Raw genomic sequence first — 112,609 nt, 5'->3', positions numbered from 1 at the left:
GACCGGTCGTACGCGACGGAAAGGGTGCCGGACCGGCACCCTTTCCGTGGCTCCGCGCGGATCTTGACGGGGCGGGTCGCCCGGCGTCGGGGACAATGGACGGCGTGGCGGTCGAGATGAGCCGGGAACGCTTCGAGGAACTGGTCGGGGAAGCCCTCGACGAGGTGCCCGAGGAACTGCTCGGGCTGATGAGCAACGTGGTGATCCTGGTCGAGGACGACCCGCCGCCCGGCGAGGATCTGCTCGGCCTCTACGAGGGGCACGCGCTCACCAGCCGGGGATGGGACTACACCGGCGTGCTGCCGGACCGGATCCTCATCTACCGCCGCCCGATCCTGCGCATCTGCGACAGCGAGGACGACGTGGTCGACGAGGTTGCGGTGACCGTGGTCCACGAGATCGCCCACCACTTCGGCATCGACGACGACCGGTTGCACGCCCTGGGCTGGGGCTGAGGGTCCTGCTCGGCGGCCCCGCTCGGCCGATGCGACCGGTTGCGCTGGTCACCTACCCTCCGGTGAGACACACCCCGAACCAGGAGGAAACCGATGCGCAGCGCGCTGTTCTCCGCGGAGAACCTCGAGAAGGAGTCCGCCCAGCCCGGCATGCGGCTGCAGAACTCCAAGATGCTGAAGATCGAGCTGAACGGCGAGGCCATGGCCCGGGTCGGCTCGATGGTCGCCTACCAGGGGCAGGTGCAGTTCCAGGCGCTCGGCTCCGGTGGCCTCGGCAAGTTCATCAAGCAGCGGCTGACCGGTGAGGGTGTGCCGCTGATGAAGCTCAGCGGCCAGGGCGACGTCTTCCTCGCCGAGCTGGCCAAGGACGTGCACATCATCGACCTGGAGCCGGGCGACGCCCTCTCCATCAACGGCTCCAGCGTGCTGGCCTTCGACTCGACCCTGTCGTACGACATCAAGATGGTCGGCGGCGCCGGCATGGCCTCGTCGTCCGGCCTGTTCAACTGCGTCTTCTCCGGCCACGGCCGGATCGCCATCACCACCAAGGGCACCCCGGTGGTGCTCAACGTCGACGCCCCCACCTACGTCGACCCGCAGGCCGCCGTCTGCTGGTCCGCCAACCTGCAGACCGGCTACCACCGCGCCGAGCAGCTCGGCCTGGGCACGCTGCTCGGCCGCAGCACCGGCGAGGCGTTCACGATGAGCTTCGCCGGTCAGGGCTTCGTGGTGGTGCAGCCCTCCGAGGAGCCGCCGGTCATGGGCAGCGGCACCCAGCAGCAGCAGGGTGGCCTGCTCGGCGGCCTGCTCAGCTGACCGGGTCGGCGGGGTGCCCGGTCCGGGTGCCCCGCCGCTTCAGCTCAGCTCGCCGGACCGCAGCCGGGCCAGCCAGGCCGCCGCGTCGGCGTAGTCGGCGTCGGAGAGCCCGGCGGGCGCCGGGACCGGCCGCTCGGCCCCCCCGTCGACCCAGCGGTGCCGGGGGTACGACCCGAGGAAGCGCACGTCGGCGCAGACCCGGCGCAGCCCCTGCAACGCCTCGCCCATCCGCACGTCGGCCACGTGCCCAGTGCAGTCGAGGAAGAAGACGTACCGGCCCAGTGCCTCACCCGTCGGGCGGGACTCGATCCGGGTCAGGTTGACCCCGCGTACGGCCAGCTCCATCAGCACCGACAGCAGGGCGCCCACCCGGTCGTGGGCGATGTAGATGGCGAGCGAGGTGACGTCGTCCCCGGTGGGAGGCGGCGGCGGGCCGGGGCGGGACACCAGCGCGAAACGGGTCACCGCGTCGGGATGATCGGCGATCTTGTCGGCGAGCACCGCCAGCCGGTGCCGGGTGGCCCCGATCGGGGCGCAGATCGCCGCGTCGTAGTCACCGGCGGCCGCGCCGGCCGCCGCCGCGCCGTTGGAGAGCACGTCGATCACCGTCGCGTCGGGCAGGTGGTCCCGCAGCCAGTTCCGGCACTGGGTGGAGGCCTGCGGATGGGCGGCCACGCTGCGCACCGTGCCGAGCGTGGTGCCGGGGCGGGCGCCGAGCACGAACTCGACCGGCAGGATCACCTCCCGGGTGATCACCACCGGGTCCCCCTCGGCCAGCTCGTCCAGGGTCACCCCGACCGCGCCGCCGATGGAGTTCTCCAGCGGCACCAGGGCCGCGTCGGCGTCCCCCGCCCGTACGCTCTCCAGCGCCTCGCCGACGCTGCGCGCCGGCGTACGGCTGCCGTGCTCGGCGGCGGGCACGGTGCGCAGCGCCTGCTCGGCGAAGGTGCCCTCGGGCCCGAGGTAGACGTAGCGGGTGGGTGGTGTACCGGGCATGTCGCCCAGCCTACGCACCGGGTACCGCCCCCGTGCCGGCGTCGCAGGCCAACGTCCGGATGCCGGGCGGCGCGACGGTCCGCACCTCGATCGAGCAGACGTCGGTCCCGGCGGTGACCAGGCGCAGCGCGGTGGACTCGGTACGGGTGACCACCTGGAGTTCCTCGTGCCCGGTCACGGCCAGCACGGTGTACTGCCAGTCGGCCGCGCAGAGCGGCCCCTGGGTGGCGCGCACCGACACGCCCCGGGGGAGCACCCGGCCGCGCAGCAGCCCCACCACCCGGTCGGCGGAGGGCCGGCCGGCGCAGGCGACGGCGACCAGGCCGGGCGTGGGGCTGGGGGTCGGCGGGAGCGTCGGCGCGATGCCCAGCGGCGGGGTCACCGGCGGGGCGGCGGTCGGCGCCGCGGGGGTGACGAGCGCCGGCCGGGAGCTGATGGCCGGCGCGGGGGCGGGTTCCGGCGGGGTGCCGCAGGCGGCGAGCGGCACGACGGCGAGCAGTGCGCCGGCGACGACCAGCCGGCGGGGTGGGGTGCGGTGCGGTGCGTCAGGCGGCACGGACCGGTCCTCGGGGGGATCGAGCCTCGGGTGGGGCATCGGGTCGTGACGGCCGGGGGTGGCCGAGCCCATCGTAGGAGGATCCGGCGGCGCGGTGAAGGTCAGCGCAGCACCCGGTGCCCGGCCCGTTCCAGCGCGCCGGTCGCCTCGCCGAGGCGTACCGCCGGGACCAGCACGTGGTCGGTGTCGTAGGTGGAGAACGCGACCACGCTGACCCGGGCCTCGGCGAGCGGGTCGACCAGGGCGGCGAGGGTGCCGGTGAGCGCGAGGCCGACCGGCCCGACCACGCGCAGGCACCGCCAGTCGGTCTCCACGTCCGCCTGCGCGGGCGCCCGGCCGGCGGGGCAGATGACCGAGATCCCGTCGGCCGTCCAGCTCACCGTGACCACGTCCGCGACGCCCGGGTCGGCCCACAGGGCGGGGGGCAGGGAGGTGCCGGCGGCCAGCCGGCACACGGCGTACTCCCCCGGGAGCAGGGCGACATCGAGCATGAGGGCACCTTACGGCGTCGGTGCCGGCCCGCCCCAGCATCGCGGCGTGCGGCGCCCGCCACACCTCGGACGCAGGTCAGATCTCGGAGAAGAAGGTGAGTGAGCCGGCGACCGAGCCGTCGGTGAGCACCGGGGTGGAGATGGCGTCGACGGTGGCGTCGGGCACGTCCTCGCCGGCGGGCTGGACCCGGAGCAGGCCCCGGGCCAGCCGGCCGGAGTGCAGGGCGAGCAGCGGCGGGATCTTGTCGGTCTCCTGCTCGGTCAGCTCGCCCCGGGCGGCGGTGAAGTCGAGCAGCCGCAGGCCGCCCTCCAGCAGCGGCAGGCCCACCACGTCCTCCGGCGCGCCCAGGCACAGCAGGTCGCAGCCGGCGGGCGAGATCGCCACGACCCGGGTGTCCGCGTCGATCAGCAGGCAGGGCTCCTCGGCGTGGGAGACCATGGCCGACCACTGCCCGACGTTGTCGCACCCCGGCTCTGTCGGTGTCCGCGACGCCGGCGCGAACACTTCGGAGAGCGAGAGTTCGACGTGGGCCACCGAGCCTCCTATGTACACCGACGGTCTGTCCACGCTAGCCGGTCGCCGCGACGGTCGCTGTACCGCGCTGCTGTCACCGGCCGCCGGTGATGATCGGATGCCCGGAACGACCGGGCGGCCGGCGACGGCGCGGACCTTGGGTGACCTCGGTGAACACCGGGTCGCGTGGCGTCGTCGGTGACGTTACCGGCGGGCGGCCGGCTTGTCAGCGGCCGTTCGGCCCTCGTCGTACCACCGGTAGTCGGCGGCAGGACGGTACGTGCCGTTGAGCCACGTCTGCGGCTGCTGCGCGACCCGGGACAGCTTCTCGGCGGTGGCCGGGCTGATCCGGTTGCCCCCGGCGACGAGGAGCCGGTCCAGCTCCCGGTGGGTCGCCATGAGGCAGTCCTTGGGCAGGCCGTAGACGCTGATGACGCCGGAGCCGACGAAGGTCAGCACCGGCGTCACCGGGATCGGCAGCCCGACCGCGTCGGAGAGGGCCTTGCTCGCCCGCTTGGCGTCGCGCCGGGCCTCGGCCACGTACGGCGGCCGCTTGCCGTTGATCTGGACGACGTCCCCGGCGACCAGCACCCGGGCGCGCCCGTGGTCGGCGATGCTCACCGCGAAGAGCCCGCTCGGGCCGATGGCGAGGAAACCGGCCCGGTCGTCCTGGCCGCGGTCGAGCAGCACGTCGGCGACATCCGTACGTGGCCACTCGATGACGTGCCAGGCCGGCCCCAGGTGGTCGAGCTGACCGAGCGCGCGCGCCCCGGCGGCCTCCAGCCGGCGCGCGCCGCGCTCCGCCCGACGGCGGCGGGCCCACTCCAACGGGGTCGGGCGGGCCGGCTCCAGCGCCGACGGCGCCTCGGCCCGGGGGTGCGGCACCGCCACGGGCGGCAGTGCCCGGGTGGGTACGGCTCGACGAGCGGGAAAGACAGTCATCGCGACCTCCGGCAAAAGGTCCCTCGAAGTTATGTCCTCACTACCCTACGTTGCCATCCCCGGGGTACGGCAAGTTGGAGCGCCGGAATGAGTGCGGATGAATGCCATATTCATCCTCACTTCTCTCCCGAACACCCTTCGCACCTGCCCTACGCTGCGAGGGTGACCCACTACGTGGACAGCGAGGTCGGTCGGCTCGGCACGGTGCTGCTGCACCGCCCCGGACCCGAGCTGGCCCGGCTCACCCCCCGCAACAACGACTCGTTGCTCTTCGACGCTATCCCATGGGTGGGACGGGCGCAGGAGGAGCACGACGCCTTCGCGGCGGCGTTGCGCGGGCGCGGGGTGGAGGTGCTCTACCTTGCCACCCTGCTCGCCGAGACCCTGGCCGTCCCCGACGCGCGCGCCGAGTTGACCGAGGTGGTGCTCCGCTCGCCCCGGCTCGGCGACACGCTGCGCCGCCGCGTCGCCGACTACCTCGCCTACCTCGATCCGGCGGCGCTGGCCGACGTGTTCATCGCCGGGCTCGCCCACGAGGAGGTGCGGATCAGCCCGGAACGCCCCGGCGGGTTGGTGTGGACGTTGATGGACCGGCACGACTTCGTCATCGACCCGCTGCCCAACCTGCTCTTCACCCGCGACTCGTCACTGTGGATCGGTGACCGGGTCGGGGTCACCAGCCTCGCCATGCCGGCCCGCCGGCGGGAGTCCACCCTGACCGACGCGATCTACCGCCACCACCCACGCTTCGTCGGCACCCAGGCCGTCTACCACCCGGAGCTGGAGCACCTGGAGGGCGGTGACGTGCTGCTGCTCGCCCCCGGCGTGCTCGCGGTCGGGGTGGGTGAGCGGACCACCCCGGCCGGCGCGGAGCGGCTGGCCCGGCAGGTCTTCGCCGCCGGGCTGGCGCACACCATCCTGGTGGTGCCGATCGCCCAGGAGCGCGCCACCATGCACCTCGACACGGTCTGCACGATGGTCGACGCCGACGCGGTGCTGATGTACCCGAACATCGCCAGCAGCCTGTCGGCGTACACGGTGATCGCCGGGCCGGACGGCGAGCCGCGGGTGGAGGGCCCCGCGCCGTTCCTGCGCGCCGCCGCCGACGCGATGGACCTCGACCAGCTCCGGGTGATCGACACCGGGCTGGACCCGGTCACCGCCGAACGCGAGCAGTGGGACGACGGCAACAACACCCTCGCCCTGGCACCCCGGCTCTGCGTCGGCTACGAGCGCAACACCGAGACCAACGCCCAGCTCGAACGGGCCGGCATCGAGGTCATCCCGATCGCCGGTTCCGAGCTGGGCTCGGGCCGGGGCGGCCCGCGCTGCATGTCCTGCCCGCTGGTCCGCGAGCCACTACGGCGGCCCTGACCCCGCCTCCGGGCCGATCACGCGGGCCCGGAAGCGGCCGGTCGGGCGTGGGTCAGCGCAGGGTGAGCTGGCGACCGAGCAGCCCCTGGCGGGCCCGCCGCCCGGCGGCGTCCAGCGGCTCCTTCTCCTCCAGCATCTCGGCGTACCGCTCGGCGAAGGCGCTCGCCGGCGCCTCCCAGTCGGCGGCCGGGACGTCCTCCGGCAGGTCCCAGACCGGCACCAGCCGGCCGTGCGCGCGGAACATGCCGGCGAAGCGGGTGCCCTCGCCCAGGGTGAGGGTGCCGGCGGCGGAGAGCCGGGACAACGCGTCCAGCGCGGTGTCCTCGTCCTCCGGCAGCACCCAGCGCACGTGCGCCTTCTCCGGCACCTGGCACCAGTAGGCGGCCCGGCCGGCGGCGAGCCGTACGGTCGGGTAGATCGCGGCGTTCGCCCGCTCCAGCGACGCCTGCACCGACGGGTCGTCGGCCGCGCCCGGGTCCAGCCAGAAGTCGAAGCCGTCGTGCATGGTGATCTCCAGCGGACCGTCCACCAGGACGTCCTGCAGGCGCGGCCCCGGACCCGGCAGCGGCGGCACGGTCACCTGGCCGCCCGGCTCGGTGCGCAGCGCGCAGAGCAGCGCCTCGGCCAGGTCGCGGGAGACGTCGCCGGACTGCTGGTGCCGCTGCAGCCCGATGAAGACCCGCCCGTCCGGCTTGGTCATCGCCGGGGCGGCCATCGGCAGCACGGTGGCGAGCGTGACCGGGCGGTCGCCGTACTCCTCGACCAGCTCCGGGGTGAGCCGCAGCGGCGCGGAGGCGGCCGGCACCAGCTCGCGCAGGGCGATCCACTCCGGCTCGTCCGCCAGCCCCTCGAAGGGACGGGGGGCGAAGATGTCGCGGACCTTCTCCCGGCGGGGGGTCGCTTCGACGGCGCGCTGGTTCTTTCGACGCTTGCTCACGGCGAGACAGCCTAGAGGCCCGGCCGGGACGGTGTGGGGAGGACCCGCCCCCGGGGCCGGCTCAACCGGCGACGACCAGGTCCGGTCGGGCCGAGCCGGTCGGGTCGAACTCGGCCCAGACGCTCTGGCCCAGGCCGTCCCGGTCGACTCCCCAGCGGCTGGCCAGGCCGGCGACGATGTGCAGGCCACGGCCGTCGACGGCGTCCGGGCTGGCCGCCCGCATCCGCGGGCCGGCGGGCGCGCCACCGTCGGTCACCCGGATCGACACGGTCGGGCCGCCCGGCGTGGGCCGCAGCCGCCAGGCCACCCGGACCACCCCGCCGGGCAGCGGGTCGGCGTGCCGGACGGCGTTGCCCACCAGCTCGGCCAGGACCGCCACCAGGTCGGCCAGCAGGACCGGGGGTACGACCTCGGCGAGTTCGTCGGCGAGCCGGTGCCGGGCCAGCCGCGCTCCGGTGGCGTGGTGGGGAACCACCACGCACCACGAACGTTCGACCGCGTGCGTCGACACCCTCGCTCCTTCTCGCCCCGTCCCCCGGTGCCCCGCGCAGGTCATCCCCGGGGCAGCCGCACCTCTGCGACGGTACCGCCACCGTTCCTCGGCCGGAGGGATACCCATCCATTCTGCTGTTCAACGATCCGGCGGACGAGATAGAGGCCGAGCCCGGCGCCGGGATAGCCCCGGCGGTCCCCGGACTCGCCCTGCCAGAACCGGTCGAAGGCGCGCTCCACGTGCTCCGGCCGGATGCCGATGCCCCGGTCGCTGACCCGGAACAGCACGGTCTGCCCGTCGGTGCCGGCGGTGACCTCGATCGGCGACTCCGGCGGCGAGTACTTGGCGGCGTTGGTGCCCAGCTCGGTCAGGACGGTGGCCATGCTGTGCCGGTCGCCGAGCGCCTTGGGCAGGTCGGCCGGCAGGGCGAGGACGAGCCGGTGGCGCAGGTCGGCGGGGAGGTCTGGCACGGTGGCGCGCAACGCCTCGCCGAGGTCGAACGGTACGGCCGGCTCACCGCCGGGCCGGCCGTCGATGGCCGAGGAGAGCAGGCGGTCGATCAGCCGGGCCAGTTCGTTGGCGCGCTGCCCGATGACCCGGGCCGCCTGCCGGCGGTCGGTGTCGGTCAGCGACTCCCAGTGGTCGGTGAGGGTGTCTGCGTACCCCTTGATCACGGTGACCGGGGTGCGCAGCTCGTGGCTGGTCACCGCGACGAAGAGGTCGCGCTCGGAGTCGCGGCGCTGCTGGTCGGTGATGTCGCGGAAGGTGACCACCCGCTGGGTGCCGGGCCCGGCCAGCTCCCCGGAGGTGATCCGCAGCCAGCGTCCGTCCGGCATCTGGTGGTCGAGCACCTGGCCGGACGGGGGGAGCGGAAAGGGCAGCGGCCGGCTCAGCGCCTCGGCGGAGGAGCGGCCGGTCACCTGGGCGGCGGCCGGGTTCCAGAGCCGCACGTGCCCCTCCCGGTCGACCACGGCCAGACCGTCGGCGAGCGCCGCGACCACCGGGCCGTCGCCGTGCACCGGCAGGCCGCTCTGGTCGCCGTACATGTGGGCGATGCAGGCGGCCACGTAGCCCAGCACGGCCTGCCCCTCCGGGTCGGCGGCGTCCTCGCCGTCGGCGTAGAGGGCGTGCAGGCTGCCGACGGTCAGCCCGCCGATCTCGGCGCGGGCCCCGATCATCCGGCGCAGCCCGCGGGCGGCCAGTTCCCCGGCGAGCTGCCCGGGGAGGTGGTCCACCCGGACCTGCCGGACCCGGGGGCCGGCGAGCAGGCAGACGGTCACCGGGTCGGACGCCGGCAGCGGGCGGCCGATCATCCACTTGGCGTTGCCGCTGGCCGCGATGACCCGGCCGCCGGTCGGGGCGAACTCGACGAAGGCCACGCTGGCCGCGCCCACCGCCGAGCGGGCCACCCGGAGCAGCTGGGTGAGGACGGGCAGGCCCGCGTCTCCGGAATTGATCATCTCGATCACCGCGCTGTGGCCGGTGATCAGGGCGGCGAGATCGGTACGCTCCGGCATGTCCCGAGTGTGCCCCCTCGGGCGGAGTTCGGGCAGCCCCGTCCGGTGGGCCTCACCGGCCCAGCCGGGCCAGCGTCCGCGCCGGTCGGTCGGTGATCACCCCGTTCACCCCGGCGGCCAGCACCAGCTCCAGGTCGTCCGGCTCGTTGACGGTCCAGACGTACACCTGGTTGCCGGCGGCCCGCAGGGCGGGCACCAGTTGCGGGCGGGCCCGGACCAGGCCGATGCCGGGCCCGGCGATCCCGGCGCCGAACGGCAGCCGGCCGAGTCGCAGCCAGCGCGGCAGCACCTCCAGCAGCAGCACCGTGGGCAGCGCCGGGGCCAGCTCCCGGACCCGGCGTACGGCCAGCGGGGAGAAGGACATCACGGTGACCCGTACCGGGTCGTCCGGGCGGGGTTCGGCGAGCCCGTACCGGCGCAGCAGCGCGACCAGCCGGCGCTCGACGTCGCCGCCGTAGCGGGACGGGTGCTTCGTCTCCACCAGCAGCCGGACCGGCCGGTCGGCGGCCAGTACGGCCTCCAGCAGCCGTTCCAGCGTGAGCAGCCGGGTGTGCGACTCGTCCAGCACCTCGTCGCCGTCGGCCGGTACGCAGCCCGGATGCCAGGAGCCGAAGTCGAGCAGCTCCAGCTCGGCGAGGGTACGGGCGCTGACCAGCCCGCGTCCGTTGCTGGTCCGGTCCAGCCGGCGGTCGTGCACGCAGACCAGGTGCCCGTCCCGGGTGAGCCGGACGTCGCACTCCAGCCCGTCGGCGCCCTCGTCCAGGGCCCGCAGGTACGCCGCGAGGGTGTGCTCGGGCAGGTCGGCCGACGCGCCGCGGTGCGCGAAGACCAGCGGATCGCCCATGGTGCCGGCTCTCAGATGACCCGGCCGGGCTGCCCGTCCCCGCCGACCACCGGCCGGCCGACGGCCTCCCACTGGCGCATCCCGCCGTCGGCGTTGCGCACCTGCTCCCATCCGTTGTTGAGCAGGTAGCCGACGACCTGGGCGGAGCGCCCGCCGGAGCGGCAGATCACCGCGACGTCCCGGTCGGTGGGCACCTCGGCCAGCCGGGCCGGCAGCTCCATCATCGGCAGGTGGTGGGCGCCGGGGGCGTGGCCCGCCACCCACTCGTCGTCCTCGCGGACGTCCAGCAGGTAGGTCTCGTCGTCGATCTCGGTCACGGGAACGCTGGGTACCTGGGATCCGAACACGGGTAGCAGCCTAGATCCTCACCGGCGGCATCGGCACGGGCCGGGCCGGTTCGCCGGCTCACAACCGGGTGATCCAGCGCGGGTTGGCCGTCGCCCAGCCCGGCACCCGCTCGCCGCGTACGGCGTCGAAGAGGCCGTTGCCGCCGTTGTCGAGCACCACGTAGGAGATCCCGTCGATGGTCTCCGGGTACGACGGCACCTGCACCCCGCTCAGCTGCTCCGCCGGCAGCGACCGGAGGGCCATCAGCAGGTCCTCGACGGGTACGCCGTTGGTGTCCAGGGTCAGCGTGCCGCCGACCGCGCGCAGCACCCGGTCCAGCTTGACCGGGTCGCCGCGCAGGTCCGTCTCGCCGGCCCGCTCCAGCACCGCGCGCAGCATCTGCTGCTGGTGCCGCTGCCGGTCGTAGTCGCCGCCGGGCAGGCCGTAGCGCTGCCGCACGTAGTCCAGCGCCCGGGCGCCGTCCATCTGCTGGCATCCGGCGGCGAACACGGTCCCGGTGTGGATCGACCGGACCTCGGTGTCCACGCACATCCGGATCCCGCCGAGCAGGTTGATGACCTGCTTGAAGCCGGCGAAGTCGACCAGCGCGGCCCCGTCGAAGCGGATCCCGGTGAGCCGGGTCAGGGTGGAGGAGAGCAGTTGGGCCCCGCCCCGGCCGGCCCCGCCGTGCTCGTACGCAGCGTTGATCTTGTCCTGGCCGCCGCGATAGCCGTTGGTGCCGCCGGGGGGAATGGCCACCAGCAGGTCGCGCGGGACGGAGATCAGGTAGCCCTGCCGCATCCCGGGCGGTAGATGCACGATGAGGATGGTGTCCGAGCGCTGGTCGGGCCCGTCGGTGGCGCCCCGCCGGTCGCTGCCGACGAGCAGGTAGTTCAGCCCTTCGGAGAGGTCGGTCCGGGGCTGCCGGGCGTCCTGGGCGAGCAGTTGCTCCCGGGTGATGGTGCGCTCGTACCGCGCGGTGAGTGCCTTGATGCCGACCACGGTGACGACGGCGACCAGCACGAGGGCGAGTCCGACCCGGAGCAGGACCCTCGGCCAGCGGGTGGCCCGGCGGCCGGGTGGTGGTCTGTCCAGCCCTCGGTCGGACCTCGCTGACCTGGCCGTGACGCCCTCCCCGTGGCCGTTACGTGAGACATGCTCACTTCAGGCTACGGGTCGGTCACTGCGCCCGGGGCTGGTTTCGCCGTGGCTGCCGGCCGGTCATCGGGGTCAGCTGCGGGTGGAGAGGACCGCCGGGTTGGCGTACACGAATTCGCCCAGCTTGTCGTTCTTGACCGCCCGGAACATCTCCAGCGTCTGCGGGCTGAGCGCCTCACGGTTGTTGGCGTTGCCGTTGAACTTGCCGCCGTTGGTGCGCAGCATCGTCAACTCGTTGGCGCTGACCCCGCGCAGGGTGTAGATGAAGTTGGCGACCGATGCGCCGCCGACGTCGAGGATGAAGGCCTTGCCCGCCGCCCGGATCAGCTGGTTGACCTTGACCGGGTTGGTCAGCATGCCCTTCTCGGTGGCCTTGCGGGCCATCGCCTTGATGAGCTGCTGCTGGTTCTGCTGCCGGTCGTAGTCGCCGCCGGGCAGGCCGTAGCGCTGCCGGGAGTAGTCCAGCGCCTCGAGGCCGGACATCTCGCGGCAGCCCTTCTTGTAGACCACCGGGGTCATCGGCCGGCCGGTCTTCTTGGCGTCCGCCTTCCACATGTGCTTGCCGTCGACCATCACCGTGTGGATCGACTGCACCTCGTGCTTGACGCAGATCCGGACGCTGCCCAGGGTGTCGATGACGTTCTTGAATCCGCCGAAGTTGATGATCGCGGCGCCGTCGAAGCTGATCCCGGTCATGTTCTTGATGGTCTGGGCCATCAGCTGGGCGCCGCCCTCCCAGCCGCCGCCGTTGCGCGCGCCGGCCTGGAACGCCGCGTTGATCTTGTCGGTGCCACCGGCGTAGCCGCTCTTCTTGAAGGCGGGGATCTGCGCCTCGGTGTCCCGCGGGATCGAGATCATGTACGCCTGGTCGTGGCTGGCCGGGATGTGCAGCACGATGATGCTGTCCGCCCGGACGTCGTCCGCGGCCCAGCGCTCGCGGGCGTCGACGCCCAGCAGGAGCATGTCGATCGGGCCCTCCAGGTCGGCGCCACCCTCGGCGTCGGTCTTGCCCGCCCCGCCCAGCAGGTTCTTCTGGGCGATGCTGCCGGTCGCCTGGCTGATCAGCGCCTTGCTGCCGACGATGGCGATGCCGCTGGTCATCATCAGCACGGCGCCGAAGATCACCGTCAGGCGGGCCCAGAGCGGGTCCTTGCGCTTGGTGCGCTTCCCGGCGCCGCCGGTGCGCCGCCCGCTCCGACCGCCCTGGGACGGGATCTTTGTCGACGCCCGTGCGTGGGGGTCGGAATCCAGCGACGTCGGGCGGGGGCTGGTCTGAACCGGCATGCATGCTCCAGCTCGCGTGGTCGGGGGGCGGGACCACTCTACGTACCGCTTCCCGTCAAGGCGAGATCGTCAGACGCTCAATTCCTGGATATCCCGACACATGCGACGGCAATTCAACCGAACGGATGAGTCAATACGTCTGGTCGGTGGTTGGCGGCCGATGATGGAACCAGACGTGAGCGCACCTCTGATGACGTCCGTCGAAATGTGCCGGCAACACCGGCCGCCGCCACCGGCCCTCGTCGGTCCGCCCGGGACGGCCGGGAGGTCCGGCCGCCCGGGGGGAACCGGGTCACTTGCCCTTGGTGTCCGGGTCCTGGTTGGCCGCCACCCAGGCCGCCATCGTGTCCGCCGACATCGCCTTGTACATCGCCAGCGCCTTCGCCCGGTCGGAGACCACCACCGACTCGCCGTTGATCGTGTCGCTGCCCGTGTTCGGGCTGGTGATGAAGGTCAGGTTCTCGCCGCGCAGGCTGCGGAACTGCACACCCATGTCGACCAGCGAGAAGCCGTTGTCGACGGTCACCGCGTCGGTGACCGACTGGAGGAAGGCGTTCAGCTTCTTCGGATTGGCCAGCGTGCCCGTGCTCGCCGCCTTGTCCATCAGCGCGCGCAGGAACTCCTGCTGGTGGCGCATCCGGGCGAAGTCGCCGTCCGGGAACTGCTTGCGCTGCCGGATCCAGTCCAGTGCCGTGGCGCCGTCCATGTGCATGGTGCCCTTGGTGAACTTCCGGTACGGCTTGTGGATCGAGGTGATGCTCCGCTCCACCTTGAGGTCCACCCCACCGAGCGCGTCGGTGACCTCCTTGAAGCCGCCGAAGTCGATCGCCATCACGTGGTCGATCCGGACGTCGCTGAAGCACTCCACCGTGCGAACCGCCAGCGGGAGGCCGCCGAACGCGAACGCCGCGTTGATCTTCGCGCGCCGCCCGGAGTCGCACTCCGCGCCGGCGCTCTCCGGGATCGGCACGTACAGGTCACGCGGGATGGAGACCAGGTAGGCCGACTTGTGGTCGGCGGGGATGTGCATGACGATGATCGTGTCGGCCCGCCACTGGCTCTGCTTGTCCACCGGCGCGTCCGGGTCGCGCGAGTCCGAGCCCACCAGCAGGATGTTCAGCGCGCCGTTCACCGCCTTGGCCGGCCGCCCGCCGGTGATCTCCGAGAACGGGTCCGTGCGGGCCAGGTCCTTGTCGAGGTTGTCGGTGTAGACCCACGCCCCCAGGCCGCCGAGCAGCGCCAGCACCAGCACCGCCACGCCGGCCACCAGGCCGATCCGTCCCCAGCGCGGGCGGGGGCCACGCCGGCCGGGGCCACCCGGACCGCCCGGCCCCGGCGGCGTGCCGGGTCCGCCCGGGCCGCCGGGCCCGCCGGAGCGGGGGCGCTCATCGTCGTACGACGGGTACCACTGCGTCTCGGACGGCCGGGCGCGCCCGGCGGCCCGGTCGGGACCGGGGACCGCGGCGCGTCCGGCGCTCCGGTGCGTGTACGGGAGCGGGACGCCGGCTGACGATGTGGCGGACATGCGGTTCAGCGTACGTATGCCGGTCGAGCGTTGCCCGAAGGCGAACGCCGCGTCGCGCCCCGCGTGCCGGGCGGAGCGCTACCCTAGCCGCGCCCGGAAGTGGTCGATCGTGCGTCGCAGTCCGTCTTCGGGCGCCACGGTGGGTTCGTATCCCAGCAGCTCCCGGGCGAGGGTGAGATCAGGCCGCCGCATCTCCGGATCGTCCGCACTGCGGGTGATGTACGTCACCTCGGAACTGCTTCCGCACAGTGACACGATCGTCTCGGCGAGTTGCCGCATGCTCATCTCGTGCTCGGTGCCGCAGTTGATCGGCCCGGTCTCGGTCGAGTCGAGCAGCAGCAGGATGCCGCGCACCAGGTCGTCGACGTAGCAGATCGAGCGGGTCTGGTTGCCGGTGCCGTGCACGGTGATCGGCTCGCCGCGCAGCGCCTGGGAGATGAAGGTGGGGATGGCCCGGCCGTCGTCGGGGCGCATCCGCGGGCCGTACGTGTTGAAGATCCGGACGATCGCCGCGTCCAGCCCCTTGCTCCGGTGGTACGCCATGGTGGCCGCCTCGGAGAAGCGCTTCGCCTCGTCGTAGACGGCGCGTACCCCGATCGGGTTGACGTTGCCCCAGTACGTCTCGCGCTGCGGGTGCTCCTTCGGATCACCGTACGCCTCCGAGGTGGAGGCCATCAGGAACCGGGCGCCGTCGGCGAGCGCGCGCTCCAGCAGGTGCAGGGTGCCCGCCGAGCCGACCCGGAGGATCTCCACCGGCAGCTTCTCGAAGTCGGTCGGGCTGGCCGGGGAGGCCATGTGCAGGACGGCGTCGAACCGCTCGGCCAGCGCCGGGTGGGGCGGCAGCCCGTCGGAGATGTCCGCCTCGACCAGGGCGAAGGACGGGTTGTCCAGCAGGTACGCGACGTTGTCCTTCGAACCGGTGACGAAGTTGTCCAGCGCGACGACCTGGCAGCCGCGCCCGACGAGGGCGTCGACCAGGTGGGACGGCACGAAACCGGCGCCGCCGGTGACCAGGACGCGATGACCGCTGCCGAAACGCGGGGCTACCTTCATGCCGGCCAGCCTACTAAGGGTGCCCCCCGGATACGGCGCGGCATGCGGGAAGGGGCCCCGGCGCGGCACGCGCGCCAGGGCCCCTTCCGGTGGTGGACGTCAGTGCGCTCCCGCGCCGGTCAGCGCCCGCACCTCCAGCTCCGCGTACTTCTCCTCGTCGCGCTCCTTCGAGATCACCGTGCCGATCCACCCACACAGGAAGCCGAACGGGATCGAGAGGATGCCCGGGTTGGACAGCGGGAACCACTGCCAGTCCTGGTCCGGGAACATCGAGGTCGGTGCCCCGGAGACCACCGGCGAGAAGAACACCAGGAACACGGCGGCCAGTAGTCCGCCGTAGATGGCCCAGACCGCCCCCGAGGTGTTGAACCGCTTCCAGAAGAGGCTGTAGAGGATTGCCGGCAGGTTGCCCGACGCGGCCACCGCGAAGGCCAGCGCCACCAGGAAGGCCACGTTCAGGCTCTGCGCGAAGATCGAGAGCACGATCGAGACCGCGCCGATGACCAGGGCGGAGACGCGGGCGACGGTTACCTCCTGCCGTTCGGAGGCTTGGCCGTTCTTCAGCACGTTGGCGTAGAAGTCGTGCGCCAGGCTGGAGGAGGAGGCCAGGGTCAGACCGGCGACCACGGCCAGGATGGTGGCGAAGGCGACCGCCGCGATGATCGCCAGCAGAGTGGCCCCGCCGAGATCGCCACCGAGGAAGTCGATGCCGAGCGCCTCGGCGAGCTGTGGCGCCGCCGTGTTGCCCGCCTTGTCCTGGGCGGTGATCGCCTCGCTGCCGACCAGCGCCGCGGCACCGAAGCCGAGCGCCAGGGTGAGCAGGTAGAAGGTGCCGATGATGCCGATCGCCCACAGCACGCTCTTGCGGGCCGCCTTGGCGGTCGGGACGGTGTAGAAGCGGATCAGGATGTGCGGCAGGCCGGCCGTGCCGAGCACCAGCGCGATGCCGAGCGAGAGCAGGTCGATCTTGTTGTAGAACGTCTGGGTCGAATTGCCGGCCACCTCGACGCCGTAGCGCAGCCCGGGTTCGAGGAAGGCGCTGCCCTTGCCGGAGGCGGCGGCGGCGTCGCCGAGCAGCGACGACAGGTTGAACTTGTACTTCGCCAGCACCAGCAACGTCATCACCAGCGCGCCGCCCATCAGCAGGAACGCCTTGACGATCTGCACGTAGGTGGTGCCCTTCATGCCACCTACCGTGACGTAGATGATCATCAGGGCGCCGACCATGATGATGGTGGCGACCTTGGCGGTGTCCGCGTCCATGCCGAGGAAGGTCGTCCCCGGCTTGATGCCGAGCAGCAGCGCGACCAGCGCGCCCGCGCCCACCATCTGGGCCAGCAGGTAGAAGATCGACACCGTGATGGTGGAGACGGCCGCGGCGGTACGCACCGGACGCTGCCGCATCCGGAAGGCCAGCACGTCGGCCATCGTGTACCGGCCGGAGTTGCGCAGCAGTTCGGCCACCAGCAACAGGGCCACCAGCCAGGCGACCAGGAAGCCGATCGAGTAGAGGAAGCCGTCGTAGCCGTAGAGGGCGATGATGCCGGCGATGCCGAGGAACGACGCGGCCGACATGTAGTCGCCGCCGATCGCCATGCCGTTCTGGAAGCCGGAGAAGGACCGGCCGCCGGCGTAGAAGTCGGTGGCCGTCTTGGTCTGCCGGCTGGCCCAGATGGTGATGGCCAGGGTCACCGCCACGAAGACCAGGAAGAGCGTGATGGTGAGGTTGCGGGCGGTGGTGCTGCCCGCCTCAGCCGCGAGGACCGTGTTCATGGTTCACCTCCCCGATCTCGGCGCGGATCCGGTCGGCCACCGGGTCGATCTTCCGGTCGGCGTACCGGGAGTAGAGCCAGGCGATCAGGAAGGTGGAGACGAACTGGAGCAGACCGAAGACGAGGGCGACGTTGACGTTGCTGCCGAAGAGCTTCGTGCCCATGAAGTCCCGCGCGTAGGCGGAAAGGATGACGTAGAGCGCGTACCACAGGAAGAATGCGACGGTCATCGGGAAGACGAAGCCGCGCAACGCGCGACGCAACCCGGCGAACTCGTCCGACCGTTGTACGGCGAGATACCGCTCCGCCGCCGACTCGGCGGGCGCGGACGCGGGTGTGTCCGTGGACATCTGTGGATCACCACCTTCACAGGCCTGGGGAGTTTCGCGCACCGTAGAGAGCGCGTTCCCATCCAGGGAAGGCCGAGATCGGGGCCGGTCGGCGGCTGCGCCGAACGGTCTGCGGGCTGCGCCGAGTGACCCAGGTCACTCCGACGAGCGGTAGGTCGGGCGGGCGCTCGCCGGGCCACCACCAGCTGTCGCCGGGCCACCACGAGCTGTCGCCGGGCCGTCAGGTCAGCTCGTGGTACCGGCCCCGGTAGTGCAGCAGCGGCATGGTCTTCTCGGTCAGGTCGACCGCCTCGATGGTGGCCTCCACCAGCAGGCCCCAGCCGTACTCGCGGGCGGTGTCGAGCCGGCAGCCGGCCCACCCGCCGGCGTCGCTGGGGACCGGGCCGTAGGGGGTGTCGAGCCACGATCCGGTGGCGAAGAGCCCACCCGGGGAGGGGAAGAGCCCGGCGAACCGGTCGGCGAGCTGCCGGTGCGGCGGCCCCAACGGCGTCACCGCGAACCGCCCGGCCTCCTCCACCGCCGCCCACAGGTCCGACTCCGCGTCGATCAGCCCGAGCAGCCGGTCCGGCTCACCCTCGGCGACCAGGGTGGACGAGACGGTCAGCCCCGCCGGTCCGGGCGCCGTCCAGAGGGTCACCGGCGCCGCCAGCCGACCCCGCAACCGGCGTACGGGCGAGCGCTGCCCGGCGGGCACCGCGAACGGATCAGTGTGGTGGATCTCGGCACCCGGCTCATGATTCACGTGAAACATTGTGCCGCCCCGGGCCCGCGCCCAGCCGAGGAAGCGCTCGTGCAGGTCGGTCGGACGGGCCTGCGGGTGGAGTCGGGCGAGCTGATCGGCGGCCTCGGCCATCAGCCCGCCCAGGTACACGAGCAGTGTCGTCCGGTCGTGCCGGTACTCGACCAGCAGGCCGAGTCGGGCCGGCTGACACGGCCAGTGCGCGCCGCAGGCCCGGCACCGCCAGAGCGGTCGCATCGGCAGATGCGGCGCCCGCCTGCTCACCGCCGGTCCCCCACGACGGTCGGCGCGGCGATGGCCGACGCGGTGGCGGTCCGCGCTGTGGCGGTCCGCGCGGTGGCGCTACGCCGCTTGCGTTCCGGCGTGTCGGCGGCCGGAGACGAATGCCGCAACGAGCGATATGACTGAGAGGCATCTTTATGACTCAGAGGCATCACGCTCAGGGTCGTGTCCGCCTTCCCGGCGCGACACGCCCGGGCGGTGGTCACCACCGTCCGCCGTTCGCCCGCCAGTTCTGCGCCGGGGTCAGCCAGCCTGCGCGGCCCGGTCGCGGCAGGGCCACCGTCGGCGCGGTCGCCCACGCCGGCGGCTGGTTCGGCCGGCCCACCGACCCCTGCGGCGCGGTCGCGCCCGGCACGCCGGTCGCCGGTGCCACCTTCTTCCTCCGGTACGGCCACAGCGCGGCGTTCCTGCGGCGGATGAATTCGAACATCGCTGACTTCCTCCCGGTCTCGGGGGTCGCCCCGGTCGGGGGATTGACCGGGGCGACCCGACGCAGGACCGGCCGCCGGGTCGACGCCTCCACCGGCCGGGCCGCGTGTTCTCCACCCTGGACGGCGGGCCGGTCGCAGGGGAGGATGCCAGGGCTTACTACGCAGCGGGGTCACGTACTTACCGGAGAGGTAAGGATGAACGTCGAGATGTGGGTCAGGGCGTTGAAGGCCGCCCGAGCGGGTGCCGAGGTGTCCCAGGAGGGGCTGGCCGCCACGATCAAGTGGAGTCCGTCGACCGTGGCGGCGATCGAGACCGGCCGCCGCCGGCCGACCATGGAGTTCGCCGTCGCCGCCGACCAGGCCCTCGGCACCGGCGGCCTCCTCGCCGAACTACTCAAGGCGGCCGACCAGGAGCGGGGGCCGTCCTGGTTCGCGCCCTGGCGAGGCTACGAACAGCAGGCCACTCGACTGCGTGCTTTCGAAGCCTGCCTGGTGCCCGGCCTGCTCCAAACCGAGAAGTATGCGCACGCGGTCATCTCGGCCGGTGGGCTGCACGCGCCAGCGATGGTGGACGAGTTGGTGGCGGTGCGAATGGAGCGGCAGCAACTGCTGCACCGCGACGAGCCACCGCACTGCGTCTTTTTGCTCGATGAGTCGGCGCTACACCGTCCGGTTGGTGGGCCTGCCGTGCTCGACGAGCAACTCGGTCGACTCCTGGGTGTGGCCGACCTGCCGTTCCTCCGGCTGCACGTTATTCCGCTGAGCGTCGGGGAGCACGTCGGGCTCGGCGGTGGGTTCGTGCTTGCTGAGCTGCCGGACGGCGACAGGGCCCTCTACCTGGAGAATGCCGCTCGGGGACACGTCATGGACGACCCTGAAATGATCGGCTTGATCGATCGCAAGTGGGATAGCCTGCTCGGCGAAGCACTGTCCACAGGCGCCTCGCTGGATCTGATCCGGAAGCTGAAGGTGACGCCATGACGATGATCAAGCCGCACTGGCGCACCTCCAGCCGATCGACGGACTCCGGCGGCAACTGCGTCGAGGTGGCGGACAATCTGCCTGGCGTGGTGCTGGTGAGGGACAGCAAGGACCGCTCCGGCCCGACCCTCACCTTCGCTCCCGGCGCCTGGCGGTCATTCGTCGCGCAGACGCCGTCCGCTCCGCCGACCGACCGAGGTCCGGCCCTGCCCGCATGATCCGCCGGGCCCGACCTCTGCCGGGCCCGACCTCTTCCCGGGCCGGACGAGGCAGGGCGCTCTGCAGGCCCTTTCGAGCTGATGTCGTGAACGAATCAAACCCGTCGGGCCCGGAGCCTGAGTCGTTGACGACATCAGCTCGAAAGGATCCCCGACCACCGTCCGCCGTCGGGCTCGCGAACCGCGCGGCCGACCCGGGACCGGTGATCACCGACACGGTGGCGCGGTCGCGCGGGGCCAGCGGGTCTGGCCGGCGCCGTGGTCGGTGCGTACTCGTTCGCAGGGCCGCGATCTTGTCGGAATCGGGGCCCTCGCCCGGACGTCCTATCGTGCCGGGCATGGCCTTCGTGACGCCGCCGCAGCTCGCACAGTCCCGTTCCGTCGGTGCCGACTCGGTCCTCCGGGGCGAGGTCGACCTCCGCGCCTACCCGTTCCGGCACCTGGCCGTCTCCGCCCGGCCCGGGTTCATGGGCAACAGCGTCACCCAGCTCATGGAGGCCGTCGAGCACCTGTCGAACTACGGCTGGGAGCTGGTCAACGTCGCCTCGGTCACCGGCAGCCACTTCCTCTACGCCTTCATGCGCCGGGTCTGACCCGCGTTCGATCCACGCGGTGTCCGTCAGGTCGGACACCGCGACATGCCGCAACCGGCGGCCCGGCCGAGGCGGGGTGGCTCAGGTCGTACCCCCGTCGGCCGGATCGTCGGCGGCGAGCGAGCGGCGGGCGGCGGCCAGCACCTCCGGGTCCGCGCAGCCGGCGGCGTAGCCGGCGATCCGGCGGCGGATGTCCCGGGTGAGCAGCCAGCCGCCGACGCGGTCGGCGACCGGCCGCAGGAACGCCGGCCGGCAGCGGAAGCTGTACCGCCAGGTGGCGACGGTGTGGCCGGGCTCCGCAGCGGGCGCGAACCGCCAGCCGCCGGCGAACATCTCGAAGAACCACGGACCGCGCACCATCTTCATGCCGACGTTCGTCGGTGGCGCGAACGAGACGTACTCGCTGACCATGACCAGGCCGTGCCGGGAACGGGTGAAGGTCCGCACCCCCTTGCCGGGGCGGGTCGCCCCGTCGGTGAAGTGCTGCTCCCGAACGAACGGGTCCCACCGGTAGCGCACCGGCGCGGTGGTCTGCGACACCGCGAAGGCCAACTCGGGCGGGACCGGGACGGTCGCCACCGCCTCGACGACCGGCATCAGCGGCGCGGGGTGACGGTGGCCAGCAGCTCCGGCATCCGCCGGTCCAGCACGTCCCCGGCCAGGTACGAGCCGAGCAGCGCCGCCCCCAGCCCGTACGCCGCCCCGAGCGGCAGGGCCAGCCAGAGCCAGGCGTCCCCGAGCAGCGCCGCGGCCACCACCATCGGTACCGCGGCGGCCGCCGAGGCGACCATGGACAGCAGGGTGAGGAAACTCTTCGCCACCCCCGCCCCGGTGTTCATCGCGAACGGGTTGCTCGTCTCCGGCAGCGAGTACGCCCCGAGCACCGACACGAACCCGTTGATCGCCAACCCGGCCCCGTACGCGGCGAGCAGCGCCCCGCCGGCCACCCCGATCCAGCCGGGCTCGCCCACCACCAGCGCGATCACCACCGACACCACGCCCAGCATCGGCACCACGTACACCGAGAAGGCCGCCATCCGGGCGCGCAGCTCCAGCCGACCGGGCACCCCGGCCACCACGTTCGCCGCGTACGCGCTGCCGTCGAAGCCGAACTGGTTGGCCAGGGTGACCGAGGCGAGCACCCCGACGAAGAGCATCGACAGGCTGAGCAGGACCGGCGACGAGTTGCCGGCGGTGAGGTCCGGGCCGTCCTCGGCGGCGAACTGCGGACCGCCGAGGTTCACCATCACCGGCACGAAGACCCCGACCACCGCGACGGTGATCAGGTTGGCCCGGCGCCGGGCGTCCCGCCACCAGTAGCGCGCCTCCCGGGCGACCAGCGCGTCGAACCGGTCCCGGCGCGTCCAGGCCAGCGCCCGGGGGAAGAGTTGCGCGACGGCCCCGCCCGCCGGCCCGCGCCGGCCCTTGGCCGGAGCGGCGCTGGCCGCGCCGACCATCGCCGACTCCAGCGACCGCGACCACCACAGCAGCAGCAGGCCGATGGTCACCGCCGTGATCAGCAACTTCACCGGTACGGCCCAGGCCCGCCCCTCGGCCACGTCCACGCCGACCGTCCAGGGCGCGCCGAACGGGGTCCAGCCCACCACCTCGGCCACCCCGGCCAGCCGGTCCCAGTCGGCGTCCTGCACCGCCGCCAGCACCGCGATCTGCAACGGCCCGAGCAGGGCGGCGACCACCGCCAGCAGCACGGCGGCCAGGTCGCGTACCCGGCGGGACCGCAGCATGGTGGCGAACGCGCTGGTCACCGCGCGGCTGGCGGCGACGCAGAGCAGCAGCCCCGCGACCACCCCGACGGCCGCGACCAGCCCGGCCGCCCAGCCGCCCAGCGCGGCGGCGGTGACCACCAGCCCGGAGACGGCGAGCAGCACCGCGAGCACCGGAACGCTGACCAGCGCCGCCGCGAACAGCCCGGCGACCAGGGTGCGGCGGGGCAGCGGCAGCAGCGCGAACCGGGCCGGGTCCAGGGTCTCGTCCACGCCGAAGAAGACCAGTGGCAGCAGCAGCCAGCCGAGCACCAGCAGCCCACCACCGAACGCGGCGGTCATCAGCGCGTACCGCGGCTCGTCGGCGAAGCCCGGCGCGGCCAGCGCCAGGAAACCGCCGGCGGCGAACCAGAGGCCGACCAGGACGCCGATCACGAACATCGCGAGCCGCCAGCCCTGGCCCCGGAAGTTGTTGCCCATCACCCGCAGCTTGAGCCGGACGAAGTGCCGGGCGGAGACCCGCCGGACCGGTTCGGCCGGGACGGTCACCGCGACAGCCACGACAGTTCCTCACCGGTCGCGGTGCGGCCACCGACCACCTCGACGAAGACCTCCTCCAGGGACCGGTCCCCGCGCACCTCGTCCAGGGTGCCGACCCGCTTGATGGTGCCCTCGGCGAGGATCGCCACGTGCGAGCAGAGCCGCTCGACGACCTCCATGACGTGGCTGGAGAAGACCACCGTGCCGCCGCCGGAGACGTACCGCTGCAGGATGTCGCGGATCAGCGCGGCGGAGACCGGGTCGACCGCCTCGAACGGCTCGTCCAGCACCAGGACCCGGGGGCCGTGCAGCAGCGCACAGGCCAGGCCGATCTTCTTCTTCATGCCGGCCGAGTAGTCGACCACCAGGGTCCGGCCGGCGTCGGTCAGCGCCAGCACGTCCAGCAGTTCGGCGGCCCGCTGGTCGACCACCGCCGGGTCCATCCCGCGCAACAGACCGTGGTACGCCAGCAGCTCCGCCCCGGTGAGCCGGTCGAAGAGCCGTACGCCGTCCGGCATCACGCCGAGCAGCCGCTTCGCGCCCACCGGGTCGGCCCACACGTCGTGCCCGAGCACCCAGGCCCGGCCGTGGTCGGGCCGCAGCAGCCCGACCGCCATCGACAGCGTGGTGGTCTTGCCGGCGCCGTTCGGGCCGAGCAGCCCGTAGAAGGAGCCGGCCGGGACGGCCAGGTCGACGCCCGCCACCGCGACCTTGCCGTCGAACTGCTTCGCCAGGCCGCGCAGCGCGAGCGCGGGGTGCCCACCAGTCATGCGTCCGACCGTATCCGGGCCGGACCAGACGAAGCTCCGGCCGCAGGATGATCCCGCGTCCTCCCCGGGACGTACCCGCCCCTAGCCCACACCACCGCCACGGACGGGGTCACAGCCGTAGCGCCTCGGGGGCGTGCAGGCGGAGCATGGTGGCCCCGACGTCGGCCGGGGCCCGCCGGCGGGTCGCCATCGAGACGGCGACCATCACCGTGAAGGCGAGCGGCACCGTCCAGGCGGCCGGCTGCGCGATGAGCGTGGCCGGCCAGCCGGACAGCGGTGGCCCGAGCACGGTGACCAGGACCGCCGCCACGGCCGCCCCGCCGCCGACCAGCACCCCGGCCGCCGCGCCCAGATCGGTCAGCCCACGCCACCAGATGCCGAGCACCAGCAGCGGACAGAAGCTGGAGGCGGCGACCGCGAAGGCCAGCCCGACCACCTGGGAGACGTCCAGCCCGGAGACGTTGAGCGCGAGCACCGCCGGCACCCCGCCGGCGATCACCGTGGCCAGCCGGAAGCCGCGTACCGAGCCGCGCCCGAGCACGTCGGTGGAGATCACCCCGGCGACGCTGGTGAGCAGCCCCGACGAGGTGGAGAGGAAGGCCGCGAACGCGCCCGCCGCGACCAGCGCGGCGAGCAGCCGGCCGGTGGTCCCGTCGCCGAGCGCGGCCCCGGGCAGCAGCACCACCACCGCGTCGGTCTGCCCGGTGACCAGCAGTTGCGGGGTGTAGATCCGGCCGAGCACGCCGTAGATGGTGGGCAGCAGGTAGAAGACGCCGACCAGGGCGAGCACCACCAGCGTGGTGCGCCGGGCGGCCGCGCCGTCGGGGTTGGTGTAGAAGCGGACCAGCACGTGCGGCAACCCCATGGTGCCGAGGAACGTGGCCAGGATCAGCGAGTACGTGGCGAAGAGGCCGCGATCGTCGTCCCCGGCGGTGTCCGGCAGCAGCCAGTCGGCCGCGTCGGTGGCCACTCCGGACACCTCCGGCACCGGGTCGCCGGCGGCGAAGTCGAGGCGGTCGCCGGGGCGTACCTGGAGGATCGTGCCGTCGGCGAAGGTGAGCTCCGCGCGGTGCTCGACCACGACGGTGGTCGCGGTCCGGAACGCCGGCCCGTCGGGCGGGGTCACCGCGGGCCGGGCGTCGGCCTGCCACTGCAACGCCAGGAAGATCGCCGGTACGGCCAGCGCGGTCAGCTTCAACCAGTACTGGAAGGCCTGGACGAAGGTGATCGCCCGCATCCCGCCGAACGCCACGTTCGTGGTCACCACGACGGCGACCAGCAACGCCCCCACCGGGTACGGCGAGCCGGCGACGGTGGCCAGGGTCAGCCCGGCGCCCTGCAACTGCGGCACCAGGTAGAGCCAGCCGATGAAGATCACGAAAGCGGTGGCCAGGGTGCGCAACCGGCGCGAGCCGAGCCGCAGCTCGCAGAAGTCGGGCAGGGTGAACGCGCCGGAGCGGCGCAGCGGGGCGGCAACGAAGAGCAGCAGGGCGAGGTAGCCGGCGGCGAAGCCGACCGGGTACCAGAGCACGTCCACGCCGTACTTGAGGATCAGCCCGGCCACGCCGAGGAAGCTGGCGGCCGACAGGTATTCCCCGCCGATCGCGGCGGCGTTCCAGGTCGGACTCACCGCGCGGGAGGCGACCAGGAAGTCGGAGGTGGTGCGGGCCAGCCGCAGCCCGTAGAAGCCGATGCCGAGGGTGACCAGGGTGACCGCCACGATGGCCGGGACGACGTAGCCGTTGCCCATCTCAGCGCTCCGGCCGCTGGACCAGGTCGGTGAAGTCCTGCTCGTTGCGTTCGGCCAGCCGCACGTACGCCCAGCCCACCACGATCAGGAACGGGAACGAGGCGAGCCCGAGCAGCAGCCAGGGCAGGTTGACGCCGAAGACGGTGACCCGCCCGACGGCCGGCGCGATCGCGAACAGCCAGGGCAGGCCGCCGAGCCCGATCAGCACGACCAGGCTCATCCGCAGCGCGAGCGCCAGCTGCGCCCGGACCAGACCCCGGACCAGCGCCTCGCCGACCCGGGTCTGCTGGGCGAGTTCGACGCGGGTGCGTTCGGCCCGGCTGTCCCGGCGGGACACCTCTGCCAGCACGATGCGCGCCCGCCCGGGTGGCTGTGGCGCCCGGGGGGCCGGTACCGGATCGTGGGCAGCGGTCACCTGGGCAGTCTCGCCTGCTCAGCGCGGATGTCAAGGGTGTCCACCGGGGTTGTGGAAAACCTGTGGAGAACGCTTCACCCCTGTGGACAACTCATGGAGTTGAACATTAATACGGCATTAAGTCCCCGCGCGTTCACCCCTTGTGTTGTGGCGAGGTATGTCCTTGCCGGTATTGACCGCGCCCCCTACGCTGGGGCAGCAATTCCCTGTTTCCTCTTCATCCACGGGGTTTCTATGCGCAAATTCCGCACTCTGCTCGGCGCGACTCTCGCCGGGGCATGTGCACTGGCCGTGGTGCCGGGTACGGCATCCGCGGCTCCCGCCGCCGCGCCTCAGCAGGTGACGGCGGCTCTCGCCGACACCACCGGGGCCTACTACGAGGTCTCCCCGGCCCGTCTGATGGACACCCGCGCGGGCCTCGGAGCGCCGAAGGCGAAGATCGGCCCGCTGGCCAAGGTCGACCTCCAGGTCGCCGGCCGGGGTGGCGTACCGGCCGCCGGCGCCGGCGCCGTCGTGCTCAACGTGACGATCACCGGCCCGACGATGGACAGCTTCGTCACCGCCTACCCGGCGGGCGAGACCCGGCCCGACGCCTCGTCGGTCAACTTCGCCAAGGGCTGGCTGGGCTCCAACAACGTCACGGTGAAGCTCGGTACGGGCGGCAAGGTCTCCGTCTACAACCGCAACGGTTACACCGACGTGGTGGTCGACGTGGTCGGCTACTACGCCAAGGACAACTCGATGACCAACCGCAACGGTGGTCAGTACGAGTGGTACGAGCCCACCCGGCACTTCGACACCCGCACCGAGCCCGAGGGCAAGCCGGCGGCCGGCACCACCCTCGAGTACGCGCTGGACTTCGGGCCGGAGGCCAACCCGCACATGCGGACCCTGGTCACCAACCTCACCGCGGTGGCGCCGGCGAGTGCCGGCTTCCTCACCGCGTGGTCGGGTGCCACCGCCAAGCCGACCGCGTCCACGGTGAACTACGGCGCCGGCCGCAACGTGCCGAACACCGCGTTCATCCAGACCACCCCGTGCACCGGTGCCGAGCCGTTCGCCTGGTGCACCCCGGGCTCGCGGAAGTTCAAGATCTTCACCTCGGCCTCAGCGCACGTCCTGGTCGACGTGGTCGGCGCGGTCGACGACGGCTTCTCGGAGTGGGGCATGCGCTTCGCGCCGAAGAGCCCGACCCGGATCGTGGACACCCGCACCAACCTGGGCATCGTCGGTGCCATCCCCGCCGGGGGGACCCGTCGCGCCGTGGTGCCGGGCTACACCCCGGAGACCGGCGTGGCGGTCATGAACGTGACCGCGGTGAAGCCGACCAACAACACGGTCATCACTGTGTGGCCGGCCGACATCCCGGAGATCCCGAAGCCGGACACCAGCAACCTGAACCCGTACGCCAACCAGGTCGTCTCCAACGCGGTGCTGAGCATCGTCGAGCCGAACGGGGCGTACAAGGTGCACAACCTGAGCGGCAGCACCCACCTGGTGGCCGACATGGTGGGCACGTTCTACTACCCGGCCGCTCCGGCGGCCACGCTCTCCGGTGACGCCGGCAAGAGCCAGCCTCAGATCGTGGGCTCCTCCCACCGCTGAGCACCCGCACCATCGAGGGCGCCCCGGCCATGGCCGGGGCGCCCCTTCGCGTACGGGCGACCGGTCGGCGGTGCAGGGTGACCAGCACGTCCACCGATCGCTCGATGATGGAGGTGATGTGGCGCATCACCTTGCCGCCCCGCAATCGTCGCCCCTACGCTGACCCCGCCTCATTCCCCTCTCTCCCAGGGTGTCTCTTCATGCGCAGAATCCGCCCTCTGCTCGGCGTGATCGTCGCCGCAGCATGTGCGTCGGCGGTGGCACCAGCGGTCGCCCAGGCCGCGCCCACCGCGCCCTACACCGCCCTGGTCGTCCACGGCAGTGACCAGGACAGCTTCCTGGACTTCCACACGGGTGTCTGGGACAGCGGCAACGCCATCGTCACGCCCACCCTCCACTACGGGGACGCCTTCCAGCTCTCCGCCGACCCCACTGCCGAGGAGGGCACCAGCGAAATCAAGGTCTACGTCCAGCCGCCGGCGGGGCAGACCTGGCAGCAGGGGCGGACGTACGCCGCCGCACCGGACTTCTCCGGGGAACAGGCCCGGCTCGACGTGTCGGACCGGGGTGGCAGCTGCCTGGCGGACGGCACCCTGACCGTCCGGGAGGTGGTCCGTGACCCGGCAACCGGGAAGCTGACCACCTTCGCCGCCTCCTTCGACTACACCTGCCGGGGCCGCAGCGGCACCATCGACGGCGAGATCCGGTGGAACTCCAGCGTGGACTACAACGCCGCCGTGGCGAGCGGCCCGCTGGACTTCGGGCAGGTCGAGGTGGCCGGCGACGAGGTCGGCCGGACGGAGACCTTCACCTCGCAGGGGATCCGCCCGGTCACCTTCGGCACCGCGTCGCTCGGCGGGCACGACCCGGCACCGTACCGGATCACCGCCGACACCTGCTCGGGCCGGACCCTGCCGCCGGGCGAGACCTGCACGGTGACGGTGACCGCCGGCAGCACCAGGGTGGGCGGCCAGACCGCGAGCCTGGTCCTGCCGGACGACAGCAGCTTCGGCCGGCGCAGCGTGCGGTTGTACGCCGAGGGCTTCCGGGGCGCGGTCGGCACGTACTACCCGCTGGCCACGCCGCAGCGGCTGATGGACACCCGCACCGGCCTCGGCGGGCGGACCGGCCCGATCGGCCAGGGCGGTACGGTCGACCTCCAGGTCGCCGGCCGGGGCGGCGTCCCGGCCGCCGGCGCGGGCGCGGTGGTGCTGAACGTGACGGTGACCGGCCCGACCGCGAGCAGCTTCCTGACCGTCTACCCGGCCGACGTGAGCCGGCCGAACGCTTCGTCGATCAACTTCCCGGCGGGCTGGCTCGGCTCCAACAACGTCACGGTGAAGGTGGGGGCGAACGGCAACGTCAAGATCTACAACCGTAACGGCTCGACCCACGTGGTCGTCGACGTGGCGGGCTTCTACGCGGGGAGCAACGCCGTCCAGCCGACCCGGGGGATCGGAAGTCAGTACCAGCCGGTGCCCCCGGGACGGCTCTTCGACACCCGCACCGGCGGCGGTCCCATCCCCGCACGCGGGGTCGAGGAGGGCTTCGTCGACTTCGGTGAGGAGCTGAGCTGGCGGGTGCAGGGCCTGGTCCTGAACGTCACCGCGGTGGCGCCCGCGAAGTCCGGTTTCCTGACCGTCTGGTCCGGCGAGGGCAGTGTGCCGACCTCGTCGACGGTCAACTACGGCGCCGGCAAGGTGGTGCCGAACCTGGCCGTGGTCCGGACGAAGTGGTGCACCGACTGCGGGCCGGACTACCCGGTGCCCTCGTTCGCGGTGTTCACCTCGCAGAACGCCAACGTGGTGGTCGACCTGGTCGGTGTGATGGACGACGGCAACGCCCCCGACGGGCTGCGCTTCACTCCGGTGGCGCCGACCCGGATCGTGGACAGCCGTACCGGGCTGGGCACGTCGGGGGCGCTGGGCCCGAAGGTGACGCGTACCGTTACCGTTACCACCCCGCCGGAGCTGGTCGGGGAGGCGACGCGGGCGTTGGCGACCAACGTGACGGCGGTGTCGCCCACCCAACCCACGGTGATCACCGTCTGGCCTGCCGGACAGGCGAAGCCGACCGCCAGCAACCTGAACCCGGCGGCGGGGCAGATCGTCTCCAACGCCGTCTTCACCGGCCTCGACCCGTCCGCCGCGTTCAACGTGCACAACCATGCCGGCAGCACCCACCTGGTCACCGACGTGGTGGGCTCGTTCTGGCTCTACCCGGCCACTGCGAGCGAGCCGACGGGGTCGCTCGCCGCCACCCCGCGATTCGCGATCGCCGGATCGGGCACGCGGTAGCCGACACCGCAGGGCGTCCCGCTGCCGGCACGGGACGCCCTGCGGGTTTCGCGTGCCGGACCCGCCGAACGGCATGGGCCGGTGCGGGGCGACCCGTACCGGCCCGGTCGGTCACCCCAGGCCCACGCGTTCCGGGCGGGCGGTGGCGGAGCCGAGCCAGGTGTGCGGGTTGCCGTACCAGCACCAGCCCAGCTTCGGCGCGCCCTGGCTGATCCAGAGCGCCGGCACCCGCTTGTCCCCGCAGCGCGAACCGACCAGCGAGAAGCACCGGTTGCTGGCCAGCGCGGCGGGGAAGTGGGTGATGAAGGCGATCCCCTCGTCGATGGTGAGCGGCAGCCGGTCCTGGGCGGTCATGCCCTCCATCGCGGCGGCCGGGGCCAGGTTGCGGAACTCCTCGCCGCGGTCGACGTCGAAGAGCAGGTACGCCGGCCCGGCGGGCGCCTCCAGTTCCTTGATCGGGTCGAACCGGGGCAGGTCGTCTTGGGGGAAGTTCCGGTCGAGGAAGCCGGGCTTGCGCTTACCGGCCAGCGTGGTGAGCACCAGCCGGTCGGGCACCGGGACCAGGTCGCGGGTGGTCACCAGCAGGAACGGCACCCGAGCCTCGGTCGGGGCGGGCAGCCCGGCCGCGCCGCTGACCGCGGCGTCCCGCAGCGGGGTGACCAGGTCGCGGAACGCGGTTTCGGTGCGCCCGGCGAGCTCCGGGTAGCCCAGGCGGATCAGCCCGTCGAGCTGGCGGTCGAACTCAATGGCGGGGTCGAACATTGGCACGGTTGGCCTCCCGTTGTCGTAGGGCCTACCGTACAGTGTACGGGCTTCCGGGATTATTCCCGCTCAACGATTCCAGTCCTGCTTGGCCGCCCGCACCAGCTTGTCCTTCAACTCCCGGGTGTGCCGCCGGCTCACCGGCAGTTCCGTCCCGTCGATCACCACCACGTAGCCGGAGTTGACCAGGCGCAGCTCGGCGATCAGCTTCAGCTGCACCAGGTGCGACCGGTGGATCCGGACGAACCCGGCGTCCGCCCAACGCTCGGCGAGCGTCGCCAGCGACACCCGGACCAGGTGCGAGCCGTCGGCGGTGTGCAGCCGGGCGTAGTCGCCCTGCGCCTCCACCCAGCGCACCGCCGACCGGGGCAGCATCCGGGTCGTCCCGGCCAGCTCGATCGGGATGGTCGGGTCCTCCTCGGCCCGGGCCAGGGCCGCCGGGTGCGACGGCACCACCCGGGAGCCGATCACCCGGCGCAGCGACTCGGCCAGCCGGTCGGCGCGTACCGGCTTGCGGACGTAGTCGGTGGCCCCGAGGTCGAAGGCGTCCACCGCGCCGTCGTCGTACGCGGTGACGAAGACGATCGCCGGCGGCCGGGCGAACCGGCGCAGCACCCGGGCCAGCTCCATCCCGTCCAGGCCGGGCATCCGGATGTCCAGGAAGACCACGTCCACGTCGGCGTCGCGGAGCACCCGCAGCGCCTCGGTCGCGTCGCCCGCCGTGTGCAGCCGGGCCACCCGGGGATCGGCCCGCAGGTGGTACGCCAGCTCGTCCAGCGCCGGCGGCTCGTCGTCGACCGCCAGCACCCGCAGGAACCCCGCCGTCGCGTTCACGGTCACGATCCCGCCCGTACGCCGGGATGGAACTTCGGCACCCGCAGGCTCACCTTCGTACCCGAGCCGGGACCGGTCTCGACGACCAGGCCGAACCGGTCCCCGAAGACCGACCGGAGCCGCTCGTCGACGTTGGAGAGGCCGACGTGCTGGCCGGTGTCGTCGGTCGGGTCGCTGCCGGCGCGGGCCAGCTCCGCGATCCCCGCGGTCAGCGTGGCCGGATCCATGCCCACTCCGTCGTCCTCCACCGTGATGTGACACTCGGCGCCCGCGTCCCGGGCCTCGATGCTCACCATGCCGGTGCCGGGCTTGCGGGACAACCCGTGCCGTACGGCGTTCTCCACCAGCGGCTGGAGGCAGAGGAACGGCAGCGTAACCGGCAGCACCTCCGGGGCGATCTGCAACCGCACCTGCAACCGGTCGCCGAACCGGGCCCGCTCGATGGTCAGGTAGCGGTCGATCGAGCGCAGCTCCTCGGCCAGCGTGGTGAACTCGCCGTGCGCCCGGAACGAGTAGCGGGTGAACTCGGCGAACTCCAGGATCAGCTCCCGGGCCCGCTCCGGGTCGGTGCGGACGAACGAGCCGATCGCGGTCAGCGCGTTGTAGATGAAGTGCGGGCTGATCTGGGCGCGCAGCGCCCGGATCTCCGCCCGGGCCAGCCGTTCCCGGGACGAGTCCAGCTCGGCCAGGGCGAGCTGGTTGCCGGCCCAGTGCGCGGTCTCCAGGGTGGCCTGCACCAGCCCGGGCGCGGGTGGGGCGTCGGCGACCGCCACCAGCGCCCCGACCACCCGGCCCTGCACGCTCAGCGGCGCCAGCACCGCCCCGCGTACCGGGCAGTCGACCCGGTCGCAGTGCAACTCCGACTCGCCGAGCACCGTCGACCGGCCCGCCTCCACCGTCCGCCGGGCCGCCGCGAGCAGCTGGTCGCCGTGGTGGCCGCCGCGCCCGTCGAGGGCGAGCAGCGCGTCGGAGTCGGTGAGCGCCAGCCCGACCGCCCCCACCAGGGTCCGCAGGTGACGTACGGCCTTCGCCGCGCCCGCCGGGGTCAGGCCGGTACGCAGCGGTTCGGCGGCCAGGCCGGCAGTGTGCAGCACCTCGTAGGTGGCCCGCTGGGTGGCGGTGGCGATGCCCCGCCGGCCGCGCAGCCGCAGCACCGCCCAGAGCGCGGCGGCCAGGGCCGTGACCAGCGAGACGACGCCGACGACGGCGGAGAGGTTGCCATCCACGCAGCGATCCTTGCCGCTGCCGGCCGCCACGCCAAGCCCCGGCCGGGCATCTCCGGCGGCCGAGCCGCTAGTAGGCGCCCTTGCGGGCCAGCACCACGCCCACCGTCCGCCACAGGATGCTCAGGTCGTACGCCAGCGACCAGTTGTCGACGTAGTAGAGGTCCAGTCGGACCGCCTCGTCCCAGGAGAGGTCGGAGCGGCCGGAGACCTGCCACAGCCCGGTCATGCCCGGCCGGACCAGCAGCCGGCGCCGCACGTCGCCCAGGAAGTCGCCGTCGTCGGCGGGCAGCGGACGCGGCCCGACCAGCGACATCTCCCCCCACAGCACGTTGATCAACTGGGGCAGCTCGTCCAGCGAGGAGGCGCGCAGGAAGCGGCCCACCGCGAAGACCCGGGGGTCCTGCTTCATCTTGAACAGCATGCCGTCGGTCTCGTTCTGGTCGACCAGGCCGGCCAGCCGATCCTCGGCGTCGACGTACATGGTCCGGAACTTCCAGACCCGGAAGGTGCGGCCCTCGTGGCCGACCCGGGGCTGCCGGAAGAAGACCGGCCCGGGGTCGGAGATCCGGATGGCGAGGGCGATGGTCGCGAAGAGCGGAGCGAGCAACAGCAGGCCCAGCCCGGCGGCGACCCGGTCCATCAGGCTCTTCATCAGCAGCGCCGGGCCCGACAGGGTCGGCTCCTCGACGTGCAGCAGCGGCAGGCCCTCGATCGGGCGAATGTGCACCCGGGGGCCGGCGATGTCGGTCAGCTGCGGGGCGACCACCAGGTCGACGCCAGAGCCCTCCAACTGCCAGGCCAGCCGGCGCAGCTCACCCGGCTCGGCGCTGGCCGAGCCGCAGACTGCGATGGTGTCGCCGCCGACCTCGCGGACCAGGGCGAGGACGTCCCGGCCGGCGTACACCGGCACCGGGGTCTCGATGCCCCGGGCGGCGGCGTACCCGTCGGTGATGTGGATGGCGACCGGCACCAGGCCGGCGCCCGGGTTGCGGGTGACCGCCGTGTAGACCTCCAGCGCCTCCGGGAGCGTGCCCACCAGCACCATCCGGTGCCCGGCGTGGCCGGCCCGGCGGCGGACGGCGTGCAACAGGGCGCGGGCCGCCATCCGCTCGACGAGGATCAGGATCAGTGCCCCGAGCAGGGCGAAACCGACCGTCCAGCGGGAAAGCTGCGTCACGGTGGCGAAGGCGATGAAGGAGACCGTCGCGGCGACCGCGACACCGCCCCGGATCACCCGCTTGAACTCGTCCGGGCCCAGACCCAGGTAGCGCCGGTCGTAGGCGCGGTTGCCCCAGAGGATGACCACCCAGCCGAGCGGCAGCAGGCCGAAGGCGACCGTGTAGAACCAGGTCGGGTCCTCTTTCACCCCGTAGAAGCCGGAGGCCGCCTGGTCGAAGATCTGGATGGCGAGGAAGCTCGCCAGCGCCGCGGCCCCGAAGTCGAGCAGGAGCAGGGCGATCGTGTACGGGCGGTGCCAGCGCGACACTCGGCGACGGGCCCTCGCCCACCCCGACCGGGGGACGCCGTTGTGCGACGGCGGTGTCGGCGGCTGGATCTCGAAGCTGTCGACGTGCCGCACGAGTTTGCTCCGGCCTGTGTTGGTTACCGGGCGCTGGAGGCTTGTCGTCACCTCACCCATGTCCTCCCGCATGACACGCGCCGCTCACTCGCGGTGAGGGGCGCAGGTCGCCCACCGTTCCAGTCTCCCACGCTGCCAGTGGGCCGGACGCTGACCCGAAGGACATTGCGCCTGGCGTTGCCAGCAGGGATCCGGCCGGCTCCACGTCAGTTTTCGAAGCCGGGGACCGAGCCACTATACCGATGGATGGCGGCCCCGGTAGAGGCGCGGACGGGCAGCTTCCACGCGCCCGGGACGATTCCTCTCCGTAATCGCCGAGTGTCATTACTCACCGTACGAGCCGGGACAACCGACGGTCAGCGAGGGGCTTTCCGCCGGTCTGACAGGTCGGGCAGTACTGGAGGCTCGAATCGGCGAAGGACACCTCCCGCACCGTGTCGCCACAGACCGGACAGGGCAGGCCGGTCCGGGCGTGCACCTTCAGACCGGAGCGCTTCTCGCCCTTCAGCTCCGCCGCCCGCTGACCCAGCGAGCGGCGGACCGCGTCGCCGAGCACCGCCCGGGTCGCCGCGTGCAGCGCGGCCAGCTGGTCGTCGGTGAGCCGGTCGGTGATCGCGAACGGCGAGAGCTTCGCCGCGTGCAGGATCTCGTCGGAGTATGCGTTGCCGACCCCGGAGAGCACCGCCTGGTCGGTCAGCACCCCCTTGACCTGGCCCCGCCGGCTGCGCAGCCGCTCGGCGAAGGTGGGCAGGTCGGCGCCGAGCGCGTCCGGCCCCAGCTTCGCCACCCCGGGCACCTGCGCCGGATCGGTCACCAGGTACACGGCCAGCTTCTTCTGGGTGCCCGCCTCGGTCAGGTCGAAGCCGGAGCCGTCGTCGAGGCGGACCCGCAGGGCGATCGGGCCCTTGCCGGGGCGCAGCGGGGTGGTGGACGGGAACGCCTCCCGGTAGTGCAGCCAGCCCGCCCGGGCCAGGTGCACCACCAGGTGCAGGCCGCCGTCGACCACCACGTCGAGGAACTTGCCGTGCCGGCGGGCGTCCACCACCGCCCGGCCCGACAGCGCCGAGGGCGCCGGGTCGTACGTCTTCAGGGCGCTGATCGCGGCGACCTCGACCCGGTCGACCCGCCGCCCCACCGCGCGCTCACGCAGGTAACCCGCGAGCGCCTCCACCTCCGGTAGTTCGGGCACGTTCCAACGGTAGCCTTCTTTCCCGTGAGCGCGAGGAACGAGCTTGCGAGTCCCCGCCGCGAGTGCGAGGAGCGAGCGTTGCGAGCCCCGCAGTCGCGAGCAGAGAGCGACACAGTCGCGAACGAAAGGCGAGCTCCGTGAGAATCGTGGTGGCGCACAACCGGTACCGGGAAGCCCAGCCCTCCGGCGAGAACACGATCGTCGACTCGGAGATCGCCCAGCTGACCGACGCCGGTGTCGAGGTGCTGCCGTTCATCCGCAGCTCGGACGAGATCCCGTCGATGTCGAAGGCGGCCAAGGCCCTGCTGCCGATCTCCCCGATCTGGGCCCCGCGCGCCCAGGAGGACCTGTCCCGGCTGCTGACCACGCACCGCCCCGACGTGCTGCACCTGCACAACCCGTACCCGCTGATCTCGCCCTGGGTGGTGCGGACCGCACACCGGCACGGCGTGCCGGTGGTGCAGACGGTGCACAACTACCGGCAGGTCTGCTCCTCCGGCATCTACTTCCGGGACGGCATGATCTGCCAGGACTGCAAGGGCCGGGCGCTCGGCGTGCCGGCTGTCGTGCACCGCTGCTACCGCAACTCCCGGGCGCAGAGCGCCCTGATGGCGACCACCCTGGCCGTGCACCGGGGCACCTGGCGCTCGGTCGACCGGTTCATCGCGCTGACCTCGGCGATCGCCGACCACCTGCGGGACTACGGCATCCCGGACGAGCGAATCGTGGTCAAGCCCAACTCCGTGCCCGACCCGGGCCGGCCCGCCCCGCTCGGCGACGGGTTCCTCTACATGGCGCGGCTCACCCCGGAGAAGGGCCTCGGCCTGCTGCTGGAGGCGTGGCGCCGGCATCCGGTGGGCACGCTGGGCACGCTGCGCGTCGCCGGCGACGGCGAGCTGCGCCCGTTGGTCGAGGCGGCCGCCGCGGAGCGCGCCGACGTGGTCTACCTGGGCCAGCTCGACCGGGCCGGGGTACGCGCCGCGGTCGAGGCGAGCGCGGTGGTGATCGCCGCGTCGATGTGGCACGACGTCCTGCCGACCGTGATCATCGAGGCGCTGGCCAGCGGGCGGCCGGTGCTCGGCACCGCGCTCGGCGGGATCCCGTTCCTGGTCGGGGCGGACGGTCCCCGGGAGCCGGCCGGCACCGGGTCGGCGGAGATCGCCTCCGCGGTCCCCGGCGGGGGCCTCGCGCCGCTGCCCGCCGGCGTGGTGACCGGCACCGCCGGCTGGGTGGTCCCGCCGGAGCCGGCCGCGATGGCCGCCGCCCTCCCGGTCGCCCGGGCCGGTGCCGCCGCGCTGTCCCAGCCGGCCCGGCTCCGCTACGAGCAGACCTTCCATCCCGACGTCGTCACCAAGCGCCTCCTAGACATCTACGCCTCCGTCACCCGCCCCTGACCCCACCCGCCTCTCGCCGGCTTTTCGCGTGCACTTTCGCAGAAAGCGTGGCTATTCCGGCTCGGATAGCCACGCTTTCTCTGAAAGTACGGCCAGGGAAGGCGGCGAGGAGGCGGGGGCGGGGCGTGTGGGGGCGCGAGGGTCAGCGGAGGGAGGCGCGGGCGGAGAAGGTGATGCTGGCCAGGAGGAAGCCGCCGTTGACGATCGTGAAGGCGATGATCACCCAGTAGGTGAGGGCCGGGGCGAGCATCAGGACGAGCGCGGCCACGAAGATCACCGCGCCGTAGTCGCGGACCAGCTTCACCAGGCGTACCGGCAGCGAGGTCGAGGTGACCATGCTGGCGGCGTTCGGGCCGGCCTGCATCACCGAGGTCACCAGGTTGACCATCCAGGTGCCGGCGAAGACCGCGACCAGCCAGGTCGGCGTCTCCGGCCGCTGCGCCACGGCGGTCGCCGCCAGGGCGGCCACCAGCGCGATCTGGGCTGCCACGTCGCAGAGCACGTCCACCCGGGCGCCCGCCGCGCTGCCCTGCCCGGTGACCCGGGCCAGCTGACCGTCGGCGCAGTCCAGCGAGTACGCGACCTGCCAGCCGACCAGCGCGACCAACCCGACCACCCAGGCCGGTACGTCGCCGGCGGCGACCCGGTCGGCGAGCGCCACCACGGCCACCGAGGTGGCCAGCCCGAGCACCAGGTTGGCGATGGTCAACGCCGTCGGGCGCAGCCCGAGGCGCTGGGCGACCAGCGCGAAGACCGCGCCGAGCCACTGGCTGAGCGACTCGCTGAACAGGCCGCCGCCCCGGTTGACCCGGTGGAAGTCGGCAACGGTGGGACGGGGCTCAGCCACAGTGGTCGCGGAATGCACCGGCGTAGTCTGCCAGCCGCTCCCGCGTCTCGGTAGGTGACATCGCCAGGTGTTCGAGGATGGTGTAGCGGTCCGGCCGGGTGGAGGGCGCGAACTGCACCGCCTCGACGAACTGGTCGTCGGTCAACCCGACGTCGGCGGGGAGCCGGGGCAGCTCATGTCGGGCCAGGCAGGCCGACATCTCGGCGAAGCGCCGCCGGTCGCCGCGCAGCCAGGTGCAGAACAGCGCCCCGAGCCCGGCCAGCTCACCGTGCGAGGCGGTGCCGGGGAAGAGCGCGTCGACGGCGTGCATGATCTCGTGGCAGCCACCGCTGGCCGGCCGGCTGGTGCCGCAGACCGCCATCGCCAGGCCGCTGGAGATCAACGCCTCGGCGAGTACGGTGACGAAGGCGTCGTCGGCCATGTCGCCCGGGTGGTTGAGTACCGCCTCGGCGCCCATCCGGGCCAGCGAGGCGGCCAGGCCGTCGACCGGCTCGCCCCGGACCTGCCGGGCCAGCTCCCAGTCGGCCAGCGCGCTGATGTTGCTCACCGCATCGCCGATGCCCGCCCGGTTGTGCCGTTCCGGGCCGCTCTCCACGAAGTCCAGGTCGACGATGACCGCGATCGGGATGTGTACGCCGTAGGAGCCCTTGATCCCCTCGCTGACCAGGCTGGCGACCGGGGAGGCGATCCCGTCGTTGGCCAGGCTGGTGGCCACGGTGACCATGGGAAGTCCGCGCCGGGTGGCGGCGTACTTGGCGACGTCTATCGTCTTGCCGCCACCGATGCCGACCACCGCGTCGTACGAGCGGGCGCGGAGCTTGCTGCCCAGGTCGTCGGCGGAGTCGAGCGTGCCACCGGCGACGGTGAACACGTCGGCCGATCGCAGCGACGGCCGGATCAGCTCGGCGATCTGCTCGCCCTGCCCCGGCCCCACCACCACCGCCACGTCGCCCCCGGCGGAGATCCGCCCGTCGGCGAGGATCGCGGCGAGGTCGGCCACCGCCCCGCGCCGCACGTCGATGTGCAGCGGGGTCAGCACCGTACGAGCTAGTAGCGGCACGCGATCTCCCGCGCCCGGGCCAGGTCGGCGTGGTTGTCGACCTCGACCCAGGAGACGTCCCCGATCGGCGCCGCGCGCACCTCGCCGCCCCGGTCGGCGAACTCCTGGTAGCCGTCCTCGTAGTAGAGGTTGGGGTCACGCCGCCAGGTCGCCTCCAGCGCGTCGGCGAGGGCGTCGGCCACCTGCGGCTCGATCAGCGTCGCGCCGATGTACTCGCCGTACGCCTCGCCCGGGTCCATGATCTTGGTGATCCGGGTGAGCTGGCCGGCGGCGTCGAAGGTGGTCTTCATCTCCTCCTCGGCCAGCGCCTTGATGTTGTCGATCGCCAGCAGGATGCCCGGCCCGCGCTCGGCGAGCAGCGTCTTCTCCACGCTCACCGGGTGCACGGTGTCGCCGTTGACCAGCAGCACGCCCCGGGCGAAGTGCTCCCGCGCCAGCCAGAGCGAGTACGCGTTGTTCCACTCCTCGGCCTTGTCGTTGTGCACGAGGGTGAGCCGGACGCCGTAGCGCTCCTCCAGCGCCGCCTGGCGCTCGACGACCGCGTCGGCGGCGTACCCGACCACGATCACGATCTCGGTGAGCCCGACCTCGGCGAGGTTGCCCAGCGCGATGTCCAGGATGGTGGTCTCACCGTCCACCGGCACCAGCGCCTTGGGCAGGGTGTCGGTGTACGGGCGCAGTCGGCGCCCCGCACCGGCCGCGAGCACCATCCCGATCATGCGGGGTCCTCCCTCGTACGACTCCAGGTCACCGTGGAGGATAGCCCCGCGTGACGGTGGGGCTGCCGCCAACCGGGGCCAGAGAGGTTGTCGGGAACCTCGCCGCGGGGTTCCCGGCACCCTCTCAGCCGGGCAGGGCGGCCAGGTCGGCCAGCACCGCGAGCCGCTCCTCGGCGGTGAGCGCCGCGTACGGGCCAGCCGCGCGGCGGTCGGTCTCCAGCTCGATCGCCCGGCGTTCCGGCCCCTCCGGCAGCTCGCTGATGCTCGACGCGGTGTGCCCGGCGGCGGTCCACGCGGCGGCGTGCGCGTCGGCCCGGCGGTAACGCAGCGTGCCGAGCCGGTTCAGCAGGAGCACCCCGGGCGGCGTGCCGTCCGGCTCGTACGGCGGGGCCATGGTGGCGAACGCGGGCATCGGCTCGGCGTCGGGCTCCCCGGCGAGCAGCAGCCCGTACGCCAGCAGCCGGCCGAACGCCTCGACCAGGCGCAGCACCCGGTCGTCGTGCCCGGCCCACAGCTCCTCGGTGACCTCGCCGTGCACCTGGTAGATCTCGGTGAGGAAGTCGGTGCCCCGCTCGGTGGCGGCGAAGCCGCCGTCGGGCCGGCGGACGATCATCCCGTGCGCCACCTGTTTGTCCAGGGCCCGCTGGCAGGTGGCCGGATCCCGGTAGCGGGTGACGGCGGCGAAGCCCGCCCCGTCGACCGTGCCGCCCGGCGCGGCGAGCCGGGTGCGGAACTCGACCAGGAAGCCGGTGGCGGCCGGACCGCCGTACCGCTGGCTCAGCTCGGCGCCGCCGCCGTCGCGGCCGGCGAGCATGCCGGCGACGAAGGTCCGGTCGATCGCCGGGGCGACCAGCCCGGCGAACCGGTGCGGCGCCAGCTCGACGGCGGAGTTCACCGACCGATCGACCGCGGCGCGGCGAAGGCGGTCTCGCTCAGTTCCAGATAGCCGCCGCCGATGTCCCAGGCATTGGGAAAAAGGCTCCGCTCGGGAGATCGGCGCTGAGTGAAGAGGCGGCCGTCGTCGTCCACGATCAGCGCGCCGGCGCAGCGGAGAGGCTCGGTGGGCACGTGCCGACAGTAGCGAGCGGGCGTCGGTCGCGCCGATGCCCGGTCTTGTCCCGGTCTGCCACCTGGGCCCACCATGTGGGTACCGGGTGCCGCCGTCCCAAAGGGGTGATGCGTGATGCAGGTTCGGGAAGCTATGTCCAACGAGGTGCTCATGGTGGGTCCGGAGCACACGCTCCGGCAGGCCGCCCAGATGATGTCGGCCCGCCGGGTCGGCTCGGCGGTGGTGATCGACCCCGACTCCGAAGGGGTCGGGATCATGACTGAACGGGACGTGCTCAACGCGATCGGGGCCGGGCTGGACTGCGATGTGGAACGCACCAGGGCGCACGTGAGCTGGGACGTCGTCTACGCCGGTCTGGATTGGACGGTGGAGGAGGCGGCCGCGGCGATGGCCCGGGGCGGCTTCCGCCACCTGGTGGTGTTCGACGGCCGGGAGGTGGCCGGGGTGATCTCTGTGCGCGACCTCATGCGGGTCTGGTCGCAGCAGCGGCTCACCGTGGGCTGAGTCCCGGCCGGGGGTCGTCCGCACCTGTCGCGGCGGCCCCTGACCGGCCCGAACTCCCCCGTCGACGAGAGTCCCGCTCACGTCCGTCGGTCGATCATCTGCCCGCATGTTGAACTTGGCGTGTATGCCGGTCGGACCGGCCGGGACAGGCCCTAGGCTCGTGCGCATGACCGCCGAGCAGCTGATCTCGTTCGCCCGTGGAGCTCCCTCGCTGGACATCGTCGATGTCGAGGGTCTCAAGGCAGCCGCCGTCCGTGCCTTCGACGCCGACCCCGCCGGGATCACGGCGTACGGCACCTCCGTCGGGTACCCACCCCTGCGGAAGTGGATCGCCGAGAAGCACGGCGTCGAGGCGGATCAGGTGCTGATCACCAACGGCTCGCTCCAGGCGGACGCGTTCCTCTTCGACCACCTGGTCCGCCGCGGTGACGCGGTGGTGGTGGAGCGTCCCACGTACGACCGGACCCTGCTCAACCTCCAGCGGATGGGCGGCGAGATCCACGGTGTCTCGATCCAGCCGGACGGCCTCGACACCGCCGAGCTGCGCAAGCTGCTGGAGTCCGGGGTGCGGCCCCGGCTGGCGCACGTCATCCCGAACTACCAGAACCCGGCCGGCGTGACGCTCTCCCTGGAGAAGCGCCGCGAGCTGCTCGACCTGGCCGTCGAGTACGAGTTCACGATCTTCGAGGACGACCCGTACGCCGACATCCGGTTCCGGGGCGAGGCGCTGCCGTCGATGCTCTCGCTGGACACCCGCAACGTGGTGGTGCACGCCTCCAGCTTCACCAAGACGGTCTGCCCGGGCGTCCGGGTCGGCTACCTGGTCGGGTCGGCGGACCTGATCGCCGACATCGCCAAGAAGGCGACCAGCCTCTACATCTCGCCCGGCATGGTCTCCGAGGCGATCGTGCACCAGTTCTGCGTCTCCGGCGAGATCGAGCGGTCGATCGAGACCGTGTCGACCGCCCTCGGCGAGCGGGCCCAGGTGCTTGCCGAGTCGCTGCGCCGGCACCTCCCCGAGGCCAGCTTCGTCGAGCCGGACGGCGGCTACTTCCTCTGGGTGGAGTTCCCGGCGGACGTGGACGTGGCCCGGCTCGCCCCGGCCGCCGCCGAGCGGGGCGTCGCCGTGGTCAAGGGCAGCGACTTCATGGTCGACGGCGGGCAGCACGCGCTCCGGCTGGCCTTCTCCGCCGTCACCGCGGACCGGATCGACGAGGGCGTCCGCCGGCTGGCGGAGGCCGTGGCCGCCGTCCGGGGCTGAATAGTCCGGGGCTGAACATCTGTCGGGTTTCCGACAGTCTGGCGATGCCGGCCGGCCCGGGGCACCCTCGGGCCGGCCGGCGGCTCACAATGCTGCGAGCGTCGCTCACCTGCCCACGCGCGGCCGGACCAACCGGTCGCGCCGCTCGTACGCGCGACGCCGCCCAGCATCACCCCCCGCCCCCACCGGCGCCGGGTGGGCCGCGTCGCCCCCTCACCCCCCTGAACGCGGCGCGGCCCACCCGGCGCCACCCCTTCGTGATCTTGCGCCGGTGGCGGCGGATTCCGTCCGGCCGGGCGTATCGGCAGCACACCCGCGTGATCACCGAAGCTGCCGGCCGCCGGCCGCCGGCCGGCGCGGGGCAGCGCGGCCGGCGGGGGCGTAGCCTGCAAGCCGCAGCAGCGTGGGGAGGGGGACGCCATGACGGACCGGGTCCAGCGGGAGCGGTCGACGAACCAGCACACCGGGCGGGTGCTCAGCCCCCGCGCCTGGACGGCGCCGGTCCGGGCGATGTCCCGCATCCTCAACGCCGACGGTTCCCCCCGCATCCCGGCCCCGGCCGGGCCCGGGCGCAGCGGCGTGGTCGACTGCGGCCTCTACGTCGACGGGGAACGCCAGCCCGGCCAGTGGCACTACGCCGACGCGCTGGAGGCGGCCCGCGGGGAGCGCAACGCCTTCGTCTGGCTCGGCCTGCACGAGCCGGAGCTGGCCGAGATGACCGCCATCGCGGAGACGTACGGCCTGCACGAGCTGGCGGTCGAGGACGCGGTCAAGGCCCAGCAGCGCCCCAAGCTGGAGCGCTTCGGCGAGGTCACCTTCCTGGTGCTGCGCACCGCCCGCTACTGCGAGCACGCGGAGCTGACCGAGAACTCCGAGGTGGTCGAGACCGGCCAGGTGATGCTCTTCATCGGGCCGAACTTCCTGATCAGCGTCCGGCACGGCGACGCCTGCCGGCTCGCTCCGGTCCGCGCCGACCTGGAGGCCAAGCGGGACCTGCTGCTGCACGGCCCGTGGGCGGTGGCGTACGCGGTCACCGACCGGGTGGTGGACCTCTACCTGGAGGTGGCCGACCAGCTCGAGGACGACCTGGACGTGTTGGAGGCCGACGTCTTCGACCGGCAGAGCAGCGGCCGGATCCAGCGGATCTACCAGATGAAGCGGGAGCTGGTGGAGTTCAAGCGGGCGGTGATCCCGTTGCAGCGGCCGCTGCTGACCCTCACCGCCCAGGTCAACCGGGAGGTGCCGCAGGAGGTGCGGCGCTACTTCCGGGACGTGCAGGACCACCTCAGCCGCACCGTCGAGCAGGTCAACTCCTACGACGACCTGCTCAACTCCATCCTCCAGGCGCGACTGGCGCAGGTCACCGTCGACCAGAACAACGACATGCGCAAGATCGCCGCCTGGGCCGCCATCGCCGCGGTCTGGACCGCGTTCGCCGGGGTCTACGGGATGAACTTCGAGAACATGCCCGAGCTGAAGTGGACGTACGGCTATCCGGGCGTGCTGGCCCTGATGCTCGCCATCTCGCTGGCGCTGTACCGCTGGTTCCGCCGCAACGGCTGGCTCTGACCCGCACGCCGGCGATCCACGCCGACCGCGGCCGGTCCGGGCCGGCGGGCGCGCGACCGACCCCGGACACGCCGGCGGCGCGGGAGTCGCCTCCCGCGCCGCCGGCGATCCGCCTGGTCAGCGACGGCTGCTGGACTTCGCGCCGTTCTTGCCGAGCGCCTTGCTGAGGTCGTCCGCCGGCCGGCCGGAGACGTCCGTGGCGCCCTCGGCGACCGAGGGAACCTTGTCGTTGGCGTGGATCACCGGCTGGGTGCCGGGGGTGGTGGTCGAGGCGCTGTCGCCACCGGCCACCGCCGAGCTGCCCGCGCCGGTGGGGCCACCGGCCGTGCCGGCGCCGCTGGACATCGTGGACGAATCGGTCACCTTGCCTCCGTTCGCCGACGGGGTCTCGACGACCAGGGTGTCCACCTCGTCGCGGACGGTCTCCACGCCCTGCGTCGGGTCGTACTCCGCCCACTCCTGCTGCTCGCGGCGGCGGCGCATGGCCATCGCGCCGGCCACGCCGGCGACCGCGCCGGCGGCCAGCAGGCCGGTCATCATCGACCCGCTCTTCTTCTGCTTCTTCTTCGCGGCCTTCAGGTTCCTGGCCTTGGCCTTCCTGCTCATCGCCGGCTGCGTGGCGGCGGCCTTCCGGCCGGTGAGGGCCTTGCCCGCCGTCTGCGCCTGGGCGTTGCGGACCGCCAGGGCCAGCGGCGCGAGCGCCGCGACCGTCGACGCGAAACCGCTGGACGCCCGGTCCCGGGCGATGACGGCCCGCGGCCCGACCGTGGCGCCGGCACCCTTCGCCGCGTACGTGGCGGCCTGCCTCAGGTGACCGATGCCCTGGTTGAGCTCAGCCTTGGCGAGCTGCCCCTGGGTCTTGCGCCGCCCGATTCCAAACACGGTCCCACCTCCTGGGAGTTGTTCCTTCGTCATCCTCCACCTTCGGATGCCTCCGCACTGCCAGATCGGGCACATGGGAGGATCCGCATGGAACTGACCAACGAGTGAGGAGTACCCGTGGCCGAGGCTGTCTACGCCACCTTGCACACCAACGCTGGCTCGATCCGGCTGGAGCTCTTCCCCAACCACGCTCCGAAGACCGTCCGCAACTTCGTCGACCTGGCGGAGGGCAACAAGGAGTACACCGACCCGCGCACGGGTCAGCCGGGCAGCGGGCCGTACTACGACGGCACCATCTCGCACCGGGTGATCAGCGGTTTCATGGTCCAGATGGGCGACCCGACCGGCACCGGCCGTGGTGGCCCGGGTTACAAGTTCGGCGACGAGTTCCACCCCGAGCTGCGCTTCGACCGGCCGTACCTGCTGGCGATGGCGAACGCCGGGCCGGGCACCAACGGCTCGCAGTTCTTCATCACGGTGTCGCCGACCCCGCACCTGAACAACCGGCACACGATCTTCGGCCAGGTCGCCGACGAGCAGTCGGCGAAGGTCGTGGACGCGATCGCGAACACCCCGACCGGCCCGAGCGACCGGCCGCTGCAGGACGTCGTGATCGAGCGGGTCGAGATCGAGCGCACCCCGGCCTGATCGCCCTGCCGAGGTACCTTTGCACGCATGACTGATCGCCCCGGGCCGGCCGGCGACGCCACCGGCGGGCCGGTGCCGACCACTCCGGTCTGCTACCGCCACCCCGACCGGGAGACGTACGTCCGCTGCACCCGCTGCGACCGGCCGATCTGTCCGGAGTGCATGCGGGAGGCCTCCGTCGGCCACCAGTGCCCGGAGTGCGTGAACGAGGGACGCCGCAGCGTGCGGCCGGCGCGCACCGCCTTCGGTGGCGGTGCCGCCGGCCGCCGCGGCCTCGTCACCCGCACCCTGATCGCGTTGAACGTGCTGGCCATGGTGCTGTCGATTCTCAGCGACCGGGGCGGCGACTCGATGGTCGGCTCCGGCCTGGGCGGGCTGCTCGGCGGGGGCACCCCGCTGACCCAGTGGGGCGCGGTGCTCGCGCAGTGGCCGCCGCAGTTCCCGGTGGAGGGCGTCGCCACCGGCGAGTGGTACCGCCTGGTCACCGCGATGTTCCTGCACTACGGCCTGGTGCACCTGCTGCTGAACATGTGGGCGCTCTGGGTGCTCGGCCGGGACCTGGAGGCCCTGCTCGGGCCGCTGCGCTTCCTCGGGCTCTACCTGGTCGCCGGCCTCGGCGGCAACGTCGCGGCCTACCTGTTCAGCGAACCGAACGCGGCGTCGGCCGGCGCGTCCACCGCGATCTTCGGGCTCTTCGCCGCGGTCTTCGTGATCATGCGGCGGCTGGGCCGGGACACCTCGGCGATCGTGCCGGTCCTGGTGATCAACCTGATCTTCACCTTCACCGTGCCGAACATCTCCATCCCGGGCCACATCGGCGGCCTGGTCACCGGCGCGGCGATGGGTTGGGTGCTGGCGTACGCGCCGCGCATGCGCCGGTCGGTCTTCCAGGCCGCCGGTACGGCGGTCGTCCTGGTGGCGCTGCTCGGCCTGGTGATCGTCCGCACCGCGATGCTGACCGGCTGAGCCGCTGCCCGATGCTCGTCGGCTGAGCCGCTGCTCAGTGGCGAGCGGCGGCCCGGACCGACCGGAGCGTCCCGGCCACCTCGTCGGGCGGGGCGCCCAGGTCGTACCGGCCGAAGAGGTGCAGCGACTCCCCGGCGTCGATCTCCAGGGTCTCGGTGGACAGCCCGAGCCGGGACCGCCGGTCCACCGTGATCGCCTCGACGGCCGGCCAGGGCAGGTGCCGCCGGCCGGCGTACCCGTGGATGACGGTGACCCCGGCCGGGTCGGCGGCGAGGCGGACCGGGGCGAGCAGGTCGCGCAGCGCCCAGCCGACCAGGCCGGCGGCGACCGCGACGGTCAGCACCGCCTGGACCCGGTCACCGTCGGCGAGCAGCAGGCCGAGCGCGACCAGCAGCACCGCGCCGACCAGCTTCACCACCGGCAGGGCCGGCGGCACCCGCCACTGGTGGGACGGGGACGATGGAGGCTGCACGGGTCCAGCATGCCAGCCGGACGCGGCCCCTGTCGGGGGCGGACGACACCGGCCGCCGGAGGACGTAGTATCGACGGCAGCCAGGTTACCGGGGAGTAGATATGAGTGACGCAGTCATTGTCGGCGCGGTACGCACCCCGGTGGGGCGGCGCAAGGGCAGCCTGTCCGCCGTGCACCCGGTCGACCTCTCGGCGCACGTGCTGCGCGCTCTCGCCGAGCGCACCGGCATCGAGCCCGGCCAGGTCGACGACGTGGTCTGGGGCTGCGTGTCCCAGGTCGGCGAGCAGTCCTGGAACATCGCCCGCAACGGCGTGCTCGCCGCCGGCTGGCCCGAGTCGGTCCCCGGCACCACCGTGGACCGGCAGTGCGGGTCCAGCCAGCAGGCGCTGCACTTCGCCGCCGCCGCGGTCGCCTCCGGCCAGGCCGACCTGGTGGTCGCCGGTGGCGTCGAGTCGATGACCCGGGTGCCGATGGGCTCCAGCGTGGCCGGCGGGATGCCCTTCAGCGACCAGCTCCGCGACCGCTACCGGGGCGTCGAGGGCTTCGCCGCGGACGAGCCGCTGCCGTTCAACCAGGGCGTGGGCGCCGAGCTGATCGCCGCACGCTGGCGCTTCTCCCGTACCCAGCTCGACGAGTTCGCGCTGGCCAGCCACGAGAAGGCGGCCGCCGCGCAGGACGCCGGCGCGTTCGACCCCGAGCTGGCCCCGGTGGCGCTCGCCGACGGCGGCAAGTTCGCCGCCGACGAGGGCATCCGCCGGGACACCTCACTGGAGAAGCTCGGCGAGCTGAAGACCCCGTTCCGCGCCGACGGCGTGGTCACCGCCGGGTCCGCGTCGCAGATCTCCGACGGCGCGGCCGCGCTCGCCGTCACCACCAGCGAGTGGGCCAGCCGGCACGGCCTGCGACCGCTGGCCCGCATCCACACCGCCGTGGTCGCCGCCGACGACCCGGTCACCATGCTCACCGCGCCGATCCCGGCCACCGCGAAGGCGCTGCGCCGCGCGGGGCTGGGCATCGAGGAGATCGGGGTGTACGAGGTGAACGAGGCGTTCGCCCCGGTGCCGCTGGCCTGGCTGGCCGAGACCGAGGCGGACCCGGACCGGCTCAACCCGCGCGGTGGCGCGATCGCCCTCGGTCACCCGCTCGGCGCCAGCGGCGCCCGGATCATGACCACCATGCTGCAGCACATGCGCGACAACGGCATCCGGTACGGCCTGCAGACCATGTGCGAGGGCGGCGGCATGGCCAACGCCACCATCGTCGAGCTGCTCTGACGGCGCCGACCACGACGGGTCGTCGCCGGGGGCGGGCGGAATACGCGTGACTCCGCCACCGGCGACGGCCTAGATTTCGCGGCGTGACCGAGATCTCGACGCCGCGGACCGACTGGGCCGACCCGCACTGGCAGGCGACCGCCCTTCAGTGGGTGGCCGACCGGCTCGGCAGGAGCGGTCGCCGGGTGACCGGCCCGGTCGAACCCCGGGTGCGGCCCTGGTCGCTGGTCTGGCGGGTGCCCACCGACAGCGGGGACGTCTGGTTCAAGGCCAACAACCCGGGCACCCGGCACGAGGCGGGGCTCCTGGCCGAGCTGGCCCGGCTCACCCCGGACCGGGTGCTCCACCCGATCGCCGTGGACACCGGGCGCGGCTGGTCCCTGCTGCCCGACGGCGGCCCGAGCCTGCGGGACACACTCGCCGCCGAGCCGGACCTGTCCCGCTGGGAGCGGCTGCTGCCCGGGTACGCGGCCCTCCAGCTCACCGTCGCGCCGCACGCGCAGCGGCTGCTCGCCCTCGGGGTGCCCGACCACCGGCCGGCGGGGCTGCCGGAACGGTTCGAGGTGCTGCTGGACGACGACGAGGCGCTGCTGCTCGGCGCGGAGAACGGGATGGACCCGGAACTGCACCAGCGGCTGCGGGCGTACCGGGGGGAGTTCGAGGCGCTCTGCGGGCGGCTGGCGGACTTCGGGGTGCCGGCGAGCATCCAGCACGACGACCTGCACGACGGCAACGTCTTCGTCGCCGCCGACGGGTACCGCTTCTTCGACTGGGGGGACGCCTCCGTCGCCCACCCCTTCGGCACGCTGCTGGTGACGCTGCGCTCCGTGGCGTACGCCGGCGAACTGTCCGCCGACGACCCGGCGCTGCTGCGGCTGCGCGACGCGTACCTGGAGGCGTGGACCGACCGGTACGACCGGGCGGCGCTGCGCGAGGCCGCCGAGCTGGCGATGCGGGTGACCACGGTCAGCCGGGCGCTGTCCTGGCAGCGCGCCCTGGTCACCCCCGACCCGGCCCGCGCCGAGTACGCCGAGGCGGTGCCCGGCTGGCTCGGGGAGCTCTTCGCCCCGCTGCCGGTCTGACCGTCCGCTGCCCGGCGCGCGGGACTGATGTCCCGGCAGGCTCCGGAATGGACGCCGACGGGGTGGACAGCACGCCGTGGGCCAGGCAGGATTCCCCCCGGTCGGTGTTGAGCGCGTGTCCACGCCCGCTCCGCCGTCCGACGACCTTCACCAGAACGGGGAATCCGTGACGATCACCTCCACTCCGTCGGCTCTGCGTCGGGCCGCCCGTCGAATGCTCACCGCCGCCGTGGCCGGGATGCTTCTCGCGACCGCGGCGGTCGCCACACCGAGCGAACCGGCGCAGGCCGCCGGCTACAACGGACCGCACCCGGGCACCTTCACCGGGCTGGGCTTCGACGCCTGCACCGCGCCGTCGGACGCCCAGATGACCGCCTGGCTGCAGTCGCCGTACCGGGCGGTCGGTGTCTACATCGGCGGGGTCAACCGGGGCTGCACCCAGCCCAACCTGACCCGGGAGTGGGTGGCGAGCCAGCGGGCGAAGGGTTGGCGGCTCTTCCCGCTCTACGTCGGCCTCCAGGCGCCCTGCACGACCTACCTGCGGCGGATCGACCCGGCGCAGGCGGCGGCCCAGGGTCGGGCGGCGGCCGACGACGCGGCGACGAACGCCCGCAACCTCGGCATCGTCCTGCAGAGCACCATCATCCTGGACATCGAGTACTACAACGCGGGCGACGCCGCCTGCTCGGCCGCGGTGCTCTCGTTCAGCAGCGCGTGGAGCGCCCGCCTGCACGACCACGGCTATCTCTCCGGTCTCTACACCAGCAGCGGCGGGGGCGGTCTCCAGGACCACGTGGCCGCCTACGGGAAGCCGGGACACGTGTCTCCCGACCTGCTGGACTTCGCCAACTGGGACGGCGTGAAGACGGTGTCCCACCCCACCATCCCGGCGACGTACTGGGTGAAGCGGCGGATGAAGCAGTACCAGGGCGACCACGACGAGACGTGGGGCGGCGTCACGATCAACATCGACAGCAACTACCTCGACCTGGAGCTGCCACCGACGCGGTACCGGTCCGGTGTGGTGACGCCGACCCGCTGACCCGAGCCCTCCAGCCACCCGACGACGGAGCGGCCGCCGACGGGGTGGACAGCCACTGGGCTGTCCACCCCGGTCGGTGTCGAGCGCTTGTCCACGCCCGCTCCGCCGTCCGACGACCCTCACCAGAACGGGGAACCCGTGACGATCACCTCCGCTCCGTCGGGTCTGCGGCGGGCCGCCCACCGGCTGCTGACCGCCGCCGTGGCCGGGATGCTCCTCGCCACCGCCGGGGTTGCCGCCACCGACCGCCCGGCTCGGGCCGCCGGCTACACCGGGCCGCACCCGGGCACCTTCACCGGGCTGGGCTTCGACACCTGCGCCGCGCCCTCCGGCGCCCAGATGACGGCCTGGCTCCAGTCGCCGTACCGGGCGATCGGGATCTACATCGGCGGGGTCAACCGGGGCTGCGCGCAGGTGAACCTCACCAGGGAGTGGGTGGCCAACCAGCAGGCCAAAGGCTGGCGGTTCTTCCCGCTCTACGTCGGCCTCCAGGCGCCGTGCTCGACGTACCAGCGGCGGATCGACCCGGCGCAGGCGGCGGCGCAGGGGCGGGCGGCGGCCGACGACGCGGTGACCAAGGCCCGGGGCCTCGGCCTCCCGGTGCAGAGCACGATCATCCTGGACATGGAGCGCTACCCCTCGGGCGACGCCACCTGCTCGACCGCGGTCCTGAAGTTCACCAGCGCGTGGACCGCCCGCCTGCACGACCACGGCTACCTGTCCGGCCTCTACACCAACACCCGGTCCGCCGGTCTCCCGGACCACGTCGGCGCCTACTCCCAGCCCGGTCACATCCGACCGGACGTGCTGGACTTCGCCAACTGGGACGGCGTGCAGACGACGTCGGACCCGGCCATCCCGGCGAACCACTGGGTGCCGAAGCGGCGGATGAAGCAGTACCAGGGCGACCACCACGAAACCTGGGGCGGTGTCCGGCTCAACATCGACAGCAACTACCTCGACCTCGAGGTGCCGATGACCCGGTACCGGTCGGCGACGGTGACGCCGACCCGGCCCAGTTCCCGCGCCGCCGGGTTCGGTCCGTTCCGCATGACCCGCTCGACCCGCTGACCCGAGCCGTTCTCGCGTCTGTCGCTCCGATGACGGACAGGCGGTGCGACAGGGGGTCGTGGAACTTCCAAAAGTCGGCAGTGACCCACATCACCCCAGGTCACGGCTCGTTGGGCAGGTCATGGACGTCTTCTCCCGAACGTTCCTCCCGGCCGCCGCCGAGACCGGCCTGGCGGTCCAGACCGTGAGCCGGCACATGCCGATCTTCCGGCAGTGCGTGGGCTCCGGCGACGCCACCATCCTGGTCGCCCGGTGCGGTCGCCCCGACCGGCCGGTGGCCGGCGAATACCTTCTCCTGCTCACCCACCGCCGGATGGTGGTCACCCAGCAGACCCGGGTGCTGCACCGGCTCCGCCTGCACCTCAACACCGAGCTGCGCGAGCTGAGCAACGTCACCTGGAGCCCGGACCCGCGCTCCCAGTCGGTCGACCTGGCCGCCACCGCGATCGACGGCGTCCGCGAGCGGTTCGTCATCCACACCCAGCACCCGAAGCAGGTGTGGCAGCTCGACACGCTGCTCAACCACGCGTTCCGTACCCGGCTGCGCACGCCGAAGGAGCGGGTCGTCGCCACCATCGGCGAGGTGCCCGCCACCACCGGTGGCCCGGCGCTGCGGCCCGTGCCGGCCCGCTGACCGCATCCTTACCTGACCCGAACACAGCCGTACGTCGCCGGTGACCGCCGGTCGGTCATCATGGGCCGGTGACCGTCGACGCCCCGCAGCGCGGACTCGTCCTCGTGGTGGAGGACGAGCCGGCCATCGCCGACCTGGTCCGGCTCTACCTGGTCCGGGACGGCTTCGGCGTGCACCTGGAACGGGACGGCACGGCCGGCCTGGCCGCCGCCCGCCGGCTGCGCCCGGTGGCCTGCGTACTCGACATCACGCTGCCCGGCCTGGCCGGCACGGAGATCTGCCGCCGGCTGCGCGAGGCCGGCGACTGGACGCCGGTCATCTTCCTCACCGCCCGCGACGACGAGGTCGACCGGATCGTGGGGCTGGAACTCGGCGCGGACGACTACGTCACCAAGCCGTTCAGTCCCCGCGAACTCGTCGCCCGGGTCCGCGCGGTGCTGCGCCGCACGGCCGGCGCGCCCGAGGGGGTGGAGCGTGCCCGGACGGTCGGTGCGGTCACCCTCGACCCGGCCCGCCGCACGGTCACCGCCGGCGGCGCCCCGGTCCAGCTCACCTCCACCGAGTTCGACCTGCTCGCCCACCTGATGGCCCGACCGGGCCGGGTCTTCACCCGGGAGGAACTGCTGGCCGGGGTCTGGGGGTACGCGGCGCACGCCGGCACCCGCACCGTCGACGTGCACGTGGCGCAGGTTCGGGCCAAGCTCGGCGCGGCCAGCGTGATCCGCACCCACCGCGGCGTCGGGTACGCGGCCGATGGCTGACCCCGGCCGACCGCGCCCCGACCGGCCGCACGAGCCCACCGTGGCGCTGCCGGTGCTCGGGCCCCGGCCCGCACCCACACCCCGGCGTCGCCGGATCACCGACACCCTCACCGCCCGCGCGGTCCTGGTCACCTGCGCGGTGGCGCTGGTCTCCGTGCTGGTCACCGCCCTGGTCGCGGTCCCCCTCGCGGTACGCGGCGCGGAGCGCCGCGACCAGGCGGCGCTCGCCGCGCAGGCCCGCCTCGCCGCCGACGTGCTGCGGGTACGCCCGGTGCGGCAGCGGGACGCCGCCGGCGACCGGCTCATCCGCCAGCTCCGCCAGCAGGAGATCGAGGTGTACGTCGTGCGCGCCGGCACGGTCGACCGCCCCGGGCTGCCCAGGCAGGTGGTGAACCGGATCTCCGCCGGCAAGGACGTCTCCGGTCGCCGGCTGGTCGACGGCCGGCGCGCCCTGGTGGAGGGGCGGGCCCTGCCCGACGGGGACGGCGTGGTGCTGACCCGCGCCACGACCAGCGGCCCCTGGCGGGGAGTGCTGCGCAGTCTCTGGCTGCCGCTGCTCGCCGGGCTCGCCGCCGGGGTCGCCGCCGGACTGCTCCTCGCCCGCCGGCTGGCCCGGCCGATCCGGCACGCCGCCGACGCCGCCGCCCGGCTGCGCGCCGGCGACCGGGCGGTACGCGTACCGGTGGAGCCGCCGGACGAGGTCGCCGACCTGGCGTACGCGCTGAACGGGCTGGCCGCCGCGCTGGCCACCAGCGAGGGACGGCAACGGGAGTTCCTGCTCTCCGTCTCGCACGAGCTGCGCACCCCGTTGACCGCGATCCGGGGCTGGGCCGAGGCGCTGGCCGACGGGGTGATCGGCGCGGACGAGGCGCCGGGCACCGGGCGGACCATGCTGGCCGAGGCGGAGCACCTGGACCGGCTGGTCAGCGACCTGCTGGCGCTGGCCCGGCTGGAGGCGGCGGACTTTCCGCTGGAACCGGTCCCGGTCGACCTCACCCGGCTGGCCGCCGACGCCGAACGCACCTGGTCGGACCGGTGCGCGGCGGTCGGCGTGCCGTTCCGCCTGGAGGCGCCGGACAAGCCGGTGCCCGCGTACACCGATCCGGGACGCATCCGGCAGGTGGTGGACGGGCTGCTGGAGAACGCGCTGCGGGTCGTACCCCCGGGGGCGCCGGTGGTGCTCGCGGTCCGGCCGGCGGGCGCGGACCCGGCGGCCGGCGGGGTGATGGAGGTCCGCGACGGCGGGCCCGGCTTCACCGACGACGACCTGGCGGTGGCCTTCGAGCGCGGGGCGCTGCACCAGCGCTACCGGGGGGTGCGCAAGGTGGGCAGCGGACTCGGGCTGGCGCTCGCCGCCGGCCTGGTCCGCCGGCTGGGCGGCGAGATCGCCGCCGGGCACGCCGCCGAGGGCGGGGCGGCGTTCACCGTCCGGCTGCCCGCCCATCCTTACCTGACCCGAACATCGGCCTGACGCGGCGCCCATCGGGCCGCGCGACGCTGGAAGCACCACGGACGAGAGGGAGTGTCATGGCACGTCAGGGATTCGCCGTCGCCACCACGTCGCTGCTCGCGGCGGTTGCGCTGGGCCTCACCGGCTGCGGCCCGGCCCAGGTCGCCGACGGTACGGCGCAGCAGGCCGCGGTCGACGTCGCCGCGGCGATGGGCGTGGAGGGACAGGCGCTCGCCGCCATGGGCTTCGACCCGACCGAGCTGGAGCTGGTGGCCGCTCCCGCGCCGTCGGCCTCCGGATCGGCCGAGGCGGAGGCCGGCCCGAAGGGCAAGCGCGGTGAGCGGGCCGAGGAGTGGCGCAAGCGCCGCCAGGCCCGGGTGCTGCTGCGGAAGAACACCCTGCACGGTGAGGCCGTCGTGCAGACCAAGGACGGTGGCACCAAGACCGTCGTGGTGCAGCGCGGCGAGGTCACCGCGGTCGACGGTGACTCGGTGACCGTCAAGTCCACCGACGGCTTCACCCTGACCTGGACGTTCGGCGACAAGCTCCGGGTGATCGAGCGGCGTACGACGATCCAGTCGAGCGACGTCAAGGTCGGCACGAGGATCGGGGTCGCCGGCGCCAAGGACGGCGACGCCACCGTCGCCCGCCTGATCGTGGTGCCGTTCAAGCAGCAGTAGTTCGGGCGACCCGGGACGGAGCCGGCGCGGACCACCGCGCCGGCTCCGCGCGGTCAGTAGACCCGGGACCCGATGAAGTCGTCGTGCCCGTACCCGACGGGATTGGCGAACGACCGGGACTCGAAGGACCACTGCTGCCGGCTGCTGGTGGAGCAGCCGGCCAGCCGCAGCCGCGGGGTGCCCAGCCACGGGTTGTCGAACGCCACGCAGAGGTTGGTCGCGCCGGCCGGCGTGAGCTGGTTGCCGGCGAAGACGAACTTCTGGTTGGCGCCGCCGTGGCAGTCATGGATGTTGACCGCGGTGCCGGCGGTCAGCGAGCCGCCCGCCACGTCCAGACAGCGGTCGTGCGACAGCTCCGAGTGCAGCGACCGGCGGGCCGGGTCGTACCAGAAGCCCTGGTTACGGCCGCCGTGGCAGCCGTACGACTGCTGGACGGTGCCGTTGCGCGAGTCGTACCCCCTGCCGTCCACGCAGGTGCCGGTGGCGGCGTTGCGCAGCTGCTTGAACTCCAGCAGCCCGGGCTGGAGCACGCTGGTGCCGGTGCTGGCCGGGTCGACGCAGGTGGCCCGCTGGAGGCCTGCGTTCCAGAACTGGGTGATGCACTGGGCGAACATGCCGTGCCCGCGGATGTTGGGGTGGAACGACTGCCGGGCGGCGTTCTCGTCCCAGATCCCCACCTCGATGTAGAGGCCGCGGACCGAGGTGTTGTCGGTGCAGACCTCGTGGCCGTGGAAGAGCCGGCTGGCGTCGAGGTAGCGGGTGCCGGTGTTGGTGGCTGCCGCCCGCAGCGCCGACTCGAACAGCGGTACCGCCTTGTTCCGCGCGAACGCGGCGTCGGCCAGGTAGAGCAGGCAGCCGCCCGCGTACCAGCCGGGGAAGTTCGGGTTGTCCTCCACGTCCGGGCTGCCCGGGCTCGGGTACGACATCAGCACCAGCTCGTAGTCCGACCCCAGGTAGCCGGCGTCGGTCATGGTCCGCCGGATGTCGGTGAGCGCGTCCTCGACGGCCCGACGGCTGCCGTCGGTGCGGATGGTCCACTGGTCGGTGTAGGTCGGGTAGCAGGGGCCCTGGAAGAAGACCCGGCGGATGGTGCAGTCGGTGGCCACCGGACCGAACTGGATGGTGCCGTCGCCGTTCGCGCCGACCACCACCCAGATCAACCTGACGTGCGTGTTGCGCGCCTTGATGGCCAGGTAGTCACCCTGGTTGAGCTCGTTGTGCTGGGTGGGCCCGCCCCGGATCAGGTTCCACGGCGTGGCGCCGGAGCAGGCGATGTTGTACTTCTCGTCGGCGGCTATGCCGGTGCGGAACACCGCCTGGTCGTACGAGCGGTCGCACCAGTTGCCGTTCTGGTGGGTGCCGGGCACGTAGTTGCCGACACCCTCGCCGGAGATCTCGCTGTCGCCCATGGTTACCAGGGCGGTGCGGCGCTGCTCGAGCGGGCGGATCGCTGGTGCGCCGTAGAGCGCGGTGGCCTCGGCGGCGCGGATCGCTTCGAGGTTCGTCGGGAGTGGCTGAGTTGTCGGACGGTCGGCGGCGGCTGCGGGGGAGGCCGGCCCGAGGAGCAGGGGCAGGACGAGCGCGGCGGCGGAGACGACGGTCAGTGCCCGTCGGATCCCCGGTGCGCGCCTGGTGGGGGTGCCAAGCATCGACGCACTCCTTTCGGCTCGATCGCGGGGTGTCGATCGAGTTACCGGACGGTAACGCAGGCGATGCACGGATGTGAATATGTCTCGGAAAGGTTTCCGCCATCTGCGCGGCTGGGCGGGCGCGGTGGTGGGGCGGTCAGCGGCCGGGCGGCAGGGCGTAGCCGACGTAGCCGCGGAACTCCAGCGTCCAGCCCGCCGGCACCAGCTTGGCGCACGCCGTACGACTGCCGGTGCAGACGATCGCGTCCACCGAGGCCGGGTCGGCCGGCGGCCGCTCGGGCAGCACCGACTGCAACGCCACCAGCTCCGGCGAGCGGCCCTCCCCGTCGCGCAGCAGCAGCCACCAGGGGTACTCCCAGTTGTCGTTCTGCTGCACCAGGCCGACCCGGCGGGCGTCGCTCGCCCGTACCGCCGCCGCGGCCCAGCGGAACTCCTCGGCCCACTGCGGCCGGCGCAGGAAGCGGGTGTCCCACTCGGAGGTGGTGAAGACCGAGCCGGCACCGACCAGCCGGCGCGGGAAGCCGTACGACAGGGCCAGCACGCCGGCCAGCGCGGAGGCGGCCAGCATGCTCACCACCAGCCCGGCCGCCACCGACCGCCGCCCGGGGCCGAGCCGGCGCCGCAGCAGCGCGTCCAGCCAGAGCCCGGCCAGCGGCACGGCGGCCACCAGCGCGTAGAGCAGCAGCCGGTTCCCCCAGGGCTGCCACTTGATCGTCGCGGTGTGCAGCCCGACGGCCACCACCACCGCGACCGCGTACGCCCGCAGGGCCGCCGGCCCGGTCGGGCTGATCCGGGCCGGCCGGGCCAGCGCGAACACCGCTCCCAGCAGCGCCAGCGTGCCGGCCAGCGGGAACGCCACCCGGTCCTCGTCCGGGTACCAGGCCGGCACCGGGAACACCTCCCGGCCGAAGGTGATCGCGCGGTCCTGCGGATCGACGCCGATCGCCCGCGAGCCGTCCGCGATCGCCCCGGCCGTGCCGGCGCGCAGCGGCGCGAGCGGGGTGTCGAACGCGGTGTGACCGATCCGCAGCGCGTTGACCAGGATCGACGCCGGGTCGTGCCGTTCCATCGGGATGGACTCGCGGAGCCGGGGCGGGCCGAGCGGGTGACCGAACTCGACGGTCACCCGGGCCAGGAACGGGCCCACCACCGCCGCGGCCACCAGCAGCACCAGCAGCGATCCGGCGACCGTCCGCACCACCCCGGCGGCGCCACGACCCTGCCCGGCAGACCCCGCACCGCCCGACGCCGAGCCCGTCGGCGTCGAGCCCGCCAAGCCCGATCCCGCCGGCACCGAGCTGGCCAACCCGGAGCCCGCCAACTCCGAGCCCGCCAAGCCCGCCGGCACCGGGCTGGTCGACGCCGAGCCCGCGCCGCCCGTCTCCGAGACTGGAACCACGTCCGCCGACGCCGGGCGGAACGCCAACCGGAGCTGGGCGACCCCCCAGAGCACCAGCAGCGGGCCGACCGCGAGCAGGCCGCTGGTCTTGGTCAGCGCGGTCAGGCCGGTGGCCGCGCCGAGCGCCAGCAGGCTCGCGACGTCCGCGCGGCGACGCAGCCCGTCGAGCGCCAGCGTTCCGGCGCAGCCGGCCCAGGCGGCGGCCACCAGGTCGGTCTGGGTGCTGGTCGCCTGGAGCGCCACCATCGGCGTGGTGGCCAGCAGGAACGCGGTGAGCAGCTGGGCCCGCCGCCCGCCGCCGAGCTGCGCGACGACCCGGGTCGCCACCACCAGGCAGCCCAGCGCGGCGGCCCACTGCACCAGGTTGTGCAGCGCGTCACCACCGGTCAGCAGGCGCAGGTGCAGCAGCAGATACTCCGCACCCGGCGGAATGGTCACCTGCCGGTGGATCGCGGTGGGCCAGAAGTCCAGGCTGCCCTGGGCGACCCAGTGCTCCACCTTGGGCAGGTGGTAGGTCTGCGAGTCGAAGTTGTTGGGCTCGGCGAGCAGCGCGACGAGCAGCTCCACCAGCACCAGCCCGGCGACCGTGCCGGCCAGCAGCCGCTCGCCCCGGCTCGCCGTACCCCGGAAGTGGGCCAGCCGGGCCCGGACGCCGGCCAGGGCCGACGCGAGGCCGCCCGGCACGGACGCCGCGGGCGGGACAGCGCCGGGCGGGCCGGCGGGGGAGACCGGCGTGGCGGCCGGGCCGGCGCCGGACGCCGGGGCGCCGGTCGCCGCCCCGACGAGCGTCCCGGCCCGGGCGGCGGGCGCCACCGCGGCGGACGCCACGGCCGCGCGGCGCTGCCACGGGCGGGCCGCCGCCACGGTGGCGGCGAGGAACAGCAGCCAGGCCACGGCGACGGCCGGCAGGGTCAGCGCGCGCAGCGCGCCCAGCAGTTCCACGGTGAGGACGGCGAAGACGCCGGTCAGCAGCGCGGCGCGGACCACGGCCAGGCGCAGCGGGGCGACCGCGTCCGGGCGGCGGCTCCGCAACACCCAGGTGAGCACCACGAACGTGGCGACGGGCGCCACTACGACCATCCAGCCGGCTGCCGACATGGGCGGAAGTTAACACCATGTTCCTGAAGGGTGGGTGCCCCCTGGCCGTGGTGGCGGCCTCCCTGGCGCTGAGCAGCCAGGCTAGGCTAGGGCCGACTTACTGTCGCCACCGTGGAGATCCCCGTGAAGCTCTCGATCCTCATGCCGGTCTACAACGAGGAAGAACGCATCGCGGATGCCCTCAAGCAGGCATTGGCGGTCGATTACCCGTGCGAGATCGAGCTGGTCGTGGTCGACGACGGCAGCCGGGACGGCACCGGTGAGATCCTCGGCCGGGCCGACGACGCCCGGCTGCGGGTCATCACCCACCAGCGCAACGCGGGCAAGGGCGCGGCCATCAAGACGGCCGTGGACAGCGCCGAGGGTGAGTACATGGTCATCCTCGACGCCGACCTGGAGTACGACCCGCAGGACATCCCGCGCCTGCTCGACCCGGTGCTCGACGGCCGTGCCACGGTGGTCTACGGCAATCGCACCTTCGGCAGCCACAGTGCCTACAGCTTCTGGTACGTGATGGGCAACAAGGGCGTCACGATGGCCGCCAACGTGCTGTTCAACTCCTACATCGGCGACCTGGAGACCTGCTTCAAGCTGATGCCGGTCGAGCTCTACCGCTCCCTCGACGTCCGGTCCCGCGGCTTCGGCATGGAGGCGGAGGTGACCGGCAAGCTGCTGCGCCGCCGCATCCGCCCGTACGAGGTGCCGATCAGCTACCGGGCGCGCGGTCGCGAGGAGGGCAAGAAGATCACCTGGAAGGACGGCGTCGAGGCGCTCTGGATCCTCGGCCGGGAGCGCACCCGCCGCCGTCGCGCCGGCTCAGCCCCGCGCTGACGCCGTCCGCAGGAAACCGTCGACCGACCGGCGCAGGCCGTCGGCGTCCAGCCCGTGCCAGCGGGTGTGGTCCTCCGCCGTGCCGTAGCGCCGCAGGTCCGACCGGGCCACGCCGAGGCTGAGCAGCCGGTGCGGGCGGTCGGCCAGGGCCTCCGACACCACCCGGGCCGAGGTGCCGGCCAGGTAGGGCTCGACCAGGATCACCTCCGTGCCGGCCAGTTCCCGCAGGCCGGCGGTGTCGAACGGCCGCGGCCGGTGGGTGTAGGCCACCGTCACCGGCAGGTCGGCCACCGCCGCGAGCGCCGCGTCCAGCACCGGCCCGACGGCCACCAGCAGCGCCCCGTCGGGTCCGGCGTCGCGCACCACCCGCAGCGCGCCGTCCCCGCCGTACGGGCGGCTGTTGCGCTGCGTCGACAGCCGCAGGTACGCCGAGTCCTGCCCGCACACCACGTCGCGCAGCAGCCCCGGCACCTCGTCCGGGTGGCCGGGCACGTGCACGGTCCAGCCGTGCAACGTGTCGAGCAGGCTGACGTCCGCCGGGCTGAGGTGCGTCCGGCCCGCCGCCGCCCGGTCGTACGACGCCCCGACGCTGACCAGCACCGCGCCCACCCCCTGGTGGTCGAGGTCCAGTTTGATCTGCTCGTAGGCCCGCTCGACGAGGAACGGGGCGTAGCTGTGCACGATCGGGCGTTGCCCGGTCAGCGCCAGTCCGCCGGCCACCCCCACCATCAACTGCTCCCGGATGCCGACGTTGAGGACCCGGTCCGGGTACCGGCGGGCGGCCGGGGCGAACGCGGCGGCCGAGATGTCCGCCAGCACGATGGTGGTACGCGGATCCGCCAGCAGTTCGGTCGCGCTGGCGACGAAGGTTTCCCGCATGCTCTCACTCCCCGTTCTCGACGACCGCGACGACGACGTGCGGCTGGTGCTTCTGGTGCCCGGTGAGGGCGGCGTGCAGGGCGTCGTGGTCGCGTCCGTCGACGGTGGCGGCGGTCCAGCCGTTGACGGTGAACCGGCTGGCCACCCCGCCCGGCCAGCCGTGGCTGGCGGAGCGGTTGTCCAGCACGATCGCGGTCAGGTTGGCCAGCCCGGTCGCGCCGGCGTACGCGATCGCCTCGTGGTTGGAGCCTTCATCCAGTTCGGCGTCGCCGAGCAGGACGTACACCCGGGGATCGGTGCGACCCTGGGCGCGCAGCCCCAGCGCGGTGCCCACGCCGAGCCCGAGGCCGTGGCCGAGCGAGCCGGAGCCGATCTCCACGCCGGGCACCAGCAGCCGGTCCGGGTGGTCGCCGAGGCGGCTGTCCGGGCCGCCCTGGTCGTCGAGCCAGTCGGCCGGGACGAAGCCCTTCGCGGCGAGCACCGCGTAGTAGCCGGCGACGGCGTGGCCCTTGGAGAGCAGGAAGCGGTCCCGTTCCGGGTCGTCCAGGGTCTGCGGGGTGATCCGCAGGATCCGGTCGTACAGCACCCAGAGCACGTCGACGGTCGAGTACACGTTGGGTCCGAACTCGCGGCCGGCGCGCAGCCGCTCCAGCGGTGCGGCGACCGGACCCGGTACGGGTGGGGCGGTGGCGGTCGTGGTGGTCATGCGGCTAGCCTGCAAGTTGAAGTCAACTTCAACTCAAGGCGACTGATGCACGAATCACTCACCATCGGGCAGCTCTCCACCCGCAGCGGCGTGGCCCCGTCCGCGCTGCGCTACTACGAACGGCTCGGCCTGATCCGCGCCGAACGCACCGGCGGCAACCAGCGCCGGTACCCGCGCACCGAGCTGCGCCGGGTGGCGTTCGTCCGGATCGCCCAGCAGGTCGGCATCTCGCTGGAGGAGATCCGCGAGGCGCTCGACTCGCTGCCCGCCTCCCGTAACCCCACCCCCGACGACTGGGCCGCCCTGTCCCGGGTCTGGCGGGAGCGGCTGGACGAGAAGATCCGGCTGCTCGGCAAGCTCCGCGACGAGCTGGACGGCTGCATCGGCTGCGGCTGCCTGTCGTTGCAGCGCTGCAGCCTCTACAACCCGGGCGACTCGCTCGCCGGTGAGGGGCCCGGCGCCCGGCTGGTGCTGCCGCGACCGGGAAAGGGTGCCGTCACGGCGCCGTGAGCAGCACCTTGCCCACGTGGTCGTTCGACTCGACCAGCCGGTGCGCCTGCGCCGCCTCGGTCATCGGCAGCCGCCGGTCCACGATCGGCCGGATCCTGCCGGCCTCCACCAGCGGCCAGACCTGCTCCCGGACGCCCCGCACGATCTCCGCCTTGTCGTCCAGCGGGCGGGAGCGCAGCGCGGTCGCGGCCACCGAGGCCCGCTTGGCCAGCAGCGCACCCAGGTCCAGCTCGGCCTTGCGGCCGCCCTGCATGCCGATCACCACCAGCCGACCGCCGTCGGCCAGCGCCGCCACGTTCCGGCCCAGGTAGGAGGCGCCCATGATGTCGAGGATGACGTCCGCGCCGCGACCGTCGGTGGCCCGGCGGGCCTCCGCCACGAAGTCCTGCTCCCGGTAGTCGATCGTGTGCGCGGCGCCCAGCTCCCGCAGCCGGTCGTGCTTGGCCGCACGGGCGGTCACCGCCACGGTCGCGCCGAGCGCCACCCCGAGCTGGACGGCGAAGGTGCCGATCCCGCTGCCACCGCCGTGCACCAGCAGCGTCTCGCCCCTGCCGAGCCGGGCCAGCCGCACCACGTTCGACCAGACCGTGCAGGCCACCTCCGGCAGCGCCGCCGCGTCGACCAGGTCCACCCCGGCCGGCACCGGCAGCAGCTGCCCGGCCGGCACGGCCACCCGCTCCGCATACCCGCCGCCGGCCAGCAGCGCGCAGACCTCCTGGCCGACCTCCCACCCGGTCACGCCCGGGCCGACCGCGCCGACCACCCCCGAGCACTCCAAACCGGGGTACGCGGGCGCGCCCGGCGGCGGCGGGTAGTGCCCCTGCCGTTGCAGCAGGTCGGCCCGGTTGACCGCGCTGGCCCGCACGTCGACGACCACCTCACCCGGGCCGGGCTCCGGGTCGGGCACCTCCGCCCAGACGAGTGCCTCGGGTCCGCCGGGTTCCGGGATCGTGATCGCGTGCATGGCCCAGTCTTACCCGATCCGCCCCTCGCCGGACGCCCGGGCCCGGATCTCGTCCACCGTCCGCGCCGAGCGGGACGGTTGTCGGGCCAGCTCCAGCCACTGTGGACGCCGCCGGCCGCCGCGATCGCGCTGAACAGGACGATCGTCGGTGTCTCTCACATCGGGGCATTCTCGCAATAGGGGTGGGAGGCCCGTTCCCGCTTGCGGCGTCCGTGGCAGACTAGGCACCGGCCGTACACCCGAGGGTGACGGTCCGGGAGGGTTCGCCTAGTGGCCGATGGCGCTGGTCTTGAAAACCGGTAGGGCGGCAACGTCCTCGTGGGTTCGAATCCCACACCCTCCGCCCCTCGGAACGACAGAAACTCCCCCTGACCAGCGCAAACGCCGGTCAGGGGGCTGCGGGCATGGCCGCTCGGTCCGATCCAGCATGATTGTCGCCGTGCGCTACTTGATCTCTCACCCCGACGCATTGGCCGAGCTTGGCGACCTGGACGTCGCGCTCTACGACGGCACTCGACCCGTGCCCGCGAAGCTGGACGACGTCGAGTTCTACGCGGTCCCGTACGGGGTCATTGATCCGCGCTTCTGCGAGCCGATCGCCCGGATGCCCCGGCTCAAGGTGGTGCAGACGGTGACCGCCGGTTACGACCATGTCCTGCCGTACCTGCGGCCCGGCCTGACGCTGGCCAACGGCCGGGGCGTGCACGACGCGGCCACCGCCGAGCTGGCCGTGGCGCTCACGCTTGCCGCCCGGCGCCGGCTGCCGGACTTCGTCCGGGCGGGAGGCGAGGGTCGCTGGGCCTCGGGTTGGTCGACCGGGCTGGCTGACGCCCGGGTGCTGATCGTCGGGTACGGCTCGATCGGCGCCGCCATCGAGCGCCGGCTCGCCGGGTTCGAGGTGGACATCAGCCGGGTGGCACGGAACGCCCGCCCCGGCGTACGGCCGGTTTCCGAACTTCCGGAGCTGTTGCCACGAGCGGATGTCGTCATCCTGGCCACGCCGCTGACCCCGGAGACCGAGGGCCTGGTTAACAAGGATTTCCTCGCCAGGATGGCCGACGGCGCCCTGCTGGTGAACGTGTCACGGGGGCGGGTGGTGGACACCGAGGCGCTGCTCGCCGAGCTCGGCGCGGGCCGGCTGCACGCTGCCCTGGACGTCACCGAACCCGAGCCGCTGCCCGCCGACCACCCGCTGTGGTCCGCACCGAACGTCCTGATCAGCCCGCACGTCGGCGGCCTGACCGCCGCGTTGGCGCCCCGGGCCCGCCGGCTGCTGGTCGACCAGGTCCGGCGGTACGCGGCGGGCGAGCCGCTCGCGAATGTGGTTGTCGGGCCGTAACTCCGTGTGCCGCATTTCGTGTCGCAGGGTGGGTGCGATCTGGACACGGCGTGGCTTTCGGTTCGTTCGGGCGCGGCGGCGGGGTAAGAAGGGCGGAGGACATCACGCGCACCGGAAGGACCCCCGATGACCCTGGAACGACCGATCGCCCCGGACCCGTACGAGCTGCTGCCGACCGTCTCGTCGTTCAACCTGACCAGTGACGACGTGCACAACGGCGAGCCGATGGACGCGCGGTACGCGCACGGCAGCGCCGGCGGCGAGAACGTCTCCCCGCACCTGGCCTGGTCGGACTTCCCGGCCGAGACGAAGAGCTTCGTGGTCACCTGCTTCGACCCGGACGCCCCGACCGGCAGCGGCTTCTGGCACTGGGTGCTGGTGAACCTGCCGGCGTCGGTGACCGAGCTGCCCACCGGGGCGAAGGAGGCTGACCTCGGCGGCGCGTTCAGCGTCCGCAACGACTACGGCGACACCGGCTACGGCGGCGCCGCCCCGCCGCCCGGGGACCGCCCGCACCGGTACGTCTTCGCGGTGCACGCGCTGGACGTCGAGCGCCTCGACGTCGGTCCCACCGCCAGCCCCGCCTACGTCGGCTTCAACCTGGCCTTCCACACCCTGGCCCGGGCGGTCATCCGCCCGACGTACCAGATCAAGGAGTGACCCGGGGCCTTCCGATGCCGTGGGTGGCCTCCCCCGATATCGGCGGGAGGCCACCCACGGATTGCCGGATTGCCGGCCCCCGACCAGGTCGGGCCGGCGGCCGGGGTCAGGCCGGGACGCGGGCGACGGCGAAGACGGACTGGCCGAACGGGGGGCGGATCCGCTGCTCGGCGGCCTTGGTCGCCGGCAGCACCAGGGTGTCGTAGACCTTGACCATCGGGCCCTCCTTCGGCATCAGCCGGAAGACCTTGGTGGCCATGAAGTACCCGATCAGGCCGAGCGCGTTGGCGTAGTGCATGGTCTCGACCGTCAGCCCCGCCTCGGTCATGGCCGCCGCCAGGGTCTTCTTCGTGTAGCGGCGCACGTGCCCGGTGGCGATGTCGGCCGGGCTCATCGCGAACTGGAAGGCCGGCACGATGATGATCACCGCACCGCCGGGCCGGACCAGGTCGCGCATGCTGCGCAGCGCGCCGACGTGGTCCTCGATGTGCTCCAGCACGTTGTACGAGACGGCCGCGCTGTAGTCGCCGCGCTCGGGGTGCGGCAGCAGCATCTGCCGTACCTCGATGGTGGGCTCGTCGGCCAGCCGCTCCTTGAGCTGGACCAGTCGGTCCGGGTCGGCCTCGGTGGCGGTGAAGCGGGGGACGTGCTGCGACCACTCGAGCGCGTAGTCGCCGAGGCCGCTGCCGATCTCGATGGGGTTGTCGCCGAGGTGGGGCACGGCCAGCTCGACGAACCAGCTCCGGTGGTTGACCGCCGTCGCGAGGCCCTCCAGGACCTCGGACTGGACGCGCTGATCCCCAGTGATTTCTGCCATGCGTCGATTCCTCACGATATGACTCGACCCGCGCCTGGACCGACAGAGTGAATCATCCGCGTCAGCCGCGGAGGAAACGGGGCACCGTGGTGGCCGAAATGCGGTCGGGTTTGGGCACGTGATCGGGGGTCGGCGAACCCGGCACATAGTACGCAGTCCTCCGAAACATGTCACGTCACCGCCATAAGCCAACTACGCTCCGAATTGTCATGACTACTCCCGATTCGGACCCCGGGGTCGAGCGACCCGGCGTCGGGGGCGCCGAGGGCGGCGACGACCACGGCGTACGTTGGCGGGAGGGCTGGCGGCGGGACGTAGCCGCGATGCTCAGCTTCGTGCTGCTGGCACTCTGGGTGACCCTGCGACTCTGGACGGGCCCCGGCGGTGGGCTGCGGGACAACCGGTCCGACCAGTCGCAGTTCGAGTGGATGATGGCCCACGGCGCCCGGGTCGTGACCGAATTCGCCTACCCGTTCGCCTCGGACCGGATGAACGTGCCCGACGGTGTGAACCTTATGGCCAATACCTCCGTATTGTCCATTTCAATACCAATGACGCCGGTCACGGTTCTCTTCGGGCCGCAGTGGTCCTTTCTGCTCTTTCTCACCCTGGGAATGGCCGCCACCGGGACCGCCTGGTACTTCTTCCTCTCCCGGGTGGTGACCCGGTCCCGGGGCCCGGCGTGGCTGGGCGCCGCGTTCTGCGCGTTCGCCCCGGCGATGGTGTCGCACGCCAACGCCCACCCGAACATCGTGTCGCAGTTCGTCGTCCCGCTGATCGCCTGGCGGACCCTGCGGCTCGCCGAGGCCGGCCGGTGGCTGCGCAACGGCCTCCTGCTCGGCCTGCTGATCGTCTGGCAGGCCTTCCTCAACCTCGAGATCCTGCTGATGACCGCGATCGCGCTGGGCGTGGTGGTGGCCGCGCTCGCCATCGGCCGGCCCGAGCTGCGCCGCGGCACGCGGACCTTCCTGGCCGGGCTCGGGGTCGCCGCCGTCCTGTCCGCCGTGCTGCTGGCGTACCCGCTCTACGTGCAGCTCTTCGGCCCCGGCTCGTACCACGGGCTGTCCCGGCTGATCCGGGGCTACCGCACCGACCTGGCCGCCTTCGTGGCGTACTCGCGCGAGTCGCTGGCCGGTGACGCCCGCTCCGCCAGGCCGCTGGCCAAGAACGCGACCGAGGAGAACGCCTTCTTCGGCTGGCCGCTGGTGGTCCTCACCGTCGCCCTGGTCTGGTGGTTGCGGCGCAGCGCACTGGTGCTCGGCCTGGCGGTGCTCGCCGTGCTCTTCGCGGTGCTCTCGCTCGGCCGGGAGATCCAGCTCAACGGCCGGGACACCGGCGTGCCCGCCCCGTGGGCGCTGCTGGAGGACCTGCCGCTGCTGCACTCCGTGGTGCCCACCCGCTGGTCGCTGGCGGTCACGCCGGTCGTCGGGGTGCTGCTCGCGCTCGGCGCCGAACACGCCCGCCAACTGGCCCGCCGGTATCCGGGCACGCGGACGCAGATCCGGTTCGCCACCGTCACCGTCCTGGTCATGGCCCTGCTGCCGAACGTGCCCACCCCGCTGCCCGTCACCCGGCTCGACCCGACCCCGGCGTTCGTCACGTCCGGCCAGTGGCGCCCGTACGTCGCCGGCGGACGCAGCATCGTCACCCTGCCGCTGCCCGACAACACCTACGCGGACCCGCTGCGCTGGTCGTCCCGGACCCGGCTGGAGATGCCGATCGCCCGCGGCTACTTCCTCGCGCCCGACACCCGGCCGTCGGCGCCCGAGCCGGACGTCGCCCTCTTCACCGCGCCGTTCCGCCGGACCAGCAACTACTTCGGTCACGTCGCCCGGACCGGGGTGATTCCGCCGATCACCCGGCAGGACCGGGCCGCGGCGGTGGACGACCTGCGCTACTGGCGGGCCGGGGCGGTGGTCCTCGGCCCGCACCGCAACGCCGACGCGCTGCGCTGGGCGATGACCGAGCTGACCGGGATCACCCCCAGCTTCACCGGCGGGGTGTGGCTCTGGGACGTCCGGCCGCTGACCGGGTAGGCGTGGTCAGGACGGGCGGACGCAGCAGCCCTGGCAGATCTTGGGCTTCGGCAGGGTGAAGGCCAGGCAGCAGGTCCGGCGCTGCACCGTCGGCTCGCCGGTCGGACCGGGCACCAGTTCCACCAGGTCGGCCAGGTCGAGCGCGTCGAGCAGGGTGGCGATGCTGCGGACCGAGGAGCCGGGAAGGGTGTCCGCCGCGCGCAGGATCCCGTGGGCGATGCCGGAGGCGACCGAGCCGAGCAGCGTACGGGCGCCGACCCGGACCTCCGTCTGGATCGCGGCGATCATCGGGGCGAGGTGGGCGTCGAGCAGCGAGGCGCGGAGCACGCGGAGCAGTTCGGCCTCGTCGGCGACCACCCGCACCTCGGGGTGGCCGGCGAGCGCCAGCGGGTCGTGCGGCAGCACGGCGACCGCGGTCGAGCCGCGCAGGCCCATGGTGAGCAGCTGGTGGTGGTCCTCGAAGTGGATCAGCACGTCGGCCGGGTCGAGCAGCGGCACCCGACGGGCCGAGGCCCAGCCGAGCACCACCGGCAGGGCCGACCAGTAGCTGTAGGACTTCCAGGCCAGCGCGGCGCAGGCGTGCGGGGTGCCACCCCAGCGGCGGGACGCGGCGGCGAGGAACTCGGGGAGGCGGGTGCCGTCGATCAGGCCGGTCGCCGGGCTCCAGCCGGCCTCGTCGACGACCAGCAGGCCCGGTGCGAGCCCGGGCAGGTCGTCGGTGCCGAACATGGCTCGGAGGGTGGCGGTCACCGGGGCGAGCGGCGGGGCGAGCTCGCACCCTGGCATCACCGCTGTCACCTGGTCCGTCCCCTTGTCCGAAGTGCTGTCCGTCCAGCTAAGGCTAGCCTAACCACAGCCTTCCGTATAAGGGAAGCCTCACCAAAGGCGGACCGAGAGGCCCGGGTCACTCCATCGACGGCGCTGGCGACGGACCGGCCCGGGCTCCGCGTACTACCCGGTGCGTGAAGGTGGAAACGCGCGTGGTGTCAAGCCAAATGTCGACAAAGCGCCAGTTCAGGTGCGGCCGGGGTGGTCGAACGTGAAGACTTGTCGTCCCGGCCGTGAGGAAGCTGATGACGACCTCCCCCCTGGAGCGGGCCGCCGAGTCCTTCGCCGCGGAGCTCGCCCGGCACCGGACGGGGCGAGGACTCTCCAAGAAGCAACTCGCCACGCTCATGGGCTTCGACCCGTCCTACGTCAGCCACGTCGAGGGACGCCGGCACCGGCCCACCGAGGACTTCGCCCGCCGCGCCGAGGCCGTCCTCGACGCCAGCGGCGCGATCTGGCAACGCTTCCGGGAGTACGACCAGCTCCGCCAGGCCCGTCCCGTCCCGGCGCACCGCGAGCTGCCACCGCCCGGGCAGTGGCTGCCCCCGGGCAGCGGCCTGGTCGTCGAGCGGGAGACCGCCACCCTCACCCACACCGACGAGGGCTACCACTGCGTGGTGCGCCGCCAGCTGCACAACGTCGGCACCGAACCGGTGACCCGCCACCTCGTCCGGGTCGCCGTCGACCGCTACCCCGACGACCCGGGCCGCTCCAACCGGCACCACCGGGAGCACCCGCTCACCTTCGCCGAGCTGCGGCTGCGGGCGCACCGGGAGGACGGTGGCAGCCGCGAGCCGATGCACTGGCGGGCCAAGCACGACCGGGACGCGTACAAGGAGATCTGGCTGCTCTTCGAGAACGGTGACGGGCCGTTCCCGCTGCACCCGGGTGAACGGGTCGAGGTCGAGTACGCGTACCACGTCGGCCGGGAGAAGTGGGGCCCCTGGTTCCAGCGCGCCGTCCGCCTGCCCACCCGGCACCTGGCCGTCCGGCTGGACCTGCCGGTGGCGCCCGACCCCCGCGTCTGGGGGGTGGAGACCTCCCTCTCCGCCGACGAGGGCCCGCTGCGTACCCCGATCCGCCGGCACGACCGCGGTGACCGCGCGATCTTCGACTGGGCGACCGACGACCCGCCGCTCAACTCCCGCTACCGCCTCCAGTGGCGGTTCCGGGGCGAACCGGCCGACGCGGAACGGGCCACGGCGCCCGGTCGGGCCGGCGACCGGCTGCGCGCCCTCGGCGTGCTGCCCCACGACGCCGACCTGCTGCGCCGGCCCGCCCGACCGTTCGACCTGCCCGGCGACGAGACCGCCGCCCGGGAGGTGGTCGACCGGCTCACCGCGCTGCTGACCCGGGTCGACGAGCTGCACCCGTTCAGCGCCGGCATGGGGCTGGCCGCCCCGCAGGTCGGGGTGGACGCGGCGGCGGCCGTGGTCCGCCCCGCCGACCGGTCCGCCGCGCCGGTGGTGCTGCTCAACCCCCGAGTGGTAGACGCCAGCCCCGACACCGACGAGCAGTACGAGGGCTGCCTCTCCTTCGCCGACCACCGCGGTCTGGTGCCCCGGCCGCTGCGCATCGACGTGGAGCACGCCCGCTGGGACGGCAGCCGGATCATCACCTCGTTCGCGTACGGGATGGCCCGGCTGGTGGCGCACGAGGTCGACCACCTCCAGGGGCGGCTCTACACCGACCGGATGGCGCCGGGCGTGCCGCTGGTGCCGGTCGAGGAATATCGGGAGACCGGCCCCTGACAGCGTCCGGGGGCACGTGCGGGACGCCGTCAGGGGCCGGGCGGGGACCGAGCCGCGTGCCCCAGGGGGCGGGGGCACGCGACCCGGTTTTTCGGGGGAGGAAAGTCGTTACAGGTTGCCGAAGGTGTCGTACCGGATGTTCGGCGGCGGCACCTCGTCCTCGGCGAGCGCCCGCAGGGTGGCCCGGACCATCGGGGCCGAGCCGGAGACGTAGCAGTCGTGCGTCGTCCACGGGCCGTACCGGGTGACCACGTCGGAGATCTCCCCGTGCTCGCCGTCGAAGTCCGGGTCGTCACTGCACGCCGGCGTCACCGACAGCCACGGGTGCGCGGCCACCAGCTCCTCCAGGCCCGCCAGGCCGTACAGGTCGTCGGCGTGCCGGGCGCCGTAGAACACGTGCACCCAGCGGGTCCGGTTCCAATTGGTCAGCTCCTCCACCAGCGCCTTCACCGGGGCCAGGCCGACCCCGCCGGCCACGCAGAGGATGTCCCGGGTCGACTCGCGGTCCAGCGTCATCGAGCCCATGGGCGCGGCCAGCCGGAGCAGCTCGCCCGGTCTGGTCCGCCGGACCAGCGCGCCGGAGAGCCAGCCCGCCCCGGCCGGCGTACGGATGTGGAACTCCAGCAGGTTGTCGACGTTCGGGGCGTTCGCCACCGAGTACGTCCGCCACACCCGCGGGAGGTGCCGGGGCGCCTCGATGCTGACGTACTGCCCGGCCTTCCAGCGCAGCGGATGCTGGAGGGCGCGGACGGTCAGCACCGCCGTGTCCGGCCCGTGCCGCTCGTGGGTCAGCACCTCGCCGTGCCAGAACGGCGGATCGTCGTCCGCCGCCGCGCCGGCCTGCATCTTCTCGCTGATCGCCGCGTACGCGTCCCGCCAGGCCTGGTCGTACTCCAGGTTCCAGCCGTCGCCGGCGGTGCTGCGCAGCGCGTCCAGCAGCGCGACGCCCATCGTCTCGTAGTGCGCGGCGGTCGCGTGGTACTTGCGATGGTCGCGGCCGAGTGAGCGCAGGTACTCGTCGAAGCTCTCCGGGTCGTCCACCACCTGGGTCGCGGTGACGATGGCGTCCACCAGCCGGTCACGCTGGGCAGCCATCTGCACCGGGAAGAGCTTGCGGAGGTCCGGGTCGAGGAGGAACAGCCGGGCGTAGAAGTGACCAATCAGCCGGTCCCGGTCCTCCTCGACCAGGATCCAGCTCTCCTTCAGTAGCCGTGCGAAGTTGTCCACGGGACGCGCTCCTCCTCCTGACGGCGGATCGGGCCCGCATAGAATGTCCACGCAGTGTGCGCACCGGTCGCACAGAATGTGCGATCGCCCGACTCGGCCGGGACGCCGGTGCCGCCGGCCCCCGCCGTCGGGCACAGTGGTGCGGTGACCGTTGAGGAGCTCACCCGCCCGGTGTCGCGCCGGGTCCTCGGCACCGAGACCGTGCTGGTCCTCGGCCTGTCCCTCGGCAAGTCGGCCGTCTACGCGCTGGTGTCGATCGCCGCCGCGCTGAGCGCCGCCGGGCCGCTCTCCGCACAGACCGCCGCCCTGAACCGGTCCGCCTCGCCCCGGCCCTGGCTGGACCTGACGTACCAACTGCTCGGCATCGCCTTCGCGCTGCTGCCGGTGCTGCTCGCCGTACACCTGCTGGCGCGGGACCCCGGCGACCCGGCGCGGACGCTCGGGGTTGACCTGTCGCGGCCCGGGTCCGACCTGGCCCGGGGTGCCGGCCTCGCGGCGCTGATCGGCCTGCCCGGCCTGGCGCTGTTCTGGGCGGCCGCGCAGCTCGGGATCAACGCCACCCTGGTCCCCGCCGGCCTGCCCGACCTGTGGTGGGCGGTGCCGGTGCTGATCCTCGCCGCCGTCCAGAACGCCGTGCTGGAGGAGGTGATCGTGGTCGGCTACCTGGTCACCCGGCTGCGCCAGCTTCAGTGGCGATTCGCGGCGATCATCGGGGCGAGCGCGCTGCTGCGCGGCTCCTACCACCTCTACCAGGGCTTCGGCGCGTTCGTCGGGAACGCGGTGATGGGCGTCGTGTTCAGTCTCTTCTACCTGCGCACCCGGCGGGTGATGCCGCTGATCGTGGCGCACACCCTGCTCGACGTGGTCGCCTTCGTCGGCTACGCGTCGCTGCCCAGGGAGTGGTTCAGCTGGCTCTGACCGGCCGGTAGGCGGCCACCGCGCGCGCCGCCAGCCGCTCGGCGGCGGCCGCGTCACCCGCCGCGGCGGCGAGCACCGCCGCCCCCGGCAGCAGCCGGGACGCCAGCCGCAGCACCGCCCAACCGCCCGCCTGCACGGCCAACGGCGCCGCCAACCGCCAGGCGGCCTCCGCCGCGCGCGGCCACGGCCGGTCCCCCGGCCCGTCCGCCGCCCGCGCCGCCGCCAGCGCGGTACGCGCGCTCGCCGCGTCGGGGTGCACCTGGGTCAGCACCAGCAGCTCCACCGCCCGCTCCGCGTCCAGCGGGTCCCGGCCGTACGCCGCCGCCACGTGCAGCACCAGGCCGGCCTGACTCCAGAGCACCGCCGCCAGTTCTGCCACCGGCGCGAACAGCCCGGCCACCGCCGCCGCCGCGCCACCGGCCCCGGCCACCCGCACGAACCGCCGGCTGGCCAGCCGGGCCAGCCCGTCCGGCCCGGCGTCCGGGTACGTCGCCCGCAGCCGCTGCGCCCAGTCGTGGGCGCGCGGCCCGATCCCCGCCACGGCGGCCAGGGCGAGCAGTTCCGGTGCGAAGCCGGGATGCTCCAGCAGCCGGCTCCGGATCTCCGCCAGGTCCAGTTCCCGGGTACGCACCGGAGCCGCCGGCTGCTGCTCGGTCCTGATCGCGAGGTCAGGTGCCGGCCGGGCCCTGCCCGGTCCGGGTGCGGTGTCGCCGGTGTCGGCGGTCGGCGTGGGGGCGTCCGGCGTGGTTTTGATCTGCTCGACCGTCGTCGGGGCTGGCCCGGGCGTCGCCTTCTTCGGTGTCCCCTTCTTCGGTGGGGTCGCCTTCTTGGGCGTGGCCGTCTTTCTCGGCGCGGCGGTGCGGCTCTCGCCCGAGGTGGTCGTCCGGCTTCGGGGCCGCGTGGCGGCGCGGCTCTGTTCGGGGACGGTCGTCTGGCTGTCGTTCTCCGCGGCCATCGAGCTCTCGCCCGGTGTGCCCGTGCGGGAGGTGGTTTCCCTGCGAGGGGTGGCCTTCCTCGGGGTCTTCCGCCTCGTCGGTGAGGCAGGGGTCTTCGGCTGTGCGTCGTCGGGCTCTGCCGCCGAGACTGGGGGCGTCGTGCCGGAACTCACCGGACCGGTCGGCTCGGCCGCGCCCGGGGTGACCGGGGCAACAGTCGTCTGTCGCCCCGGGGGTGCCTGTCGGGCTGTCGAGGTGCTCCGCTTCCGGGCGCGGTCCGCCGCTGGTGTGACGGCGGTCACCTGCGGGGCGATCTCCTGCTCACCTGCCCCGTCGGCCGCCGTGCCGCCGCTGGGGCTCGCACCGGCTCCCTCTCGACCGGCAGGTACGTCGGCCGGGTCGGTCCCGCCGGGCTCGATCGGGGTGCCGGCGCTACCCGATGCCTTCCTGGCGGGCCGTGGCTGGCGGGGCAGCGGCTGATCGGGAGTGGGTGGCCGGAACAGGACCGCGGGCGCGGCCTTCGCTGGGCGGCGCTTCCCCGGCGCGGCGTCCGTACCCTCGTCCTGGCCCGGCCCGGCCGCCTTCGGTGGGACCGGGGGTGGGGTGAAGGTGGCCTTCGGAGAGCGCCGGCGGGCCCCCTCGGCGGGCTCGCGGCGGGGCGGATCGCTCGGCGTCTGCTCCTGCATGTCGATGGAGCGTAGTCGCGAATGTGACGGCGCACACGATGAAAACACCTCGCTGCGGTAGTCGCTTTGCCCCCGGTGGGGGCGGACCTGTATCCTCGGGCGCGGTGGTCTGCAGGGGCCACCAGGGAGACTTCGCCTAGTCTGGTCTATGGCGCCGCACTGCTAATGCGGTTGGGGTTTTAAAGCCCCTCCCGGGTTCGAATCCCGGAGTCTCCGCGCGGAAGCCGGGTGTGTAGACTGGCCAGGCACCGAGCGCCCGTAGCTCAACGGATAGAGCATCTGACTACGGATCAGAAGGTTAGGGGTTCGAGTCCCTTCGGGCGCACAGCAGGTCAAAGGTCGGTTTCCCATCACGGGAGACCGGCCTTTGATCTTTCTGACCCCCACGGCTGACCCCTACGCCTACGCGTCGAAGAGGAAGCCGAGCCGGTCGACCGCGTCCTGCTGCACCCGGCGCGTCGCCTCCACGTAGATCGACTTGGTGACGGTGGGGGAGCTGTGCCCGAGCACGTCCTGAATCCGTTCGAGCGGCACGCCCTGGTCGTAAAGCAGCGTCGCTCACGAATGGCGCAGGTCATGCACCCACCGTCGGCGTCCAGGGGCAACAAGATCTTTTCGGCCACTACTCACCCCGTCCGGCGGACCGTTCCACTCGCGCGAGGACTCCCGGAGCCGAAAACATCTTGCCGCTGATCCCTGGACCCCGCCGCCGTCTCGGCTGGTCTCGGCATCTATCGGGTGAGGGGGAGGAATGGCGAGTCACACCTCATCACAGCGAACAGCTCGACCTTGCTCCGGGGCATGCTGCCGCTCCCTCAGACAAGCTCCTCGTGAAGGAATCGCGCTCAGCGCTTCGTCTCGTACCTGGTCAGGATCACGCCGCCGGGAAACGTCCGCGTCTCCACCAGGTTCAGGTTCACCCAGCCGTCCAGCGCACTGAAGAACGGTGTGCCGCCGCCCACGAGGACCGGATGGGTGACGATCTCGTACTCGTCGATCAGCCCGGCCCGCATGACCGCCCCGGCGAGCGTTGCGCCACCGATCCTCATCGGCCCGCCGTCCTCGGCCTTGAGCCGGGTGATCTCGGCGATCGCGTCGCCGGTGACCAGGCGAGTGTTCCAGTCGACCTTGTCGATCGTTGAGGAGAACACCACCTTCGGCGTGTCCCGCCAGTTCCGCGCGAACTCGATCTGCGCCGGGGTGGCGCCCGGCTGCTGGTCGCCGGTCGGCCAGTAGGCGCTCATGGTCTCCCATAGTTGGCGCCCATACAGAAACAGGCTGATCACCCGCTCCTGATCGAGCCACCACTGGAACAGCTCATCGCTCGGCCGGCTCCAGCCGAGGTCGTCGCCGGGCGCGGAAATGTAGCCGTCCAGGGTCAGGTTCATGCCGTAGATCAGTTTCCGCATAGCGCCATGCCTTCCGTCAGTCGGTCTCGGAAGACTAGACCAGTCGAGCGGAGGAAACTGATCGGTGCGCACTCTGTTCATACGGACCGGCTCCTGACCCCCGCTCAAGACTTCCAAGCCGCTCGTCCCGTACACCTTGATTCGTGCCATTAGCGTGCCATTAGGGCGGGTAAACCACGGTCACTCGCGGGCATTGGTCGAGGCACTTACCCGCGGCGAAGATGCCTTCATGATGGCTTCGCTCGATTTCCCAAGCTGCCAGTCTCTGACCCCAGCCTGACCCCAGCACGACGCCCACAGCCGCCACCGGATGAACGCCGGCCACGAGCCAGCGGGCAGGCGAGGCGGGTAGCAGCGGATGCGGAACGCTCCTACGGATCAGAAGGTTAGGATTTCGAGGCCCTTCGGGCGCATAGAGCAGGAAGAAGCCCTCGACCAGCCGAAACGGCAGGGTTGAGGGCCTTTTCGTGTCCGCCAGAATCAGGCTTCGACCGGACGTGGGAGCCACGCTGGGAGCCACCGGCTGCCTCACTGCCCGAACAGCGCACGGGACATGGCCGCGGCAGCAGAGCGGCGATCGCCTTCCATCAGGTGCATAGACGTCCTTGACGATCGCGATCGACGTATGCCCGAGGACTTCCGACACCAGATGCAACGGGGTGCCCTGGGCAAGCATGAGCGACGCACCAAAATGGCGAAGTTCGTGCGGATGCAGTGCCCGAGCCCGGCCCGCTTGCACAGCGGGCGAAAACCGGTGGGAGAAGTTGCCCGGGTCGAGCGGCGTACCGACCTCGCTGGGGAAGGCGAGGCCGTGATCCTGCCACGCCTCACCGGCAGCCAACCGTTCCTCCGCCTGCCGAGCCCGATGCCGACGCAGCAGTTCCACCAGCTGGGGCGTGAGGTACAGCGTTCGCCGGGAGCGTCGCGTCTTGAGAAGGCGAGCCGGTAGCCGGCGATCCTGCCACCGTGGCCAGCGCGTACTGAAGGGGTGCAGCGACGCCGACGGGTTTCACCTAGGCCACAGCACGGCGGCACCTAGGCCGTCCCGGAAGGGCATGCGGGATTGCTCGTATGGCTTCCGACGCCGGAAAGGCGTCCTACGCTCTGGACAGTTGGGGGCACGTGCCCCTGCTGACCTGGCGCACGTTCGGGCAGCGCCTTCACCGAACTTGCCCCTCGCGAGGCAGGAGCCGGGGCATGCCATTTGTCCGCGGTAGGAGGGCGGAGACCACCCGCTCGACCTCAAAGGAGTTCAAAGCAGAAGGGAAGCCTGCGTGGCCGTCAAGACGGAAGCGCGAACGGGCGCCGCAGAAGTGCGCCCATTCAATATCAAGGTCCCCGAGGCGGACCTTGAAGATCTGCGCGCGCGGATCAGGGCCACGCGCTGGCCCGAAAAGGAGACCGTCGACGATGAATCGCAGGGCGTGCCGCTCGCGCTCATGCAGGACCTCGCTCGCTACTGGGCGAACGACTACGACTGGCGCAAGTGCGAGGCGCGGCTGAAGGCCCTCCCCAACTTCGTCACCGAGATCGACGGTCTGGAAATCCACTTCATCCACGTTCGCTCGAAGCACGAGGACGCGCTCCCGATCGTCGTCTGCCACGGCTGGCCCGGGTCGATCATCGAGCAACTGAAGCTCATCGGCCCGCTCACGGATCCGACGGCGCACGGCGCGAGCGCGTCGGATGCCTTCCACGTCGTGATCCCGTCGATGCCCGGATACGGGTTCTCCGGCCAGCCGAACACGACCGGCTGGGATCCCGTGCACATCGGGAAGGCCTACGTCGAGCTCATGAAGCGGCTCGGGTACACACGGTTCGTCGCGCAGGGCGGCGACTGGGGCGCGATCGTCGTCGACGCGATGGCCGGCGGCCGCGCCGACCCGGCGGCCGCCGAGCCGGCGCCACCGGAGCTGATCGGCATCCACACCAACATGCCCGGCGCGGTTCCGCCGAAGCTCTTCCTCGCGGCCTTTGCCGGCAGCCCGGCGCCGGACGGTCTCTCCGACGAGGAGCGGAACACGTACGAGCAGCTGCTCGGGTTCTTTGGGACGCACGTGGCGTACGGGTTGATCATGGGGACGCGCCCGCAGACGCTCTACGGACTGGCGGACTCACCCATCGATCTCGCCGCGTTCATGCTCGACCACGGCGACGGGGCCGGTCAGCCCGGCATCGTTCAGCAGGTCCTCGAGGGACGTCTGCAGAAGCCGAGCGACCTCACGCGCGACGACATCCTGGACAACATCACGCTCTTCTGGCTGACCAACAGCGGGGTGTCCTCGGCGCGGCTGTACTGGGAGAGCAAGCTCCCCTTCTTCGCTGTGAAGGGCGTGACGGTCCCGGTCGGCGTGAGCATCTTCCCCGACGAGATCTACCGGGTTCCGCGCAGCTGGGCGGAGCGGGCGTACCCCAACCTCGTTTACTACAACCAGCACGACAGGGGCGGGCACTTCGCAGCCTGGGAGCAACCGCAGCTGCTCTCGGAAGACGTCCGCGTGACGTTCCGATCGCTGCGCTAGCTAATGATCGAAGAGGACGGATGAGCGACGTACGGCCATACGACCCTTTCGCAATGTCCGGGCTCAGGCGGTCTGGCTTGGGAGCCACGCGTGGGAGCCACCGGGGCGAACGGAGCCGGACGAGTCCGGACCGATCCAGTCGCCAGAGCGCGGCGACCAGGGCGACGCGGACGTTGCCGATCGACTGGAGGGGCGTCTCTTCGTGCGCCCACGGGCGCGCGACCGCCGCTGACGCTTGTTGATAGTCACGGAGAGTCGCCAGAGGCTGCCTCTGGCGATGGTTGACCCAACACGGGCGGCCGGCTCGGCCTTGGGGCGAATCCCCGCCGAGGCGGCCGCCGGAAGGAAGCCCGCCGACGGCAAAGACCACGCAGCTACGGGTGTTTGCCGAGGTGGGAGCGCGTTACGCCAACGGCCCTTATCGGCGGTGTCCGGCAAGCCACAATTGTCGTATCAGCCGGTCCACAGATGACCGGAGCCGGCGCTCGGGTCCCCGGCCGGGGGGCTCGTCGAGGGTCATGAATCGCACCCGGCATCCGTCACGGGAGGTCGACATGAGCACCCTGCAGGAAGATCAAAACGGCGCAACGGACGTCGTCAAGGAGCCGAATACGCTCATGAAACTCGAGGTCGTCGTCATCCCTGTGGCTGACGTCGATCGCGCCCTGCGCTTCTACCAGGGCTTGGGGTGGCGGCTCGATGCGGACTACGAGGCCGGCCCGAAGTTCAGGATCGTGCAACTGACGCCGCCGGGGTCAGCATGCTCGATCCACCTCGGCCGCGGGCTCACCCCCGCGGCGCCTGGCACTGCCCAGGGCACCTACCTCGTGGTCTCCGACATCGATCAAGCCCGCGTCGACCTGATCAGCAGGGGCGTGGAGGTGAGCGAGGTCTACCACAACGTCTACGACACCGGCGACCAAGAACGGGTGGACGGCCCCGCCCCAGACCGTCGCAGCTACGCCTCATTCGCCTCGTTCAGCGACCCGGACGGCAACGGGTGGCTGCTGCAGGAGGTCAAGGAGCGGCAACCCGGACGGTGACGAGTCCGCACGACCGGGGAGGTGTCGACCGATGGACGCTGAAGATCTTGCCCAGCTCTCTGACCCAGCCTGACCCCAGCACGACGCCAACCGCCGTCACCGGATGGGCGCAGATCATCGAGGGAGATCGACCCTGAGGGGGTTTTCGTGCCATTTGGTGGCATGCCCATCCCCGGGAATCAGGCTCGCGCCGCCAGCCGGCCGGCCGCCGACAACCGCCGGATCACGGCTCGGTGCGGAACAGCGTGACTGGTATGACCGCCCACGCCGGTGGTGGTGACGGCGGTGAAGAGCGAGTTGAGTAGCGCTTCCTCCACCGCGTCCATGACGGCGGCGAAGACGGGGTTGATCTTTCCGTCGGGGATCGGTGACTGGTCCGGTTGTGCGGTGCTGAACGCGATCGCGTAGTCGCCGCTGGCGTTGCTGTAGGACGCCCCGACCCGGCCCATCGCGAAGACCGCCCGTCGGGCGAGCCGCCCGAGCTGTCGCGCGTCCAGGGGTACGTCGGTGGCCACCACGATCATGCACGAGTTGCCGGGTGGTTCGATTCGGTCGGCGTCCGGGATCAGCTCGTCGGCCGGCAGCGGGACGCCGAGGGCGGTCAGCACTCCGCCGAAGTTTGACTGGACGAGGGCGCCGACCGTCACCGCACGGTCGGCCACCCGCACCGTCCTGGACGACGTGCCGATGCCGGCCTTGAAGCCCAGGGCCGTGGTGCCGGTGCCGGCTCCGACGCAGCCCTCCGCCGGCGATTCGTCGGACGCCTGGGCGATGGCGGCCAGCACGTGTTCCCTGGTGATCGGGCGGCGGCGGATGTCCGAAAGGTGGCCGTCGTTGGTTTCGCCTACCAGCGGGTTGAACGACAGGCCGTCCGGCCGGCGGTCCATCAGGTAACCCAGCAGCCCGTCCGCGGCCCGGAAGACGGACAGCGTGGCGGTCAGGACGATCGGTGACTCCAGTACGCCGAGTTCGTCCACCTGGGTTGAGCCGACGAGTTTCCCGTGGCCGTTGCCGGAGTACAGGGCGGCCGGCAGAGTCCACCGCCCGGGGCTGAGTTGGCTCGGTACGACGGCGGTGACACCGGTGTGCAGGTCGGCGCCGTCGTCGATGGTGGTGTGCCCGACCAGGATCCCGGGGACGTCGGTGATCGCGTTGTGCCGCCCGGTGGGCAGCGGCCCAACGACGATCCCGAGGTCGCGGGCGCGGCGGCTGACCTGGTTCATGATGCTCCTGTCGTCGTTGTTACGGTGCCCGAGATGCAAGCATCGTTGCGGAACCTGGCCGGCCGGGTGTGGTGGTATCCCCACGACGAGGACCACGACAACATCCAGGGTGGGGTCGCGGTCATCGCGGACGAGTCGGGCAGCGTGCTGGTCGACGCCGGCAACAGCCCGGCGGCCGCCCGGCGGATCCGTGCGGCGATCGAGGCGGCCGGGCTGCCGGCACCACGTCGGCTGGTCTACACCCATCACCACTGGGACCACGTCTGGGGGGCGTGCGCCTGGCCGGACGTGGAGGTCATCGGCCACCGGACCGGGGCCCGCATCCTCGAGGCGGAGGCCCGACGCCCGTGGGGGCACCGGTATCTGCGCGAGGAGGTGGCCGCCAATCCCCTGCTCGGACCGAGCTTCCGGGCCCGGGGCTGGGCGATGGTCTCCTGGGAGGGTTTCGCCGTCGTGCCGCCGCACACCGAGTTCGACGACGTGCTGGCCCTGCCGGGCGGGATCGAGGTGCGCCACGTCGGTGGCCGGCACGCCGAGGACTCGACCGTGGTGGCGGTGCCGGACTCCGGTGTGCTGTTGCTCGGCGACTGTTTCTATCCGCCGCCGTACCACCTGCGGCAGCCGGGTGACACGTACGACGGGGAGCTGGTCCGGTCGCTGCTCGACGAGAAGGCGTTCGGGACCTTCGACTGGTACGTCGACAGCCACAGTCATCCGCGCACCGGGCAGGAGGTCCGGGAACTGCTCGCCTCCTTCTCCGGCTGACCTGAGGAGGAGGAAAGGTCCCGCCGGACGGCGGTCGAACTGCCCCGTCACCGCCAGGGCGTCCACAGCTCACCCGGCACAGCCGACCTCGATACAGGGCTAGGGAAGGTCGCCGTTACCACCCAGGTTGGCGATCATGCGGCGCAGGACGTTGAGAGCCGCGACGTACTCGACGGTTTCGATGCCTTCGTGCATCTGCTCGTGAGCCCGTGCGTTTCGTGCCTTGGCGCGGAGCCGCCCCGCCTCGCCCGTTTCGGTGAGCGTCAAGGTTCCCGCGTTCTCCTTCATCCAGCCACGAGCGATCAGGTCGTTGAACACCTCGTCGAAATCGATACCGAGGTCATCGAACGGAGCGAGCCGTTCGGCGAGGTCGGTGCGGCTCCAGGTGCCGGGGGAGCCAGCGACATGGTTGAGCGTCCACCAGTGCGGCTGAGCGAGGTCTTCCACAGCGAGCTCCGCCCGAATGCGTCCGACCACTCTGCGGTATGCCTCCCCGCTCCAGTAGCCGATGGGCTGGGAGGCGAGCTTGTCTTGGGAGTACTCCTTCAAAACCACGCTCATAGCTCCTTTGACCAGTTCCATAGACCTCGCCACGGTAAAAGTTCAAGGCAGCTTGAGGTCAAGCCTGAGGTCAAGCCGGACTTGTTGATGAGCCCCCTCTTGTGGGCGCCGGCAGACCTCCGTCACCCTTCCGACCCAGATGCGGCGTCGCACCCAGCGTGGATGGCGGCCCGATCAAAGTCAGTGCGACCAGGAACAGCGCCACAGGTTCGGCGCCGCCGCTGGCGCCTACGGATGGTTCAGGGCAGCGGGATCCACATGCTCGCCAAACGGCTCGATGGATCCATCCCAACCGTTCCAACCCTGTTGGGTGATCTGCCCGTTACCGTAGGTGTAGGACCAGCGGGAACCGTCTTCGCCCTCAATATGGACGATTCCCGAGCGAACGAACGGCGCAATCGCGACGTAGAAGGCCGTAGCCTGATCCGACCACTTGGGGTCTCCCTCGTCGTCGTGACCAAACTCGATCCAGTCCCCGTCACGAGTGATCGAGGCTGCCGCCGCCCACACTATGTCGGCCAGCGTGTCGCCTGACGGAAACACATTCGGGTCGAACCAACCATCGCGTACCGCCATCGCGGCCTTCACAGCGGCGACGGCAGCGACCTCGTCCGACTCCGAGAGGTTCAGACGGCCTGAAGGCTCCACGTTGTATCCCACCTGCGCACCCTACGGCGTAAGTTCCGTCAACTTCCATCGGTGGGAGTCGGTTGACCACGACGCCGCGCCTTCCGTCCGCGAGTCGTCGCCGGCGACTCCATCGGCCGGGGGCGAAGTGACAAGGAGTCGTACGTTGATTTACGTCCGTGAGTTCTGTTGGCGCGACTACGACGATGTCGCCGCGCTGTGGGCCGCGACGGGGCGGGACGTGCTGCCTCGTGACGAACTGACGGCCAAGCTCACCCGAGACCCGCAGCTGTTCCTGGTCGCCGAGCTGAACGGTGCCGTTGCGGGCGTGGTCCTGGGTACCTACGACGGGCGCCGCGGCTGGGTCCTGCGCCTGGCCGTGGACCCGGCCCACCGCCGGCAGGGCATCGCCACCATGTTGGTCGGTGAGCTCGAAGCACGGTTCACCGCGTTGGGATGTCCGCGGGTGAACCTTCTCGTCATGCCGGACAGCACGGCGGCGCTCAGGTTCTGGCAGACACTCGGGTATCTGCCCATGCCCGACGTGCTGTGTACCAAGCCCATGGGCGATACGTCGAGACAGCCGCTCGGGTAGCCACACGTCTCTCCCGACCAGGGACAGCGATTGGGGGTCCGGCCGTCCGGCCGGACCCCCTTCCATCGACAGCCCAGAAGACGGTTTAGGAACGGATTCCCTGAGTGGTGACGAAGTAGGGGTCGACGCTCACCTGGATCTGCAGATCGACCTGGAACCGCCGTTCCCAGGCGACCGCCGCCCGTCCCTCATGGGTCACCGCGACTGTCGGATCGACACCGATCGCCACGATCACCTCTGTGGTGCCGAAGGTGCCCGACCGGGTCACGCGACGTGCCTCCACGCTGCCGACCGAGTTGTTGAGGCCCTTCCCCTGCCAGACCACGATGCCGTCACCGTCGTCGTCGAGGCGGACCGAGTGCAGGCGGCCGAAGGTCGACAGCAGCACCGGCTGCCCCACCGTTTGCGCCGGACTGATGGCGACGGCATACAGGTGCCCGGTGGAGAACAGGTCCCAGGTCAGCAGCATGTCGCCGTCGAGGTCGCCGGCGACCGAGTGGTTCACCACGTCCGTGTGCAGTGCGGGGGTGAGCTGACGGACGTTGCCGACGGTTCCGTCGCGGGCCACCCAGCGACCCCAGACCGACGTGCTCTGGCCCTGGTCGCTCCGGTGGCGCCAGGTTACGAGTGCGTCGCCGTCCCGGTCCACCGTCACCTTGGCGGTGAAGTGACGGTCGATCGGCGAGAGGGGCGCGGACACGGTCTTGAGCTCACTGATGGTCCCATCAGCGCCGAGGGTGCGGGCCTGCACGACGTTGTCGTTGGCCCAGGCGAGGACGGCGTCGCCTTCGCGGTCGTACGCCACCGCCGGCGGTTCCGCAGCCGCCGGAGTCGACGCCAGCACGACAGCGGGCGACAGCGTCCCGCTGCTGCTGTACCGGCGCATCATCGGGAAGACAGCGCCGGTGTCGTGCCGCTCGGCCCAGGTCACCACGGCGTCGCCGTCCGAGTCGATCGCCACGTGGGTGCCGTGGGCCTGCATCCCGCCCGCCGAGACCGTGATGACCGGTCCGAGAATGCCACTCTTGGAAATTCTCCGCGCATAGATGCTGTTGTCGACGCCGTTGTACGCGCGCCACGCCACGATCGCGTCGCCGTCGCCGTCGTCATCGACCGCGACCTGCGGGCTGTGCGGGGCCTGGCCGGCCGGGGACAGGGGGGTCGTGGTGCCCCACCGGCCGTTGTAGCTGCGGGATTTGAACTCGACGAACCGCGGGTGCGGATAGTTGTGGGATTCCCGCACCCAGACGAAGAGCGCGTCGCCCTGCCGGTCGTAGGCCTGTTGCTGATCGTAGGAGTCGTACCCCGCCGGTGATATAGAAAGGGGTTGGCTGAACGCGGCCGAGGCGGGTGCCGGTACCGAGACGACGCCGGCGAGTGAGAGCGCGAGCGCGATGATCGCGACGGATCGTCGCGTCCTTGGGCGGGCCATCGTTGAGGCCTCCGAACGTTCCGAGGTTACGCGGTGACTTCCGGTTGTCTGATTGGTCGACGCCGGCCATGAATCGCGCGGGTCAATTCCCCGCCGCCGCCGGGCGCGACCCGTCGGAGCATAGTGGATGCCGCGGAGAAGTGTTGTCCCTACGTTATTGCGGAGCGGATACCGGGCACCTCGAGCGTCAACAACCACCAATTCCTGCCGTCACCACTGCCGCAGAAAGGCCAGTGCCGATGACATTCGGTAAACCAGCACCACCCACCCGGAGCCGGCCCGGGTCAGGCCACGCTGGTCCGTACGCCGGGGACCTGTCGGCGCTCCTGCTTGGCCGTGTACATCGCGGCGTCCGCCCGCTGGATCAACTGCTCACCGTTCTCGGTGCGGTCGTTGCAGACCATGCCGATGCTCGCTCCGATCACGACCGGTTCACCGTCGACCGTGAACGGCTCGCGGAAGGCCGTCTCGATGCGCAGGCACAGCTCCGTCGCGTCGTAGCGCTCCATGTCGACGCAGAGGACGACGAACTCGTCGCCGCCGAATCGGCTCACCGTGTCGCCCGGGCGCAGGCAACGGCCCAGCCGCTCGGCCACCTGGATCAGTAGTTGATCGCCACCGGTGTGGCCGTACCGGTCGTTCACGGCCTTGAACCCGTCCAGATCGCAGAAGAGCACGACCACCGGGCGACCGCCCGCGAGCGCGGCGTCCAACCGGTTGGCGAACTCGTGACGGTTCGGCAGGTTGGTGACGGGGTCGAAGCTCGCCTGGTACCGGAGGACCCGCATCCGCTCCGACCACACGCCCCAGATCCGGAGCATGACCAGCGGGGTCACCGCGGCCGTACTGACGGCCAGCAGGGCCGTGTCGACGTCCCGGCCGGACAGCTCACTGGCCCCGCCCACGGCGGGCATGGCGCACAGCGCGAGCCCGAGGAAGACCAGCCGCCCCTTGCTCAGGTCGTCCTTCGGCGCCGGACCGGGCTGGAGCAGGCGTACCACCGATCGGGCGAGCCCGCACAACCCGACCGCCGTGTAGCCGGCGAGGTAGATCATGTCCGTGTACGCGGGCCGGGAACCGGATCCCGGTACGACCACCAGCGCGACGGTGATCACCCCGGCCAGCGAGAAGCCCATCGCCGCGACCAGGAACCACAGCGCCGAAATGAACTCCCTGGCCGTGAGCAGCAGCCGGGTCAGGCAACCGAAGATGCCGGTCAGCATGAAGACCGTCACGCACGTCGCGATCTGCGACACCTGCGCGGCGGCGACCTCCCGCAGCTGCGGCAGCAGCAGGAAACTCCAGATCACACCGCCGACCGCCATCGCCACGATGGTGCTGTCGATCAACCCGCCGACGTCGTCACGACCGCGCCGCGCGACGATCGTGATCGCCCCGGAGAACATAAAGACCTGGGCCAGCGCCGCGAAGATCGCGGCGATCGTGCCGTCGCCGCTCGGCAACCCCATCGCGAAGACGTACCAGTACCAGGCCACGTTGCCGGCGTTGAAGCTGACCAGCGCGGCGAGCAGGAACCAGATGGGCTTGCGGCTGTCGGTGGGTGTCCGGTTCAGCCCGACCACGACGGCGGGGACCGTCGCGAACGACAGGACGAGGTAGTCGACCATCCGCTGCGCGTCGGACAGGTACGGATAGACCGCGATGCCGGTCAGGCAGAGCGTCAGGTAGGCGAGGCTCAGGCCGAGACCGCCCGGCACCGAGTGCAGGCCGCGATACCGGCCGATCGGGCGGGCTTCCCAGTCGACCCCGTCGAACACGCTCACGGCCAACACGGTAAGGCGGTGATCGACGGCCGCCAAACACCGGTATCGCCACACCGACGCGAGTCCACCCTTCGCCGAATGAACCGTCCACCTCCACCGTCCCGACCAGCGGGATTGACGGATGGCGGCCCCGCATCCGGCGGGATACGGTGCGCGGGACGGACGGTGCGAGCGGATCGCCGTCGATGCGCCGGCCGCTCCCGGCCCCGTACGGTGAGGACGAGGTGACGGGTTCCACCGATGACAGCCGCCCCGGGTGGGACGCGCTGCCCGACCGGGACGACGCCCTGAACCCCGCCGGCCTGTGTCCGCGCTGTGGCCGGTCGACGACCGACTACGTCTGCCTGCACTGCGCCGCCGAGCACGACCTCCGCGCTGCCTCGCTGGTCCGCCGGTTCGTCGAGGTTCCCGACCGGTACTCCGAGGAGCCGGCGCCGTCGCCCGCTCCCGAGCCGTACGACGAGCCGACGCCGGTCGTGCACCCGCCCGCTTCGGCGCCGAAGTGGACGCGGGCGCCGGAGGCCGGGCCGACCCCGGCCGGAGCAGGCGGTGCGCGGCGAGGGGCGCCGGCTGTCCGTACCCGTCACCCGCTCGGTCCCACCGGACGGGGACCACGGGGGATGCTCGCGGCCGTGGCGATCGCCGTCGGGGCGATCCTGCTCGCCACGGTGGTCGGGATCGTGGGCGCCGTGGTGACCGGCCCGGGTGACGGGGGAAGATCGGGCGTGAAGGCGACTCCGAGCCGTTAGGCCGGGCCCGGGATGGACCCCCGGGAATTCGACCTGCACGGTGTGGGGGCCGGGGCAGAATCGCGGTGCATGAGAGACCGACCGGCCGGCCTGACCGAAGCGGAGTTGATCGCCGCCCTGACCGGAGGCTGGGGCATCGAGGTCGACTCGGCCGGGTACCTCCCGGTGGGCGCGGGCAGCTACCACTGGTCGACGGTCGACCGGCGCGGGACAGCGTGGTTCGTCAAGGTCGACGACCTCGGGTTCGACGCCGCCGGGCGGGACGAGACGTTCGACCGGCTCGGTCGGTCGTACGGCAGCGCGCTGGCCCTGCGCCGGGACACCGTGCGGATCGCCCCGGCCGAACGGGATCTGTGGATGCTCACGGGCGCCCTCGCCCGGATGGTCGGCGAGGACCCGGTCGGCGACGACGAGGAAATCCTCGCGCGCTACGCGCAGGCCACCGGCCGGACCGTCAGGCCAGCTGTTCTCGACCTCTACCCACTGTGGTGGAAGCTCGCCGACATCGCCGGCTACGTCGGCGAGTTGCGCCGACCGCACGGCACCGGCGAGGACATCACCGCGTCCCTGACGTACCTGACCGGTTATCTCGAACCGAGCCCGGACTGACCTGCGGTCCGGCGACGGCCGTGCGCACCCGCCTGCCAGGACCGTCTGGGGCCGGTGGCGCCGATGCCCACGGCGGGAAACCGTCGAGCCGTCGGTGGCAGGATGGGGCGCCATGCAGCGCTTTCGATCCTCGGACGGCACGGAACTGGCCTACCGGCGCGTCGGTTCCGGTCCACCGCTGGTCTGCGTCCCCGGCGGGCCCGGCCAGGCGGTCGAATACCTGGCCGAGCTGGGGGGCTTGAGCGCGACCAGGACGTTGATCCTGCTCGACAACCGGGGGACGGGCGCGTCGGAGGTCCCGGCCGATCCGGCGAGCTACCGCGTCGACCGGCTGGTGGACGACGTCGAGGAGCTGCGCCGCCACCTGGCACTCGACCGGATGGACCTGCTCGGGCACTCCGCGAGGCGGCATCTGCCTGCTCTACGCGGACCGGCACCCACAGCGGCTGGACCACCTCGTCCTGGTGGCCCCGTCACTGCGGGTGGTGGACATCCAGTCGGACCTTGCCGTGGCCGACGTCCTCGCCAAGCGGGCGCACGAACCCTGGTACGCCGAGGCGGTGGCCGCGCTGCACGCCGACGCCAGTACCGAAGAGGAGCAGCAGCGCTACCGCTGGCTCGCCGCCCCCCTGCTGTACGGCCGGTGGGACGCGGCGGCCCGGGCGCAGGCGTCCGCCGAGCCGGCCCAGTTCTCCGCGCCCGCCACCGAAGGCTTCTACGCCGGCTTCATCCCGGACCCGGCGCTGCCCGCCCGGCTGGCCACCCTGCCGGCGCCGACCCTGCTGGTGGCGGGCGAGTACGACATCTGGCCGACGGCCACCGCGGTGCGGGAGCTGGCCCGCCTGTTCGCCCACGCCGACGTCCTGATGCAGCCGAGGGCGGGGCACTTTCCCTGGGTCGACGACCCGGCCGCCTTCGCGCAGGCGGTCGAGAGGTTCCTGGGAGACGCTCGGTGATCAGATGACGTGCCCGGCCGGCCCGCGTGCCACGTGCCGGCCCAAGCACCGATGGGATCAGTTCACCGACGCGGGCGCGAGGTCCCGGCGGATCTGCAGGGTCATGTCGATCACCTGCCACAGCGCCTGGGGCGCCTTTCGCGCCGCTTCGCAGGTCGACCGCCCGGACCGGAAACGGCGGGGCCGCCTCGGCCCCGGAAACATCGTTGGTGGGTTCACCCGATCACGTCGCGGTACGCCGCGGCGATCCCGGCCAGGCCCCGGCCGAGTTCGGCCCCGCGTACCCCGGCGTAGCCGACGACCAGTGCCGGTGGACGGTCGTCGTCTCGCAGGGCGTAGAACCGGCCGCCCCGGACCAGCACCGACCGCCGCCGGGCGGCCTGCACCATCTCTTCCTCGGCGCACCGCCGGGGCAGCACCAGGTACGCCTGCAGTCCGCTGTCCCCGCCGAGCAGCGTGACGCCGGGCAGATGGCGGCTGATGTGCTGGCGTACCGTCTGGCGGCGCTTCTGGAACTCGGCGCGCAGCCGGCGCAGGTGCCGGTCGAAGGCGCCGGTGTCGACCAGCCGGGCGAACGCGAGCTGTTCGAGACCGGAGCAGCCGAGGTCCCAGCCGGCCCGGAGTCGCTCGATCGGCGCGGTCAGCTCGGTGGGCGTGGCGAGCCAGCCGAGCCGCAGTGCCGGGGCGAGCACCTTGCTGGCGCTGCCCGCGTAGATCACCCGGTCGGGGGCGAGGCTCTGGAGGGCCGGCATGCGCTGCGACGGCCCGGCGAACGCCGCGTCGAAGTCGTCCTCGACGATGTACCCGTCCACCGAGCGGGCCCAGTCGACCAGTTCCGCCCGGCGTTCCGGGTCGAGTGCGACCCCGGTCGGGAACTGGCTGGTCGGGGTGGTGAGCACCGCCCGGACGCCGCTGCGGGCCAGGGCGTCGACCCGGATGCCGCGTCGGTCGACGGGGATACCCACCGGGCGTAGGCCGGCGTCCGCGATGAACTTCCACTCGCCCGGGTGCCCCGGGTCCTCCACGCCCAGCGTGTCGTGGCCCCGGTCCCGCAGCACCCGGCAGAGCAGCGCGAGCCCCTGGGCGAACCCCGAGGTGATCATGAGGTGTTCGGGTCGGGTCCGGACTCCGCGTACGCGACCCAGGTAGCCGGCGAGCGTGTGCCGGGCCACCGGCAGCCCGGACGGCGGCGCGTAGCCCAGCTCCCGCTGGCCGGCGGCGCTGACCACAGAGCTGACGCAGCGGATCCACTCCTGGCGCGGGAAGGCGGACACGTCGGAGCCGCCGGTGCGCAGGTCCCGGAGGGCCCTCGCGGGGGCCGGGTCCTCCGGGGTGAGCGCCGAGCCGACCTCGGTGCGGGCCGTCGCCGCGACGGAGGTGCCGGAGCCCCGCTGGGAGAGCAGGTAGCCCTCGGCGCCGAGCTGCTCGTACGCCTCGACCACCACACTCCGGGACACGCCGAGGTCGGCGGCGAGCTGCCGGCTCGACGGGACGCGGGTGCCGGGGAGCAGCGCCCCCTCCTCGATCTGCCGGCGTAACGCGTCCCGGAGCTGCACCGCCAATGTCACGCGGGAATCGCCATCTATTGACAAATTTAGATGCAACACCAAGTGGTCCTCTCCGCAGTCCTTGAAGTGGTATGGACAAGGCGACCTGCACTTGGCGAAAGTGTTTCCCGGACGCGCAACAACCCGACGGCCGGCGAATCGGGGCGCATGTTCCGAGGTCGTCCAATGCGGACGCCTCCGGATGCCCTGTCGCGTCGGCGTACGGGTGGGTGTGCGAGTCCTTTCGGACGGGGGGAGGTCCGACCTGCTGCTTCGGGCGGCGGGACCGTTGCCGATGGCGGCACGGGAGTCGGGCTGTTCAGAGGGGGTTCCACAGTGTCCTCATTGTCAACCGAGGTAGCCGCACGTCCCGGGTATTCCCATTCCCTGGCGGATCGGCACCCGCCCCTGGCGGGCACTATTCCGATTAGCGTGACATCTGTCACACTGCCATCGATCAATCCGTTGTCGCTCTACACGGCGCTCGCCGAAAACCGCGCCGCGGACGACATCTACCTCTTCGAGAGCCTGGACGGCCCGGCCCGGGACCGGCATGCCGCAGCGGTGGGCTGGGGACGTCTCGCCGAGTTGCGGGTCATCGCCGACCGGTTCGAACTGACCGCCGCCGGTCCGCTCGGCGACGCCCTCGCCGTCGTGGTCACGGCCGTCCTGGGCGAGCCCGTCCGGCGCCAGGGCGACACCCACGGCTGGGCGGTGCCGGGGCCCGCGCAGGTGTGGGCCGCGCTGCGGGCGGTGCAGCGGTCGTTCGCCGTCGAGACCACCGTGTCCGCCGACAGCTTCGCCTTCGGCTTCCTCACCACCCTGGCGTACGAGGCCGCGCGGGACATGGACGAGCTCTCCGTCGACCGGGCGGTCGACGACGTCCCCCGCTGCACGCTCGCACTCTTCCGGCACACCGCCTGGTGGGACCTGCGCTCCGGCACCGTCCAGCAGCTCTCCGCCGGCGGCCCGCACCTGCCGACCGAGCCCGCGCTCGCGGTGGCCGACCTGGTGGCCGGGCTCCCCGAGGACCACCGGGACGTGCCGGTCGCCCCGCCGCCGACCCTCGTGCGGGACAACCTCGACGAGGAGACCTTCGCGGCCCGGGTGAAGCAGTGCCTGCGACACATCGAGGTCGGTGACAGCTACCAGATCCAGATCGGCCACCGGATCGACGTCGAGACCGACCTCACCCCGCTCCAGGTCTACCGGCGGCTGCGCCACCGCAACCCCTCGCCGTACATGTATCTGGTGCCGTGGGCGGGCCGTACCGTCATCGGGGCGAGCCCGGAGCTGTTCCTCCGGATCGACCACGGGCGGGTGTCGATGCGTCCGATCGCCGGCACCGCGGCCCGGGCGGCCGATCCGGAGACCGACCGCCGGCGGGTGGCGGAGCTGCTGGCCAGCGAGAAGGAACGGGCCGAGCACGTCATGCTCGTCGACCTGTGCCGCAACGACATCGGCCGGGTCTGCGAGCCGGGGACGCTCTCGGTCGACGCGATGCTCGACGTCGAACCGTTCGCGTACGTGCACCACCTGGTCTCCACCGTCTCCGGTCGACTCGCCGACGACGCCGACGTGTGGGCGGCCATCTGCGCCGCCTTTCCGGCCGGCACCATGACCGGGGCCCCGAAGCTGCGGGCGATGGAGATCATCGACGGCCTGGAGGACGAGCCCCGGGGCATCTACGCGGGGTCGCTCGGCCTGGTCGACGTGCGCGGCTTCGCGGTGCTCGCGCTCTGCATCCGCACCGCCGTCCACGATGGTCGCCGATACCGCACCCAGGCCTCCGCCGGGGTGGTCGCCGACTCGACGCCCGCAGCCGAGTGGCGGGAGACGCTGGCCAAGATGAGCGCCACCTACTGGGCCCTGACCGGTGAGGAGCTGCTGCCGTGAAGGTCCTGCTCGTCGACGCGTACGACAGCTTCACCCACATCATCGACCAGTACCTGCGCACCCTCGGCGCCCGTACCGTGGTGGTCCGCTCCCGGTCCCGGACGGACGAGGAACTCGCCACGCTGCGGCCGGACGCGGTGGTGCTCGGCCCCGGCCCGGGGCACCCCGCCGAGTCCGGGCACGTCGAGCTGGTGCATGCCTTCGCCGGCCGGGTTCCGTTGCTCGGCGTCTGCCTCGGCCACCAGGCGATCGGGCTGGCCTACGGCGGGACGATCGCGGTCGCCCGGCACCTGATGCACGGCAAGACCAGCCTGGTCGAGCACGACGGCCGAGGGGTCTTCTCCGGGGCGGTCGCCCCGCTGACCGTCACCCGCTACCACTCGCTCATCGTCGACGAACCGGTGCCGCCCGCGCTGGAGGTCACGGCCCGGGCGTCCGACGACGGGTACGTGATGGGCGTCCGGCACCGCTCCCTCGCCGTGGAGGGGGTCCAGTTCCACCCGGAGAGCGTGATGACCGAGGACGGGCTGCGCCTGTTCGACAACTTCCTGCGCGGCGCCCCGACGGCGCTGCCCGTCGCCGGTTGACCGGCACACGGGGGATCGGCATGCCTGACCACTCAGCCCCGCTCGCCGTGGTGACCGGTGGCGCGGGCGGGATCGGCCGTGCCGTCACGGCCGCCCTCGCCGGCGCCGGGCACCGGGTGCTCAGCGTCGACGTCGAACAGTCCGCCGACCCCTCGGCCCACGCCGCGCTGGTCGCCGACGTGGCCGTGCCGGGCCAGGTGGAGCAGCTCTTCGGGCGGATCCACGAGCGGTACGGGCTGCCCGACGTGCTGGTGAACAACGCCGGCATCTACCACGCCCGGAACTTCCTCGACTACGACCCGACCACGTACGCGCAGGTGCTCGACGTCAACCTGGGCGCCGCGTTCTTCTGCACCCAGGCGTACGCCCGCGCCCTGGTCGCCGCCGGCCGGCCCGGCAGCGTGGTCAACGTCGCCTCGATCAGCGGGCAGTCCGGCAGCCCGGACGCCGCGTACGGCGCCTCGAAGGGCGCGGTCATCGCGCTCACCCGCAGCCTCGGCCGGGCGCTGTCCGGGCATGGCATCCGGGTCAACGCGGTCGCACCCGGGCTGGTCGACACCCCGATGGCCGCCCGGATCCCGGCCGGCCGGCGCGACGACTACCGGGCCCGGATCCCGCTGGGCCGGTTCGGCGAGCCGGTCGAGATCGCCGCGGCCGTCGCCTGGCTGGCCGGCCCGGACAGCAGCTACGTCACCGCCACCGTGCTGGACGTCAACGGCGGCCTGCACTGACCTGCGCCACGGCCCGCCGCGACCGCACCGCGGCGGCCACCCCTGGAGAGGACCCTGACCATGTGGCTTCCGACCACCGGACCGGCGGCCGACTTCGCCGCCGACTACCTGACCCTGCACCGCGCCTTCTACGCCCGCACCCTCGCCGCCGCCGACCTCGACGCCTGGCGGGAACGGCAGTTGCGGGTGGTGCTCGACCAGGTGTCCGGGAACTCGCCGTTCTACGCCCGCCACCTGGCCGGCGTCGACCTGTCCGCGGTCACCCCGCAGACCCTGGACCGGTTGCCGTTCACCACGAAGACGCACCTGCGCGAGGAGATGCTCGACGTGTTGAGCCGGCCGCTGGCCGACGCGGTCTTCTTCTACGAGACGACCGGCACCACCGGCCGCGCCACCCCGTGCCCCCGGGACGGGCGCGAGGTGGTGGCCAGCAACGCCCACGTCACCGAGTCCTGGGCGTCGATCTTCCGGCACCACTTCGGCGACCACGCCCCCCGGATCGGGCTGATGGGGCCGACCGAGGTGCACTCGTTCGGGGACACCCTCGGTGACGTCGCCCGCAACGTCGGCTCGATGAACGCGAAGATCTGGCCGTACTCCCCGGTGATCGGGTTCGCCAAGGCGTTGCAGCTCATGAAGGACCTCGAACTGGAGGTCATCTGCTGCACCCCGGGTGTCGCGCTGATGCTGGCCAAGGCGGCCGAGCACCACGGCTACCGGTTGCGCGAGGACTTCGCCGTCAAGCTGCTCTTCGTCACCGGGGAAATGTGCACCCCGGCGCTGGCCCGCAACCTGGAGACCGTCTGGGGCGCCGACGTCTACAACATCCTGTACGGCTCGCAGGAGGCGTTCGTCATCGCCACCGCCTGCCGTAACAAGCGGATGCACCTCTCCCAGACCAACTACCTCATCGAGGTGGTCGACCCCGAGACGGGCGAGTCGCACGGCCCGCGCGGCAGCGGCGAGCTCACCGTCACCATGCTGATCGACGGGGTGAAGCCACTGATCCGCTACCGGACCGGCGACGCGGTGATCGTGGAAGAGCCCGACTGCGACTGCGAGATGGCCGGCGACCTGGTGCGGATCGTCGGCCGCACCCTCGACCGGATCGAGCTGGGCGGCCGGCGCTTCACCGCCGGGCAGATCGAGACCGCCGCGCTCGACGGGGTCACCGGCTCGGCCGGCTACCAGGTGGTGATCGACCACGAGCCGTCCGGCGGCGACCGGTTGACCGTACGCCTGGAGCTGCTCAAGGACCTGGTCGACGACCCGGCCGGGGTGGCCGCCGGGGTCCGCGAGCGGGCCGCCGCGACGCTCGGCATACCGGTCGAGGTGGAGCTGAGCGACGGGCTGGATCCGATCGTGAGCACCGGCGCGTTCGTGAGCTGGAAGGCCGCCCGGATCGTGGACCGGCGGGTCGACGCCGACCACGAGACCCGGGTCGCGCAGCGGATGGCGGGCAACCGTGGCTACACGACCTGACACCGTGGCCGAGCCCCCTGCCGCCCCGCTGCCGGGACCGCTCACCGAGGCGTACGGGCAGCGGTGGCGGCGGCTGGTGGACCGGTGGGCGAGACGGCCCGGCACGGTGCTGGGCACCCTCGGCCCGCCCGGTACGTCCAGCCACCTCGCCGCCACGTTTCTCGCCGAGCGGCACGGACTGCGGATCGCACTGTCCGACACCTTCGACGCGGTGCTCGCCGCGCTGGTGGAGCAGCGGGTGGACCAGGCCCTGGTGCCGAGCGCGTACCAGGGGCTCACCCGCTTCCACTGGCACCGGGACCTGCGGCTGGAGGCGTACTTCGCGCAGGCCACCCCGGAGTACGGCATCGCGGCCCGGGCGGACCCCGAGCCGGACGGGCCCGTCGGCGAGGTCAGCGTGGCCGCCCTCTGGGAGGTCCGGCGGATCTTCGCCGACCTCGCGCCCGCGCCGTTGCGGGACCGTCCGGTCCGCTGGGTCGACGCCGACTCCACCCAGCACGCCGCCGAGATCCTCGCCGCCGGCGGAGCCGACCTGGCGGTGACCAACGCCCCCGGGGTACGCCGGCACGCGCTGCGCTGGCTGGCCAGCCGCCCGGGCGCCGAGATCGTGTGGACCCTCTTCGGCCACCGCTGATCCCACCGTCGGCTCGTCCCGCACCAACCCCGAGAGAACCGGAGCGACCCCCGTGTCCCGACGAACGCTGCTGCACCGCGCCACCGTCCAGGAAGGACTGGGCCTGGCCTCCCGCCCGCACCACAGCGTGCTGCTCGCCGGCGAGCGCATCGTCGCGGTGCTGCCCGACGCGCAGGCTCCCGTGCACGACCCGGAGGTGGAGGTCCTCGACCTCGACGGCCGGACGGTGATGCCGGGCATGACGCTCGGCCACACCCACATCGCCTACCTGAACGTGCTCGACGGCCGGGAGACCCTGTTCAAGCACACCGTCCCCGAGGTCGCCCTGGGCGCCGCCGCCAACGCGGCCGCCATGCTCAAGCTGGGCTACACCGCCTTCGTCGGCGCCGGCTCGGTGGCTGGCATCGACATGGCGTTGCGCCGGGCGATCGACGCCGGGCGGCTGCCCGGCCCGCGGATCACCCCGTGCAGCCGGGACCTGATGGTCTCCGGCCCGCCCGAGCGCCGCAACCCGGCGGTCAAGCAGCGGATCCCCAGCGACCTGATGCGTCTCGCCGACACGCCGGAGGAACTGGTCGAGTACGTCGACACCGAGGTGGCCCAGGGCGCGGAGATCATCAAGGTCTTCTCCACGGGCGACGACACCTTCCCCAACGGGCGCTCGCACGAGCTGCTCTTCACTGCGGAGGAGCTGGTCGTCGCCGCCCGGGCGGCACACGAGCGGGGGGTCCGGATCCGGGCGCACTCGCGCGGGCTGGCCGGTATCCGCAACGCCATCGCCGCCGGCGTCGACGTCATCGACCACGCCACGTACGCCGACGACGCGGCGCTGGAGGCGATCGCCGAGCGGGGCATCTTCGTGGTGCCGAGCCTGCACCAGCCGCACCGGCTGCTCACCACCGGCACCCGGTACGGCAAGACCCCGGAGTACCTGGAGACGCTGGAGTTCACCGCCGAGGTCGAGAACACCCTGCGGATCCTGCCGCTGATGGTGGAGCTGGGCATCCCGATCGTCGCCGGTGACGACTTCGGCTTCGCCTGGACGCCGCACGGCCGGTACGCCGAGGAACTGGAGACGTACGTGACCATGGCCGGCATCCCCGCACCCGTGGTGCTGACCTGGGCCACCGCCAACGGCGCGCGGCTCGCCGGCCGGGGCGACGACGCCGGCACCGTCCAGCCGGGGCGCCTCGCCGACCTGGTGGTCACCGACGGCGACCCCGCCGAGGACATCACCGTGCTGGGCCGGCCCGAGGCGATCGAGCTGGTGCTGCTCGGCGGTCGGGTGGTCGCCGGGGACGCCGGCCGGTACCGCGCCCCGCAGCCCGTGGCGGTGGCGTGATGCGGCGGGTGGTGCCGGTCGTCCCGCTGCTCGCGGTCGGTGCCTTCGCCATCGGCACCGACACCTTCGTGGTGGCCGGGGTGCTCCCCGAGGTGGCCCGGACGCTGGGGGTCAGCGTCGCCTCGGCCGGCTGGGTGAGCACCGTCTTCGCCCTCGCGTACGCCGTCGCCGCGCCGGTGCTCGGCGCGCTGACCGGCCGGCTCGAACGGCGAACCGTGCTGGTGATCTCGCTGGTCGGCTTCACCCTGGGCAACGTCGCCTCGGCGCTCGCCCCCGACCTGCCCCTGCTGCTGCTCGCCCGGGTCCTCACCGCGGTCAGCGCGGCGCTCTACGTTCCCGCCGCCTCCGCCTCGGCCGCCGCGCTCGCCCCGCCCGAGCGCCGGGGCCGGGCGATGGCGGTGGTGCTGGGCGGGTTGTCCGCGGCCACCGTGGTCGGCGTGCCGTTCGGCACCTGGGTCGCCGCGGACCTGCAGTGGCGGGTCACCTTCTGGCTGCTCGCCGCCGTCGGCGCGGCCTGCGCGGTGGCGGTGGCGGTCGGCCTGCCGGCGCTGCGGCTGCCGTCCGGGCCGGGGCTGGCCGTCCGGCTCGCCCCGGTACGCGAGACCCGGGTCGGGCTGGCCGTGCTCACCACCACGCTCTTCATGACCGGCGGCTACCTGGCGCTGACCTACGTCGGGGCGCTGCTGGCCCCGGCGACCGACGGCGACGGCACGGTGGTGGCGGTGCTGCTGCTGGTCTTCGGCGTACCGGCGGTGGCCGGGACCGTGCTGGGAGGCCGGGCCACCGACCGGTGGGGCGCCCTGCCGGTGCTGCTGGTCGCGGTGGCCGGGTTGGCCGTGGTGCTGGCCACCCTGCCACTGACCCGGCAGGCACTGGTGCCGGCCGGGCTGGCGATGGCCGTCTGGGGCGTCACCGCGATGGCCACCCAACCGGCCCAGCAGCACCGGCTCTTCGCGATCGCGCCGGGCTCCGGGCCGCTGCTGCTGTCGCTGAACTCGTCGGCCACCTTCGTCGGCATCGCCCTCGGCGGCTTCCTCGGCAACAGGCTGCTCCGGCACGGCGGCGCCGACGCGCTCGACCTGCTCGGACCGGTCGGCGCGGCGCTCTGCGTGCTGGCGCTGTGCACCGCGCTGCTCGGCGCCCGGACCGGAAACCGGCCGGACCGCACTGTCGGTGCCGCCGGGGAACCGGCCCGACCGGCTCCCGACGGGGCCGCCACCGGCGCGTCACCCCGCTGACCGCTCGGAATTGGCCTCACCGGATCCGCCGGGATTGGCCACAACCGGTCAGCCGCCCGCTGCATACGGTCGAGCTGACCGTCCGACGACCGATGAGGAACACGATGACCCAGCTCAGCGACGGTGCCGACCGGCTCGCCGTCCGCGTCGACGACCGGGTGCTGACCGCCGTACCGGACTACATCCTCGGCCTGATCGCCGTACCGGCGGTGGAGGTCGTGCCGGAGCACCCGGTGGTGGCCGCCCTGCTGACCGCCGCCGAGGACGCGCTGCACACCGCAGGCCTGGACAAGGCGGGCGTGGCGGAGCTGCCCGGCATCGCCGCGTGGCGGGCGGCGTACCGGGCGGTGGGGGTGAACCCCAACCGGTTCCCGTGCGCCGCCGAGTCGATCGCCCGACGGGTGGCCAAGGGTGACCGGCTGCCCCGGATCAACTCCCTGGTCGACCTCTGCAACAGCATCTCGCTCGGGTCGGCGCTGCCGGTGGCCTCCTGCGCGGTCGCCGGCATCGCCGACCTCGTCGTCCGGCCGGCCGACGGCACCGAGACGTACCTGCCGCTCGGGGCGCCGGACGAGCCGGAACGCCCCGAGCCGGGCGAGGTCGTCTACGCGGACGCGGACGGGCGGGCGCACTCGCGGCGGTGGAACTGGCGGCAGGGCCACCTGATCCGTACCGACCTGGGCCGGCGCCGGCTGCTGCTCACCGTCGAGGCGGCCCACCCGGGCGGTCGGGCGGACGTCGAGGCCGCGCTGGCCCGGCTCACCGCCGCGCTCGACGAGCTGACCGGTGCGGCGTCGCTGGCCACCGCCCGCCAGCAGTTGGTGCTCGACCGGGCGGCCGCCACGGGCGTCCTGTTCACCGCCCCGGTCGGCGACCCGTCCCCCGGCGAGCTGGGCGGCGTGTCGCTCAGCCCCGCCGGCAGCCTCGGAAGGACCCGTCCGTGAACCGCTCGATCCTGGTCGTCTACCGACCGGCGGCCGGCCGCTACGCCACTCAGTTCCGCAGCGTGGTCGCCGCGGCGGCTGAGCTGGGCGTCGCCGCCGTCGCGTTGATTCCCACCGGCCAGCCGGCCGCCGAGGTCGCCGGACTGCCCTGCTACCGGGCGGACCTCGACGACCCCGAGGCCGTCCGGTCCGTGGTGGCGGAGATCGTCGCCGCGCACCCGGTCGAACGGATCTTCCCGCTCTTCGAGGGGGACGTCCTGACCGCCGCGCGCTGCCGGCGAGACCACGGCATCCCGGGCCTCGACCCGGAGCAGGCGCTGACCTTCCGGGACAAGAACGTGATGCACCGCCGGGCCACCGAGCTGGGTGTGCCGGTCGCCCGCTCGTGCCGCCCCGACACCGTCGGTGCGGTGGCCGAGTTCGCCGCCGAGGTGGGGTACCCGGTGGTGGTCAAGCCGTACGCCGGCTGGGCCTGCGGGGACACCCACCGGGTCGACTCGGCCGAGGACCTGGACCGGGTGTGGCCGCTGGTCGCCGACGCCCGGCACGACTACCGGGTGGAGGAGTACGTCCGGGGCGTCGAGTATCACGTCGACTCCCTGCTGTGCGACGGCGAGGTGGTCTTCGAGCAGCTCTCCCGGTACACGTACTCGATCCTGGAGTTCCGGGACGAGCCCGGCGGCACGGTCTCCCGCAAGCACGACCTCACCCCGGCCGAGCGCCGCATCCTGGCGGCCAACGGCACCGTGCTGCGCGGCTTCGGGATGCGGACCGGCGTCGCCCACGTGGAGTTCTTCCTCCGCGACGACGGCGAGGTGGTGTTCGGCGAGGCGGCGGCCCGGGCCGGTGGTGGCTCGATCGTCCCCGCCATCCAGGCCGGGCGGGGGATCAACCTGGCGGGCGAGTGGTGCCGCCTGGAGCTCGACCCCGGGCACGTGCCGGCCGCCACGCTCGGCCCGGAGATCGGCACCGAGTACCTGTGCTCCGACCGGTACGGCCGGATCACCGCGATCACGACCGCCGAGGAGCTTCGGGCGCTCGACTCGGTGCTCGACGCCGACGTGTGGAAGAGCGTCGGCGACGTGCTCGCCCCACCGACCGCCTCCAACGACGTCCTCGGCTGGTACGTCTGCGAGGGGCGGGACTTCGACGACGTGCGCGCCCGGTTCAAGACCGTCCGGGACTCCTTCCAGGTCCGCACCGCACCGGTGGACGTCGCGCCGGCGGGGGCCGCCGATCCGGCCGGGACCGACACCCCCGGGAGTGCCGGGCCGGCCTGACCCGGCCGGTCCCGCGTACGCCCCACCACCCTGGAAGGAGACCGACGCTGTGTGGCTGAACCGCTTCAAGGCCCTGCCGCGCCCGCTGCGGCTGCTGGTCCTGGCGTCCTTCATCAACCGCGCGGGGATGTTCGTCTTCCCCCTGCTCGCGGTCTACCTGGTGCAGAGCCGGCACCTGGGTGTCGGTGAGGCCGGGGTGCTCATCTCCGTCGGCAGCACCGGCCTGCTCGTCGGGAGCCTGCTCAGCGGCCCGGTCTGCGGACGGGCCGGCCGGCGGGCCGCGCTGGTGTCCAGCCTGCTGCTCAACGCGGCCGGCTACCTCGGCCTGGCCGTGCTCGACGGGCCACCGTGGACGTACGCGGCCATGCTCTTCGTCGCGCTGGTCGGGATGGGGATGTTCGCCCCGGCGGCGAACACACTGATCGCCGACCTCGCCGAACCCGACCAGCGGCCGTTCGCGTACACGGTCAGCTACATCGCCAACAACCTCGGCATGGGGGTCGGCCCGCTGCTCGGCGGTCTGGCGGCCGCGTACTCCTACCAGCTGATGTTTGCCGGCGACATCCTGCTCGGCCTGATCGCGGCGGCCACCATCCGGATCTGCGTACCGGCGGACACCCGGCGCGGGGCGGCCGTGCCGACCGCGACCACCCGGCGGGCCGGACTGCTGCGGGACTTCGACGTGGCGGTGCTGGTGCTGGTCTCGTTCTGCTACGTCGCACCGCTGATCGGCCTGGAATACACGCTGCCCCTCGCGGTCACCACCGTGCTGCACTCCTCGGTCGCCGTGGTGGGCGCCGTCTACACGATCAACAGTCTGGTCGTGGTGAGCGTCGGCATGCTGATCGAGAAGCGGATCAAGGCGTACCCGACCCGGACCCTCCTGATCACGGCCGGTCTGCTCTGGTCGACCGGCATGGCGATCCTGGTGGTCGGCTTCTCCCTGCCCGCCGTGCTGCTCTCCACCGCGGTCTGGACCGTCGGGGAGATCATCGCCTCGGTGGTGGTGCCCACGTACATCGCCGACCACGTGGAGGCGCGGCGGGTCGGCGGCTTCATGGCCCTCAACGGTTTCGTGCTCAGCGCCGCCCGGCTCGTCGTACCGATGGGCCTCGGCTTCGTGTGGCAGGGCCACGGGCACCGTCCCGTCCTCCTGCTCCTCCTGCTGACACCGGTGGTCGGTGTCGTCGCCTTCGCAGCGCTGCGGGTGCGACCCACGGCCCGGCCGCTGCCGGCCGCGGTCGAACCGGCCACCGCCCGTCCCTGATCCGTCCACCCCTCACCGAAAGAGACCGATGACCGCGACGAAGTTCGTCCTGCCCGACAGCGACATCCCGACCACCTGGTACAACGTGGTTCCCGACCTGCCCAAGGGGCTGCCCCCGATGCTCCATCCGGGCACCCGGGAACCGATCACCGAAGCCGACCTCGAACCGCTCTTCGCGGCCGGGCTGATCGCCCAGGAGTTCTCCACCGAGCGGGACGTCGACATCCCCGGGCCGGTGCTCGACATCTACCGGCAGTGGCGGCCGAGCCCGCTGGTCCGGGCCCGCCGGCTGGAGCAGACCCTCGACACCCCGGCCCGCATCTACTTCAAGTACGAGGGGGTCAGCCCCGCCGGGAGCCACAAGCCGAACACCGCCGTGCCGCAGGCCTACTACAGCAAGCAGGACGGCGTGACCCGGCTGACCACCGAGACCGGCGCCGGGCAGTGGGGCAGCTCGCTGTCGATGGCGTGCGCCTACTTCGACCTCGAGTGCGAGGTCTTCATGGTCCGGGTCAGCTACGACCAGAAGCCGTACCGGCGGGGCCTGATGGAGACGTTCGGCGCGTCGGTCACCGCGAGCCCGAGCACCCGTACCGAGGCCGGCCGGGCGGCGCTCGCCGCCGACCCGGACTCGACCGGCAGCCTGGGCCTGGCCATCTCCGAGGCGGTGGAGGCGGCGCTGCACAGCGGCGGCGCGGCCAAGTACGCCCTCGGCTCGGTGCTCAACCTGGTGCTGATGCACCAGACGATCATCGGCCAGGAGGCGCTGCTCCAGCTCGACATGGCCGACGACTACCCGGACATCGTGGTCGGTGCGGCCGGCGGCGGCTCCAACTTCGCCGGGCTGGCCCTGCCGATCCTGCGCCGGCAGTTCGACGGCGGCCCGACGGTTCGGTTCGTCGCCGTCGAGCCGGCCTCCTGCCCGTCCCTGACCGAGGGCAGCTACGACTACGACTTCGGCGACACCGCCGGCCTCACCCCGCTGACCAAGATGCACACCCTCGGCCACGACTTCCGCCCGCCCGCGATCCACGCCGGCGGGCTGCGCTACCACGGCATGGCGCCGATCGTCAGCGCGCTGCGGGATCTCGACCTGATCGAGGCGCGGGCGGTGCCGCAGACGGCCTGCTTCGACGCCGGCGTGCTCTTCGCCCGCAGCGAGGGCATCGTGCCGGCGCCGGAGTCCACCCACGCCGTCCGGGTGGCGGTGGACGAGGCGCTGCGCTGCCGGGAGACGGGCGAGTCGAAGGCGATCGTCTTCTCGCTCTCCGGGCACGGCCACTTCGACATGCAGGCGTACATCGACTACTTCGCCGGAAAGCTGACGGATTGATCTCGCGGAGGTGGGCGCGGTGCGGCGCCCACCTCCCGAGCAACGGGGGGTGCCATGCACAGCGAAGCAGTGACAATCCTCGCCATCAACGGCTCCGAGCGGGCGGGCGGCAACACCGACCTCGCCGTGGAGCACGCCGGTCGCCTGATCGCGGAGCGGGGCGCGACCCTGCGCACCATCCGCCTGCGCGACCACCGGATCTCGCCGTGCAGCCCGTGCGGCGACTGCAACAGCCGTACGACGCTCTGCCAGGTGGACGACGACGTCCCCGCCCTGGTGGAGCAGATGGTCCGGGCCGACGGGCTGATCTACGCCGCCCCGGTGCACGGGTTCGGCCTGGCCCATCTGATGCAGGTCTTCATCGAGCGGGTCGGCGTCGGTTACCTGCGTTTCACCCGCCCGCTGGCCGACAAGGTCGGCGGCATCATCGTCACCGGACGGCGGTACAGCGACTCCTCGGTGCACAACCAGATCGTGAACAACCTGCTGCTCAACCGGATGATCCTGGTCGGCAGCGGCTTTCCCGTCCTGTTGCGCAACACCACCGGCACGCCCGGTCTCACCGACACCGAGGGTGTCGACGCGCTGGAGCGGATGGTGCACCGGATGCTCGACATGGTGCAGCTGCTCAAGCGGCACCAGCGTGTCGCGGGCGGTCCGGTGCTGCCGGAGCGCGACCGCAACGAGCGCATTCCGCGACCTCGCCGCAGCGAATCCGTCCCGAACAGAGGAGATACCGAAAATGTCCACTGAACAGGTCGCCCCGCCGGTCGGCATCGACTTCCCCGGGGCCGAGTGGGAGAAGTGGAACAAGCCGGGCGCGGAGGGTCGCGTCAAGATCGCGTACGTCGGGGGCCGCCGGCTCCGCCTGCTGGAGCTGCCCCCCGGCTTCGACGAGCACGAGTGGTGCCTGCGCGGCCACACCGGCTACGTCCTGCAGGGCGAGTTCACCATCCACTTCAAGGACCGGTCGGTGCCCTGCCGCCCCGGCATGGGCTTCCTCATCCCCGACGACGAGGAGCACCGGTCGCAGGGCAGCCACGGCGAGCCCACCGTCGTCTTCGTGATCGACGAGGTTCCCCAGCCGTGAGCGACCAGCACCGGGTCGTGGCGCCGGCCGGCTCCATGCCGGCCGGCGCCGCCGACGGCCCGACTCGGATCGCCGCGCTCCGGGCCCGGATCGACGGGCTCGACCAGCGCATCGTCGAGTTGCTGGCGGAGCGCACCCGGGTGGTCCGGGAGCTGACCGTCCACAAGGCGGACGAGGCCGCCGTGCGGTCGCCGGACCGGGTCCGCCAGGTCCTCGACCGGGTCCACGACCTCGCCGAACGGCACGGCATGCCGCCGGCGGTCGCGGTCGCCACCTACCGCGCCCTGATCGAGGAGCTCACCCGGATGCAGCTCGACATGATGGACACCCGGCGCGCCGAGCCGGCGGCGGGGGAGCGATGACCGCCCGCCCGCCGGTCGACCTGCGGCACGCCCTGGCCACCCTCGACCCGCTGCCGGGCGAACTGGTCCGGGTCAGCGCGGAACTACCCGCCAGGTACGGCGTTTCCGCCCACTACGCCCGCTGGGCCGGGGCGCCCGCGGCGCCGCCCACCGGACCTGGTCCGGCGGTGCTCTTCGACCGGGTACGGCCCGACCACGGCCCGACCCGGGCCGTGCTGATGGGCCTCTACGGCACCCGTCGGCGGGCCGCCGGCCTGCTCGGCTGCACCCCGGCCGAGCTGCCGCGGCGGCTCCTCGCGGCGGTGGCCGCGCCGCGCCCGCCGGTGCCCGCCACCGACCCGGCCCGCTGGCCGCGCGGCACGCTCCCGCTCGACCTGACCGCGCTGCCGGTGCCGGTCCTCACCGAGGAGGACGCCGGGCCCTACCTGACCCTGGGGGCGGTGCTCGCCACCGACCCGGAAACCGGGGTCCGCAACCTGTCCGTGCACCGGATGTGCGTCCAGGGCCCCGACACGCTGACCATCTGGATGGTCCCCGGACGCGACCTCGAACTCGCCCACCAGGCCGCCCTGCGCCAGGGCCGTCCGCTGCCGGTGGCGATCCACCTCGGGCTCGGCCCGGCGGTGCTGTTGTCGTCCTGCTGCCCGACGTCGCTGGTGCCGCCCAGCGTCGACGAGCTGGCGGTGGCCGGCGCGCTCGCCGGGCAACCGGTGGAGCTGCTGCCGTGCCGGACGGTCGACGCCGAGTTCATCGCGCACGCCGAGTACGTGCTGGAGGGTGAGCTGCTCGCCGAGCGGGCGCCGGAGAGTCGGCACGGCGAGGTGGCCACCCCGGAGTTCCTCGGCTACCAGGGCCGGGCGCACCCGTCGCTGCCGCTGGTCCGGGTCACCGCCGTCACCGCCCGGGAGAGCCCGATCCTCCAGGCGGTCTCCGGCCCCGGGCACGAACAGTCGGTGCTGCTCGGCTTCGGCATGGAGGCCGCGGTGCTGGACCTGCTGAACCGCCGGGGCACCCCGGTACGGGCGGTGAACTGCCACACCGCCGGCGGCGGCCAGCTGATGGTGGTGCTCCAGTGGCCGGCGAAGCGCGATCCCGGGGACGACGCGGCGGTACGCGCGTCCGCCGAGGCGGTGCTGGAGGAGTTCCGGATGGCGAAGCTGGTGCTCTGCGTCGACGAGGACGTCGACGTGGAGTCGGACCAGGACCTGTGGTGGGCGATGGTGACCCGGTTCCAGGCCGACCAGGACCTGCGCGTGCTGCCGGACCGGGAGGGTTTCCCGCTCGATCCGAGCCAGCACACCGGCTACTCCCGGGCGATCTCCGCCGACGGGCGGACCGCGAAGGCCGTCTTCGACTGCACCGTGCCGTACGCGCAGCGGAGTCGGTTCCGCCGGCCCCGGTTCACCGAGCCGTCGCTTCCCGTACCGCGGCGGCCAGGAGCGCCACTCCCTGGGTGATCCGGGCGGTGGGCAGCGCCGCGTACCCGATGAGGAAGGTCGGTTCGGTCGGCGGCCCGGTCACGTAGTAGCCCGAGGCCGGGTAGACCCGGACGCCCCGGGTGGCCGCGGCGCGCACGATCTCCGCCTCGTCGGTGTCGGGCGCGCCGCCGAGGGTGACCAGCACGTGCAGCCCGGCCGCCGCGCCGGAGATCCGCACCCCGGCGCCGAAGTGCTCGTAGAGCGCCTCCAACAGTCGGGCGCGGCGTTGCCGGTAGAGGCGATCCATCCGGCCGATGTGCCGGGCGTACGCGCCGGAGGCGATGAACTCGGCCAGCGCCTCCTGGGGCACTGTCGTGGTCAGCCGGTCGGTGATCCACTTGATCCCGAGGAAGGGCCGGACCAGGTGCGGCGGCAGCACCGTGTACCCGATCCGCAGCGACGGGAAGAGGGTCTTGCTGAAGCTGCCGACGTACGCCACGTCAGCGTCCTGCGGGTCGGCGGCCAGCGCCGGCAGCCGCTCGGCGGCGAAGGTGAACTCGTTGTGGTAATCGTCCTCCAGCACCGTCGCCCGCTGCTCCCGGGCCCACCGCAGCAGCGCCCGCCGCCGCCGTTCGGACATGATGAACCCGGTCGGGAACTGGTGCGACGGGGTGACGTAGATCAGGCGTACCCGGGCCGGGTCGTGACCGTGGGCGCGGACCAACTGCTCGATGTCGTCGACCCGCAACCCCTCCGCGTCGACCGGCACCGGCACCACCGCGGCCCGGGAGTAGCCGAAGATCTGCCGCAGCACGGTGTGGCTCGGATCCTCGATCACCACCACGTCGTCCGGGCCGACCAGCAGCCGGACCAGGATGTCCATCGCCTGGGTGGCGCCGCTGGTGACCAGCGTGTGCTCCCGGGCGGCGTCGAACGCCCGGCTGCGCCGCAGCAGCGCGGTGATCTGGGCGCGCAGCGCCGGGGAACCCTCGGCCGGGCCGTACCCCAGTGCGGTGACGTCGGCCCGGCTGAGCGCCTCGGCCAGCGACTGTCGCCATCGGGTGACCGGGAAGCTGGCCAGCGCCGGGGTGCCGTGCCGGAAGTCGTACGCCCCGCCCGGTTGCTGCATCGGGGCCGGCTCCCACGGCTTCCACAGCGGACTGCCGTCGTCGGTGGGCAACGGCGGCTCGGGGCGTAGCGGGGCCCGGGCGGGCCGCCCGGCGGGCGGCGCCGGCTCGGGCAGGGTGGCGCCGACCCGCGTGCCGGATCCCCGCCGGGACGTCAGCACCCCGTTGGCCCGCAGCAGCTCGTACGCGCGGGTGACCACCGTGCGGGAGACGCCGAGCTGGTGCGCCAGCTCACGGCTGGGCGGCACCGGGTCGCCGGGGCGCAGCCGACCGGCCCGGACGGACCCGCTGATCTGCTCGCAGAGCTGCTGCTGCAACGGAATCGTGCTGTCGCGGTCAAGCACGATCAGAAGCTGGGACGAACCCACCCGCGCACGCTCCCCCGATCGACGCCGCTCCGAGTCTAGCCGCGCGCCACCCGGTCACATCCGCTCGACGGTCCGGATGCCGAGCAGGTGCAGCCCCTGCCGCAGCGTCCGGGCGGTGAGGTCGGCGAGCACCAGCCGGCTCTCCCGCAGCTCGCCGGAGGCGCGCAGCACCGGGCAGCGCTCGTAGAAGGCGCTGAACGTGCTGGCCAGCCGGTGCAGGTAGCCGGCCAGGTGGTGGAACTCCAGGGTCCGCTCCACCTCGGCGACCACCCCGGCGAAGCCGAGCAGCTCGAACGCCAGCGCCCGCTCCGCCGGTTCGGTGAGCAGGACCTCCGCGTCCGGCCGCGCGTCCGTCCCGGCCCGCCGGAACACCGACCGGATCCGCGAGTACGCGTACTGGAGGTAGGGCGCGGTGTTGCCGTCCAGGGAGAGCATCCGCTCCCAGTCCAGCACGTAGTCCCGGGCCCGGTCGGTGGCCAGGTCGGCGTACTTGATCGCGCCGATGCCGACGGCCCGGCCGATCTCGGCGGCGGCCTCGGCGTCCAGCTCGGGGTTCTTGGCCCGGGCCAGCTCGGTGGCCCGGGCGACCGCCTCCTCCAGCAGCCCGACCAGCTTCACCGAGCCGCCGGCCCGGCTGCGCAGCATCCGCCCGTCGGAGCCGAGGATCGAGCCGAAGCCGAGGTGCACGGCCCGGGTCGGCGGGCGCAGCCACCCGGCGGCCTCGGCGACGGCGAAGACCATCGCGAAGTGCTGCCGCTGGGGCAGGCCGACGACGTAGAGCAGCCGGGTCGCGCCGAGGTCGTCGGTCCGGTGCCGCAGCGCCGCCAGGTCGGTGGCCGGGTAGCCGTAACCGCCGTCACCCTTGCGCACGATCAGCGGCAACGGCTCTCCGTCCCGGCCGGTGAACCCGGGCGGGAAGACGCAGTCCGCGCCGTCGCTCGGGCGCAGCAGCCCGAGCCGGTCCAGCTCGTCGACGACCCCGCCCAGCCGGTCGTTGTAGGCGCTCTCGCCCCGGAAGTCGTCCCGGGTCAGCGTCACGTCGAGCAGCTCGTACACGGTCAGGAAGTACCGCTCGGACTGATCCACCAGCAGCCGCCACAGCCGCAGCGTCCGCTCGTCGCCGCCCTGCAACGCGACCACCCGCTGCCGCGACCGCTCCCGGAACGCCTCGTCGGCGTCGAACTTCACCCGGGCCGCCTTGTAGAACGAGTCGAGGTCGCCCATCGACAGCTCCTGCGTCGCCTCGGCCTCCCCGAGGTCGACCAGGTGCTCGATCAGCATTCCGAACGGGGTGCCCCAGTCCCCCAGGTGGTTGACCCGAACCACCCGGTTCCCGAGCCAGTCGAGCAGCCGGACCGCGGCGTCGCCGATGACCGTGGAGCGCAGATGCCCCACGTGCATCTCCTTGGCCACGTTCGGCGCCGAGTAGTCGACCACCACGGTCTCCGGCGCGGGCGCCACCGGCACGCCGAGCCGGTCGTCGCCGGCCAGCCCGGAGACCAGCGCGGCCAGCGTCCGGTCGGCCACCGTCAGGTTGAGGAAGCCCGGCCCGGAGACCTCGGCGGTCGCGCAGAAGTCGTCCAGCTCCGCCTGGTCCAGCACCGCCGCGGCGATGTCGCGCGGCGGGCGTCCGAGCCGCCGGGCCAGCGCCAGCGCCGCGTCGGACTGGAAGTCCGCGCGCGGGGAGCGCCGCACCAGGGGGTCGACCGGGCCGCCGGCCACGGTCGCGAACGCCGGCGCCAGCCGGTCGGTGAGCAGCCTTTCAAGATCCATGGGTACGCCGATCTCGCTCGGATCCACGCGGTCACGCGGATCTGGACACGGGAGAATGCGGGCGGACCGAGGACGAGCGGCGATGACCGGCGGCTCGATCCGCCGGTCGCAGGGAAAAGGTCAGCGCGGGCGGGCGACGGATCGCCGGCGTCGCTCCGCACCGACCTGGACGTCACAGGACGGTCCGGTGGTGTGGGCAGGCGCGCTGGTCATGTCGGAGAGCCTAGCGGGCCGGCCGGCGGCGCGTACACCGCATTCCCCGGCCGGCCCGGTGGCCGTACCGTCGCCGTCAGGCAGTGGCCGCGGCCTTGCGGGCGCGCTCGGCCCGGCGCCGCACCTGCTGGTACGCCCCGGTCAGCCCCATCGCCCGGCGGACCTCGACCACGGTCCGGCGGACCTGCTCACGGGTCCGCTCGGTGCCGTCCACGATCAGCTGGTCGACCAGGCCGGCGTCGGCCTCGATCCGGGCGCGACGCTCCCGGATCGGGTCGAGGAACCGGTTCAGCGCCGCCACCAGGGCCTCCTTGACCTCGACGTCGCCGACCCGACCGGCCCGGTAGCGGTCCTTGAGCTCCCCCACCGCCGCGCGGTCCGGGTTGAACACGTCGTGGTACGCGAAGACCGGGTTGCCCTCGACGGTGCCCGGCACGTCGGCGCGGACCCGGTTCGGGTCGGTGTACATGGCCATCACCTTGCGGCGCACGGTCGCCGCGTCGTCGGCGATCGCGATGGCGTTTCCCCTGCTCTTGCTCATCTTTCCCTGGCCGTCGGTGCCGACCAGGGTGGGCGTGTCGGAGGCGACCAGCTCCGGTACGGGAAAGACCTCGCCGTACAGGTGGTTGAAGCGGCGGGCGATCTCGCGGGTCACCTCGACGTGCGCCGCGTTGTCCTTGCCGACCGGCACCACCTGCGCCTTGACGGAGAGGATGTCGGCGGCCTGGAGGACGGGATAACCCAGCAGCCCGTACGGGATTTCCGCCCGGCCGGCGTCCCTGGCCATTTCCCGCACCGACGGCACCCGTTCCAGGCGCGGCACGGTCACCAGGTTCTGGAACAGCGTGTTCAGGTCCCCGACCTCGGGGATGGCGGACTGGAGGTAGAACGTGGCCCGGGCCGGGTCGACCCCGCACGCCAGGACGTCGGTGACCATCTCCCGGGCGTTGCGGGACACCTGGGCGATGTCCTCGCGGCGGTGGCGGGTGGTCAGCATGTGCAGGTCGGCGATGATGAAGTAGCTCTCGTACCGGTGGTGCAGCGCCACCCGGTTCGCGATGCTGCCGACGTAGTGACCGAGGTGCAGCCGCCCGGTGGGACGGTCCCCGGTGAGCATCCGTGCAACGGACATGGTGATGGGCCTTTCGTGCCGAGGATTGACGGGACGCGCACACGCGCGCGATCGACCCGGGGCGTGGTCGCCTGAGGGTCGGTGGGGTCGGCTCGTCAGAGCACGAACCGCCATCGCGCGCCGGCGCGGAACCGCAACCCACCGGCACGAAGCACGTCGAGGATCCGCTCCCGGCCGTCGCCGGGGCCGCTCGGAAAGGACGGCAGGAGGTCACGCGGGAGGCCGTCGACGGCCTCCGGCGCGAGGATGACCGGCCGGACCATGTGTCCACGGTAACCGCACCGACGCGGATCGTGGGGCCCGGCCGATCGGGTCAGCCCCTGCGGTAGCTCTCCTCGTAGTAGCTGCCCACCCGGCGGCGGTAGTCCGGCTCGCCGAACGCGTCCGGGTCGAAGGCCGGCGACTCCTTGACCTGCTCCCGGGTGCGGTCGACGTGCACCACCCGCTCCAGGTGGTCGACCCGGGCGATCGTGCCCACCGGCAGCAGCACCTTGCGGCCGAAGATCCACGGCCCGGTGTCCACCACCAGGTAGCGGGCGTCGGCGTCGTCGCTGGCCTCGTCGATCGCGCCGATCCGGCCGTCGGTCGCCTCGACCCGGTAGCCCACCAGGTCCACCGGGGTCCCCGGGCCGGGAGCGTCGGGCCCGTCGTGCTCGGTCCGCCGCCGGGGCTCCTCGCCCGGAGCCGCCCGGTCGTACCCGCCGGCGAGCGCCGCCGGATCGCACCAGGTCCACGGGTTGAACGGCTGCATCTGCGGACACCTCCGATTCGTCGTCGTCCACCTCCGAAGTGCCCCGTCCGCGCGCGCGGGAAACGGTACGGCAATTCTTCGTTCACGCGAATGCGCGCGGTGCGAAGTACTTCATATTCGGCGAGCGTCTATTGCTTCCGCCGTCGAACCGCTGGTCAGCGATGCTGTGATCGTTTCCACGCACACCCGGCGGGGTGGGGCAGTGTCCACTTGGCACATTTGTCCGGCGAGTGCCGCCGACGATTCTGGTCCGGCATCCGGCAGCACCGAGAAAGGGGACGCAGATGTTTCGCACCATTCGGCGTATCGGAATCGTGACGGCCCTGGCGGTGGGTCTCGCCGGGGCCGGCGGGGCGTCGGCGCAGGCGGCGGTCAACCCGTACACCGCGCAGTCGCTCTGCGGTCTCGGCTACACCCAGATCGACCAGGACCCCATCCGCAACCAGACGACCGGGACCCGGCTCGGCACCGTGCACCTGCTCTACAACCCGATGACCGGGTACGGCTGCACGGTGACGGTGAAGGCGGCGTACGTCGGCATGCTGACCCGTACCCAGGTCTACCTCGCCGCCCAGTACCTGCCCACCCGGACCGACGACGGCAACCGGCTGTACGCGGCCGGCCCCGCCCGGGCGTACGTCCGCGGTGGTTGCATCATCTGGGGCGCGCTGATGGCCGACCCGGACGGCACCGTGCACCACCACGACCGGGCGAACCCGGCGATCGGCGGCATCGGCACCTGCTTCTGACCGCTCCCGGTCCCCGGGTCCGTGCTCGTCGCGGGCTCCGGGGACCGAGCGGCCGGTGGGCGGCACACTGAGCTGCGGGTACCGGTCGGCCGGGCGTCGTCCGCTGGCATACTGGCCAGCCATGGTGCTCTCCCGTGGCTGGTCCGTCTTCCTCGTCGCGGTCGGGGTGTGGAGCTGGGTGATCTGGCCCCGGTTCGCGGTCGCCATCTGGAACGACCCGCGCGCCTGGTCGACCGGCACGGTCGGCGACGGCACACCGACCGGCTTCCTCTGGGTGCACGCAGCGCTGATCGCCACGTCGCTGGCGATCGGCACCACCGTCGGCGTGCTCGGCGTACGCGGCTGGCTCGCCACCCGCCGGCGGTCCGCCTGACCCGCCCGCCGGGACGCCGCGCTGGGACATGCCGAGCTGGAGCCGCGTCGCGCCGGTCCCCTCGATCACCCGCGATGTCGAGCCTTCGGCGGCGCCCCGGAATCTTCCGTCCACCCCGTGTGTTGCTACCCCTGTCGGCGGGACCTCGACCTCCGGCGGGCTGGCGCGAAACGCCTGACCTGCGGGGATAGTTGAGGGAAGATGATGTGACGGGGGACGCTACCCCCGGATTTGACGATCAAACCCGCAGACGCGTAACTTTCTCTCTGCCAGCGCGGAACGGACGAAACAGGGCGAAAGACCTGGAGGCCGGAGCGCGGGAATGAGCTCCCGGCAACGAGGGTTGTACTCCTCGGAACCTGGGACCGGGCGGTGCCCCGAAGACGCTGCGAGGCGGATTTGGCGAGGCGGAACCGACCGGGTAAGGTTGTCGACCGGCAGGGCACCGGGCGAGCTTGCGGGAAACCGCAGCGGCCGGCCTGCCAAATCCGATGATCAAGCGCTGCGGGTGACCGCTGCGCGGGGTCGTGGGCGCCAACCCGTACGAAGCGTGATGGACCGGGACACACCGGTTGACACGGGGAAGACGGTGAGGTAACGTAGTAAAAGTGCCCGGCGCGAGAGCGGCGGTCACGACAGAGCGAGAATGCCCCGGGTCGGGGGTCCTCTTCGGGGGGTTTCCGGGCGGTGTGTGGTTGTTCTTTGAGAACTCAACAGGGTGCTTGAAAAGCCAGTGCCAA

110 protein-coding genes, 3 tRNA genes and 1 pseudogene are annotated in these 112,609 nt (G+C 72.5%); 56 read left to right on the top strand and 58 right to left on the bottom strand.

The annotated features are described in order from the left end of the window. Window positions 1-95 precede the first annotated feature (95 nt). Window positions 96-455 (top strand): metallopeptidase family protein, encoded by a 360-nt coding sequence (locus M2302_RS18285; protein ID WP_280839077.1) that lies wholly within the window; start codon window positions 96-98, stop codon window positions 453-455. 93 nt (window positions 456-548) lie between these two features. Continuing rightward, a complete protein-coding gene (locus M2302_RS18280; RefSeq protein ID WP_280839076.1) occupies window positions 549-1,271 on the top strand; it encodes an AIM24 family protein in 723 nt (240 codons plus the stop codon). 39 nt (window positions 1,272-1,310) lie between these two features. Here M2302_RS18280 and pheA read toward each other — a convergent pair whose 3' ends face one another. The 5 genes from pheA to M2302_RS18255 form a co-directional block, all read right to left on the bottom strand. Further along, entirely contained in the window at window positions 1,311-2,267 is a 957-nt protein-coding gene (gene pheA, locus M2302_RS18275; RefSeq protein WP_280839075.1) for a prephenate dehydratase, read from the bottom strand. Between the two features lie 10 nt (window positions 2,268-2,277). After that, window positions 2,278-2,823 carry a hypothetical protein gene (locus M2302_RS18270; RefSeq protein WP_280839074.1) on the bottom strand — a complete coding sequence of 182 codons (546 nt, stop codon included), beginning with the start codon at window positions 2,821-2,823 and terminating at the stop codon, window positions 2,278-2,280. Window positions 2,824-2,924: 101 nt separating this feature from the next. Next, complete coding sequence (locus M2302_RS18265; protein ID WP_280839073.1) at window positions 2,925-3,314, bottom strand: ACT domain-containing protein; 390 nt, start codon at window positions 3,312-3,314, stop codon at window positions 2,925-2,927. A gap of 76 nt (window positions 3,315-3,390) precedes the next feature. Then, window positions 3,391-3,849, bottom strand: coding sequence for a hypothetical protein (locus M2302_RS18260; protein WP_280839072.1), 459 nt, complete (start codon window positions 3,847-3,849; stop codon window positions 3,391-3,393). A 183-nt stretch (window positions 3,850-4,032) separates the two neighbouring features. After that, window positions 4,033-4,770: a hypothetical protein gene (locus M2302_RS18255; RefSeq protein ID WP_088959739.1), complete on the bottom strand. Its 738-nt coding sequence runs from the start codon at window positions 4,768-4,770 to the stop codon at window positions 4,033-4,035. A 162-nt stretch (window positions 4,771-4,932) separates the two neighbouring features. Between M2302_RS18255 and M2302_RS18250 the strand changes: the two genes are divergently transcribed. Then, a complete protein-coding gene (locus M2302_RS18250; RefSeq protein WP_280839071.1) occupies window positions 4,933-6,144 on the top strand; it encodes an arginine deiminase in 1,212 nt (403 codons plus the stop codon). Window positions 6,145-6,196: 52 nt separating this feature from the next. Here the strand turns inward: M2302_RS18250 and M2302_RS18245 are convergent, their stop codons facing one another. The 13 genes from M2302_RS18245 to M2302_RS18185 form a co-directional block, all read right to left on the bottom strand. Next, complete coding sequence (locus tag M2302_RS18245) at window positions 6,197-7,081, bottom strand: DUF5926 family protein (protein WP_280839070.1); 885 nt, start codon at window positions 7,079-7,081, stop codon at window positions 6,197-6,199. Between the two features lie 61 nt (window positions 7,082-7,142). Beyond that, window positions 7,143-7,637, bottom strand: a complete 495-nt coding sequence (locus tag M2302_RS18240) for an ATP-binding protein (protein WP_210773874.1) — start codon at window positions 7,635-7,637, stop codon at window positions 7,143-7,145. Next, window positions 7,634-9,091 carry a PAS domain-containing sensor histidine kinase gene (locus tag M2302_RS18235; protein ID WP_280839069.1) on the bottom strand — a complete coding sequence of 486 codons (1,458 nt, stop codon included), beginning with the start codon at window positions 9,089-9,091 and terminating at the stop codon, window positions 7,634-7,636. The genes M2302_RS18240 and M2302_RS18235 overlap by 4 nt, the downstream gene beginning before the upstream one ends. 52 nt (window positions 9,092-9,143) lie before the next feature. After that, window positions 9,144-9,935 (bottom strand): glycerophosphodiester phosphodiesterase family protein, encoded by a 792-nt coding sequence (locus M2302_RS18230; RefSeq protein WP_280839068.1) that lies wholly within the window; start codon window positions 9,933-9,935, stop codon window positions 9,144-9,146. A gap of 11 nt (window positions 9,936-9,946) precedes the next feature. Then, on the bottom strand, window positions 9,947-10,282 hold the full coding sequence (locus M2302_RS18225; RefSeq protein WP_088959745.1) for a rhodanese-like domain-containing protein: 336 nt from the start codon (window positions 10,280-10,282) through the stop codon (window positions 9,947-9,949). 58 nt (window positions 10,283-10,340) lie between these two features. Continuing rightward, a complete protein-coding gene (locus tag M2302_RS18220; protein ID WP_280839067.1) occupies window positions 10,341-11,285 on the bottom strand; it encodes an LCP family protein in 945 nt (314 codons plus the stop codon). A gap of 207 nt (window positions 11,286-11,492) precedes the next feature. Then, complete coding sequence (locus M2302_RS18215) at window positions 11,493-12,704, bottom strand: LCP family protein (protein ID WP_280839066.1); 1,212 nt, start codon at window positions 12,702-12,704, stop codon at window positions 11,493-11,495. Window positions 12,705-12,996: 292 nt separating this feature from the next. After that, entirely contained in the window at window positions 12,997-14,229 is a 1,233-nt protein-coding gene (locus M2302_RS18210; protein WP_280839065.1) for an LCP family protein, read from the bottom strand. 78 nt (window positions 14,230-14,307) lie between these two features. Continuing rightward, the gene (locus M2302_RS18205; protein ID WP_280839064.1) at window positions 14,308-15,282 is read right to left on the bottom strand and encodes an NAD-dependent epimerase/dehydratase family protein; all 975 of its coding nucleotides are present in this window, start codon (window positions 15,280-15,282) and stop codon (window positions 14,308-14,310) included. 99 nt (window positions 15,283-15,381) lie between these two features. After that, complete coding sequence (locus M2302_RS18200) at window positions 15,382-17,055, bottom strand: cation acetate symporter (RefSeq protein ID WP_280839063.1); 1,674 nt, start codon at window positions 17,053-17,055, stop codon at window positions 15,382-15,384. Next, complete coding sequence (locus M2302_RS18195; RefSeq protein WP_280839062.1) at window positions 17,033-17,404, bottom strand: DUF485 domain-containing protein; 372 nt, start codon at window positions 17,402-17,404, stop codon at window positions 17,033-17,035. Before M2302_RS18195 ends, M2302_RS18200 begins: the two co-directional genes overlap by 23 nt. Window positions 17,405-17,624: 220 nt before the next feature. After that, on the bottom strand, window positions 17,625-18,380 hold the full coding sequence (locus M2302_RS18190; RefSeq protein ID WP_280839061.1) for a flavin reductase family protein: 756 nt from the start codon (window positions 18,378-18,380) through the stop codon (window positions 17,625-17,627). 247 nt (window positions 18,381-18,627) lie between these two features. Next, window positions 18,628-18,855, bottom strand: a complete 228-nt coding sequence (locus M2302_RS18185) for a hypothetical protein (protein WP_280839060.1) — start codon at window positions 18,853-18,855, stop codon at window positions 18,628-18,630. Between the two features lie 196 nt (window positions 18,856-19,051). On the opposite strand from M2302_RS18185, the gene M2302_RS18180 reads away from it, so the two are divergent. From M2302_RS18180 to M2302_RS18170, 3 genes are all read left to right on the top strand, one after another. Then, window positions 19,052-19,837, top strand: coding sequence for a helix-turn-helix transcriptional regulator (locus tag M2302_RS18180; protein ID WP_280839059.1), 786 nt, complete (start codon window positions 19,052-19,054; stop codon window positions 19,835-19,837). After that, the gene (locus tag M2302_RS18175) at window positions 19,834-20,055 is read left to right on the top strand and encodes a DUF397 domain-containing protein (RefSeq protein WP_280839058.1); all 222 of its coding nucleotides are present in this window, start codon (window positions 19,834-19,836) and stop codon (window positions 20,053-20,055) included. Before M2302_RS18180 ends, M2302_RS18175 begins: the two co-directional genes overlap by 4 nt. Window positions 20,056-20,393: 338 nt before the next feature. Then, on the top strand, window positions 20,394-20,648 hold the full coding sequence (locus M2302_RS18170; protein WP_280839057.1) for a hypothetical protein: 255 nt from the start codon (window positions 20,394-20,396) through the stop codon (window positions 20,646-20,648). A gap of 81 nt (window positions 20,649-20,729) precedes the next feature. Here M2302_RS18170 and M2302_RS18165 read toward each other — a convergent pair whose 3' ends face one another. The 5 genes from M2302_RS18165 to M2302_RS18145 form a co-directional block, all read right to left on the bottom strand. Continuing rightward, window positions 20,730-21,245 (bottom strand): SRPBCC family protein, encoded by a 516-nt coding sequence (locus M2302_RS18165; RefSeq protein ID WP_280839056.1) that lies wholly within the window; start codon window positions 21,243-21,245, stop codon window positions 20,730-20,732. Next, window positions 21,245-22,933, bottom strand: a complete 1,689-nt coding sequence (locus tag M2302_RS18160) for an ABC transporter permease (RefSeq protein WP_280839055.1) — start codon at window positions 22,931-22,933, stop codon at window positions 21,245-21,247. Before M2302_RS18160 ends, M2302_RS18165 begins: the two co-directional genes overlap by 1 nt. After that, window positions 22,918-23,682 (bottom strand): ABC transporter ATP-binding protein, encoded by a 765-nt coding sequence (locus tag M2302_RS18155; RefSeq protein ID WP_210773851.1) that lies wholly within the window; start codon window positions 23,680-23,682, stop codon window positions 22,918-22,920. Before M2302_RS18155 ends, M2302_RS18160 begins: the two co-directional genes overlap by 16 nt. Window positions 23,683-23,791: 109 nt before the next feature. Beyond that, window positions 23,792-25,432, bottom strand: coding sequence for a cation acetate symporter (locus M2302_RS18150; RefSeq protein WP_280839054.1), 1,641 nt, complete (start codon window positions 25,430-25,432; stop codon window positions 23,792-23,794). Between the two features lies 1 nt (window position 25,433). Continuing rightward, window positions 25,434-25,847, bottom strand: a complete 414-nt coding sequence (locus tag M2302_RS18145; RefSeq protein ID WP_280839053.1) for a hypothetical protein — start codon at window positions 25,845-25,847, stop codon at window positions 25,434-25,436. Between the two features lie 234 nt (window positions 25,848-26,081). Between M2302_RS18145 and M2302_RS18140 the strand changes: the two genes are divergently transcribed. Further along, entirely contained in the window at window positions 26,082-27,452 is a 1,371-nt protein-coding gene (locus M2302_RS18140; protein WP_280839052.1) for a hypothetical protein, read from the top strand. Between the two features lie 200 nt (window positions 27,453-27,652). Then, entirely contained in the window at window positions 27,653-29,749 is a 2,097-nt protein-coding gene (locus M2302_RS18135; protein WP_280839051.1) for a hypothetical protein, read from the top strand. A 111-nt stretch (window positions 29,750-29,860) separates the two neighbouring features. On the opposite strand, the gene M2302_RS18130 is transcribed toward M2302_RS18135, so the two are convergent. The 5 genes from M2302_RS18130 to M2302_RS18110 all read right to left on the bottom strand — a co-directional run bounded on the left by M2302_RS18130 (window position 29,861) and on the right by M2302_RS18110 (window position 35,339). Beyond that, entirely contained in the window at window positions 29,861-30,511 is a 651-nt protein-coding gene (locus M2302_RS18130) for a DUF5701 family protein (RefSeq protein ID WP_280839116.1), read from the bottom strand. 69 nt (window positions 30,512-30,580) lie between these two features. Then, on the bottom strand, window positions 30,581-31,351 hold the full coding sequence (locus tag M2302_RS18125) for a LytTR family DNA-binding domain-containing protein (protein ID WP_088959765.1): 771 nt from the start codon (window positions 31,349-31,351) through the stop codon (window positions 30,581-30,583). Next, window positions 31,348-32,571 carry a histidine kinase gene (locus M2302_RS18120; protein ID WP_280839050.1) on the bottom strand — a complete coding sequence of 408 codons (1,224 nt, stop codon included), beginning with the start codon at window positions 32,569-32,571 and terminating at the stop codon, window positions 31,348-31,350. The genes M2302_RS18125 and M2302_RS18120 overlap by 4 nt, the downstream gene beginning before the upstream one ends. A 67-nt stretch (window positions 32,572-32,638) precedes the next feature. Beyond that, a complete protein-coding gene (locus tag M2302_RS18115; protein ID WP_280839115.1) occupies window positions 32,639-34,210 on the bottom strand; it encodes a sugar transferase in 1,572 nt (523 codons plus the stop codon). Window positions 34,211-34,478: 268 nt separating this feature from the next. Beyond that, complete coding sequence (locus M2302_RS18110; protein ID WP_280839049.1) at window positions 34,479-35,339, bottom strand: DNA-formamidopyrimidine glycosylase family protein; 861 nt, start codon at window positions 35,337-35,339, stop codon at window positions 34,479-34,481. Window positions 35,340-35,476: 137 nt separating this feature from the next. On the opposite strand from M2302_RS18110, the gene M2302_RS18105 reads away from it, so the two are divergent. Then, on the top strand, window positions 35,477-36,733 hold the full coding sequence (locus tag M2302_RS18105) for a glycosyltransferase family 4 protein (protein WP_280839048.1): 1,257 nt from the start codon (window positions 35,477-35,479) through the stop codon (window positions 36,731-36,733). 142 nt (window positions 36,734-36,875) lie between these two features. Here the strand turns inward: M2302_RS18105 and M2302_RS18100 are convergent, their stop codons facing one another. The 5 genes from M2302_RS18100 to M2302_RS18080 all read right to left on the bottom strand — a co-directional run bounded on the left by M2302_RS18100 (window position 36,876) and on the right by M2302_RS18080 (window position 40,427). Next, on the bottom strand, window positions 36,876-37,598 hold the full coding sequence (locus tag M2302_RS18100; protein WP_280839047.1) for a CDP-alcohol phosphatidyltransferase family protein: 723 nt from the start codon (window positions 37,596-37,598) through the stop codon (window positions 36,876-36,878). Further along, window positions 37,573-38,640, bottom strand: coding sequence for an iron-containing alcohol dehydrogenase family protein (locus M2302_RS18095; protein ID WP_280839046.1), 1,068 nt, complete (start codon window positions 38,638-38,640; stop codon window positions 37,573-37,575). Before M2302_RS18095 ends, M2302_RS18100 begins: the two co-directional genes overlap by 26 nt. Further along, window positions 38,628-39,359 carry a phosphocholine cytidylyltransferase family protein gene (locus M2302_RS18090; protein ID WP_280839045.1) on the bottom strand — a complete coding sequence of 244 codons (732 nt, stop codon included), beginning with the start codon at window positions 39,357-39,359 and terminating at the stop codon, window positions 38,628-38,630. Before M2302_RS18090 ends, M2302_RS18095 begins: the two co-directional genes overlap by 13 nt. A 124-nt stretch (window positions 39,360-39,483) precedes the next feature. Then, entirely contained in the window at window positions 39,484-40,254 is a 771-nt protein-coding gene (locus M2302_RS18085; RefSeq protein ID WP_280839044.1) for a hypothetical protein, read from the bottom strand. Beyond that, a complete protein-coding gene (locus M2302_RS18080; RefSeq protein WP_280839043.1) occupies window positions 40,251-40,427 on the bottom strand; it encodes a hypothetical protein in 177 nt (58 codons plus the stop codon). Before M2302_RS18080 ends, M2302_RS18085 begins: the two co-directional genes overlap by 4 nt. 115 nt (window positions 40,428-40,542) lie before the next feature. On the opposite strand from M2302_RS18080, the gene M2302_RS18075 reads away from it, so the two are divergent. The 3 genes from M2302_RS18075 to corA all read left to right on the top strand — a co-directional run bounded on the left by M2302_RS18075 (window position 40,543) and on the right by corA (window position 43,762). Continuing rightward, a complete protein-coding gene (locus tag M2302_RS18075; protein ID WP_280839042.1) occupies window positions 40,543-40,932 on the top strand; it encodes a CBS domain-containing protein in 390 nt (129 codons plus the stop codon). Window positions 40,933-41,098: 166 nt separating this feature from the next. Next, window positions 41,099-42,193, top strand: a complete 1,095-nt coding sequence (locus M2302_RS18070) for a PLP-dependent aminotransferase family protein (protein ID WP_280839041.1) — start codon at window positions 41,099-41,101, stop codon at window positions 42,191-42,193. A 420-nt stretch (window positions 42,194-42,613) separates the two neighbouring features. Next, window positions 42,614-43,762: a magnesium/cobalt transporter CorA gene (gene corA / locus M2302_RS18065; RefSeq protein ID WP_280839040.1), complete on the top strand. Its 1,149-nt coding sequence runs from the start codon at window positions 42,614-42,616 to the stop codon at window positions 43,760-43,762. Window positions 43,763-43,879: 117 nt separating this feature from the next. Here the strand turns inward: corA and M2302_RS18060 are convergent, their stop codons facing one another. Continuing rightward, window positions 43,880-44,677 (bottom strand): hypothetical protein, encoded by a 798-nt coding sequence (locus M2302_RS18060; RefSeq protein ID WP_280839039.1) that lies wholly within the window; start codon window positions 44,675-44,677, stop codon window positions 43,880-43,882. Window positions 44,678-44,761: 84 nt separating this feature from the next. Here M2302_RS18060 and M2302_RS18055 point away from each other — a divergent pair, with 84 nt between their 5' ends. Next, on the top strand, window positions 44,762-45,292 hold the full coding sequence (locus M2302_RS18055; RefSeq protein WP_280839038.1) for a peptidylprolyl isomerase: 531 nt from the start codon (window positions 44,762-44,764) through the stop codon (window positions 45,290-45,292). A gap of 27 nt (window positions 45,293-45,319) precedes the next feature. After that, on the top strand, window positions 45,320-46,258 hold the full coding sequence (locus M2302_RS18050) for a rhomboid family intramembrane serine protease (RefSeq protein ID WP_280839037.1): 939 nt from the start codon (window positions 45,320-45,322) through the stop codon (window positions 46,256-46,258). 34 nt (window positions 46,259-46,292) lie between these two features. On the opposite strand, the gene M2302_RS18045 is transcribed toward M2302_RS18050, so the two are convergent. Beyond that, window positions 46,293-46,730: a PH domain-containing protein gene (locus M2302_RS18045; RefSeq protein WP_280839036.1), complete on the bottom strand. Its 438-nt coding sequence runs from the start codon at window positions 46,728-46,730 to the stop codon at window positions 46,293-46,295. 101 nt (window positions 46,731-46,831) lie between these two features. Here M2302_RS18045 and M2302_RS18040 point away from each other — a divergent pair, with 101 nt between their 5' ends. The 8 genes from M2302_RS18040 to M2302_RS18005 all read left to right on the top strand — a co-directional run bounded on the left by M2302_RS18040 (window position 46,832) and on the right by M2302_RS18005 (window position 54,724). After that, window positions 46,832-48,004 (top strand): acetyl-CoA C-acyltransferase, encoded by a 1,173-nt coding sequence (locus tag M2302_RS18040; protein ID WP_280839035.1) that lies wholly within the window; start codon window positions 46,832-46,834, stop codon window positions 48,002-48,004. An 83-nt stretch (window positions 48,005-48,087) separates the two neighbouring features. Then, complete coding sequence (locus M2302_RS18035) at window positions 48,088-49,086, top strand: phosphotransferase (RefSeq protein ID WP_280839034.1); 999 nt, start codon at window positions 48,088-48,090, stop codon at window positions 49,084-49,086. A gap of 166 nt (window positions 49,087-49,252) precedes the next feature. Beyond that, window positions 49,253-50,128, top strand: a complete 876-nt coding sequence (locus tag M2302_RS18030) for a DUF1906 domain-containing protein (protein ID WP_280839033.1) — start codon at window positions 49,253-49,255, stop codon at window positions 50,126-50,128. Between the two features lie 138 nt (window positions 50,129-50,266). After that, window positions 50,267-51,199 (top strand): DUF1906 domain-containing protein, encoded by a 933-nt coding sequence (locus M2302_RS18025; RefSeq protein ID WP_280839032.1) that lies wholly within the window; start codon window positions 50,267-50,269, stop codon window positions 51,197-51,199. Window positions 51,200-51,320: 121 nt separating this feature from the next. After that, complete coding sequence (locus tag M2302_RS18020; RefSeq protein WP_280839031.1) at window positions 51,321-51,833, top strand: hypothetical protein; 513 nt, start codon at window positions 51,321-51,323, stop codon at window positions 51,831-51,833. A gap of 68 nt (window positions 51,834-51,901) precedes the next feature. Next, the gene (locus tag M2302_RS18015; RefSeq protein WP_280839030.1) at window positions 51,902-52,594 is read left to right on the top strand and encodes a response regulator transcription factor; all 693 of its coding nucleotides are present in this window, start codon (window positions 51,902-51,904) and stop codon (window positions 52,592-52,594) included. Next, window positions 52,587-54,065: a HAMP domain-containing sensor histidine kinase gene (locus M2302_RS18010; protein WP_280839029.1), complete on the top strand. Its 1,479-nt coding sequence runs from the start codon at window positions 52,587-52,589 to the stop codon at window positions 54,063-54,065. The genes M2302_RS18015 and M2302_RS18010 overlap by 8 nt, the downstream gene beginning before the upstream one ends. 56 nt (window positions 54,066-54,121) lie before the next feature. Continuing rightward, on the top strand, window positions 54,122-54,724 hold the full coding sequence (locus M2302_RS18005) for a hypothetical protein (RefSeq protein WP_280839028.1): 603 nt from the start codon (window positions 54,122-54,124) through the stop codon (window positions 54,722-54,724). A gap of 53 nt (window positions 54,725-54,777) precedes the next feature. Here the strand turns inward: M2302_RS18005 and M2302_RS18000 are convergent, their stop codons facing one another. Together M2302_RS18000 and M2302_RS17995 are read right to left on the bottom strand one after the other, a co-directional pair. Continuing rightward, window positions 54,778-56,373 carry a ricin-type beta-trefoil lectin domain protein gene (locus M2302_RS18000; RefSeq protein WP_280839027.1) on the bottom strand — a complete coding sequence of 532 codons (1,596 nt, stop codon included), beginning with the start codon at window positions 56,371-56,373 and terminating at the stop codon, window positions 54,778-54,780. Between the two features lie 136 nt (window positions 56,374-56,509). After that, complete coding sequence (locus M2302_RS17995) at window positions 56,510-58,870, bottom strand: hypothetical protein (protein WP_280839026.1); 2,361 nt, start codon at window positions 58,868-58,870, stop codon at window positions 56,510-56,512. A gap of 123 nt (window positions 58,871-58,993) precedes the next feature. On the opposite strand from M2302_RS17995, the gene M2302_RS17990 reads away from it, so the two are divergent. Beyond that, window positions 58,994-59,701, top strand: coding sequence for a glycosyltransferase family 2 protein (locus M2302_RS17990; protein WP_280839114.1), 708 nt, complete (start codon window positions 58,994-58,996; stop codon window positions 59,699-59,701). On the opposite strand, the gene M2302_RS17985 is transcribed toward M2302_RS17990, so the two are convergent. After that, on the bottom strand, window positions 59,687-60,580 hold the full coding sequence (locus tag M2302_RS17985) for a transketolase (RefSeq protein ID WP_280839025.1): 894 nt from the start codon (window positions 60,578-60,580) through the stop codon (window positions 59,687-59,689). The genes M2302_RS17990 and M2302_RS17985 overlap by 15 nt on opposite strands. Before the next feature lie 4 nt (window positions 60,581-60,584). Beyond that, entirely contained in the window at window positions 60,585-61,286 is a 702-nt protein-coding gene (locus M2302_RS17980; RefSeq protein ID WP_280839024.1) for a transketolase, read from the bottom strand. A 45-nt stretch (window positions 61,287-61,331) separates the two neighbouring features. On the opposite strand from M2302_RS17980, the gene soxR reads away from it, so the two are divergent. Next, window positions 61,332-61,796 (top strand): redox-sensitive transcriptional activator SoxR, encoded by a 465-nt coding sequence (gene soxR / locus M2302_RS17975; RefSeq protein ID WP_280839023.1) that lies wholly within the window; start codon window positions 61,332-61,334, stop codon window positions 61,794-61,796. Here soxR and M2302_RS17970 read toward each other — a convergent pair. Next, the gene (locus M2302_RS17970; protein WP_280839022.1) at window positions 61,783-62,760 is read right to left on the bottom strand and encodes an NAD(P)H-quinone oxidoreductase; all 978 of its coding nucleotides are present in this window, start codon (window positions 62,758-62,760) and stop codon (window positions 61,783-61,785) included. The two genes, soxR and M2302_RS17970, sit on opposite strands and share 14 nt — an antisense overlap. A 256-nt stretch (window positions 62,761-63,016) precedes the next feature. On the opposite strand from M2302_RS17970, the gene M2302_RS17965 reads away from it, so the two are divergent. The 3 genes from M2302_RS17965 (at window position 63,017) to M2302_RS17955 (ending at window position 64,759) form a co-directional block, all read left to right on the top strand. Then, window positions 63,017-63,103, top strand: a tRNA-Ser gene (locus tag M2302_RS17965). 96 nt (window positions 63,104-63,199) lie between these two features. Next, entirely contained in the window at window positions 63,200-64,099 is a 900-nt protein-coding gene (locus M2302_RS17960) for a 2-hydroxyacid dehydrogenase (RefSeq protein ID WP_280839021.1), read from the top strand. Window positions 64,100-64,225: 126 nt separating this feature from the next. Further along, window positions 64,226-64,759: a YbhB/YbcL family Raf kinase inhibitor-like protein gene (locus M2302_RS17955; protein ID WP_280839020.1), complete on the top strand. Its 534-nt coding sequence runs from the start codon at window positions 64,226-64,228 to the stop codon at window positions 64,757-64,759. 106 nt (window positions 64,760-64,865) lie between these two features. Here the strand turns inward: M2302_RS17955 and M2302_RS17950 are convergent, their stop codons facing one another. After that, entirely contained in the window at window positions 64,866-65,576 is a 711-nt protein-coding gene (locus M2302_RS17950; RefSeq protein ID WP_280839019.1) for a class I SAM-dependent methyltransferase, read from the bottom strand. A 323-nt stretch (window positions 65,577-65,899) separates the two neighbouring features. Here M2302_RS17950 and M2302_RS17945 point away from each other — a divergent pair, with 323 nt between their 5' ends. Then, window positions 65,900-67,612 (top strand): hypothetical protein, encoded by a 1,713-nt coding sequence (locus tag M2302_RS17945; RefSeq protein WP_280839113.1) that lies wholly within the window; start codon window positions 65,900-65,902, stop codon window positions 67,610-67,612. Window positions 67,613-67,618: 6 nt separating this feature from the next. On the opposite strand, the gene M2302_RS17940 is transcribed toward M2302_RS17945, so the two are convergent. After that, window positions 67,619-68,398, bottom strand: a complete 780-nt coding sequence (locus M2302_RS17940) for a ferric iron reductase (RefSeq protein ID WP_280839018.1) — start codon at window positions 68,396-68,398, stop codon at window positions 67,619-67,621. Window positions 68,399-68,685: 287 nt separating this feature from the next. Here M2302_RS17940 and M2302_RS17935 point away from each other — a divergent pair, with 287 nt between their 5' ends. Continuing rightward, the gene (locus M2302_RS17935; protein ID WP_280839017.1) at window positions 68,686-70,191 is read left to right on the top strand and encodes a peptide deformylase; all 1,506 of its coding nucleotides are present in this window, start codon (window positions 68,686-68,688) and stop codon (window positions 70,189-70,191) included. 108 nt (window positions 70,192-70,299) lie between these two features. Here the strand turns inward: M2302_RS17935 and M2302_RS17930 are convergent, their stop codons facing one another. Then, the gene (locus M2302_RS17930) at window positions 70,300-71,418 is read right to left on the bottom strand and encodes a globin domain-containing protein (RefSeq protein ID WP_280839016.1); all 1,119 of its coding nucleotides are present in this window, start codon (window positions 71,416-71,418) and stop codon (window positions 70,300-70,302) included. A gap of 144 nt (window positions 71,419-71,562) precedes the next feature. On the opposite strand from M2302_RS17930, the gene M2302_RS17925 reads away from it, so the two are divergent. Next, window positions 71,563-72,336: a CPBP family intramembrane metalloprotease gene (locus M2302_RS17925; protein ID WP_280839015.1), complete on the top strand. Its 774-nt coding sequence runs from the start codon at window positions 71,563-71,565 to the stop codon at window positions 72,334-72,336. Here M2302_RS17925 and M2302_RS17920 read toward each other — a convergent pair. Next, window positions 72,323-73,291, bottom strand: a complete 969-nt coding sequence (locus M2302_RS17920) for a hypothetical protein (protein WP_280839014.1) — start codon at window positions 73,289-73,291, stop codon at window positions 72,323-72,325. The two genes, M2302_RS17925 and M2302_RS17920, sit on opposite strands and share 14 nt — an antisense overlap. Window positions 73,292-74,082: 791 nt before the next feature. Here M2302_RS17920 and M2302_RS17915 point away from each other — a divergent pair. After that, window positions 74,083-74,173 (top strand) — tRNA-Ser (locus M2302_RS17915). Between the two features lie 36 nt (window positions 74,174-74,209). After that, window positions 74,210-74,282: transfer RNA gene (locus tag M2302_RS17910), tRNA-Arg, on the top strand. Window positions 74,283-74,359: 77 nt separating this feature from the next. Here M2302_RS17910 and M2302_RS17905 read toward each other — a convergent pair. The 3 genes from M2302_RS17905 to M2302_RS17895 all read right to left on the bottom strand — a co-directional run bounded on the left by M2302_RS17905 (window position 74,360) and on the right by M2302_RS17895 (window position 76,360). Further along, on the bottom strand, window positions 74,360-74,491 hold the full coding sequence (locus M2302_RS17905; protein ID WP_280839013.1) for a hypothetical protein: 132 nt from the start codon (window positions 74,489-74,491) through the stop codon (window positions 74,360-74,362). Window positions 74,492-74,802: 311 nt separating this feature from the next. Then, window positions 74,803-75,447 (bottom strand): dihydrofolate reductase family protein, encoded by a 645-nt coding sequence (locus tag M2302_RS17900; RefSeq protein WP_280839012.1) that lies wholly within the window; start codon window positions 75,445-75,447, stop codon window positions 74,803-74,805. Window positions 75,448-75,526: 79 nt separating this feature from the next. Continuing rightward, window positions 75,527-76,360, bottom strand: a complete 834-nt coding sequence (locus M2302_RS17895) for a tyrosine-type recombinase/integrase (protein ID WP_280839112.1) — start codon at window positions 76,358-76,360, stop codon at window positions 75,527-75,529. A 280-nt stretch (window positions 76,361-76,640) separates the two neighbouring features. Between M2302_RS17895 and M2302_RS17890 the strand changes: the two genes are divergently transcribed. Together M2302_RS17890 and M2302_RS17885 are read left to right on the top strand one after the other, a co-directional pair. Continuing rightward, window positions 76,641-77,888 carry an epoxide hydrolase gene (locus tag M2302_RS17890; protein ID WP_280839011.1) on the top strand — a complete coding sequence of 416 codons (1,248 nt, stop codon included), beginning with the start codon at window positions 76,641-76,643 and terminating at the stop codon, window positions 77,886-77,888. Window positions 77,889-78,442: 554 nt separating this feature from the next. Continuing rightward, entirely contained in the window at window positions 78,443-78,931 is a 489-nt protein-coding gene (locus M2302_RS17885; RefSeq protein ID WP_280839010.1) for a VOC family protein, read from the top strand. A 179-nt stretch (window positions 78,932-79,110) separates the two neighbouring features. Here M2302_RS17885 and M2302_RS17880 read toward each other — a convergent pair whose 3' ends face one another. Next, entirely contained in the window at window positions 79,111-80,154 is a 1,044-nt protein-coding gene (locus M2302_RS17880; protein ID WP_280839009.1) for a P1 family peptidase, read from the bottom strand. A 33-nt stretch (window positions 80,155-80,187) separates the two neighbouring features. Here M2302_RS17880 and M2302_RS17875 point away from each other — a divergent pair, with 33 nt between their 5' ends. Next, window positions 80,188-80,919, top strand: a complete 732-nt coding sequence (locus tag M2302_RS17875) for an MBL fold metallo-hydrolase (RefSeq protein WP_210773787.1) — start codon at window positions 80,188-80,190, stop codon at window positions 80,917-80,919. Between the two features lie 99 nt (window positions 80,920-81,018). Here the strand turns inward: M2302_RS17875 and M2302_RS17870 are convergent, their stop codons facing one another. Together M2302_RS17870 and M2302_RS17865 are read right to left on the bottom strand one after the other, a co-directional pair. Then, entirely contained in the window at window positions 81,019-81,474 is a 456-nt protein-coding gene (locus M2302_RS17870; RefSeq protein WP_280839008.1) for a MarR family transcriptional regulator, read from the bottom strand. Window positions 81,475-81,708: 234 nt separating this feature from the next. Next, window positions 81,709-82,140, bottom strand: a complete 432-nt coding sequence (locus M2302_RS17865; protein ID WP_280839007.1) for a hypothetical protein — start codon at window positions 82,138-82,140, stop codon at window positions 81,709-81,711. A gap of 133 nt (window positions 82,141-82,273) precedes the next feature. Between M2302_RS17865 and M2302_RS17860 the strand changes: the two genes are divergently transcribed. Then, a complete protein-coding gene (locus M2302_RS17860) occupies window positions 82,274-82,702 on the top strand; it encodes a GNAT family N-acetyltransferase (protein WP_280839006.1) in 429 nt (142 codons plus the stop codon). 85 nt (window positions 82,703-82,787) lie between these two features. Here M2302_RS17860 and M2302_RS17855 read toward each other — a convergent pair whose 3' ends face one another. Next, complete coding sequence (locus M2302_RS17855) at window positions 82,788-84,332, bottom strand: hypothetical protein (RefSeq protein ID WP_280839005.1); 1,545 nt, start codon at window positions 84,330-84,332, stop codon at window positions 82,788-82,790. An 86-nt stretch (window positions 84,333-84,418) separates the two neighbouring features. Then, the gene (locus M2302_RS17850; protein ID WP_280839004.1) at window positions 84,419-85,918 is read right to left on the bottom strand and encodes a GGDEF domain-containing protein; all 1,500 of its coding nucleotides are present in this window, start codon (window positions 85,916-85,918) and stop codon (window positions 84,419-84,421) included. A 224-nt stretch (window positions 85,919-86,142) separates the two neighbouring features. Between M2302_RS17850 and M2302_RS17845 the strand changes: the two genes are divergently transcribed. The 3 genes and pseudogenes from M2302_RS17845 to M2302_RS33145 all read left to right on the top strand — a co-directional run bounded on the left by M2302_RS17845 (window position 86,143) and on the right by M2302_RS33145 (window position 88,232). Beyond that, window positions 86,143-86,667 carry a hypothetical protein gene (locus tag M2302_RS17845; protein ID WP_280839003.1) on the top strand — a complete coding sequence of 175 codons (525 nt, stop codon included), beginning with the start codon at window positions 86,143-86,145 and terminating at the stop codon, window positions 86,665-86,667. Between the two features lie 69 nt (window positions 86,668-86,736). Continuing rightward, entirely contained in the window at window positions 86,737-87,276 is a 540-nt protein-coding gene (locus M2302_RS17840; protein WP_280839002.1) for a hypothetical protein, read from the top strand. A gap of 112 nt (window positions 87,277-87,388) precedes the next feature. Next, window positions 87,389-88,232, top strand: a pseudogene (locus tag M2302_RS33145) (alpha/beta hydrolase). A 215-nt stretch (window positions 88,233-88,447) separates the two neighbouring features. On the opposite strand, the gene M2302_RS17825 reads toward M2302_RS33145, so the two are convergent. Continuing rightward, a complete protein-coding gene (locus tag M2302_RS17825; protein ID WP_280839000.1) occupies window positions 88,448-89,800 on the bottom strand; it encodes a PLP-dependent aminotransferase family protein in 1,353 nt (450 codons plus the stop codon). A gap of 411 nt (window positions 89,801-90,211) precedes the next feature. On the opposite strand from M2302_RS17825, the gene M2302_RS17820 reads away from it, so the two are divergent. The 15 genes from M2302_RS17820 (at window position 90,212) to M2302_RS17750 (ending at window position 105,422) form a co-directional block, all read left to right on the top strand. Next, window positions 90,212-91,675, top strand: a complete 1,464-nt coding sequence (locus M2302_RS17820) for an anthranilate synthase component I family protein (RefSeq protein WP_280838999.1) — start codon at window positions 90,212-90,214, stop codon at window positions 91,673-91,675. Continuing rightward, window positions 91,672-92,262, top strand: a complete 591-nt coding sequence (locus tag M2302_RS17815; protein ID WP_280838998.1) for an aminodeoxychorismate/anthranilate synthase component II — start codon at window positions 91,672-91,674, stop codon at window positions 92,260-92,262. Before M2302_RS17820 ends, M2302_RS17815 begins: the two co-directional genes overlap by 4 nt. A gap of 20 nt (window positions 92,263-92,282) precedes the next feature. Further along, window positions 92,283-92,993 carry an SDR family oxidoreductase gene (locus M2302_RS17810; protein ID WP_280838997.1) on the top strand — a complete coding sequence of 237 codons (711 nt, stop codon included), beginning with the start codon at window positions 92,283-92,285 and terminating at the stop codon, window positions 92,991-92,993. Window positions 92,994-93,053: 60 nt separating this feature from the next. Beyond that, a complete protein-coding gene (locus tag M2302_RS17805; RefSeq protein ID WP_280838996.1) occupies window positions 93,054-94,475 on the top strand; it encodes an AMP-binding protein in 1,422 nt (473 codons plus the stop codon). Window positions 94,476-94,479: 4 nt separating this feature from the next. Then, on the top strand, window positions 94,480-95,109 hold the full coding sequence (locus M2302_RS17800) for a prephenate dehydratase (protein WP_280838995.1): 630 nt from the start codon (window positions 94,480-94,482) through the stop codon (window positions 95,107-95,109). A gap of 52 nt (window positions 95,110-95,161) precedes the next feature. Next, window positions 95,162-96,451, top strand: coding sequence for an amidohydrolase family protein (locus M2302_RS17795; protein WP_280838994.1), 1,290 nt, complete (start codon window positions 95,162-95,164; stop codon window positions 96,449-96,451). Further along, the gene (locus M2302_RS17790; protein WP_280838993.1) at window positions 96,451-97,689 is read left to right on the top strand and encodes an MFS transporter; all 1,239 of its coding nucleotides are present in this window, start codon (window positions 96,451-96,453) and stop codon (window positions 97,687-97,689) included. The genes M2302_RS17795 and M2302_RS17790 overlap by 1 nt, the downstream gene beginning before the upstream one ends. Window positions 97,690-97,781: 92 nt before the next feature. Further along, a complete protein-coding gene (locus tag M2302_RS17785) occupies window positions 97,782-98,633 on the top strand; it encodes a phenylalanine--tRNA ligase beta subunit-related protein (RefSeq protein WP_280838992.1) in 852 nt (283 codons plus the stop codon). Next, a complete protein-coding gene (locus M2302_RS17780) occupies window positions 98,630-99,913 on the top strand; it encodes an ATP-grasp domain-containing protein (RefSeq protein WP_280838991.1) in 1,284 nt (427 codons plus the stop codon). The genes M2302_RS17785 and M2302_RS17780 overlap by 4 nt, the downstream gene beginning before the upstream one ends. Window positions 99,914-99,962: 49 nt before the next feature. Beyond that, entirely contained in the window at window positions 99,963-101,180 is a 1,218-nt protein-coding gene (locus tag M2302_RS17775; RefSeq protein WP_280838990.1) for an MFS transporter, read from the top strand. A gap of 28 nt (window positions 101,181-101,208) precedes the next feature. Then, on the top strand, window positions 101,209-102,513 hold the full coding sequence (locus M2302_RS17770; RefSeq protein WP_280838989.1) for a TrpB-like pyridoxal phosphate-dependent enzyme: 1,305 nt from the start codon (window positions 101,209-101,211) through the stop codon (window positions 102,511-102,513). A gap of 54 nt (window positions 102,514-102,567) precedes the next feature. After that, on the top strand, window positions 102,568-103,266 hold the full coding sequence (locus tag M2302_RS17765; protein ID WP_280838988.1) for a flavodoxin family protein: 699 nt from the start codon (window positions 102,568-102,570) through the stop codon (window positions 103,264-103,266). Further along, window positions 103,256-103,603, top strand: a complete 348-nt coding sequence (locus tag M2302_RS17760; RefSeq protein WP_280838987.1) for a cupin domain-containing protein — start codon at window positions 103,256-103,258, stop codon at window positions 103,601-103,603. The genes M2302_RS17765 and M2302_RS17760 overlap by 11 nt, the downstream gene beginning before the upstream one ends. Then, window positions 103,600-103,965 carry a chorismate mutase gene (locus tag M2302_RS17755; RefSeq protein ID WP_280838986.1) on the top strand — a complete coding sequence of 122 codons (366 nt, stop codon included), beginning with the start codon at window positions 103,600-103,602 and terminating at the stop codon, window positions 103,963-103,965. The genes M2302_RS17760 and M2302_RS17755 overlap by 4 nt, the downstream gene beginning before the upstream one ends. Then, the gene (locus tag M2302_RS17750) at window positions 103,962-105,422 is read left to right on the top strand and encodes a UbiD family decarboxylase (protein ID WP_280838985.1); all 1,461 of its coding nucleotides are present in this window, start codon (window positions 103,962-103,964) and stop codon (window positions 105,420-105,422) included. The genes M2302_RS17755 and M2302_RS17750 overlap by 4 nt, the downstream gene beginning before the upstream one ends. Here M2302_RS17750 and M2302_RS17745 read toward each other — a convergent pair. From M2302_RS17745 to M2302_RS17725, 5 genes are all read right to left on the bottom strand, one after another. Continuing rightward, complete coding sequence (locus M2302_RS17745; protein WP_280838984.1) at window positions 105,367-106,854, bottom strand: PLP-dependent aminotransferase family protein; 1,488 nt, start codon at window positions 106,852-106,854, stop codon at window positions 105,367-105,369. The two genes, M2302_RS17750 and M2302_RS17745, sit on opposite strands and share 56 nt — an antisense overlap. A 78-nt stretch (window positions 106,855-106,932) precedes the next feature. After that, complete coding sequence (gene argS, locus M2302_RS17740) at window positions 106,933-108,651, bottom strand: arginine--tRNA ligase (protein ID WP_280839111.1); 1,719 nt, start codon at window positions 108,649-108,651, stop codon at window positions 106,933-106,935. A 289-nt stretch (window positions 108,652-108,940) separates the two neighbouring features. Continuing rightward, the gene (gene trpS, locus M2302_RS17735; protein WP_280838983.1) at window positions 108,941-109,996 is read right to left on the bottom strand and encodes a tryptophan--tRNA ligase; all 1,056 of its coding nucleotides are present in this window, start codon (window positions 109,994-109,996) and stop codon (window positions 108,941-108,943) included. A gap of 95 nt (window positions 109,997-110,091) precedes the next feature. Then, on the bottom strand, window positions 110,092-110,259 hold the full coding sequence (locus M2302_RS17730; protein WP_170285391.1) for a hypothetical protein: 168 nt from the start codon (window positions 110,257-110,259) through the stop codon (window positions 110,092-110,094). Window positions 110,260-110,309: 50 nt separating this feature from the next. Further along, window positions 110,310-110,747, bottom strand: coding sequence for a PRC-barrel domain-containing protein (locus M2302_RS17725; RefSeq protein WP_280838982.1), 438 nt, complete (start codon window positions 110,745-110,747; stop codon window positions 110,310-110,312). A gap of 284 nt (window positions 110,748-111,031) precedes the next feature. Between M2302_RS17725 and M2302_RS17720 the strand changes: the two genes are divergently transcribed. Both M2302_RS17720 and M2302_RS17715 read left to right on the top strand, forming a co-directional pair. Next, a complete protein-coding gene (locus M2302_RS17720) occupies window positions 111,032-111,496 on the top strand; it encodes a hypothetical protein (protein WP_280838981.1) in 465 nt (154 codons plus the stop codon). A gap of 121 nt (window positions 111,497-111,617) precedes the next feature. Further along, entirely contained in the window at window positions 111,618-111,869 is a 252-nt protein-coding gene (locus M2302_RS17715; protein ID WP_280838980.1) for a hypothetical protein, read from the top strand. Window positions 111,870-112,609: the final 740 nt, after the last annotated feature.

The sequence above is a fragment of the Micromonospora sp. A200 genome (assembly GCF_029893845.1).
GTDB lineage: Bacteria > Actinomycetota > Actinomycetes > Mycobacteriales > Micromonosporaceae > Micromonospora > Micromonospora purpureochromogenes.
The sequence above is the reverse complement of the archived record's forward strand: the minus strand, read 5'-3'. Positions and strand labels throughout refer to the sequence as shown.

Coding starts and splice junctions, on each gene's coding strand:
- M2302_RS18090 (WP_280839045.1), bottom strand. CDS start 39,359: ATGATCGGGATGGTGCTCGCGGCCGGTGCGGGGCGCCGACTGCGCCCG.
- M2302_RS18205 (WP_280839064.1), bottom strand. CDS start 15,282: ATGAAGGTAGCCCCGCGTTTCGGCAGCGGTCATCGCGTCCTGGTCACC.
- M2302_RS17935 (WP_280839017.1), top strand. CDS start 68,686: ATGACGACCTCCCCCCTGGAGCGGGCCGCCGAGTCCTTCGCCGCGGAG.
- M2302_RS18005 (WP_280839028.1), top strand. CDS start 54,122: ATGGCACGTCAGGGATTCGCCGTCGCCACCACGTCGCTGCTCGCGGCG.
- M2302_RS17950 (WP_280839019.1), bottom strand. CDS start 65,576: ATGGCAGAAATCACTGGGGATCAGCGCGTCCAGTCCGAGGTCCTGGAG.
- M2302_RS18265 (WP_280839073.1), bottom strand. CDS start 3,314: ATGCTCGATGTCGCCCTGCTCCCGGGGGAGTACGCCGTGTGCCGGCTG.
- M2302_RS18200 (WP_280839063.1), bottom strand. CDS start 17,055: ATGAACACGGTCCTCGCGGCTGAGGCGGGCAGCACCACCGCCCGCAAC.
- M2302_RS17955 (WP_280839020.1), top strand. CDS start 64,226: ATGACCCTGGAACGACCGATCGCCCCGGACCCGTACGAGCTGCTGCCG.
- M2302_RS18060 (WP_280839039.1), bottom strand. CDS start 44,677: ATGACGAAGGAACAACTCCCAGGAGGTGGGACCGTGTTTGGAATCGGG.
- M2302_RS18130 (WP_280839116.1), bottom strand. CDS start 30,511: ATGTTCGACCCCGCCATTGAGTTCGACCGCCAGCTCGACGGGCTGATC.
- M2302_RS18150 (WP_280839054.1), bottom strand. CDS start 25,432: ATGGGCAACGGCTACGTCGTCCCGGCCATCGTGGCGGTCACCCTGGTC.
- M2302_RS17720 (WP_280838981.1), top strand. CDS start 111,032: ATGTTTCGCACCATTCGGCGTATCGGAATCGTGACGGCCCTGGCGGTG.
- M2302_RS17730 (WP_170285391.1), bottom strand. CDS start 110,259: ATGGTCCGGCCGGTCATCCTCGCGCCGGAGGCCGTCGACGGCCTCCCG.
- M2302_RS17805 (WP_280838996.1), top strand. CDS start 93,054: ATGTGGCTTCCGACCACCGGACCGGCGGCCGACTTCGCCGCCGACTAC.
- M2302_RS18115 (WP_280839115.1), bottom strand. CDS start 34,210: ATGGGTGAGGTGACGACAAGCCTCCAGCGCCCGGTAACCAACACAGGC.
- M2302_RS17875 (WP_210773787.1), top strand. CDS start 80,188: ATGCAAGCATCGTTGCGGAACCTGGCCGGCCGGGTGTGGTGGTATCCC.
- trpS (WP_280838983.1), bottom strand. CDS start 109,996: ATGTCCGTTGCACGGATGCTCACCGGGGACCGTCCCACCGGGCGGCTG.
- M2302_RS18230 (WP_280839068.1), bottom strand. CDS start 9,935: ATGGGCGATCCGCTGGTCTTCGCGCACCGCGGCGCGTCGGCCGACCTG.
- M2302_RS17790 (WP_280838993.1), top strand. CDS start 96,451: ATGCGGCGGGTGGTGCCGGTCGTCCCGCTGCTCGCGGTCGGTGCCTTC.
- M2302_RS17885 (WP_280839010.1), top strand. CDS start 78,443: ATGAGCACCCTGCAGGAAGATCAAAACGGCGCAACGGACGTCGTCAAG.
- M2302_RS18135 (WP_280839051.1), top strand. CDS start 27,653: ATGCGCAGAATCCGCCCTCTGCTCGGCGTGATCGTCGCCGCAGCATGT.
- M2302_RS18020 (WP_280839031.1), top strand. CDS start 51,321: ATGGACGTCTTCTCCCGAACGTTCCTCCCGGCCGCCGCCGAGACCGGC.
- M2302_RS18210 (WP_280839065.1), bottom strand. CDS start 14,229: ATGTCCGCCACATCGTCAGCCGGCGTCCCGCTCCCGTACACGCACCGG.
- M2302_RS17785 (WP_280838992.1), top strand. CDS start 97,782: ATGAGGAACACGATGACCCAGCTCAGCGACGGTGCCGACCGGCTCGCC.
- M2302_RS17750 (WP_280838985.1), top strand. CDS start 103,962: ATGACCGCCCGCCCGCCGGTCGACCTGCGGCACGCCCTGGCCACCCTC.
- M2302_RS17760 (WP_280838987.1), top strand. CDS start 103,256: ATGTCCACTGAACAGGTCGCCCCGCCGGTCGGCATCGACTTCCCCGGG.
- M2302_RS18240 (WP_210773874.1), bottom strand. CDS start 7,637: ATGACCTGCGCGGGGCACCGGGGGACGGGGCGAGAAGGAGCGAGGGTG.
- M2302_RS18190 (WP_280839061.1), bottom strand. CDS start 18,380: ATGCGACCGCTCTGGCGGTGCCGGGCCTGCGGCGCGCACTGGCCGTGT.
- M2302_RS17900 (WP_280839012.1), bottom strand. CDS start 75,447: ATGAACAGAGTGCGCACCGATCAGTTTCCTCCGCTCGACTGGTCTAGT.
- M2302_RS17715 (WP_280838980.1), top strand. CDS start 111,618: ATGGTGCTCTCCCGTGGCTGGTCCGTCTTCCTCGTCGCGGTCGGGGTG.
- M2302_RS18195 (WP_280839062.1), bottom strand. CDS start 17,404: ATGTCCACGGACACACCCGCGTCCGCGCCCGCCGAGTCGGCGGCGGAG.
- M2302_RS18185 (WP_280839060.1), bottom strand. CDS start 18,855: ATGTTCGAATTCATCCGCCGCAGGAACGCCGCGCTGTGGCCGTACCGG.
- M2302_RS17765 (WP_280838988.1), top strand. CDS start 102,568: ATGCACAGCGAAGCAGTGACAATCCTCGCCATCAACGGCTCCGAGCGG.
- M2302_RS18175 (WP_280839058.1), top strand. CDS start 19,834: ATGACGATGATCAAGCCGCACTGGCGCACCTCCAGCCGATCGACGGAC.
- pheA (WP_280839075.1), bottom strand. CDS start 2,267: ATGCCCGGTACACCACCCACCCGCTACGTCTACCTCGGGCCCGAGGGC.
- M2302_RS17970 (WP_280839022.1), bottom strand. CDS start 62,760: ATGCACGCGATCACGATCCCGGAACCCGGCGGACCCGAGGCACTCGTC.
- M2302_RS18165 (WP_280839056.1), bottom strand. CDS start 21,245: ATGCCGGTCGTCGAGGCGGTGGCGACCGTCCCGGTCCCGCCCGAGTTG.
- M2302_RS17770 (WP_280838989.1), top strand. CDS start 101,209: ATGACCGCGACGAAGTTCGTCCTGCCCGACAGCGACATCCCGACCACC.
- M2302_RS18180 (WP_280839059.1), top strand. CDS start 19,052: ATGAACGTCGAGATGTGGGTCAGGGCGTTGAAGGCCGCCCGAGCGGGT.
- soxR (WP_280839023.1), top strand. CDS start 61,332: ATGCACGAATCACTCACCATCGGGCAGCTCTCCACCCGCAGCGGCGTG.
- M2302_RS17980 (WP_280839024.1), bottom strand. CDS start 61,286: ATGACCACCACGACCGCCACCGCCCCACCCGTACCGGGTCCGGTCGCC.
- M2302_RS18010 (WP_280839029.1), top strand. CDS start 52,587: ATGGCTGACCCCGGCCGACCGCGCCCCGACCGGCCGCACGAGCCCACC.
- M2302_RS18040 (WP_280839035.1), top strand. CDS start 46,832: ATGAGTGACGCAGTCATTGTCGGCGCGGTACGCACCCCGGTGGGGCGG.
- M2302_RS17920 (WP_280839014.1), bottom strand. CDS start 73,291: ATGGCCGCGGAGAACGACAGCCAGACGACCGTCCCCGAACAGAGCCGC.
- M2302_RS18070 (WP_280839041.1), top strand. CDS start 41,099: ATGACCGCCGAGCAGCTGATCTCGTTCGCCCGTGGAGCTCCCTCGCTG.
- M2302_RS18000 (WP_280839027.1), bottom strand. CDS start 56,373: ATGCTTGGCACCCCCACCAGGCGCGCACCGGGGATCCGACGGGCACTG.
- argS (WP_280839111.1), bottom strand. CDS start 108,651: ATGGATCTTGAAAGGCTGCTCACCGACCGGCTGGCGCCGGCGTTCGCG.
- M2302_RS18140 (WP_280839052.1), top strand. CDS start 26,082: ATGCGCAAATTCCGCACTCTGCTCGGCGCGACTCTCGCCGGGGCATGT.
- M2302_RS18235 (WP_280839069.1), bottom strand. CDS start 9,091: ATGCCGGAGCGTACCGATCTCGCCGCCCTGATCACCGGCCACAGCGCG.
- M2302_RS17810 (WP_280838997.1), top strand. CDS start 92,283: ATGCCTGACCACTCAGCCCCGCTCGCCGTGGTGACCGGTGGCGCGGGC.
- M2302_RS17840 (WP_280839002.1), top strand. CDS start 86,737: ATGAGAGACCGACCGGCCGGCCTGACCGAAGCGGAGTTGATCGCCGCC.
- corA (WP_280839040.1), top strand. CDS start 42,614: ATGACGGACCGGGTCCAGCGGGAGCGGTCGACGAACCAGCACACCGGG.
- M2302_RS18285 (WP_280839077.1), top strand. CDS start 96: ATGGACGGCGTGGCGGTCGAGATGAGCCGGGAACGCTTCGAGGAACTG.
- M2302_RS18075 (WP_280839042.1), top strand. CDS start 40,543: ATGCAGGTTCGGGAAGCTATGTCCAACGAGGTGCTCATGGTGGGTCCG.
- M2302_RS18155 (WP_210773851.1), bottom strand. CDS start 23,682: ATGACTGGTGGGCACCCCGCGCTCGCGCTGCGCGGCCTGGCGAAGCAG.
- M2302_RS17880 (WP_280839009.1), bottom strand. CDS start 80,154: ATGAACCAGGTCAGCCGCCGCGCCCGCGACCTCGGGATCGTCGTTGGG.
- M2302_RS18255 (WP_088959739.1), bottom strand. CDS start 4,770: ATGACTGTCTTTCCCGCTCGTCGAGCCGTACCCACCCGGGCACTGCCG.
- M2302_RS18280 (WP_280839076.1), top strand. CDS start 549: ATGCGCAGCGCGCTGTTCTCCGCGGAGAACCTCGAGAAGGAGTCCGCC.
- M2302_RS17945 (WP_280839113.1), top strand. CDS start 65,900: ATGCTCAGCTTCGTGCTGCTGGCACTCTGGGTGACCCTGCGACTCTGG.
- M2302_RS17725 (WP_280838982.1), bottom strand. CDS start 110,747: ATGCAGCCGTTCAACCCGTGGACCTGGTGCGATCCGGCGGCGCTCGCC.
- M2302_RS17940 (WP_280839018.1), bottom strand. CDS start 68,398: ATGCCAGGGTGCGAGCTCGCCCCGCCGCTCGCCCCGGTGACCGCCACC.
- M2302_RS18215 (WP_280839066.1), bottom strand. CDS start 12,704: ATGCCGGTTCAGACCAGCCCCCGCCCGACGTCGCTGGATTCCGACCCC.
- M2302_RS17985 (WP_280839025.1), bottom strand. CDS start 60,580: ATGCGGGAAACCTTCGTCGCCAGCGCGACCGAACTGCTGGCGGATCCG.
- M2302_RS18170 (WP_280839057.1), top strand. CDS start 20,394: ATGGCCTTCGTGACGCCGCCGCAGCTCGCACAGTCCCGTTCCGTCGGT.
- M2302_RS17995 (WP_280839026.1), bottom strand. CDS start 58,870: ATGTCGGCAGCCGGCTGGATGGTCGTAGTGGCGCCCGTCGCCACGTTC.
- M2302_RS18050 (WP_280839037.1), top strand. CDS start 45,320: ATGACTGATCGCCCCGGGCCGGCCGGCGACGCCACCGGCGGGCCGGTG.